The 115,343-nt window shown below is 36.2% G+C and carries 91 protein-coding genes and 4 pseudogenes (1 of these 95 running past the window's edge); 37 read left to right on the plus strand and 58 right to left on the minus strand.

The window, feature by feature from the left end; genetic code table 11:
* Positions 1-315, minus strand: a pseudogene (locus BWI92_RS12305) (hypothetical protein); the annotation flags it as partial.
* A gap of 124 nt (positions 316-439) precedes the next feature.
* On the opposite strand from BWI92_RS12305, the gene BWI92_RS12310 reads away from it, so the two are divergent.
* Together BWI92_RS12310 and BWI92_RS12315 are read left to right on the plus strand one after the other, a co-directional pair.
* Positions 440-1,435, plus strand: coding sequence for a nucleoside hydrolase (locus BWI92_RS12310; protein WP_095163562.1), 996 nt, complete (start codon positions 440-442; stop codon positions 1,433-1,435).
* A 157-nt stretch (positions 1,436-1,592) separates the two neighbouring features.
* Positions 1,593-1,982 carry a DUF1398 domain-containing protein gene (locus BWI92_RS12315; protein WP_095163563.1) on the plus strand — a complete coding sequence of 130 codons (390 nt, stop codon included), beginning with the start codon at positions 1,593-1,595 and terminating at the stop codon, positions 1,980-1,982.
* Positions 1,983-2,258: 276 nt separating this feature from the next.
* Here the strand turns inward: BWI92_RS12315 and BWI92_RS12320 are convergent, their stop codons facing one another.
* The 3 genes from BWI92_RS12320 to BWI92_RS12330 all read right to left on the minus strand — a co-directional run bounded on the left by BWI92_RS12320 (position 2,259) and on the right by BWI92_RS12330 (position 9,087).
* Positions 2,259-4,811, minus strand: coding sequence for a family 20 glycosylhydrolase (locus BWI92_RS12320; RefSeq protein WP_095163564.1), 2,553 nt, complete (start codon positions 4,809-4,811; stop codon positions 2,259-2,261).
* A 137-nt stretch (positions 4,812-4,948) separates the two neighbouring features.
* Positions 4,949-5,377, minus strand: coding sequence for a DUF6526 family protein (locus tag BWI92_RS12325; protein ID WP_095163565.1), 429 nt, complete (start codon positions 5,375-5,377; stop codon positions 4,949-4,951).
* A 137-nt stretch (positions 5,378-5,514) separates the two neighbouring features.
* Positions 5,515-9,087: a response regulator gene (locus BWI92_RS12330; RefSeq protein WP_095163566.1), complete on the minus strand. Its 3,573-nt coding sequence runs from the start codon at positions 9,085-9,087 to the stop codon at positions 5,515-5,517.
* Between BWI92_RS12330 and BWI92_RS27305 the strand changes: the two genes are divergently transcribed.
* Positions 9,067-9,243, plus strand: coding sequence for a hypothetical protein (locus tag BWI92_RS27305; protein ID WP_176464407.1), 177 nt, complete (start codon positions 9,067-9,069; stop codon positions 9,241-9,243). The two genes, BWI92_RS12330 and BWI92_RS27305, sit on opposite strands and share 21 nt — an antisense overlap.
* Positions 9,244-9,402: 159 nt before the next feature.
* Here BWI92_RS27305 and BWI92_RS28840 read toward each other — a convergent pair whose 3' ends face one another.
* From BWI92_RS28840 to BWI92_RS12345, 3 genes are all read right to left on the minus strand, one after another.
* Entirely contained in the window at positions 9,403-9,684 is a 282-nt protein-coding gene (locus tag BWI92_RS28840) for an AAA domain-containing protein (RefSeq protein ID WP_409024750.1), read from the minus strand.
* Positions 9,663-12,308, minus strand: coding sequence for a DEAD/DEAH box helicase (locus BWI92_RS12340; protein ID WP_095163568.1), 2,646 nt, complete (start codon positions 12,306-12,308; stop codon positions 9,663-9,665). Before BWI92_RS12340 ends, BWI92_RS28840 begins: the two co-directional genes overlap by 22 nt.
* A gap of 343 nt (positions 12,309-12,651) precedes the next feature.
* Positions 12,652-13,731, minus strand: a complete 1,080-nt coding sequence (locus BWI92_RS12345; protein ID WP_095163569.1) for an IS4 family transposase — start codon at positions 13,729-13,731, stop codon at positions 12,652-12,654.
* A 449-nt stretch (positions 13,732-14,180) separates the two neighbouring features.
* Between BWI92_RS12345 and BWI92_RS12350 the strand changes: the two genes are divergently transcribed.
* A complete protein-coding gene (locus BWI92_RS12350; RefSeq protein ID WP_095163570.1) occupies positions 14,181-16,385 on the plus strand; it encodes a cation-translocating P-type ATPase in 2,205 nt (734 codons plus the stop codon).
* 48 nt (positions 16,386-16,433) lie between these two features.
* Complete coding sequence (locus BWI92_RS12355; protein WP_095163571.1) at positions 16,434-16,646, plus strand: heavy-metal-associated domain-containing protein; 213 nt, start codon at positions 16,434-16,436, stop codon at positions 16,644-16,646.
* 172 nt (positions 16,647-16,818) lie between these two features.
* On the opposite strand, the gene bla is transcribed toward BWI92_RS12355, so the two are convergent.
* Positions 16,819-17,580 carry a subclass B1 metallo-beta-lactamase gene (gene bla / locus BWI92_RS12360; protein WP_095163572.1) on the minus strand — a complete coding sequence of 254 codons (762 nt, stop codon included), beginning with the start codon at positions 17,578-17,580 and terminating at the stop codon, positions 16,819-16,821.
* Between the two features lie 148 nt (positions 17,581-17,728).
* Here bla and BWI92_RS12365 point away from each other — a divergent pair, with 148 nt between their 5' ends.
* The 3 genes from BWI92_RS12365 to BWI92_RS12375 all read left to right on the plus strand — a co-directional run bounded on the left by BWI92_RS12365 (position 17,729) and on the right by BWI92_RS12375 (position 19,047).
* The gene (locus tag BWI92_RS12365) at positions 17,729-18,094 is read left to right on the plus strand and encodes a hypothetical protein (protein ID WP_095163573.1); all 366 of its coding nucleotides are present in this window, start codon (positions 17,729-17,731) and stop codon (positions 18,092-18,094) included.
* A gap of 8 nt (positions 18,095-18,102) precedes the next feature.
* Positions 18,103-18,399, plus strand: a complete 297-nt coding sequence (locus tag BWI92_RS12370; RefSeq protein ID WP_141234764.1) for a hypothetical protein — start codon at positions 18,103-18,105, stop codon at positions 18,397-18,399.
* 129 nt (positions 18,400-18,528) lie between these two features.
* Positions 18,529-19,047, plus strand: coding sequence for a hypothetical protein (locus BWI92_RS12375; protein WP_095163575.1), 519 nt, complete (start codon positions 18,529-18,531; stop codon positions 19,045-19,047).
* An 83-nt stretch (positions 19,048-19,130) separates the two neighbouring features.
* On the opposite strand, the gene BWI92_RS12380 is transcribed toward BWI92_RS12375, so the two are convergent.
* From BWI92_RS12380 to BWI92_RS12525, 28 genes and pseudogenes are all read right to left on the minus strand, one after another.
* Positions 19,131-19,619: an acyltransferase gene (locus tag BWI92_RS12380; protein WP_229363003.1), complete on the minus strand. Its 489-nt coding sequence runs from the start codon at positions 19,617-19,619 to the stop codon at positions 19,131-19,133.
* A 477-nt stretch (positions 19,620-20,096) separates the two neighbouring features.
* A pseudogene (gene arr / locus BWI92_RS28845) lies at positions 20,097-20,474 on the minus strand (NAD(+)--rifampin ADP-ribosyltransferase); the annotation flags it as partial.
* Positions 20,475-21,272: 798 nt separating this feature from the next.
* Positions 21,273-21,992 (minus strand): hypothetical protein, encoded by a 720-nt coding sequence (locus BWI92_RS12395; protein WP_095163578.1) that lies wholly within the window; start codon positions 21,990-21,992, stop codon positions 21,273-21,275.
* A gap of 58 nt (positions 21,993-22,050) precedes the next feature.
* On the minus strand, positions 22,051-22,344 hold the full coding sequence (locus BWI92_RS12400) for a DUF6958 family protein (RefSeq protein ID WP_095163579.1): 294 nt from the start codon (positions 22,342-22,344) through the stop codon (positions 22,051-22,053).
* A 29-nt stretch (positions 22,345-22,373) separates the two neighbouring features.
* Complete coding sequence (locus tag BWI92_RS12405; RefSeq protein WP_095163580.1) at positions 22,374-22,988, minus strand: hypothetical protein; 615 nt, start codon at positions 22,986-22,988, stop codon at positions 22,374-22,376.
* Positions 22,989-23,052: 64 nt separating this feature from the next.
* Complete coding sequence (locus tag BWI92_RS12410) at positions 23,053-23,841, minus strand: PhzF family phenazine biosynthesis protein (protein WP_095163581.1); 789 nt, start codon at positions 23,839-23,841, stop codon at positions 23,053-23,055.
* A gap of 75 nt (positions 23,842-23,916) precedes the next feature.
* Entirely contained in the window at positions 23,917-24,609 is a 693-nt protein-coding gene (locus BWI92_RS12415) for a hypothetical protein (RefSeq protein ID WP_141234765.1), read from the minus strand.
* A gap of 85 nt (positions 24,610-24,694) precedes the next feature.
* Complete coding sequence (locus BWI92_RS12420; RefSeq protein WP_095163583.1) at positions 24,695-25,369, minus strand: hypothetical protein; 675 nt, start codon at positions 25,367-25,369, stop codon at positions 24,695-24,697.
* 85 nt (positions 25,370-25,454) lie between these two features.
* A complete protein-coding gene (locus BWI92_RS12425; RefSeq protein WP_095163584.1) occupies positions 25,455-25,997 on the minus strand; it encodes a M23 family metallopeptidase in 543 nt (180 codons plus the stop codon).
* A 32-nt stretch (positions 25,998-26,029) separates the two neighbouring features.
* Entirely contained in the window at positions 26,030-27,496 is a 1,467-nt protein-coding gene (locus BWI92_RS12430) for a hypothetical protein (RefSeq protein WP_095163585.1), read from the minus strand.
* A 196-nt stretch (positions 27,497-27,692) separates the two neighbouring features.
* Positions 27,693-28,898 (minus strand): WG repeat-containing protein, encoded by a 1,206-nt coding sequence (locus BWI92_RS12435; RefSeq protein ID WP_095163586.1) that lies wholly within the window; start codon positions 28,896-28,898, stop codon positions 27,693-27,695.
* 285 nt (positions 28,899-29,183) lie between these two features.
* Positions 29,184-30,224, minus strand: a complete 1,041-nt coding sequence (locus BWI92_RS12440) for a hypothetical protein (RefSeq protein ID WP_095163587.1) — start codon at positions 30,222-30,224, stop codon at positions 29,184-29,186.
* 925 nt (positions 30,225-31,149) lie between these two features.
* Positions 31,150-32,214: a two-component regulator propeller domain-containing protein gene (locus BWI92_RS12450; RefSeq protein ID WP_095163589.1), complete on the minus strand. Its 1,065-nt coding sequence runs from the start codon at positions 32,212-32,214 to the stop codon at positions 31,150-31,152.
* A gap of 154 nt (positions 32,215-32,368) precedes the next feature.
* The gene (locus BWI92_RS12455; protein ID WP_095163590.1) at positions 32,369-33,139 is read right to left on the minus strand and encodes a hypothetical protein; all 771 of its coding nucleotides are present in this window, start codon (positions 33,137-33,139) and stop codon (positions 32,369-32,371) included.
* Positions 33,140-33,162: 23 nt separating this feature from the next.
* The gene (locus BWI92_RS12460) at positions 33,163-34,236 is read right to left on the minus strand and encodes a serine hydrolase (RefSeq protein ID WP_095163591.1); all 1,074 of its coding nucleotides are present in this window, start codon (positions 34,234-34,236) and stop codon (positions 33,163-33,165) included.
* Between the two features lie 515 nt (positions 34,237-34,751).
* The gene (locus BWI92_RS12470; protein WP_095163593.1) at positions 34,752-35,450 is read right to left on the minus strand and encodes a hypothetical protein; all 699 of its coding nucleotides are present in this window, start codon (positions 35,448-35,450) and stop codon (positions 34,752-34,754) included.
* A gap of 33 nt (positions 35,451-35,483) precedes the next feature.
* On the minus strand, positions 35,484-35,999 hold the full coding sequence (locus tag BWI92_RS12475; RefSeq protein WP_095163594.1) for a hypothetical protein: 516 nt from the start codon (positions 35,997-35,999) through the stop codon (positions 35,484-35,486).
* 65 nt (positions 36,000-36,064) lie between these two features.
* Complete coding sequence (locus BWI92_RS12480; protein WP_095163595.1) at positions 36,065-36,904, minus strand: hypothetical protein; 840 nt, start codon at positions 36,902-36,904, stop codon at positions 36,065-36,067.
* Positions 36,905-37,022: 118 nt separating this feature from the next.
* Complete coding sequence (locus tag BWI92_RS12485) at positions 37,023-38,330, minus strand: hypothetical protein (protein ID WP_095163596.1); 1,308 nt, start codon at positions 38,328-38,330, stop codon at positions 37,023-37,025.
* A 1,244-nt stretch (positions 38,331-39,574) separates the two neighbouring features.
* On the minus strand, positions 39,575-40,192 hold the full coding sequence (locus BWI92_RS12490; protein WP_176464408.1) for a DUF4375 domain-containing protein: 618 nt from the start codon (positions 40,190-40,192) through the stop codon (positions 39,575-39,577).
* A 269-nt stretch (positions 40,193-40,461) separates the two neighbouring features.
* Positions 40,462-41,127 carry a CPBP family intramembrane glutamic endopeptidase gene (locus BWI92_RS12495; protein ID WP_141234766.1) on the minus strand — a complete coding sequence of 222 codons (666 nt, stop codon included), beginning with the start codon at positions 41,125-41,127 and terminating at the stop codon, positions 40,462-40,464.
* A 213-nt stretch (positions 41,128-41,340) separates the two neighbouring features.
* Positions 41,341-41,760 (minus strand): DUF4259 domain-containing protein, encoded by a 420-nt coding sequence (locus tag BWI92_RS12500; RefSeq protein WP_095163599.1) that lies wholly within the window; start codon positions 41,758-41,760, stop codon positions 41,341-41,343.
* 170 nt (positions 41,761-41,930) lie between these two features.
* Positions 41,931-42,341 (minus strand): hypothetical protein, encoded by a 411-nt coding sequence (locus BWI92_RS12505; protein ID WP_095163600.1) that lies wholly within the window; start codon positions 42,339-42,341, stop codon positions 41,931-41,933.
* Between the two features lie 229 nt (positions 42,342-42,570).
* Positions 42,571-43,356: an Abi family protein gene (locus tag BWI92_RS12510; RefSeq protein ID WP_217903408.1), complete on the minus strand. Its 786-nt coding sequence runs from the start codon at positions 43,354-43,356 to the stop codon at positions 42,571-42,573.
* Between the two features lie 68 nt (positions 43,357-43,424).
* Positions 43,425-43,568: a hypothetical protein gene (locus BWI92_RS27310; RefSeq protein ID WP_176464409.1), complete on the minus strand. Its 144-nt coding sequence runs from the start codon at positions 43,566-43,568 to the stop codon at positions 43,425-43,427.
* 131 nt (positions 43,569-43,699) lie between these two features.
* Positions 43,700-43,966 carry a hypothetical protein gene (locus BWI92_RS28850; protein WP_409024749.1) on the minus strand — a complete coding sequence of 89 codons (267 nt, stop codon included), beginning with the start codon at positions 43,964-43,966 and terminating at the stop codon, positions 43,700-43,702.
* The gene (locus BWI92_RS12520; RefSeq protein ID WP_095163603.1) at positions 43,897-44,613 is read right to left on the minus strand and encodes a hypothetical protein; all 717 of its coding nucleotides are present in this window, start codon (positions 44,611-44,613) and stop codon (positions 43,897-43,899) included. The genes BWI92_RS28850 and BWI92_RS12520 overlap by 70 nt, the downstream gene beginning before the upstream one ends.
* Positions 44,614-44,626: 13 nt before the next feature.
* Positions 44,627-45,166, minus strand: coding sequence for an AraC family transcriptional regulator (locus BWI92_RS12525; RefSeq protein WP_095163604.1), 540 nt, complete (start codon positions 45,164-45,166; stop codon positions 44,627-44,629).
* Positions 45,167-45,240: 74 nt separating this feature from the next.
* Here BWI92_RS12525 and BWI92_RS12530 point away from each other — a divergent pair, with 74 nt between their 5' ends.
* The 4 genes from BWI92_RS12530 (at position 45,241) to BWI92_RS12545 (ending at position 51,792) form a co-directional block, all read left to right on the plus strand.
* Positions 45,241-45,867 (plus strand): class I SAM-dependent methyltransferase, encoded by a 627-nt coding sequence (locus BWI92_RS12530; RefSeq protein ID WP_095163605.1) that lies wholly within the window; start codon positions 45,241-45,243, stop codon positions 45,865-45,867.
* A gap of 344 nt (positions 45,868-46,211) precedes the next feature.
* The gene (locus tag BWI92_RS12535; RefSeq protein ID WP_095163606.1) at positions 46,212-47,270 is read left to right on the plus strand and encodes an efflux RND transporter periplasmic adaptor subunit; all 1,059 of its coding nucleotides are present in this window, start codon (positions 46,212-46,214) and stop codon (positions 47,268-47,270) included.
* Between the two features lie 79 nt (positions 47,271-47,349).
* Positions 47,350-50,439: an efflux RND transporter permease subunit gene (locus BWI92_RS12540; protein WP_095163607.1), complete on the plus strand. Its 3,090-nt coding sequence runs from the start codon at positions 47,350-47,352 to the stop codon at positions 50,437-50,439.
* Between the two features lie 51 nt (positions 50,440-50,490).
* A complete protein-coding gene (locus BWI92_RS12545; RefSeq protein WP_095163608.1) occupies positions 50,491-51,792 on the plus strand; it encodes a TolC family protein in 1,302 nt (433 codons plus the stop codon).
* A gap of 54 nt (positions 51,793-51,846) precedes the next feature.
* Here BWI92_RS12545 and BWI92_RS12550 read toward each other — a convergent pair whose 3' ends face one another.
* From BWI92_RS12550 to BWI92_RS12575, 6 genes are all read right to left on the minus strand, one after another.
* Positions 51,847-52,047: a DUF2892 domain-containing protein gene (locus BWI92_RS12550; RefSeq protein ID WP_095163609.1), complete on the minus strand. Its 201-nt coding sequence runs from the start codon at positions 52,045-52,047 to the stop codon at positions 51,847-51,849.
* A gap of 124 nt (positions 52,048-52,171) precedes the next feature.
* A complete protein-coding gene (locus tag BWI92_RS12555; protein WP_229363005.1) occupies positions 52,172-52,915 on the minus strand; it encodes a DUF2071 domain-containing protein in 744 nt (247 codons plus the stop codon).
* Complete coding sequence (locus tag BWI92_RS12560; RefSeq protein WP_095163610.1) at positions 52,912-53,295, minus strand: DoxX-like family protein; 384 nt, start codon at positions 53,293-53,295, stop codon at positions 52,912-52,914. The genes BWI92_RS12555 and BWI92_RS12560 overlap by 4 nt, the downstream gene beginning before the upstream one ends.
* A 624-nt stretch (positions 53,296-53,919) precedes the next feature.
* The gene (locus tag BWI92_RS12565; RefSeq protein ID WP_095163611.1) at positions 53,920-55,437 is read right to left on the minus strand and encodes a serine hydrolase; all 1,518 of its coding nucleotides are present in this window, start codon (positions 55,435-55,437) and stop codon (positions 53,920-53,922) included.
* Positions 55,438-55,675: 238 nt separating this feature from the next.
* Positions 55,676-56,188 carry a glycosylhydrolase-like jelly roll fold domain-containing protein gene (locus BWI92_RS12570; RefSeq protein WP_095163612.1) on the minus strand — a complete coding sequence of 171 codons (513 nt, stop codon included), beginning with the start codon at positions 56,186-56,188 and terminating at the stop codon, positions 55,676-55,678.
* The gene (locus BWI92_RS12575) at positions 56,185-58,251 is read right to left on the minus strand and encodes a glycosyl hydrolase (protein WP_176464410.1); all 2,067 of its coding nucleotides are present in this window, start codon (positions 58,249-58,251) and stop codon (positions 56,185-56,187) included. Before BWI92_RS12575 ends, BWI92_RS12570 begins: the two co-directional genes overlap by 4 nt.
* Positions 58,252-58,576: 325 nt before the next feature.
* On the opposite strand from BWI92_RS12575, the pseudogene BWI92_RS28205 reads away from it, so the two are divergent.
* The 7 genes and pseudogenes from BWI92_RS28205 (at position 58,577) to BWI92_RS12615 (ending at position 68,547) form a co-directional block, all read left to right on the plus strand.
* Positions 58,577-59,745: pseudogene (locus tag BWI92_RS28205) on the plus strand (pyridoxal phosphate-dependent aminotransferase).
* On the plus strand, positions 59,742-61,673 hold the full coding sequence (locus BWI92_RS12590; RefSeq protein ID WP_095163616.1) for a DsbA family protein: 1,932 nt from the start codon (positions 59,742-59,744) through the stop codon (positions 61,671-61,673). The pseudogene BWI92_RS28205 and the gene BWI92_RS12590 overlap by 4 nt, the downstream one beginning before the upstream one ends.
* A 148-nt stretch (positions 61,674-61,821) precedes the next feature.
* Positions 61,822-63,132 (plus strand): hypothetical protein, encoded by a 1,311-nt coding sequence (locus BWI92_RS12595; RefSeq protein WP_095163617.1) that lies wholly within the window; start codon positions 61,822-61,824, stop codon positions 63,130-63,132.
* Position 63,133: 1 nt separating this feature from the next.
* On the plus strand, positions 63,134-63,337 hold the full coding sequence (locus BWI92_RS12600; RefSeq protein ID WP_095163618.1) for a hypothetical protein: 204 nt from the start codon (positions 63,134-63,136) through the stop codon (positions 63,335-63,337).
* Positions 63,338-63,348: 11 nt separating this feature from the next.
* Complete coding sequence (locus tag BWI92_RS12605; protein WP_095163619.1) at positions 63,349-65,148, plus strand: hypothetical protein; 1,800 nt, start codon at positions 63,349-63,351, stop codon at positions 65,146-65,148.
* Between the two features lie 36 nt (positions 65,149-65,184).
* Complete coding sequence (locus BWI92_RS12610; protein WP_095163620.1) at positions 65,185-66,483, plus strand: hypothetical protein; 1,299 nt, start codon at positions 65,185-65,187, stop codon at positions 66,481-66,483.
* Between the two features lie 3 nt (positions 66,484-66,486).
* Entirely contained in the window at positions 66,487-68,547 is a 2,061-nt protein-coding gene (locus tag BWI92_RS12615; RefSeq protein ID WP_141234768.1) for a hypothetical protein, read from the plus strand.
* A gap of 267 nt (positions 68,548-68,814) precedes the next feature.
* On the opposite strand, the gene BWI92_RS12620 is transcribed toward BWI92_RS12615, so the two are convergent.
* The 8 genes from BWI92_RS12620 to BWI92_RS12655 form a co-directional block, all read right to left on the minus strand.
* The gene (locus BWI92_RS12620; protein ID WP_095163622.1) at positions 68,815-69,681 is read right to left on the minus strand and encodes a dienelactone hydrolase family protein; all 867 of its coding nucleotides are present in this window, start codon (positions 69,679-69,681) and stop codon (positions 68,815-68,817) included.
* A gap of 205 nt (positions 69,682-69,886) precedes the next feature.
* Positions 69,887-70,282 (minus strand): hypothetical protein, encoded by a 396-nt coding sequence (locus BWI92_RS12625; protein WP_095163623.1) that lies wholly within the window; start codon positions 70,280-70,282, stop codon positions 69,887-69,889.
* Positions 70,283-70,297: 15 nt separating this feature from the next.
* A complete protein-coding gene (locus tag BWI92_RS12630; RefSeq protein ID WP_095163624.1) occupies positions 70,298-71,530 on the minus strand; it encodes a sulfite oxidase in 1,233 nt (410 codons plus the stop codon).
* A gap of 153 nt (positions 71,531-71,683) precedes the next feature.
* On the minus strand, positions 71,684-72,343 hold the full coding sequence (locus BWI92_RS12635; RefSeq protein WP_176464411.1) for a vancomycin high temperature exclusion protein: 660 nt from the start codon (positions 72,341-72,343) through the stop codon (positions 71,684-71,686).
* 297 nt (positions 72,344-72,640) lie between these two features.
* On the minus strand, positions 72,641-75,310 hold the full coding sequence (locus tag BWI92_RS12640) for a DNA gyrase/topoisomerase IV subunit A (RefSeq protein ID WP_095163625.1): 2,670 nt from the start codon (positions 75,308-75,310) through the stop codon (positions 72,641-72,643).
* 204 nt (positions 75,311-75,514) lie between these two features.
* Positions 75,515-76,750 carry a hypothetical protein gene (locus BWI92_RS12645; RefSeq protein ID WP_141234769.1) on the minus strand — a complete coding sequence of 412 codons (1,236 nt, stop codon included), beginning with the start codon at positions 76,748-76,750 and terminating at the stop codon, positions 75,515-75,517.
* Between the two features lie 481 nt (positions 76,751-77,231).
* Positions 77,232-77,858 carry a CoA pyrophosphatase gene (locus tag BWI92_RS12650; protein ID WP_095163627.1) on the minus strand — a complete coding sequence of 209 codons (627 nt, stop codon included), beginning with the start codon at positions 77,856-77,858 and terminating at the stop codon, positions 77,232-77,234.
* Positions 77,859-78,136: 278 nt separating this feature from the next.
* Complete coding sequence (locus tag BWI92_RS12655) at positions 78,137-79,726, minus strand: NAD(P)/FAD-dependent oxidoreductase (protein ID WP_095163628.1); 1,590 nt, start codon at positions 79,724-79,726, stop codon at positions 78,137-78,139.
* 278 nt (positions 79,727-80,004) lie between these two features.
* Between BWI92_RS12655 and BWI92_RS12660 the strand changes: the two genes are divergently transcribed.
* The 3 genes from BWI92_RS12660 to BWI92_RS12670 all read left to right on the plus strand — a co-directional run bounded on the left by BWI92_RS12660 (position 80,005) and on the right by BWI92_RS12670 (position 85,181).
* On the plus strand, positions 80,005-81,609 hold the full coding sequence (locus BWI92_RS12660; protein WP_095163629.1) for a T9SS type A sorting domain-containing protein: 1,605 nt from the start codon (positions 80,005-80,007) through the stop codon (positions 81,607-81,609).
* A gap of 282 nt (positions 81,610-81,891) precedes the next feature.
* Complete coding sequence (locus tag BWI92_RS12665) at positions 81,892-83,868, plus strand: thioredoxin domain-containing protein (protein WP_229363008.1); 1,977 nt, start codon at positions 81,892-81,894, stop codon at positions 83,866-83,868.
* Positions 83,869-83,954: 86 nt separating this feature from the next.
* Positions 83,955-85,181, plus strand: a complete 1,227-nt coding sequence (locus BWI92_RS12670) for a hypothetical protein (RefSeq protein ID WP_095163631.1) — start codon at positions 83,955-83,957, stop codon at positions 85,179-85,181.
* A gap of 154 nt (positions 85,182-85,335) precedes the next feature.
* Here BWI92_RS12670 and ruvC read toward each other — a convergent pair whose 3' ends face one another.
* Positions 85,336-85,899: a crossover junction endodeoxyribonuclease RuvC gene (gene ruvC, locus BWI92_RS12675; protein ID WP_095163632.1), complete on the minus strand. Its 564-nt coding sequence runs from the start codon at positions 85,897-85,899 to the stop codon at positions 85,336-85,338.
* 144 nt (positions 85,900-86,043) lie between these two features.
* Between ruvC and BWI92_RS12680 the strand changes: the two genes are divergently transcribed.
* The 9 genes and pseudogenes from BWI92_RS12680 to BWI92_RS12720 all read left to right on the plus strand — a co-directional run bounded on the left by BWI92_RS12680 (position 86,044) and on the right by BWI92_RS12720 (position 94,077).
* Positions 86,044-86,922: a lysylphosphatidylglycerol synthase transmembrane domain-containing protein gene (locus BWI92_RS12680; RefSeq protein ID WP_141234771.1), complete on the plus strand. Its 879-nt coding sequence runs from the start codon at positions 86,044-86,046 to the stop codon at positions 86,920-86,922.
* A complete protein-coding gene (locus BWI92_RS12685) occupies positions 86,861-88,045 on the plus strand; it encodes a glycosyltransferase (protein WP_141234772.1) in 1,185 nt (394 codons plus the stop codon). The genes BWI92_RS12680 and BWI92_RS12685 overlap by 62 nt, the downstream gene beginning before the upstream one ends.
* A 223-nt stretch (positions 88,046-88,268) precedes the next feature.
* Positions 88,269-88,870: pseudogene (locus BWI92_RS12690) on the plus strand (polysaccharide deacetylase family protein).
* Positions 88,871-88,897: 27 nt separating this feature from the next.
* Entirely contained in the window at positions 88,898-89,929 is a 1,032-nt protein-coding gene (locus BWI92_RS12695; RefSeq protein ID WP_095163635.1) for a glycosyltransferase, read from the plus strand.
* Positions 89,930-89,965: 36 nt separating this feature from the next.
* Positions 89,966-90,724 carry a TatD family hydrolase gene (locus BWI92_RS12700; RefSeq protein WP_095163756.1) on the plus strand — a complete coding sequence of 253 codons (759 nt, stop codon included), beginning with the start codon at positions 89,966-89,968 and terminating at the stop codon, positions 90,722-90,724.
* 334 nt (positions 90,725-91,058) lie between these two features.
* Complete coding sequence (locus tag BWI92_RS12705) at positions 91,059-92,117, plus strand: asparaginase (protein ID WP_095163636.1); 1,059 nt, start codon at positions 91,059-91,061, stop codon at positions 92,115-92,117.
* A 177-nt stretch (positions 92,118-92,294) separates the two neighbouring features.
* Complete coding sequence (locus tag BWI92_RS12710; RefSeq protein WP_095163637.1) at positions 92,295-92,810, plus strand: TlpA disulfide reductase family protein; 516 nt, start codon at positions 92,295-92,297, stop codon at positions 92,808-92,810.
* 70 nt (positions 92,811-92,880) lie between these two features.
* On the plus strand, positions 92,881-93,627 hold the full coding sequence (locus tag BWI92_RS12715) for a TlpA disulfide reductase family protein (protein WP_095163638.1): 747 nt from the start codon (positions 92,881-92,883) through the stop codon (positions 93,625-93,627).
* A 24-nt stretch (positions 93,628-93,651) separates the two neighbouring features.
* Complete coding sequence (locus BWI92_RS12720) at positions 93,652-94,077, plus strand: DUF3738 domain-containing protein (protein ID WP_176464412.1); 426 nt, start codon at positions 93,652-93,654, stop codon at positions 94,075-94,077.
* A gap of 312 nt (positions 94,078-94,389) precedes the next feature.
* On the opposite strand, the gene BWI92_RS12725 is transcribed toward BWI92_RS12720, so the two are convergent.
* Complete coding sequence (locus BWI92_RS12725; protein ID WP_095163640.1) at positions 94,390-94,854, minus strand: hypothetical protein; 465 nt, start codon at positions 94,852-94,854, stop codon at positions 94,390-94,392.
* 493 nt (positions 94,855-95,347) lie between these two features.
* Between BWI92_RS12725 and BWI92_RS12730 the strand changes: the two genes are divergently transcribed.
* Both BWI92_RS12730 and BWI92_RS12735 read left to right on the plus strand, forming a co-directional pair.
* Positions 95,348-96,607: a Glu/Leu/Phe/Val dehydrogenase dimerization domain-containing protein gene (locus tag BWI92_RS12730; RefSeq protein WP_095163641.1), complete on the plus strand. Its 1,260-nt coding sequence runs from the start codon at positions 95,348-95,350 to the stop codon at positions 96,605-96,607.
* Positions 96,608-96,740: 133 nt separating this feature from the next.
* Positions 96,741-98,678, plus strand: a complete 1,938-nt coding sequence (locus BWI92_RS12735; protein WP_095163642.1) for an acetoacetate--CoA ligase — start codon at positions 96,741-96,743, stop codon at positions 98,676-98,678.
* 147 nt (positions 98,679-98,825) lie between these two features.
* On the opposite strand, the gene BWI92_RS12740 is transcribed toward BWI92_RS12735, so the two are convergent.
* From BWI92_RS12740 to BWI92_RS12760, 5 genes are all read right to left on the minus strand, one after another.
* Positions 98,826-101,705, minus strand: coding sequence for a response regulator (locus BWI92_RS12740; protein WP_176464413.1), 2,880 nt, complete (start codon positions 101,703-101,705; stop codon positions 98,826-98,828).
* Between the two features lie 200 nt (positions 101,706-101,905).
* Positions 101,906-103,381 (minus strand): PAS domain-containing protein, encoded by a 1,476-nt coding sequence (locus tag BWI92_RS12745; RefSeq protein WP_095163644.1) that lies wholly within the window; start codon positions 103,379-103,381, stop codon positions 101,906-101,908.
* A gap of 643 nt (positions 103,382-104,024) precedes the next feature.
* Positions 104,025-104,924, minus strand: a complete 900-nt coding sequence (locus BWI92_RS12750) for a carbon-nitrogen hydrolase family protein (RefSeq protein ID WP_095163645.1) — start codon at positions 104,922-104,924, stop codon at positions 104,025-104,027.
* A gap of 509 nt (positions 104,925-105,433) precedes the next feature.
* Complete coding sequence (locus BWI92_RS12755; protein WP_095163646.1) at positions 105,434-106,015, minus strand: GNAT family N-acetyltransferase; 582 nt, start codon at positions 106,013-106,015, stop codon at positions 105,434-105,436.
* A 1-nt stretch (position 106,016) separates the two neighbouring features.
* Positions 106,017-106,418, minus strand: coding sequence for a ketosteroid isomerase-related protein (locus BWI92_RS12760; protein ID WP_095163647.1), 402 nt, complete (start codon positions 106,416-106,418; stop codon positions 106,017-106,019).
* 505 nt (positions 106,419-106,923) lie between these two features.
* Here BWI92_RS12760 and BWI92_RS12765 point away from each other — a divergent pair.
* From BWI92_RS12765 to BWI92_RS12780, 4 genes are all read left to right on the plus strand, one after another.
* Complete coding sequence (locus BWI92_RS12765; RefSeq protein ID WP_095163648.1) at positions 106,924-109,854, plus strand: PAS domain S-box protein; 2,931 nt, start codon at positions 106,924-106,926, stop codon at positions 109,852-109,854.
* A gap of 185 nt (positions 109,855-110,039) precedes the next feature.
* On the plus strand, positions 110,040-112,595 hold the full coding sequence (locus tag BWI92_RS12770) for a phosphocholine-specific phospholipase C (RefSeq protein ID WP_095163649.1): 2,556 nt from the start codon (positions 110,040-110,042) through the stop codon (positions 112,593-112,595).
* A gap of 331 nt (positions 112,596-112,926) precedes the next feature.
* Positions 112,927-113,907 (plus strand): pectinesterase family protein, encoded by a 981-nt coding sequence (locus BWI92_RS12775; RefSeq protein ID WP_095163650.1) that lies wholly within the window; start codon positions 112,927-112,929, stop codon positions 113,905-113,907.
* Positions 113,908-113,965: 58 nt separating this feature from the next.
* The gene (locus BWI92_RS12780) at positions 113,966-114,970 is read left to right on the plus strand and encodes an alpha/beta hydrolase (RefSeq protein ID WP_229363010.1); all 1,005 of its coding nucleotides are present in this window, start codon (positions 113,966-113,968) and stop codon (positions 114,968-114,970) included.
* 94 nt (positions 114,971-115,064) lie between these two features.
* Here BWI92_RS12780 and BWI92_RS12785 read toward each other — a convergent pair whose 3' ends face one another.
* On the minus strand, positions 115,065-115,343 hold the 3' end of the coding sequence (locus BWI92_RS12785; RefSeq protein ID WP_176464414.1) for a gluconokinase. The gene runs 1,140 nt beyond the window's last position; 279 of the gene's 1,419 nt are visible here — the last part of the coding sequence; its start codon lies off the right edge, out of view; it ends in the stop codon at positions 115,065-115,067.

Raw genomic sequence — 115,343 nt, forward strand, 5'->3', positions numbered from 1 at the left:
TTGAGTGCCTCCAAAATCCCATTCCGTACGGTCTATGCTGACTACTACTCGTTGGTGTGGCACAAAACCCATGAAGAATACTCCCAACTGTAAATAATCAAAGGATACCTTTTGAAAAAAATCTTGTATCCTTCGCTCTATAGAGGCGACTTTGGCTTTGCCTTTTATCTTGGCTGCTATCTGTGAAAAATGTACCGAACGACTCTCTATGAGACCTTCTACTATATCACAAATAAACTCCTGTCGCTTTTTATGCTTGACAATGCCTAAGCTTCTAAGTATTTCATATATATTTGTAGATGGACTCTGTGCCACAGAAAAAGCTGTTTTTTTGTTTGTGTCGTAACTACAAAAATCAGCTTTTTCGCTTTTTTATCCAATCACAAGAAAACACTCGGGTCGAGTAAAATTTAAGTTGGCAATAAAACCTTTTTAATCGATGAAAAAAATCCCTTTTATTATTTTGCTACTCTGCGCTGTTTTTTACCAAAATATAGTTTGGGCGCAATCCTCAGAAATCAAACCTCGTATGCGTGTCATCGTTGACAATGACTTTAGTGGTGACCCCGATGGACTGTTTCAAATGGCGCACTTATTGTTATCGCCGTCGGTTGAAATTCGTGGAATTATTGGTTCGCATTTGAGTGTAAAAGATGGTTTTGATCCTTCTACCACACAAGCCGAAAATGCAGCAAAAAAAGCTAAAGAACTGCTGAAAATCATGAATTTGGAAGAAAAATTGGCTGTAGTGGCAGGCTCTAACACAGGTATGACTGACGAGAATACGCCTGTAAAAAGTGCTGGTGTAGATTTGATTATCAACGAAGCATTGCGCACCGACACTAAACAACCTCTTTATGTACTTTGTGGCGCAGGGCTCACAGAGATAGCTTCGGCGCTATTAACAAAGCCCGAAATTGCGGATAAAATCACCTTGATTTGGATTGGTGGTCCAGAACATTCCGATATTGCGTTACCACCTCCTGGTTATTCAAAAGTAGAATATAACCTCAATATTGACCCAAAGGCTGCCATGGCTGTCTTTAACAAAACGGCGGTAAAACTGTGGCAAATTCCAAGAAACGTATATCGTCAGGCGCTGTTTCCCTATTCGCATTTGGTGACTAAAGTCAAACCTCAAGGTAAGTTAGGGGAATATTTGTACAAGGAACTCCATAGGCTCATGAGTCGCGTTGGGCGCATTGGCGAAACATATATTTTGGGCGATAGCCCATTAGTGCTTTTTACTGCGCTACAATCTTATTTTGAAGCTGATCCATCTTCGAGTTTTTATGCGGTAAAACAGGCTCCAAAAATCAATTCGGATGGACAATATCAATATAATCACGAGGGAAGAAATATTCGTGTTTATACTCAAATTGATAACTACTTGATGTTTAGTGACTTTTTGGCCAAATTAGAGATGAATAAATAATCGACGATAGGCAGTAAGCTAAAAGTTCATAGTCACAGGGAATTAATGCAGTATTATTTGGCAATAGGTCTCCAAAAACCTAAAATCAACGATTTTTTACAATTTCTGGAAAAATCAAATGCTGAATTTTGTGCTATCAAACTTAAAACAAAACATTATGTTTACGGTAAAACAAATCAAAGAAGCACATGCAAAGGTAAAATCTGGTGCAGAATTTCCATCCTACATTCAAGAAATCAAGTCATTCGGCGTTGTAGGCTTTGAAACTTGGGTATTTGATAGCCATACGAACTACTGGGGTAAGGATAACTTCGAAACCTCGTCTGAGGCTGTTTACGATGCTCTAGTAATTGAAGACGAATGTACTCCGAGCATTTTTGCAGAAGACCTCAAAGCGCATCAAGCAGGCAAAACTGATTATTTCCAATTTTGTAAAGATTGTGCCAAATCTGGCATTGAAAAATGGATTGTCTCACTTGAAGATATGACTTGCATATATTACGACAAAAAAGGAAATCAGATTTTGGTAGAAACGATTCCTAGCTAATAGAAAAGTGCTATTTGAGTGGCTGCTTGATTATTCTAAAATTTATATTCTAGCTGTAGAGACGCAAAGCATCGTATATCTACAGCTAGAATTTATCTGTCACTAGACAAAATTGAAGTTCCTAGTTCAAGACTCAGTCTTGGACTCACTTTTTCAACAGTTTAAAACTGTTTTACAAAATTCAGTAAAAAGGTCTAAATTAGGCACCCTTCTGACACTGAAATTATTCCATTCACCGATATACTAATAACGAATAACTCCCTAAATACGAGCTAATTAATTTTTAATTTCGATACTTCTCCCTCCTCTTCCATTAGGAGTAAACACCTTTAATTTGATTGTTCCTTTCTCCGAAATTGGCTCAGTGTATAACTTGCTTTGTACTGTAGGTTCGGTTCCATCTATAGTATAGCGAATTTCAAATGAAGGCATCTGGATATTGGCATATACCTTACCATTTTCCACTTTTGCACCAGCCGTAGGAATTCTAAACTGATAGCCTCCCGATAATGCCTCTATTTTAGGAAGTTCTCTTTGCGAAATCGTATTTACAAACACATTCCAAGCTTCTTGATATTGCTTTTTGGACAACTGAGTATCGGCAGTTTGCGCCCATTGAGGGTCAGGAGCCCAAGCTCTTTCTACCAATCCTAGCATTTTTGGCAGCAACATATATTCCAATCTTTCTGGTGACTTAACATTTTCACTCCAAAGCAAACCTTGTATGCCTACGATATTACTTTTCCCAAAATCTGTTAGTCTGTCTTTACCAATAAAATAACTTTGCTCAATCGGATTTCCTCTTCTGTCCTCTGTTGAATTTTTGAAATAATCAAAAGGGATAAAATAAAATGGCTTATCAACATCCACAAAACCACCCCAGTAATAGCCAGGCTCTTCGTAAGTTTTTTGGTATGACAAATCAAAATACATATTGCTGACACAAGATAAGACCACTTTATAGCCTGCATTTGCCAAGCGATATGGTAAATCTTCATTACCCCAACCAATCATATTATTCCAAACATTTACCTGAAAACCTTCATTGGCCAAACGAGGATTAGGAATCATCGTTTTTTGTCCCATCAATTGCGTTTTACGCATGGCGATTTCTTCCCAACCAGACAAAAACAGCCCTTTCTTTTTCAAGAATGTGTTGATTTTCCCAAAATAGTAATACCATAAATCATCGATATTGTCAACCGTTGGGTCTGCATTTACCAACGCCTGACAAAGTGGTGACTGTTCCCAAACACCAGCAGGCACTTCGTCTCCACCAAAGTGGATAGTTGTCAATGGTGCGCCAGCGTCTTTGTACATAGCAATAATTTCGTCGGTTACTTTTTCGAGAAAAGTGTACACTGATGGACGAGCTACACAAATAACATTGTCCGTCCAAAGTTGAGCTGTACGATATTGTGACTTGTCATCTGGGTCACGAAGCCAATATTTTTCGGCTTCTTCCATATTTCCTTGCGCTTTATATTTCTCATATCGAGCGTCCATAGCTTTGATAGAAGCACGGGCATGCCCAGGAGATTCCACTTCAGGAATGATTTGAATATGTCGCTCGGTGGCATATTTCAAGATATCAATAAACTCGGCTCTGCTATAAAAACCACTTCCTGAACTTTGTCCAACATTTGGACCAGCCCCGAATGATGCAGGAAGAAAGTTTTTGCTATCTAAGGAATGTCCACGATTGGCACCGACTGTTGTTAATTCAGGTAAACCAGTGATTTCTAATCGCCAGCCTTCATCGTCGATAAAGTGTAAATGCAGTACATTTAGTTTGTAGGTTGACATTAAGTCCAAAACTCGCTTTAGCTCGGCAGGTTTTTGGAAATTTCTTGCCACATCCAGCATCAAACTTCTAAAACCAAAACGAGGAGCATCTTCTACCTTCAAACATGGAATCTGGATTTTTTCCACGCTATTTTTCCAAACTGCCACAGGAAATAAGTTCTTAAGCGATTGAATAGCATAAAAAGCTCCTTTTTTGCTTGAAGCACTAATGGTGATTTGTGTTGGAGCAACAATCAAATGATATGCTTCTTCTGCCAAGTCTGCTTGCTTTTTAAATACAATTGCATTGGTACTTGCCTGAGAAGTTTCTGATAATTTTTTACCTAAAACCTTTTGCAAATCCTCCTGAAAATAATTGATTTCATGTTGCCATTCTGAGGGTGCAACCATAGAAGTTGTGGCATTTACCTCAAAGTTTCCATTGCTTTTTTGATAAAATTGTGGCGTTGGAAAAATCGGGGGCAAATCACTAGCATTGAGTGGATGAATTAAGGTATTTTTCTCATACAATTGTGCAGAGGTCAAATAGCCAACTTTATCCTCTGTAGGAGCAATTACTTTGTATTTCTGAATCGTTTTTCCTTCCTCAGGCTTTTGCTCGTTGACCCAATATAAGCCAAATGGTGCATCAGCAATATTGACAAAAATTTCGGAAGAGATAAAGCTAATATCTAATGTCTTCCCAGCTTCAAGGCCAGCAAAATTAGCTTTGGGACTCAATCTAAAAATATCTCCATTGACATGCTCAATCGAAACATTTGATGAAATAGCATTAGGGTCAATATCTCGGATATAGTTAAAATACAAACTCCAACCTGATTTTGGGAGTGCTTGTTTGCCTGTATTTTTTAGGGTAAAAACAGAGACATACTGTCTCTTTCCTTCAAAAGCATTATCGGTAACTTTCCACGAAATCTCTAGTTGTTCCGAATTAAAAAGAGGTACCTTTTTTTGCGCTTTTCCTTCTATACACATCGTAAATAGAAGCGAAAAAAGCAGCCAAGTCATTGATATTTTTTTCATATGTAATTATAGAATTGAAAAATTGGGTAAAATAAAATGGTTCTATTGGGCTGTCGGCAAAATGAATTTATGGTTTTCTGAGAGATATATTCAAACTATTAATCTACCTCATTGGGCATTAACACGTTAGTAATATTTTACGCTCGGTGATAATCTGGCCTCCAGTTTTGAATAGCTTGTTTGATATCTTTGGCAGAAAGAGACTCCTTCGTTGCGCGATCGACTAGGGCTATTAGTTCCTCGTTAGGTGCAAATCTTAAGGCGATAATTTGTCCCATTCGCAAATTTGATGGCAAAAGTTTGCCTGTCAGTACAAAGTAGCGCAAATTTTCTTCTGCTCGAATGGCTCTATCTTGTGCACGTAACGCAAAAACTCTTGCGTACCAAAACACCCCTAAAAGCGCGCTAATAGTCAAAAGAAGCGTCAGGGATAGCGATGTCTTCTCTCCAATATTTTTTACAGTATAAATAATCGCAGTGATTAGGGCACCAAGAAGCAATACTGAGGTAATGACATGATAACCAATTACATACTTGGAATGATTTTGAAAATTTTGTTCTTGCATGGGTGGTATTTTGTTAAAATGATTTTTGTACATCAAACTTAAAGACTTTCCGATTGAAAACAAAAATTCACAGACCAGAGCATACAAATAAAAAAGGCTATCTCTTTTGGAGATAGCCTTGCAATAGAATGCTTATTTTAGCCATTAAGAATCTGATAAATGAGCGGCTTTATTACTTCAATTTCAGCATCAAACTCGCTTAAAAGCTCGTTAAATTTTTCCTTATCAAATACTTTTAAACTTTCTATTTTTCCTGCCTTGGTACCAAGCTCTCGCATCCCTGCCGAAAGCGCAGTCCCTTTCATTTTATGACCTAGTTTGTTGAGCGCAATTAGGTTACCATCATCAATTAGCGTTTGGAATTGACCTGTAATAGTTTCAAACTGCATCAATACCATTTCTAGTACCTCTTTAGCAAGTTCGGGGTCTTCTCCCATTCTTTTAGACAAATCGGCAAAATCTAAATGTTGGGTATCAATCGAACTAAGTAAGGCTGTTTCAATTGGATTATTCATATTCTGTTCTATCTTGAGCCATTTTTTTAGCGCTCGTTCGAGGGTATCCCTCACGAATGGCTTCATTATATAATCGTCCATGCCAGCCTCTAAGCATCGGGTTTGCTCGCCCTTAACTGTACCTGCTGTGAGCGCAACGATTGGGGTGTGTTTAATAAATTCTTTACTTCGAATAATTTGGGTCGCTTCATAGCCGTTCAACTCAGGCATCTGAATATCCATCAATATCAAATTAGGTGCGTGTTTTTCGTACATCTCAACGGCCTCTCGTCCATTTTCGGCCGTGATAATATGTGCATCTGGTAGCACAGCCTTTAGGACAGTCAATGCCAAAAACATATTTACATTATTATCTTCTGCAATCAGAATTGTGTAATCACCCGATTTCATCAGATTATTGGCATTATTTACTCTGTCAAAATTAAGGCTATTATCCTTAGAACGTCCACTTATTTGAAGTATTGCCTCATATAGCTTATGAATGGTAATTGGCTTCACCATTCTCTTTCCAACGTTCAAAGCTTCACAGGTCTTAATGACGAAATCATCATCTGAAGAACTATGTAAAAGCATAATTGGCATATCCAAACCTAGCTCTTGACGAATAATTCTGATGGTCTCCAAGCCGTCTATTTCAGGCATATGGTAGTCCATAATAATCAGCTCAGCATCCTCTGGTTTTTCCTTCAAGAATTGGATAGCTTTTGTACCAGACTCAACAGATTTGGCATAAATACCAGATATACCCAGCATTTCTTCTAAAATGGCACGGTTACTTCCATTATCATCTACCACCAACACGTGCGAGAAGGTACCTTGTAAATCAAAGGCAATGTTTTCATCTTCATAACTTTCAAAAGCCACATCGAAGAAAAACGTACTTCCTTTGTCCAATTCACTTTCCAATTGTAGTTGACTACCCATCAAGGACAACAATTTATTTGAAATTGTTAATCCTAAACCTGTTCCACCAAATCTTCTCGTAACCGAGGCGTCTTCCTGAGAAAAGGCCTCAAAAATTTTCACAATATTTTTTTGCGCAATTCCAATACCTGTATCCCTTACCGAAAACCTAAGAATATTATGATTGAGCTCTACAGCCTCCACAAGTTCTACCTTTAACTCTATCTCACCATGATGGGTAAACTTAACTGCATTGCCCAAAAGGTTGACTAAAATTTGTCTTAAACGCACTGCATCTGCATTCAGGTATCTCGGAATAGCAGGCGAAATATGAAGCAATACCTCTAAGTCTTTTTGATGCGCTTGATAGCTTACTAAATCCACCACCTGACTTCCTAATTCGAAAACATCGATATGTTCAAATGAAAGTTCGAGTTTGCCTGCTTCTATTTTAGAGAAATCAAGAATGTCATTAATAACATCCAACAGTGAATGTGCCGAGTGATGAATTGTTGACACATACTGCTTCTGCATTTCGTTCAGACCCGTGCGAATTAATAAGTCAGTAAACCCAATCACACCGTTGAGTGGCGTCCGAATTTCGTGACTCATATTTGCCAAGAATTCAGATTTGGCTCTACTCGCTGCCTCGGCATGTTCTCTTGCATTGTGCAATTGTTGCTCTATTTGCTTACGAGAAGTAATATCTCTCACCACCGCCTGAATCAATTGCTCACCTTCAATATTGAGTTTTGACAATAAAACCTCTGCCAAAAAGGTTTCATCAGTATCCTCTTTCTGACAAATCCACTCAAATTGATGGTTTTGATTTTGAAGGCATTGTAACACATGTTCATTCAGCGTTTCGGCAATATTTTCAGTATCTTTTTGAAAACTGGCAGACAAATCTAACGCCGATTTTTGACAAAGAGATTCTTTTGATTTAGCTCCGAAAAGTCGAATAGCTGCAGGATTACAATCAAGACATCTATATTGAGAAAGTACCAAAACCGCATCACTCGTGGAGTCATACAAAGCACGAAACTTGGCTTCCGAACGAACAATCTCTAATTCTGCTTCTTTTTGTTTAGTAATATCGTGTAAATAACCATGCCAAATTACCCCATCATCCACACGTTCTGGTGTGGATTCGCTACGTACCCAAATTTTGCCTTTTTGAGGTAATACCAAACGAAAGTCAATAGATTTCACTCCTAACGTTTGATAGGACTCTTCGATAGCTCCCAGTAAACCTGTTAGGTCTTTGGTATGAATTCTTGAAAAAGCCTCCTCATAACTGGTTTCCTTATATTTTACCGAAGTTTCAAACAAGTCAAATAAAGATTCTGAACAATACACAATGGTCATACGCCCATTGTTGTAACGTTTTAGCTGGTATAATCCGCCTGGAACTTGATTAGAAAGCTTTTTAAAGAGTTTATTGGCATTTCTAATTTCAACTTCACTTTCTTTTTCTTTGGTAATGTCTTTAAAAGTACCGTAAAGTCTTTTACATTTTTTCCCCTCAAATTCTCCTTCTCCAATGATTCGTATCCATTTTTTATTACCTGTAAAAGTCTCAATACTTAGTTCTATGTCGAATGGAATACCAGTCTCTACTGTTGACTTGAGCGCTTCAAATAAAATAGATTTACTTCTTGGTTCCTTATAAAAACTCAAACTACCTTCCACATCCAAGTCAAAGTCGGCAGGTACTTCCAATATCTCTCTTGCTTCCTTCGTCCATTTCATTTGATAGCCAGGCAACTCAATTTGCCAAGCACCAATGCTAGCCATTTGGCTACTTTTTGTAACGATTTCTTTGGATAACTGTAATTGTCCTTCGTTGTCTCCCCACTGACTCGTGAGTACTAAATTCGTTTGGATTTTTTGTTGAATTTTGAGGGAAGTAATATTTTCGAAGTGAACAATGATTTCCTTTTCATCGGCATTGTCATTCCAACCACATTTTGCTCGTATCCAGATCAAATCACCAAAAAAATGTTTGGCTCTAAACTCCAAAACAAGCACAGGTTGTAGGGTTTCAACAAACTGCTTTAAAGATATTCTAGATTCTTCTTTATCTTCAGGATGGAATGCTTCGGGATGATGAGCCAAATTTTGCACACTCTCATAACCCAAAAATTTGACTAATTGGGGTGCAAACCAAAAGCTATCAAGATTATTAATTGAGCAAGTCCATAAATCTTTAATAAAAAACTCATAGACAAACTCTGAAAATCCTGTAGTTGAAGTCAGATGAGTGTCGTTATGTTGATTGAATTGATTCATATAGATTTGAAGCACGAAGTGTATTGGTTAACAAAATACGGTGCTGAAAAAGCCCATTCGAAAATTTCGTATCGAGGTATTAGTGGTTGTATGATTACGAAATCTTGCTTAGGTAATATCTACGAAAAAGCCATTCGTTTGGACGCATTTGATTAACAAAATTTTCTACTAAAGGCAAGCGCTATTAATTTTCAAATGTAAGGTATCTTGAAAAAATAGTCACACTCCATTATTTGACACAAAAATTTCATTCCAAAGTTCAACATAATTCAGTTTTCACTTCATAACCAATCCGCTATAAGCAAAGCAAAAAAGTTAAATTTTGGAAAGATACTGATAGAGTTTTCCTGAGGGTGCAGTTGGATTTTTCTGAAAAACCCCAGCATTCCCTATCACTACAAAACTACTCTTAGCCCTTGATACAGCTACATTTAGCATATTCGGACGATTTTTTCTATCAAAAAAGAATACTTCTGCATCGTCTGGGGCATATACAGGAGAAAACAAAATAATTTCTCTCTCTGCACCTTGTAAAGCATGAACCGTGCCTATTTTCATGAGGTGAGTATCTATCCCTATTTTTTTAGTTTTTTGTATAAAATTTTTCGTTGACCTCTAAAGGGTGTTATGATGCCAACTAACTCTTCAATGCGCTTATATTGTTTTGCTTTCTCCGTATAATGCCTTTCAATAGTACCTTTGTTAGCCAATAACCAACGACAAATTTCGTCCGCCTCCTCTTCGTTAAATCTTTCCTTATTCCTCACCGTCGAAGTACTTGGTTGGTCTAGCAATACCATTGGAGGGAAAATTTGTTGGGAGACATTAGACAACTTCATAGGCTTCAAAAGTCCTTTGTAAGCCAAATCGTTACAATAGCTAATAATGGCAGGATGACAACGACGATGCTCCAACAGCATAATTCCCTTTTGTTCACTAATCGGATCAAAAACGTCTGTCGCTTCCAAAGCCATTTTCATAATTGAGCCACTGGACGCTGTAAAACCTCTTTCTTGCAACTTGCTTAAAAACGTATCTTGTTCATTTTCAATCAATTCGTTTTTCAGTAAATTCCCTAAATCTATTTTAAAAATAGTATTCCAAACTGGCTCAATTTGCTGAATATCACCAACGATGACAGCTTGTTTGGCCAAACCAAAGCTTGCTAAACCCACCTCTGGACTTACTTGTCCTGCTTCATCAACGATTAGAAAATCAACAAATTCTAACATGGGTGGTGTTTCCCATTTTTTACTCCCGTCTTCATTTTCTCCTGCAAATTTGAGATAAGAGAAAAAACGAGGCGCCATAAAAAAGGTACTTACAAAACAAGGTGTAAGCATGGCACGGGTACGCCACATAAGTTTACGACCAGCCAACCCTTTGTTGGGCGACTCATTTTTGAGCTGGTCGGAGATAGCTTCTATCCAACGTCCTTCCCAATAATGGATTGCCAACAAAAAGGCTTTATATCTAATTTGAGTATCTACTTCATCAAAAAAATATTGATTACGACTATTAAACTGTCGGAGTTTCAAAAAATCCTTTTCCCAAACTTTTTCCTCATCTGTACAAGGATTCGAAAAAATACCGTACTGACGCTTCCATTTTTCCCAAATAGCCCAAGCTTTTATGACTTCTTGAATCAACTTTAATTTTGTTTCAAAAAAACTTTTTAAACGACTTCTGGATGTATCTTTTAGTGGTTCTAAATTCAAAACCGTTTGTCGAATCATCGGTCTGGCAGTAGCCTGAATATGATACAGTTGGTCTTCAATGCTATTTTCGATGGCTAACCAGTAATCCTGATTTTCTTCCAAATCAGCCCAGTGCTTGGGGTCTATTGATCGCTGGGTAAATTCTGCCATTTTTTCACAAACGATTTTCCATAAAATCCTGCCTTCTTCGAGTGATTTTTGGAGATTTTTAATCTCAGTTTGTAACCAAAAATAAGCTTCCGAAATATCATCAGTTCGCTTGTGTGTATAGCGCTCGACCATGTTGAGGAAATACCTTTCAGCTTTTTCGACATAGGCCTCTTCTTCCAGCCGAGCAAATAGCCCCGAATCGTCCAATTTCATATAATTGATATGGACGAGTTCTTTTTCGGTTTTATTTCTTGCAGGCAAATAGGTAGCATATCCTTCCAAATCAGGCAGCCAGCGATCTTGCAAATCCTGAAAACGTTCGGCGCGCTGCGGTTTAAAACTCTCAATAATATTCAACACAGCCTGATTATTGGCAGAACAAGCCAACATAATCGCAGGGTCTTGTCCTTGAATGGCAGTTTGCACTACTTGGTTGGCAACAATGCTCTGAATTAGGGTTGTTTTACCAGTTCCTGGAGGGCCATTTACCGCAAATACACTCGATTTACGTTCTAGGCTGAGCGTTGCCAAGGCATTTCGTTGCGAAATACTCAAGGGAAAAGCACCGCCCATTTGACCCAAATGTTGTAAATGAGTTTCTAACCATTGAGCAATTTTTACGGGAGAGGTAAGCTTTTTTTGTTCCTTCAATCCAATCATATCCTTCAGTAAAGAAGGTAATTGCTTGGCATTTTCGAGGTGCTCATACAAGGATACAATGGCGGCGCCCGCTTGCATATCCTTTTCGGGAACAACAATCGTAGTTTCATAAACCACACGATAATCGTCCTCAGAAAACTCTTCTATGGATTGTTCTCTCAAAGCGAAAAAGCTTTCTTCGAGATATTCTACATAATTTTCCCAACGTAAAAAAGTATTTCTGTCTTTGGATAAAAGTTCTTCGAGCGAATCTAATTGGCAGAAAACGAAATCAGTATCTTCATTCCCCACTGGACTCATCCATTCACGAGGAACTACTGGAAAGTATTCATCCACAATCGAAAAGTGACCTCCGCGATGAAGTAAAATCGGAAACCAAAAAGGATAAATAGGTTTTGGTGTAAAAAATAGGTGCTCCTCTCGCTGGGGTTCAAGATAGCAAGGCGCAACCAGCAACTGTAGCACTTCAGGACGTTCCCATTTGGGATCTTTGTCTGAGCGAATACCTTTTTCGTGGTTGCGTTTTTTTTCTTGTTCCTGAAAAAATGTTTCGCATACTTGTTCATCAATCATTCCCAAGCGCCAGACATCGGCAGAAAAACGAAGCTTTTCGTTTACTTCTACATCAATATTTGCCTTCATGGCTTGCGCCAAACACGTTTTCCAGTATGCTAATAATTTTTTTTCAATCATGGTTGGTTGTAGTCCTCGGTAAGAAATAAGAAAACAAAGGTAAAGGCTAAGAAGCAAAGTGAAAAGTGTATCAGAACAAAGTAATTTGCGTCCATCAGTATTTAGTTTTAGTGTAGAATTAGGAGAAATGATTGCAAAGCATTAGTTATCAATCTATTACATCCATAAAAGTCGGTTCGAAGTTATTTTTAAAGGTAACAATCTCATATCCAACAATATACATCCAAAACCCATCATTCAAAACTCCAAACTTATTTGTCTTTTACAAAATATTTTATTCAAAAAATAGTTATATTAGTAATACGAATGTAATTTTGTTTAGATTCCATTCTGAATGATTACACTACCCGATTGTTTTAAGATTTATTAAAATTCGTTGAATAGCTAATTGAATGGCCTTGGTAAAAGGTTCAATCATTTTCTGTTTATAGAACTCTCTTATCAAGTTAAGTCCTCTTCTAAATACGCTATATTGCGGGTATCCATGCTTTTTTCTTTTGACAGGATTACATTTTACATCTTCGATTCCCGTTGCCCAACACAAGGTATAAGCTATAGCAACGATAGCCAATAACTTTCTGTATTTCTCAATAGATTGTAGGCAAGAGGATTCAATATGAAAGCCCCTATCTTTCAAGGCATGGAAAAAAGTCTCAATAGCCCATCGACGTTGATAGCTTTCTTGGAGTTGTCTATATGGCAAAGTTCCTACCAATAACAAGAGTTTTTGGTCTTTACCGTAGCTTAGTGATAGATTGACTCGTACATTATCCACGACTACGTTTTCTGCATAATAGCTCTTTTTATCCTGCAATAACTCTTCTGCCGTGGCAGTAGAGCCATCTATGAGCGTAATCTTATGACTGGCAGGGACACGTACACAAAAGTTTATGCCTTGTTTTTGTAGCCATGCCCACCATTTATTACCAACAAACTCTCTGTCCATAACCAGTAGTGCAATCCTATCCGTACCTATGATAGCAATGATAGACTTCAATAACGCTATTCTATCATTTGTATGACTATTCCCACTATTATTGTCCAACATCTCAAAGTATATAGGTATAGCCATTTTGCCGATGCTCACGACTGCACACAAAATATTGATTTGAGTGCCTCCAAAATCCCATTCCGTACGGTCTATGCTGACTACTACTCGTTGGTGTGGCACAAAACCCATGAAGAATACTCCCAACTGTAAATAATCAAAGGATACCTTTTGAAAAAAATCTTGTATCCTTCGCTCTATAGAGGCGACTTTGGCTTTGCCTTTTATCTTGGCTGCTATCTGTGAAAAATGTACCGAACGACTCTCTATGAGACCTTCTACTATATCACAAATAAACTCCTGTCGCTTTTTATGCTTGACAATGCCTAAGCTTCTAAGTATTTCATATATATTTGTAGATGGACTCTGTGCCATAGAAAAAGCTGTTTTTTTGTTTGTGTCGTAACTACAAAAATCAGCTTTTTCGCTTTTTTATCCAATCACAAGAAAACACTCGGGTCGAGTACTTTAGAACAACTTATTTTACAAAAAAATAGAGAAAAAGTTAACCTGTAATCAGGAAGATTGGGATCATATACCTGTAGTATTGCTATCTGATCGGAAATTTGCGCTAAGCATTGACGATGCTTTCGTGAAGGATTTAATCAATTTTCCAGGATTTAAGGTTACAGCTTATAAACGGCCAGAACATCTGCCATATGAATACTAGCCCATACTTTATTTAATAGTGTCCAAACCTTTAATTAAAATAATGGTGCTCCTTTGAATTCTATCTAAAGAAAATTATATACATCTATTCGAAAATTCTGTAACAATTCTCCCCACCACATCTTCTAATTTTGTGTCAAAGAAATTTATATGACATGGGAAATTTAGAGGAACATACTATAATTCATATTCAAGTCCCTGTGACAGGCATGACCTGTGCAGCCTGCGCTTTGAGTGTAGAGAAAGTCTTAAAAAAGCAGGAGGGTGTTGAAAATTGTGCTGTCAATTTTGCGAACGAAACCGTTCAATTGACGATTGATAGCGATAAAACTTCTGTAGAAAAACTTCAATCGAAGGTGCAATCGGTCGGCTATGATTTGATTTTGCCTTCAGATGATACCCGAACTCAAGTTGAAGCATATAAAACTCAAAAACATGATTCTTTAAAACGCAGAGCTATTGGTTCGGCAATTTTGGGCATACCTGTTTCTATACTAGGTATGTTTTTTATGAACGAACCGTGGGTTCCTTGGGTTTCTTGGATTTTGTCTACACCAGTAGTTTTATATTTTGGGAAAAACTTCTTTTTCAACGCATGGAAACAAGCGCTTCATCGTAGTGCCAACATGGATACCCTCGTGGCGGTTAGCACAGGTGTCGCCTACTTTTTTAGCGTTTTTACAACACTTTTTCCTGAGTTTTGGCACCATAGAGGCTTGCATGTTCATATCTATTTTGAGGCATCTGCCATCGTGATTGTTTTTGTATTGATAGGAAAACTATTAGAAGAAAATGCCAAATCCAATACCTCTTCCGCCATTAAAAAGCTTATAGGTTTTCAACCTAAAACGGTTTGGCTCATCGTTAATGGCGAAGAACAACAAGTGCCTATAGACGAAATTCGAGTAGGGGATAGGGTGGTTGTTAAACCTGGGGAACGTATTGCCGTGGACGGAAAAGTCCTATTCGGACATAGCTTTGTTGACGAAAGTATGATTTCGGGCGAACCTATTCCAGTAGAAAAGTCGAAGGGAACAAAAGTCTTTTCTGGAACTATCAACCAACAAGGAACTTTGAAGTTTTTAGCTGAAAAAGTAGGCTCAGAAACCTTATTATCCCAAATTATCAAGCGAGTACAAGAGGCGCAAGGCAGTAAAGCGCCCATTCAAAAACTGGTTGATAAAATTGCCAGTGTCTTTGTGCCTGTCGTATTAGGAATAGCGATGATCTCCTTCATTTCATGGATGGTTTTTGGTGGAACGAATGCTTTTTCCTATGCGCTAATTACCTCTGTTTCGGTGTTAGTGATTGCGTGTCCCTGCGCATTAGGACTGGCAACCCCTACGGCAATCATGGTCGGAATAGGCAAAGCAGCCGAAGAGGGAATGCTTATCAAGGATGCTGAAAGTCTGGAATTAGCACATCGTTTGGATACCATAGTTTTGGATAAAACAGGTACTTTAACAGAAGGAAAACCAAGTATCAAAGACAGTTTTGGATTAGAGGACAGTCACATAATTGACCTATTTTTGAGTGTAGAACAAGCCTCCTCTCATCCTTTAGCACAAGCTATTATTCCATTTTTGAAAGAAAAAAATGGTGAAACTCAAACTTTGACCCATTTTGAAAATGTTGTAGGGAAAGGAGTAAAAGCTGTTTTGGAAGAAACAACCTATTTTTTAGGAAGTGTCAAATGGATGCGGGAATTAGGGATATATCAAGAAAATCAATTATATCATAATTGGCAAAACTTAGGATATACCACTGTGTTTTTAGCAAATGAGAAAGAAATAATAGCTGGAATTGCCTTAGAGGATACGATAAAAGCGGATGCTAAAAAAGCGATTGAGACACTCCAAGAGGCTGGTATCGAGATAGTCATGCTAACGGGAGATAATCTTAAAACTGCTCAAAAGGTGGCGCTTGAACTTGGAATAACACAATTTAAAGCAGAAGTGTTGCCGAGTGATAAATCTAAGATTGTCAGAGAGTTTCAACAAAAAGGTAATGTTGTCGGAATGGTGGGTGATGGTATTAATGACTCAGAAGCTTTGGCACAAGCGGATGTCAGTATAGCGATGAGTAAAGGTTCGGATGTAGCGATGGACGTAGCCAAAATTACCTTGATTTCAGATCAATTAACCAAAATTTCAGAAGTAATAAACTTATCTAAAAGAACGCAGTCCATTATTCAGCAAAATTTATTTTGGGCTTTTATTTATAACATCATCGGAATTCCGATAGCTGCTGGCGTGTTGTTTCCGATCAATGGTTTCTTGATGAACCCGATGTTGGCAGGCGCTGCCATGGCATTTAGTTCTGTATCAGTAGTTACAAATTCTTTAAGATTGAAAAAGTAACATAAGGAGAATGATTTTCGAAAAGATTAAATAACACAAACAATAATCATGGAAAAATTACAATTTAAAACGAACATCAATTGTGGTAACTGTGTAAGCAAAGTAAGCCCATTTTTAAATCAGGTGGAAGAAATCGAAAACTGGAAGGTTGACACCTCAACTCTTGAGAAAATATTGACCGTTGAGGGAGAAGACCTTTCAATTGATAAAATCAAAGAAGTGGTAGAATCTGCAGGTTTTGAGATAACCAATATTGCTTGACACTAAAAATTAGGATAAAATCCTAAGAATTTGTGAGTGCTGGATAGGAATCCAGCACTAGCGAAGGCTTTTTTGATAAACTTATCCCAAAAATCGAGATGTCGCCATCATTTGTGCAATAGACAACTTTTCCTCTTAGGGTGCGACTTAAGTCGCACCCTAAGAGGAATAATTATTCTTTTGGCTTAAATAATCTTGCTGTATAATCCAACAACTTTTGATCGCCTGCATCTCCATGCCCAGGCACTATAATTTTAACTTTTGGATAACGGGCTTTTACTTCTAAAACGGTTGAAGACCATGCCTTCAAATTTGCATCCCCGAGGTATCCTCTCGTGGCTCCCAATTCCTTGATTAAGCATCCGCCAAACATAATCTCATCTTTTGGGAAATATCCGACTACATTATCAACTGTGTGTCCTTCTCCGACAAACTTTACTGTAACTTTTTCATCACCTAACGCCAGCGAAAGTGAGTCTTTGAAGCCATTTTGAGGTAAAATTGAATCGTTTTCCTTTGCCAGTGTAATGGTTTTTTCATTGGCATAAGACGGTATTTGATATTTCTCAAATATTCCTAAACCTCCCAAACAATCATCATGAAAATGTGTAGGAATAATCGCTTTAATCTTACATTTTTGGTTTTCAGTCAACCATAGAATGAGTTCTTCAGAACCTTTATCATCCGTCGGTGTATCGAAAATGATTGCCTCTTTGTCGTCCACTACCACAAGACCATTACAAGGCACATTACCAAAATCATTCGTTTTGAGATAGGAGATATGCTGATATGAATTTGGTGCCAGTTGAAGAATGATTAGTTTATCAGATTTATAGACCTGACGCGTATCAAAATCTTTCTTTTTTAAAGAGGTACATTGAAATGTGAAAGCACATAAAAGAATAAAGCCTGCGGTTCTAAGAATGGAGTTCATGTTGTTGCATATAATTTTTACAAAGCAACGAAATTTGTGTGTTTATTAGTATTATAGAGGCATATTTGCCATTGTTGGACAAAAGACCACAACTTGCTAAATTTAAACAAATAGTAAACCCTTAAATAGTGCCAAAATATTCACAGCTATGAAATATTACATTTTTGCACCATCAATGAATAAAAAAGAGGTTGGTCATTACCACCAAACTGAAGATGTAGTGTTCCCTATCAAGCTACATGAGCCCCCATATAGTGGTAGATTTACAAAAGGAGAATTCCTTGATTTTAATCCAGAGGTACAAATAACCCTTCACAAGAAAGCTTTCTTAACAGATTTTATAGATGGTAGTCCACAAGGATTCGGGATTTTTTTAAATGACAAAGTGAAGGAGCTATTAAAAGGTTTTCATTTACCCCCTCATAAATATCATCCAATTAAAGTTATGCATAAAGGAGAACAAATAGCAGGATATTACTGGCTTCATTTTTTGTTGATTTGTATCAATTTATAGACCGAGAGATGAGTTTCTATGAACTAATTGATCAGAGTACAAAAGAGGTATCCCTAAATGGTAAGATTGAATCAGAAGGTCAAATGTATCAGATTTTTAAAAAATATGGAGGTGATTTTCGAATAAATATCAAATACCACTTCATGAGTCAAATGCCTAAATATGATTTGTTTGCCAATAATATTCATGTGGGTTATAAATATATGTCCGAAAAATTGGTTGATATGATTAAAGAGAAGCAAATTACTGGTTATGATTTTGTAGAGGCTAAAAATCTATTTTTTGAGATAGAAGAAAATGAGTAAGTAGTTCATAGTTTTGCCATTGTTGTTTTTTATCAACAATGAAAGAAAAGACCAGCAAATACTGAAAATCTTTAATATTAGGCACTCACTTAGGCAGTTTTAAGAATTGTATCCCTTTCCTTAAAAACTATGATTTTATTTAACACACTCAAACACCATTTACCCAGCATTATAGATTTTATTGCAAATCATACCGTAGATTCGGAGGTGAATTTGTCGAAATTGGGCGATTCGTTGATGGATTTATACATAGGTCGTTTATCCTTAGATGCAATTTTTGAAGAGACATTATATTTTTTAAAAGAGCAGGGGATTACTTCTGAGGAGGATTATCGAGTCTTTTTGGAGAAACATCAGGGTTATGCAACCTTTCAGTTATCGGATACTTCCAAGTGGGTATTTTTATGGGGTAATGAGCCTGAGCGATATGTGCATATTCACCCCGCAAGATATTCCCCCTTCACTATACGTATCAAGTCAGCCACGCTTAAAACTGCGGTGTTGCTTAAAATTCGTAATGTACAGCAGTTTGATACTGATTCAATTAATACTGCAAGAAAAAGTATTGGGTTGTCACCAATCAAAAAGATGGAGAAGGCCACCAACATTATTGAAGCCATGACTTTGTTGGAAACTACACAGGCGTAGCTAAATTTACTTTAGTTACATTCTCATATTTTGTTACTCACCAGACTAACAATGGTTAAATTATTTAATTATTACGACATGACCTATTTGGCGATATATTCGAAGAAAAGCGACCAACCAACGCTATCTAGGGGGTGCATTTCTTGCCAACCACGAATATCCATTGAAAGCGGTATGGGTAAAATGGTGTACCCGATTAGCATTACAACGATGAGTTTCCATAGTGGAATCGTATGAATCATCGGCCAAATCGTGGAGTCGGTAAAATAGAAGGTAATGCCACCAAGAGTCATACCTAAAATGACAAGAGGCTGAAGTCTTATCAACCTGCGACGGAAAAAGCCCTTAAACGTTAATGTGTCCCACCTGTCATCGTAGGCATATCCAATGACAAAACCCGAAAGGAGAAAGAAGAAATCAACCGCCAAGTAGCCATGGTTTACGATGTTGTCAAGGTGGTTGCTGGCAAGTGGTTCGGCAAGGTGAAAGAATACGACAATAATAGCCGCTACTCCACGAAGCCCATCAATAATTTGAAAGTGAGGCTTCGTACTCAAATTGTGGTTGTTCATTTGATTTTATGTTTGATTATCAATTGATTATAGAATTTGGGTTTATTTTAAAGAATAGGGTGTTATCTACTTTTAGAATAATTCTGGGGATAGGTTGGAATAACTAAATTTCGGACCATGCCCTAAAATTGTTCTTGAAAAATTTAATATCAAACCACCGATTGTCATGGTTGGTAAGTCTTTGAATACCATGATTTTGATTAATAAAGCACAGTATTATAGGAGAATAAGTAGGATGGGAATTCTGGTTTTCATAGATATTGAATGTTTCAGGTTTTAGAGATTGTAAACTTTAGGACACTATCAAAAATACATCAGAAGTAGAGTAGGTTCTGTATTATCTTGTATTGGTTTAGATTAGTTTTGACATATCCTGTGTTGGCATTAGGTATTGTAAGAAATACCCTGTAAAAGTAAGCGCTTTTTAGAAGAACTTTGATTATGAATGCTTGTTATGTTCTGATGTTCTACCAAAGTTTAATTGATAATTTCTCCGTTATTGTTATCAAGTTTTTTCCTAAACTTCTGTATTTCCTCAGGACTACGACGATTCCATTCTTTTATTTCTCCAATGATTTTCAGTGGAGCTTCCGAACGATAGGAGCGAGTTGGATTCCCAGGGAATTTTTTATCTGTGAGATTGGGGTCATTTTCAAAGTTACCTGTAGGTTCTACCATGAAAACTCTCTCGACACCATCACCTTTTGCTAATGCTGCTGCCAAACCAGCCCCATCTACCAAGGCAGTAAAATAAATATGATTCATTTTAAGATTACTTTGGTAATTGGACTTTCCCCCAGCCACTAAGAAATCGCCAATTGATAAGTCCGCTCTTGTGCCATGGTAAAAAGGGCCATTGTCTGATGGGCTACATCGATGTGTCTCAGAATGAGTACGATACTCTTTCGCTTTGTCAAGTTCGCCCGATGCTTCGTAACATTTGGCAAGAGTTTGGTATAAAGATGGCAATGCCGTATTTACCGCTGGACTATTTGCTTTTAGGGCAAAGGATAAAGTTGATTCCAACCAAGACAACTTTTGATGCTTGTCTTCTTGAAGTTTGGCGATATAGTAGGAGCTAAGATACTTTTCAAAGTCATTACTTGCCTCATTCCAAGCTTGAGTATAAGTATTTAAGGCTTTTTCGAGGTTATTTTGAGCTTCTAATTCCATGCCTTGTAGGCATAATTTGACAATTGGGTTGAAGGGTGAAAACTCCATAGTTGTAAAGGGTTATGATTTTGATTTATCACTTATGATTCTGCCAAATCAGAAATGGAAAATCTACATTTTTAATAAGTATAAGATCGTATTGGTAGGTTCCATGCACAATTTTTGAGACTCCTACTCCGCAGATAAAGAATGGAGGGTTCTTGACGCTAATACCCTTGATTTTGGCCTGTGGAAAGCCAAATGGTAAATCATCCTGCATAGAAAAGCTTTTACAATTTTTGATAATTATAGAATCATTTGGCTGTAGTTGAAAGTAGTGTTCTTCAAATTCTAGGGAATCGAGTTGATACCCTGTTTTATTGTATACGCTAATTTCAGGCCTATTTTTAGTTTCCTCAAACAAGTACAGAAATAAAGTAGCTGGGATTGCGATCAAAAATGAAAAAGTAAATCGAAAGTTGTAAAGCATTTGACTCTCATTTATTGTTTAGCATCCAATATAAACTTTCTTTGCACTTTTAACTGATTGCTTGGGATATGGAAGGTTTGCACCCTGTTTAGATCGTCTGTAAGTTGTATTTTAATATCAAAAACAGAGGCAAGGTTTATCTTAAAACTGCCTTTTGCGTTAGTGCGCAATGTTTGGATTGTTTGAGTTTGCCGTAAGCCAAATAGGGGCTGTCTAAGATAACTGATTTCAACGATGTTGTATATGGTATCTTTTTTAGCAAAATTTCTCATGAGAATTTCGGTCATCACTGTATTTCTTTTCTCAGGAAGACTTGGTAATCTGTCTCCTACGAAATAGGGAATTAGAAATAACCCCAATACGGCAATAAGGTTAAAGGGTGTTTTATGATAGACTAATTTTGATTTAAGAAGTAGAAACCATAGTACGGATGAAGCTACCAAGAATAGGAGAAAACCATAAAAAGGATGAATGAATACACCTAAATGCCAAGATATATAGGCTAAATTCAAATTCAGACAGGATAGCAATACTCCAATAAAAGCAGCTTCTGAAAATTGAATTTTACCTAAAATCTTTGTTAAAATTGTAATCAGGAGGCTATTCCCCAATAAGAAAATATAGGCACCATCAGAAATGAGAAGTAAGGAGATATGTATAAGTGGAAGAATAACTAGGCAATTGCAGATGAATAATAAAATTGAAAACTTAAATAAGTGCTTGGTATCCATGGTTGCTTATAAAGTTAAAATGCCTTACTTGAAAAAATAGGTGGTAAAAAATCAACTATTACTCAATAGAGCCATTTTTCAATCTGTACCGAACTGGCTTGGTCTTCGTTCTTTCGATAATTCCTCTTGCTTCTAAATCAAGTTTTACAACCTCTCCATACCATTGCACACCACCTTCGAAAGTATCTTTTACTTCCTGATACAATTTTTCCATTAAATCGGTATGTGTTAATTCTGAAACTTGTAAAATAGAAAGTAATGTAGTTTTGATGGTTTGATATTTTTGCAACAAAATCTTTTTATTTGATTTTGTTGGGTCTGGATGCATTGTTTGAATCTTTTCGGTTTCCATAATTTTGCTATTTTAATTAGAGGCTGGGTTTATTTTAGATGAAAATCTGCTTTTTGGACAAAATGCTCAATACTGATTACCAGCAATATATTTCCAATAATGGTGACCTTTTGCATGATGGCCAGTATAGCCCAATCGCCTGTGCCGTACAAAAATAAGCTATAATAGAAAACAAGCATTGATAACACACAGCCTATTTTTAATAAGTGGATAGAAGTTTTGAATGAAAATATAGTAATATAAAATAAGCCCAACAATGTTAGCGTGCTTGTTATTGCTACCATGCTATCGTGTAAAGGTGTCGCTATCAAAAAATTGAATAGAATATCGCTATATCCAACGATTTTCAAAACCAAAGTGGCTTGTTTATCGCTGATTTTCTTGGACATATTGATAAAAAATACGCCATTTCCCAACGAATAAAATATCATTCCGGAAATGGCCCATATCCTTCCTAAGTTCGGTAATCCATTCAGAGAGTTTTCTTGAAATAGATTACTGAAAAAATTTCTTGACCAATCGAAGCCGATCGTGTTTTTTTCTTGAATCGTTCCACCAGCATATTGAAGTGTAGCGATTAGTATAAGAATTGAGGCTATTGCTAAAGACAATAAAACTGCATATTTTTTTAAGAAGTATCTCATTTTAGTTCATGAAGAGCTTGGTTGACAGAGGTTTAAATATAAAAAAACAACAGGATAATTGATTTTATACTGTCCAAAGTGAGCCCATCGAGTAGGTTTTGGCTTTGCCACTAATGATGACTCTTTCTCCAAGGTTTTGACAATAAAGTGTTCCAACCCTTTCCGAAATCTGAGATGCCTTAAGTATGTTTTTACCTAGTCTTTCTGCCCAAAATGGAATCAAAGAACAATGGGCAGAACCAGTTACTGGGTCTTCGAGAATAGAGGCTTGTGGGGTAAAAAATCTGGATACAAAATCATCATTTGTTCCCACCGCCGTAACAATTACTCCACCTGGGTCGAGGTTAACCAAGTCAAATTGTTGCCTGTTAATCTTGATGTTCTTAACGTCTTCCTCGCTCTCATAGACAAGTAAATAGTCCCTCGATTTATAAACCTCCTTTGGTTGAATATTTAAAGATTGGGCAATTATTGCAGGTAATTCGGCTTTAATCGGCATTCTCGAGGGAAAATCCATTCGATATAAATCACCATCAACCTCTATTTTTAATTCTCCACTTAAGGTTTCAAACAAAATAGTGTTGGAAGGATAGTTAAGTATTGTTTTGAGACAATGCGCTGTAGCCAAAGTTGCATGACCGCATAAATCCATTTCGATTTCTGGAGTAAACCACCTTAAATGAATAGCATCCTTTTTAGGAACAAAAAAAGCAGTTTCTGCCACCGCATTTTCTTGAGCGATTTTCTTGAGTATGTCGTCGGGTAACCATGTTTCTAATGGTACAACGCATGCAGGATTACCTCCAAAAACTTGGTCAGTAAAAGCATCTATCTGATATAAGTTTAGTTTCATAATTGAGTCAACTAAATCCTTTTGATTTTGTCATTATTGGCCTTTAGACCAGCAATTTGGTTAAGCTTTAGAAAGTTAATGATTTTCGAATCTAATAGATTTCAGATATGACATCGAGTTTTGAAAGAAATCATGTGTATGCTGATTATCTCGTTTGTAAGCAATTTCAAATCTGAATTCCAACAGGCTCCCATGTCGGCTGGTTTGAGCGATAAGTAGTTTTATCCATCTACATTGCTTTGAATTATAACCCTTTAGTCCAAACACAGAGAAGGTATAATTGTTTATTTTGGTGATAGTTTCAAGCTTTATTTGGCTACACTCTGTGCATATTTCGCGCCATAAATTATGATTTCTCCTTAAGTTCCAATGCAAATTTACAATACTTATCGAGTCTTCAATCGGTAGATTTTCAAGGAATAAAGGATGTTTTATCGTAAATCTTTCAATCGAATCTTGTGGTTCTTCTACTGAAATAAATCCAGTTTCATTTAAAATAGGAAAATGCTTTGGTTGTGCTCGATACTTTATGTGATGACAAGAGGGACAATCCGAATAATCAATCCAGTGAAATACTGTATCATATCGCTCTGGTAAGGAAATTGAAATTTTTCCCAAAGGTTGAGGAAGTTCAAAAGGAACTTTTTGGGAGTTTTCGGAAAATTCATTCGCTGTATTTTTTGTGTTTTCATTCCTACAGGCAGACATAAAGCAGACAATCAAAACTGCTAATGATAATTTTGAATCCATCCAAACTAAAAACCTCATTCCCAAAATTATTTATGATTTTAAAATCCAATTTTAGCACTATCTCAATGACTTAAATAAGAGTAACGAAATCAAAGCAGAATATCTATTCTACAATTTTAAAATATGGAATTAATGAGTTTTTCACCACATTAGAAAAAGAATCGTAGATAAAATCAAAGAAACTGTCTTCCTCTTTTTCTTGAGCGTGTCTCCGACTTTGCTTTGTAGAAACACTTTGTTGAGGTATTGATTTGCTCTTTTTTATTGCTTCTTCGCTCGTAATTACAATTAATTCGGCAGCATCTGGATCGTCTAAACTTTTATCACTTTTACTTACGTGAAGGTTGAGCCAGATTCCGTCTGGTCCAATAACACTTTTGGTAGTACCATTATCATAAATCGTTACCTGAGTTCCATTGCTGGAGGTGATAACGTTATTGAGACCATAGTGACTTATAATCGACATCGAACCATCGGGATTGATTATACTCGATTGAATACCTTGTTTGTAAACGGTAGTAACTCTACCATCTGGATGCGTAATTATTTTGGTTGAGGGAGTATCCATTACCGTACTCATTCTTCCATTGGGGTGAATAATTGATTTCATTTGACCGTTGTAATGAATTACTGTATGTACCCCATCAGGATGTATAATGGTGATGACTCCTTGTCTGAAATTATTTGAATAATTTTCTGAAGGAAAACCCTCAGCGAAATAAGAAACAAAAGGACTTAACGACGTCAATAGGGTAAGAGCTAAAATGGTATTTTTCATGTTTTGAATAAGTGTTTTAATTATGGAATTTTAAAATTGAATATAGGGTAATGTCTTCGAGTTTTCTCAAAACAGATGCCGCTTACTATTCATGATGGCGGTTGGAGAAATATTCGTTCAAATATACGGTTGGGTCTAAAAAAGTCATTTTTCTCCATCCTTGGCGACTTTTATCAATTCTCCAAGGATAAGGAATTATGGTTTCAATAGAATAATGCAGATGCGGGCTTTTGCCTGAAGCATTGCCAGAATCCCCAACTGTTCCAATCACAGATTGATGGTTTACAAAATTTAGAACATGAACCGTAATTTTGTCCAAATGTGCATAATAATGAAGCCTCCATTTTGGTCCGAGTACAAATACGATTTTTCCCCCTATGGGAATTTCGCCCTGATATAACACAATACCCTTAGTAGCAGAAAAGACTTTTGTCCCCTTTTTAGCAAAAATATCTACCCCTTTATGAGTGACCGATTTTCCCCATGGATAATACCAAAAGGATTGTTGGTTGTAGCTATCCTTTGTGGCTTCTGCAACAGGCATTTTGAGGTTTTGAGGAATACAGAACCCGATGACAATAATGGTTGCGATATATAAAAATGATTTAGAGAGTTTTATTTTTTGCATTGGAGAAAAGGTGGAATATCAAATCTTTGTAACTAGATGTTCTTCTGGTGAGGTGTTATACTTGCTTTTTTGAAACGCTTTAACTCATTTTCAAACTCTTCGACTATGGAATTATACATTTTGGTAGATTTTTTTGCATCTTTTACAGCCATTTCTTGATAAAGAATAGCCTCTTTTGTCTTGCCCAATGCAAATAACAAGTGAGCATAGGTGTCCAATTGTTCTGGTGCTTTCCAAAGATTTATAGAAAACCTTGAAAATTTTAAAGCAGTTGTTAAACTCGAAGCTTTTTTAGTTGATTGATAAATTTTCCAAGCAATTTTATTTAAATCTTTTGAGTACGCTTCGTTATAGTCTCTACCAAGTTGCTTTATCATTTTCAACTTATTTTTTCCATTTTCCTTCATCGCAGCTTTTCTTTCATCATCATTAGAGTACATTCTAAGATTTGAAACAAAATCAGACTGAAGCAAATGTAAATCCAAATACTCTTTCTGCTTAGACCAGTATCTCCTGAGAATATTATTACCATATCTTGTACCATAATCAATAATATTCAATGTGTCATTTATCCATTTATAATATTCAAATGCAGACTTTAGTTGCTCCTGTATAAATTCATTTTGTAAATAGCTATTTGTGCTTAGTGTTTCTGCCAATGAAATAGCACAAGAACGTGAAAAAGCATTTTGATTCATCATTAGCGCATTTTCAAATTCAATTTTATCTGGGTTTTCTTTTGCATTTTCTAGTACTCTTTGAGCAATCACTCTGTTGAGCATTTTTCTTTGATCTTGAAAAGAACTATCCTTTGGTTCATGCAAGAAACTTTGTACTATACGATCTTTGGTAGTAATATATTCTACCTCTATAAATTGATATAAATCGTTCGTAAGGTTTTCCTCCATTGAGGCATATTTATTGAGCAATTTAAGTGAGCTTAATTTTAGAAGGAACCGTTTTTTTATAATCTGGAGTAATTCTTCCTTAGAAACTGTATTAGTATACAACTTTTGTTCAAAGGAAATCCGATTCTGGTTATTTGCATTTATGCTATCTTTAATCTCTTGGATAATATTTTTTGAAATCTCTTGACCTTGTAAATAAGTCTTTAAGTAAGCTAAACAGGTACTATCGGGTGAAAACACGTAAAAATCAGGCGTAAAATCCAGAATTAACTCGCTTCGGAATTCTTTTTCATCCTTTTTATCGCTGTTAATTTCTAAAGGAAAAAGAACAAAATCTTTAGTGAAAATATTCTTTTCACCAGATACACGTAATAGAGAATCTAACAGATAATCATCTGTATTTTGTTTATTAGTCTTACTTAAATAAATTGAAGTTGAATCATAACGATAGATCAATAAATTCTTATTTGATTTTTTAGCCTTTATGAAGGCGTCATTAAGGTTTTTTTCGAAAGATGGTGTTTGTGCTAATGCTGTAATCGAAGCAATTAGGGTTGTAACAAATGTTATGATTTTGAAATAGGTTGACATTTTTCTGATTTATCTTTTGTACAATTATTCATGATTTTGAAGGTAATTGTCTGGTTTTGTAAAAGTCTATGGTATTACAAAATAAATATTTCACTTTTCAAATGTTTAGTTATTCCTACATTATGAATAACTGACTCTTATGAACGTAACCTACAGAAAACTGATTTGTAGCATCACCATATAATTTCGGAATTGTTTAATTTTTTACTTCCACATCAACGAGTTTATACCCATTTGAGGTTCTAAGAAATTCAAATCTTTCCTGATAATCAAGTTCAAAATTGATATCAAATTCAGATGGTTTCCAATTTGCATCTACCTGAGGAAAACTCTTTAGAGTAAGTGCTTCTTTTCTTTTTATATAGTAGTCGATGGTAATTAAAAAAGTAGGAAACTTCTCTTTTTGGTGGCGACCGCATGCGTCAAAATATTTTTTATAAATAGGTTTTTCTGAGTTCATGAACATTAAATCCACATTCATTATATGGATTTCTTTTACAGCATTGGCTTGAAATCGTTCGGGTGTAACTATTTTGCGGACAAAAGTATTGAAATTTTTTTGATGGGGATTACTCGTCCCTAATTTCAACGATTCAATTTGTAAATCTGAAAAGAACAGCCGTTTCAAACTCTCTTTATTCGTGGATTTTAGGGCGGGCAAAAACTCCGTATCAAACCAATGTCTGAACTCTTTTTGATAGTCTATAAATGAATAGGTATTCCCATTTTTCCCCTTAATAGTAAACCAAATACTCGTGTCTAAGTCGGCTTGATTTGTTTTTAATGAATACCAATTAATATTATCTGGAAGGTTATGAAGACTATCAGCCAAAATCTCATTTTTATCGTTAATTAAAACTTTGATTCCTCCTTTCCAAGCTAGATGTTCACAGTTTAGTGTATCCTCCTTTTCATCCCAGCACGTACGTTTTGCATTTATAAGTGCTCTGGACACACCATTATAAAACGGCGTTGCATAATTATAAATGGCAGGTATGACAGCTTTCCCATTTTTATCTAAAAAGCCAATTCTGTCATTTTTCTTGTTCTGGAATCGGATTTTGCCTTCACTTTCACAATCAACAGCATAGTCTAAAATATATAAGCTGTCTAAACCAACTTTTTTCCCATTTTTAAGGAGATAATAAGTCTTGTAATCATGTAAGGTTTCTTCTTTTACCGAGATGATATTGTAAAATGAGTCAGCTTGGGTAAAATATTTTTCGAACTTGGCGGGAATTTTAATTTTACCTTTTAAATCTTTGTAGCCGTATAAATTCTTGGCTCTATCATGATAGCGTATCCAAACGTCGTTTTTTTGTCCTAATGCTAATCCATGGTAAAGCATAACAATACTGAAGACTATGATAAATTTTACTACTTTGACACCTAGATTTCGCATAATTATGTTGGATTTGAAGCATCGAGATTAATCGGGACGGAAAGATAGAACTATTTGTGAATACTTAAGTAGATGAAAAAGCATATTTCTATCTACTTAAGTTAGTGGGCAAAATAAATTTTAATCTTATAGCTTTTGGCTTTCGGCTATGGGCATTCGGCAAAATATATCTATCGTTACTGAAAACATTTTAACACTCTTTGTCTTTTGCCTGTTGCCTAAACAAATAACTTAAATCTTATTCAGCACGATTACATAATCACAATTGGAAACATATTTGAGGTTCTACTGCTTTTCCTGCAAGATATCCTCCAAAGTGATTTTTCCGTCTTTAAACAGTCTTGATTTGTAATCAATGCCTAGTTTGTCGAGGAGGCGAGCCATATTGAAACCCGTTGCATAGAAGTATGTAGTTTTGTTACTCAGATACAACCATTGATCCTTTTGAAGATTATAGTTCTTGAATTTTGCAAATGATTTGAAAGAGCTGTCAGATTTTAATAAGCTTTCATCTGGTTTTCTTTGGGTAAAATGATTGTATAATGAGAACTCAACATATCTTGCGGTACCTTCCATGGTTTCATAACACTTTTCAAATTTGTCGATATCAAACTTGAATACCTTTTGGAATTTTTGCCTTCTTTGCTTTCTTTTAACCCAAAAATCACGAAGGATTTTAGCAGTTTTAATGTTATCTTTTTCTGAGATAGCCTCCAACAAAAACCTATTTTCGAGATCAATAGATTCTTTAAACCAAGGAACGGTTTTGTAAAAAGCACTCAAACTATCTGGTTGGATTTGTACGATTTCTTTTTCATAATACTCCATATAGGGTTTGTGCTTATATTGAAAACCGTGAAAATATTCGTGGATAATCATGGTGGTCCATTCATCCGTGGATCCAACATCAGGGATGGTTTTGACAGTCTCCTCGAAGCTACTACACATCATAAAAGGCGAATGGTAATTAAACTCAGGGGTAGGGTCGCCCAAAGTCATACCTGTCTCCATGTGAAAGGGAGAATCATCCACTCTTTTTTGAGTTTTGTAAATTTTAACTTTACCATCCTCCATTAAAAGTTCAGACTTGAATGTTTTTAGAAATTTTTCGGTGGGATTTGCTATATACGAACTAGAATCTGTAAAATAAACCAATGGAACATCATATTGAGGAGCATTGAATGTCTTCCACGTTTCAGCTTCCACGGTTTGTTTTAAATGATATACAAATAAGATTCTATCAAAAATCTTTTGTTCGGGATTCTGTTTTTCTTTTTGGCAGCCAATGAGGTTTAATGCTATCAAAAAGAGGATGATTTTATTCATAATATATTTGATTGGAGGTTTTGGAGTACGAGGTCGATGATATTTTCTGAGTTAAAACACTAGTTCAAGACTTAGTCTTGGACTAGTGTTTTCAGCAGTTTTAAAACTGAAACAGGCACAAAATACCCTTCTGGTTGGTAATTTGTTTTCTATGCTACATCTTTTTGATATAGCGCATTAATTCTTGGTTGGATAATCCAAATGCCAATGAAGAAAAACCATATCAGGAAAAAATCCCCCAAGCAATCGCCAAAGCTTACCTTTTCCTGTCTTTCTACCGTTTTTATCACCTTCGTTACAAAATATAAGCAGTAGAAAACACAAAACATCGAAATTAAGTGAAGAGGAAAAATCAAAGTGAATAGCATAAAATTAGGTTCCCTCAACTGAGACATGTTAAAAATAAAAATGCATATAAATCCGATATAAATGATAGGAAAAACCAAAAAGGATTTGAAAAGCACTAGATTCATTTTTACAGAGGGAGGTAATTTATGATGTAAATTTGTTCCAACCGAATAAAACCAACCAAAATAAATACAGGCGAATACAATAGTTAAAATAGGAAATAGATAGTTGAATAAAATAATATTATCGGGCTTATCCATTCCAAGTATAAATACAATTCCGAGTATTTGAATAATAATAGGTAGGCCGAAGGTAATGGCGAAAAGTTGCCAATGTTTAAGTGTAAGAAATATTTTCATTTGAGTTACGGTTAAAATTGATTTTTAATCGGTAGAAGTATTAATTTCTGCACTAATTTAGAAAAATTAACGAATGAATTGATAACAGAATCAGCGAAATAATTATGGCTATACAAATCGGATAAAATCCTAAGAAATGGTCGGTGCTGGATAGGAATCCAGCACCAGTGGGTGAATGCAGCACTAGCGGTTTAGTCGTAATCCAGCACAGACAATACTTAGTTTTGCCAAGGACCGCTTCGTTTTACCTGATAAAATCTTGTTTGATCAAAATTATAGAGTCCTTGACCAGTACCCCACCATACTTTACCAGATTTATCTTGGAACATGCTTTGCACACAGCAGGTAAACCCGTTTGCCGAAGTAAATACACTAAATGCTTTAGGGTTTGGTAATGAAATGGATGGATTATATCTGGTGTTGCTACCTCTGGCAGTTATCCAGATAATCCCTGATTTCTCTATCAATATGCCCCAAAACTCAGTTCCTCCTAAGCCATCTTTAGCGGTATATTCTGTAAATGTTTTACCGTCATATTTACAGATTCCATTTTTGAACACAAACCACATATTGCCTGCTGGATCTTGCGCAATTCCTCCTGCATAGTTTTCTCCTAGTTGGGCTTTTTCATTAAAATTTGTGATTGTTTTTCCATCATATTTAAAAACTCCTTGATTGGACGTCGCAAACCAAATATTTCCTGATTTATCTTCAAATATATCGGCTGTGTTGATTTCTGGTAGTAATGAAAATACACTAAAGCTAGGCTTCCCTTGTTGGTCAGCCTCGGCATCATATTGATACACACCTCGATGAGTGCCTACCCAAATTTTACCAGATTTATCCACTAGGATACTTCTGCGACTGATATCTATTTGCTGAAGTCCGTCTTTTTGATTGAAGTTTCGAAAGGTTTTGCCATTATATTGATAAACACCTTGGTCTGTTCCAAACCACATATTCCCTTGATGGTCTTCCTTGATGGCAAAAACGCTATTTGAGATAAATCCTTCTTGGGTTGAAAAGTATTGCAAGTTTTTTTTGTCATAGCGAACTACACCATCACCGATGGTGCCAAACCACAAATTACCTTTCGAATCTTGAAAAATACTTCTGATGTACTGACTTACCAATGTGGTATCAAAATCAGGGGCCAATCCAGTTGTTTTGAAGGATTTTACGACGGTTGGAGCTGAGTTATTTTCTTGCGTTTTTAATTGCCCAAAACAAGAGGATAAAAGTATGAATAGGCTAAATGTGATTGTTGTTTTGAAAGAAATCATACAGGTTTTGAAGATAAGAGGTTTATTACTTACTTAACTGCATTCAAGTTAACTAAGTAATTATTTCTTTTCAACAAAAGCTCCATAATATTGGAAAACTTCGAGCTGTTGTAATGGCAAAATATATAGAGCACCGTTTATCGATTAAATTAAGTTAGGAAAAGCTTTTTAGAAAAGACTTTCCCTGTAAAGCCTGAATAAGTGTGCTTATAGAGAGAAGCCCGTATATGAGGGCAAGCTCTATTGTAAGTTTGGTGTCTTTTAAGAAATAAAATGAAAGGATTGGTAATATTTGTAAAGCATGCATCCCGATAAAGTGTGCAACTCTCAAATCCCCCACCGTTTTACTCCATGCAATAATCCATAAATTTGAGTTATCGTTAAGCGCTCCTACACTATGATTGAGTCGTGAGCCCATAGCAAAACCTTCAAATGAGAAAATCACAAAGAGTACAATGCCCAGTCTGATTGCCCAAAGGTAATATGTAGGTAACATTGGGAAGTCATTTTTGAAAAATAAAAAACCGACATATGCTGTGTATAGCGTAACAACAGTGGCGGCAATGGCCATTAGACCATACAGTATCGTATAAACTGGCGTCGATAAGTTATAGTGTGAAAGTTGCCCTTTACTTGCTTGTAATGTAATATAAATAAGTTCAAAGCTCCATAGAACTACGACAGTCCAGTTGAACAAACTCAAATTAAAATTGGGTAAATAATGACAATACCATGCCATCGTCCATGAATATACGCCCAATGAAATAGCAAATTTAAAAGGTTTGTACCATGCGCTTATGCCGTAGATTTTCAATGAAGAAATTGCCGATAACAATAAAAATACAACTCCAAACCAAAGGCAGACTTGACCAAAATAAAATAAGACCTCATTTCGATTCTTTATTTCTTGAATAAATTCCATCATATTTTTAGACTCGCTAAGATTTATTAATTTTTTATCATGCTGGGTTTTTGGCCCTTACTTACTAAATAGAATTGCTCTGACATGCCATAAAGGTTCGTCCCATCGGTATTATTTAAGACAATAATGCAGCGCTGGTCCTCGAGGGTATGTATCCAATTTGAGTTTGCACCTAGAATTCCACCAGTGCGATAAATAAAGGGTTTGTTGAATGTCCCATATCCATCGGCGTACCATACGCCAAAAGCAGCATTCCCAAGTTTTGGGTTTGGTTTGATAAGTAGTTTTGTGTTAGCGGTGCTGAGTAATTTCTCTTGAAAAATCCCTTGATCAAATTTGAATAAATCTTCCGCACTTGAATACATGGCACCCGCACCAAAGAAATTTTCGGCAAAATACGGTTCATCTTTCTTGAAGGTTTTGGTGCTGTCATTGATAGAATAGGAATCTACTAAATCTTTGGGCTTGTGTTTATCACTGATCAATCCAGAATGACTTATTTTTAAAGGTATTAGGATTTGCTCTTGGAGGACTTTCAAGAAGGATTTTTGGGTGATATTCTCAATTATTTTAGTCAAAATTATATACTCAACATTGCTGTAGATACTTTTCTCCCCTGGTTTCTCGACGATATCTTCACTACAATATTGATTTATAAAATCATCGAGAGACAACCGCTTCTTGTAGGGTTGCATGCCAATATTACCCAATTTGTCAGGAATTCCTGAGCTGTAGGTTAGTAAATTTTCGATGGTTGCTACATTTTTTGCATTGCCTTTGTAAGTTGGGAAATATTTGCCGAAAGGGGTCTTCAAATCTATTTTACCTTTTTCGTAAAGTTGTAAAATCAAAACTGCCGTAAATGCTTTAGTCATAGAGGCTATTCTGAAAGTTGAAAATTTAGAAATTTTTGAATTAGTCTCTCGGTTAGCAATACCAATGCCTTGTAAAAACTCTATTTTACCACCCTTCGATACAAGTACCGTTCCATTAAAGTTTTGCTTAGTTTGGTAATAGTTTAGCACCTCATCAAAGGTTTCTTGTTGTCCAAATGTACATGATGTAATCAGAATCAGGAGGCAAATTGAAAGATATTTCATTGGAAAGGGAGTTATATGAGCATGGAAAAGATAAAGTTAATACCTCATAATTTCAGTGCATTATAGACAAATTGTTTAACTTCGATTTTGCTTGAGATGTGCTAAGTAATCGAGAGCACTGTTCTGGTTATAGTCCTTTCCATCTAGCTGCTCTTTTATTAGATACGTACCGCAATTTTGTAGCCTAATATTTTTGCCAGTCGGAATTAAATTTAACTCTGAACAAGTAACACATTCAACCAACAACCAGTTTGTTTGTACGGCATGGTCATCTATGTCTTTGATAATGAACTCAATCATACTACTACATCCAGTGCATACTTGTTCAATTATTTCTACTTTTTTTGAGACTCAAACATTTCTTGTAAATATGAAATGGTGTCAAGGGTGGATCCATAGAGCCATTGGTTTAAATCTTCATTGATGTCCACCTCTACTAAAGGTTTGGGATAAAATCCCAAGAAAAAGAGTACATGAGAGGTATCCAGCACCAGCGACCGCATGAACACCATCTCTCATAATTTATCAAAGATCTCACAAACGAATTCAGAGCTGTATCTATCGATGCCACTTACGTTATGAAGACTCAAAATTTCTTTTAATCGTTCTGATATACCTAGTGGATTTCTAAAATGATAAAAATTTAAACCATTTAGGTTAAAATTGATTATATCAAATTTCATAGAACTATCATGAATAAATAATTTCTTTGCAGTTATATTCATATCTGAATTTTCTCTACTAATTCTCTTTAAGTCTTCTAAATCCCTAACTTCTATTGCTAAGTGCTCATCTTCTCTTTTATAGGAAGGTCCTAATAAAAAACGAGACATCTGAAAATTGATCTCACTTAAATAGTCATATTTTTGTATTGTGACGTAATAAAATTTATCAGAAATCTGTGAAAACTCTTTCCAATTTTGCTGTTCCTTACCAACAAAAACAGCAATTTCATAGAATTTTAGGTTATCAATGTTATATTTTTCCAGAATATTTTTCACTCCTTCATTTATAACAAAGCTACCATCCCCAATATCTGTATCCATCATGAATTCATAGAACTCTGACGTATATACTCCTATCGGTTTTACAAATTTGGTTTCAGTGTTTTTGCCATAAAAAAGATCCACACGATCTACTGCATGAATATAAGTATGTTCAGCAACAACAGGAAGAAAAAAGGGAGCTTTATCAAACAATGCGTAATATTTCATATTTTAATTTAATGTTGTTCGCTTACTTTTACCCTACAAAGTCAACCCATCAAGCAACCTTTCTCTATATTTAATCTCCTCTTGAATTTTTACAATTTGTGCAGTCCAGAAGGCTGCCACAATATTTATGTTGAAGATAATCGACGCATCTTGATTGTTCCAATTGAAGGCTAACATTGAGAAGCCACTGTTCATAACCAACTTAAATGATTGAGTATAGTCAACGCCGATTGAGATCAGAATTCCAGAAACTAAAGTGGATCCAAATCCAGCTATAGTAAAATTGATATTTTGTGGGATTTGACAAATTAATGAAAGTAAAAGACCTCTTTTAACTTTACCTGTTATTAATTGCTGACCAGAAAAAATAGTGAATAAATTAAACACCATAAGCGTTGCTGCCAAAAAATAGATGTAACTGACTGGTGACTCACTTTTGATAATTGAATAAATAGATAAGAGTGTGCCGAAAAAGCCTCCAATGATTTGATAATAGGCTCGTCTTTCGATTTTTGATTTTGTGTCCTTTGTTAAAATAGAATCAGTCATCGAATGGGTAAAAATATTTTTTGGGTTACCTTCAAAATTACATAGAAGCAACTTTGTAAAACTACCTAATAATTTAGAAAAAACATATCTGAGGTGTGTTTATCAATCTTGCCATCTTCCGAATAATTTCGCTGTACTCTTTCGGGCAAATTGAATTGGCTTTTATGAATTGTCCCGCGGTAGCTATTAGAATAATACAAATACAAATTGCTCCTTAACTTTAATCGAATATCTGTTTCAAAATCACCTTTATAACGAATTATTCTGGTTAAAATCAAATCATTTGGCAAGAGTTCAATAGGTGCACGGCTATAATCACACCTTGGAAAAATCCAATATTCAATAGGTCTCCAGTTACCTAATTCATCCTTGGCTTCTTGAATCATCGTCAGTTTTTTATCTTGTTGTTCAAGTAAGATTTTTTCAACTCCTGCATTACAAATGATTACTGGAATTGCTTGTATCAAATTCCTTTTTCTTGAAATCCATTTGTTGTAATCCCTAATCGTGGCAAGGCTGTCGATTTCTGTACTTTTTTCAAGGAATTGCGGGGCAGGAGGAATGGAATCAAAATCTTCAAACATACCCAGATTTTGTGTCGGACATACGGTGATTTGTAGTCCTGTTTTAAGGGCATCTTGTTTGAAAGGAGGTTTGCTTGCTGGTTGTCTGCAAAGCAAAATGCTGTTCAGACTAAAATGTAGGCTATCCGAGAGTGTACCAGAAAATAGGATTAAGTTTTCTGGAAATGTCATACTTGTTGCTTCAAATCGATTTCGACCTTCTCGAAATTTATCCAAGATATTAGGTATCCATGAAGATGGATAATCATTTGGGTTGGCGATGTAGTTATCTTGTAAACAGGAGCTTAGAAGAAGTGCCAATGGATAGATAATAGTTTTCAAGGTGTTAGATTTTTGTTTCAAGGATTTCAGAATTTAACTTCCACAGTTATTAAAAGTGCTGGACTAACTACCAGCACTAGCATTGAAGAATTTAACCCAACTGTTTTCAATGGGATAATTATTGAATTTTTAATTTCGACACACCCATATATGTTGGAAAGCCTAGACCTCGGTAGTCAAAACAGGCAATTGCAATAATATTGTCTTTTAAAACCACATTAGATGTATTATCTGATATAATATTTGAGTTTTGTTTATTAAATGTATGTAGAATAGCACCATTATGAAATACTATCACACCATGTTTCCCCCATGCCATCCAAATATTATCATATTTATCAATAATGAAGCTGTCCAATCCTGAATCTGGCATGCCAGTCATTGTAGAATAATCGAAATAGGTAAAATTGTCATTTTCATATTTTACAATCCCTGACCAATGTGAAATCCAAATTACCCCTTGAGAATCTATTTGGATGGTTTCAAAATCAGTGTATTTTAATGAATGATTAACTTTCTTAAAAGTCCCATCGTATTTTAACAAAGATTTTGCAGTGATTAGGTAGATATTATTTGTAGTGACGACAAAATCAATAAAAACTTCATTCTGATTCGTCGCTAATAGTGTCCATTTAAAGTTTTCTAATTTATAAATCGAAGTTGTTGTTGAGCAAAAAAGTTGATTGTCAAATATACGTAACGATTTAATGTCGTTATTGGGTAGATTATATTTAGTGGTGTCTTTGCCACTAATGTTTATGATACCATTGGTAGTTCCAACCCAAATTGAATGATCAAACTCTAGAATATTATTTATTTGTTGTGCTTGAAACTTTGAAAAATCAATGATAATTTCTTTCCCATTTTGAATTTTAACTAGCTCCGCAAATCCTCCATATTTGTTATTTGCACACCAGATATTTCCGTTTACATCTAAATTTATCATTTTAAAATTTAGATCTCTTGTATTTTCCCATTTGTTCGACATTTTTTGCAAATCTGAAGAGCTTGGTTTGCTGACTTTAATAACAAAAGTATAAACAGCACTAGAACCATCTTCTGCTGTAATCGTATATGCGACAGGGGCGGTGAAATCTTGTTGACTACTAGAAGCAGGGTTTATACTGGCTTTGTCTGAAATATTTATTTTAGGGCTCAAGCTTGAAATATTTGTACCGTATGGTACGACAGCACTTAATGTCTGTTTAATCGTATCTATGTCTATTTTAATTTCTTGATTATCAATAGGTAAGATGCCTGAGTTGATGACTTTTTCTTTACTTTTAGGAGGCCCAAATACAATAATGACACTATAATTTACAGTGCTTCCATCTTCGGCGGTTACCTTATAAATTATATTTTTTGAAAAATCTTGAGGTTCATTTGAGGCAGGTGAAATTATTGAATTTTCAGAATGAGTAATCAAAGGCGCAAGTTGATTTACTTCTGAGCCAAAGGGTAAATAAAGTGTAATGGTATTTTTAACGCTATCAATGGAGGCTTGGTATCGTTGATTTGAAATTGAAATCTCAAAGGATACAATTTTTTTAGCAGAACTTTTTGTGGGTTCAGTAATTACTTTCTCACATGAAAAAATAATTATTGAAAAAAAAACAGTAATAGTACGTTCTTCATCTTATGGTGGAGTGTGAAATGATACAAGTGTATATTGTTATGTAATTGAATCAACCAAATGTGTGTCAAATTGCCTGCACTGCATTTAGTTGGATTCGTGAATTCCGATGAGTTTGCAAGATCATGAAGGATTTAGAGAATGGTAGATTTTAGGTATTCCGTTTTGAAACTCCCGACACCCGTTACTATTCATGAGAATTGTAAAGATACTGTTAATCAGTTTATCTTGCGAGAAAACTAATAATTAATCTACAATTTGGATTAGAAGGGATTCGACCCCGAAAGTGCTATAGAACGCATTCAAAATTTTTTTGTTTTGGCTTGAAGCCTTAGAAAAAATGAGTGCTGGATAGGAATCCAGCACTAGCGATGAGTTTATTCAACCGAAGCGAAAAAGTTTAAATATCTTTATTTCTAAAAGCTTTGAAAACGCCAAAAGCGAAGGTCAGAAAACTGATCAAAAACGTAGTCAAACCACCTAACAATAACACAATAATTGCATATTCGACTACATTATAATTTTTGATTAGTTGTTCCAAATTGAAGGAAATGGCTAAAAGAACCCATCCAAAATTAAAAAGACTCCAATGCCAAAATCCTATCTTTTGATTTACACGTTTTCCTGTTTTTTTAGTACAAAATAGATTAGCGCCATCAATCCTGAAATGAGGCTAAATGAGATGGAGATGGGAAGATATCCTATTACGTAAAAGGAATCGTGTAAGATAATATCAAATGTTCGCGAGGCAAATATAGTACCAAGACCCAATAAAAGCGTTGAAGTAATGGCAAATAAAGAATAAGGTGTAAATTTCATCTGACAGAATGGGTTGAGGAATTAATAAGAACTTTGGAAAATTAGCAATAAATATCGAAATGGGAATCTGTCTAGTGTTGAGAACGAATAATTTAATAAATAGGTGATTTGTTAGTAACAGACAGTAAAAAAGCCATCAACCTCCTCAATTTATTGAAATGCTTCCTCTTTTTTACTGCCTAAAACTGTTGCGTGTAAAAGGTATTTATTATCTCCTATTAATTTATGAGGGCAAACTGTCGTAAATTACTTTCAATATAGTCACTCATCGCCTTGTCCCACTGGAGTCTGCACTCGTCTGAATAAAAATAGTCATTTAGCTCTTCTGGAGAATCTAGTAGTTCAAGACTTTTCAAATAGGCTCTGTGTCTTTGGTTTTTACTCAGAATAGTAGTTTGAGATAAGCTAAGGTACCAATTCATTTTTAAACTATTTTTCTTAAGTTCTGCTAGGAAATTATCATAGAGTTTCAAAAGCTCTGTCTGATTTAGCTCAACCATCACTTGTCTGACCGCATTCAAATGTTCGCCCTTGTTATGTAAAAATTGGTTCACCCCACCATTATCTACTTCTCCCGAAAATGCTAAAAAGGACCAAAAGATTTTTTGTCCTCTGGTAAGCTCTTTCCAAAATAGATTTGAATTCTCTTTTCCTTTATGTTTTTGAGTTAGGTTATCGAATAGCAATTCCATGTATTCTGTTACTCGATTGTCGTATTCATCATAGGATTCCCACTGATATGTGGTTTGAATATTTTCAAGTTGTTGTTTTGAAATGGTTACAAAATGAATCAATTCATTTTGATTCCCTTTTTCAATATCGAAAAGACGTACCATTACAAAATATTTTTTTAGAAACTCCCAAATGAAACTACCTATATAATACGCTAATACTAGATTTAGAAGCCAATTTAACCAATCAAACTCTGCTACTTGAGACATAAGAAATAAGTGTGTTTATCGTGATTTATGTTGAATAATAAGATACTCTATTTAGGTACTAAAGATATTTCTTTTGTATCGCAGACCAAAACTACTTTAATATTGAATTGTATTTTTAATCTCCAATAGGTTTTTATTGATAGAAAACGCTTGAAATTCTTTAGTTACTTAATCATTGGGATGAGGTGTATTAATACATTGCTAAAGTTATGAGAAAACACTCCCAACAAAATACTCCTGCTTTGAACAGTTAGCCAACCATACAAATAACCATAGAAAAAGGTGCCTAACCCCATTAGGTAATCAAAATTTACGTCTAGTTCTTCTGTAATCTGAACTCCATGAACCAAACCAAATAACAGTCCATTTAGGATGAGACTTGGATTTCTAATAGATAGGTTGAAAAAAGAAATTCTTTCTTTTAAGGCATTCAGCATAATACCTAAAAAGACAGCTCTAAACATGACTTCTTCATCAATCCCTGGCATCGTTGACTCGTACAATAATGTTTCGAAGTCATATTCTGTTTTTGGATTAAAATAAGAGAAGAAAGCTAATAAAATAGGTAAGCTTGCTACTATGAGTGGTCTTTTGAGAAAAATTGATTCCTTTTTAAATCCAATAAAATCAAATGGTTTTAGCCTTTCTCTAATTAGGTAATATATGCAAGTTCCAAAAGTAATTGTAAAGATTTTACCTGTCCAATTCCATTTACTATGTATGATTTGTATATGCTGAGTTTGGGTTGGAGCTTTCAATAAAATTTGATAGACCCAAAAGATAAGCACAAGGATAATAATGGACTTTACTTTCGTTTGGTTTTTTGCCAAAAGTAGGAGAAATGGAAATAAAATTAAAGCTGGCAAAATGCTTTCTAAGAGGATTCTAGTTAAGCCTAAGAACGTGTAGTAATTAGAAAAATATAGTGCCAAGGTGATTTGAGGGATTGAGATTAATAGATATAACCAAAGAGAAATAGAGTATAGGCTTGAAGCCTTAGAAAAATGAGTGCTGGATAGGAATCCAGCACTAGCGAGGAGATACTATTTATTCAATCTTTCAATGAGTTTTTCTATCCCTTTTCTCCAAAAAGGATAATCCTCTTCATTCTCTTGCCAAAGTTCCTTAGGTTCAGAATCCTCTCCGAGTAATTTTTCTAAGGCAATCACCGCCTTCTCTTTTAGGTCAGACAGGTCTATGTTTGGATTTCTGTCAGGAAAAGAGTCAACGTCTAATATTTCGCCCGTTTCACTTTCAGAGAACTTTGTGCCGTTTGTCTGACTGTCAATATAAGTGGCAGAAACAATAACCGCATTTCCTTCCGTGGAGTCAATAAAGTCAGATTCTAAGGCAGTTTCTAAGGCATCTTCAATTAGTTCTTTTGGATTTTCGGATGCTTCGATTTCGTCCATAAAATCAAAGGCATCATCATCTTCATAATACTTGAATCCCCAAGCTCCCATAAATTTTTGAGTTAAATTGTTAAAGGTTATATTGTTTTAAATTTTGCAAAAGAATGCTTTCATAAATAGGATATACAGTGAAGTTCTTTGTTAGAAAGGATACAACACACTTAGTTTTTCCAATTATACCATTCTAACTCGATTGCTTCCTGAAAATAGGCTTTAAATTTTTACATACTAGGGTCAGTGAACTTAATGATAGTGTATGAACTATCCCAAGCAATTATTTCAATCTTTGCCTGCTCCACCTGTAGATTACCATTTTTCCATATTTGACCATTCCCATCAGCAAAAGGTAAATCAATTTGTGAAGGCTCAATTTCTTGAGTTTTAAGGAGTCCGACAAATACGCCCCAAATTATTTGAATTTCTGTTTTACGTAGAACATTCATTTCTTCTGCAGAGATTAAAAACCAGTCTTTGTCATGATTAATTGGTAGATATTTTAGTTGGTCAGTGTTCAACTCTAAATCTGAGATTAGCCACTTTAGATTACTAATTTCATCCTGAATAGGCTCCAACAAAACTTTTAAATTTGTATGAAATTTGAGTTTACGGGTATTTCTGATTATCCAATTCACAATTATGCATGTCGGTTTAAGGTTGTAAAAATCGTTTTTTTTACTGTAGATTTTTGTTTAAAATGAAATACTATAAAACTCAAATCAACCCTTCCTTGAAGTTTTTCAATTAACAAAATATAGAAAATTCTACATTTCATTTGGGTTCAGAATGGCTTTGTCCAAATTTAGGATAAAATCCTAAAGAAATTGATTGCTGGATTGGAATCCAGCAAAAGTAAAGATGATGTTATATTTTCAGACCTTTGGTTACAGTCGCATTTATTTTGTCGATATCCTTAATCCAATTTATTAGCTCAGGATCTATCCACTTCAAAAGATTTAAAATTGAATTGTAGACACCTATAGTAATAGAAAAGTCAATCGACACCCCAACAAAACAAATGGGTTCATTATGGTTAATTCTATTTCTAAATTGTCGAACTTTTGTAAGTTCATTTAATACTTGAGTTCTACCATAACCAGAGGGAAGATGTTTAAAAAGTTTTATTGGTCGACCTTTCAATATTTTGTAATGGTGATTTTCAAATAAGTCCGTCCAAAAGCCAAAGGTTTGTTCAGAGATTACCCGCCCACTTGTAATAGCAATTCCTCTTTTTCGTAATTTATCTTCTGCGCTCTTAACAGAATTTAGGATAAACCTGTTTGTTGTAATTTTACCAGTCTTTTTATTGGTATGTGTGAGTAGTGGATCAACCATAAAACCATTTTTTTGGTTGATTATCCAGTTAGGGTCTGCGAAATGGGTTGTTAATTGGTCATTTACTCCATTTCGGAGCACTACCTCCAAACAACCTAATAAAGGATGAAAAGCCTGAGCTACTTTGAGATTTGCCTTATAAAGTTTGATACATCTTTTTGTGTCATTAGCACAAGCAATTAAGTACCTACCAGTTCTAGGTGAAGAAAAATAGGTCGTAAAACTTACATATTTCATTGATATTTTTACGAAAAAGGTGATATATTTGTACTGTGATGCTTGGTAAAGCCTCTTGTCTTCAGATAACGTAACCAAGTTTAAGAATTTAAGACTCGCTTTTAGCGAGTCTTTTCTTTTATGGATATTTCTGTTGCTCTTTGTTCTTAGTTATTCTTAATGGTAAATTTCAAGTTGTTTTGTTCGATGAAATTATATCCGATATCAATAGTTTTCTCTTTGCGCTTGAATAGTTTACCATCAGTCAACAATACTTCTTTTTTACCTTCAGCGTTCCAAAATTTAATCATATACTTTGGCTCAAACCTCGCCTTAACTACTTTTCCTCTAAGAATTTCTGTCAACAGGTAAAAGCTTTCAGATTTGGTTAGGTCACAACTTTGTTTTTTAGTTTCGAAAAGTATGGGCTGGATTGGCATAATCATACCTTTTTTTGAAAGGGTTTTAGCCTGATATGTTGATATAAATATCTAATTGATGTATATGCCCAAATTAACAAGGGTGGAGATTGACGTCCGTTATCTGTAATTGATTTAATAATTTTTTGGTTTTTAATAAAAGTAACTGTTATTGTCTCATCATCTGTCAAATTTGCTTCATAATTATTCCTTATGTTCTTTAGGTCAGCCTTTTTAAAATTTTCTTCAATATTGGAATAGTCCTCCGCTGTAATCTTAGAATAAAACATTCCTTGTACTGTAGTGTTAAATTTACCCAAAAATAACACATCTCCGTTTTTTCAATGCTAATATCTAGTTGAGGACAAGGTCCCATACAGCCCGAGGTTGAGACTATAATTTTATCATAATTTTCATTGGGATCGATTTTATATTTTGCTCTTACAAACTTTGAAAATACGCTATCTCTAACTTGAACTGTCAAAGTGTCTTCAATTATCGAAACGATTTTTTGGATGTACCATTTGTTTCCTGACAAATCAAATATCTTCAGTTTATTTCCATCGATTTTATAACGTGTTCTGTTTCCAAGATAATAGATCTTTGTTCGGTCGTGATCAAACTTCTTATAAAACCCGAATTTATTTTCACAAGTATTGTTTGGGAAGAAAATAAATCCTAAAGGAATTGGGAGAGGAGGAGGTAAATTATCATTATTTGATAATCTAGCATCTACCTCTTTTACAAAAGTCCATTCTCCAATAATATCCTTTCTAAGTTTACCAGACTTTTTTGTCTCACAAGAAAGTAGAACCAGAATCGCCAGAATTATTTTTATGCTTTTCATTTTCATCTGTTTACCTGTAATAGGTGATATTCGTGTATACGAACTTTTTATATTCTCTGGTAAGTAAATAATGCATTCTAAAACTTTCATATTTGATTCAAATTCACTTCCCCTCCCTCCTAAACTCACTAGGTGTAACACCTTTCACTTTCTTAAATTGATTTGATAGATGCTGTACACTGCTGTATCCTAATTGGTTGGCTATTTCGCTAATATTGAGTTGGTTGTAGGTGAGGAGTTCGCTGGCTTTTTGGATTTTTTGTTCTATCAAATATTGCTCAATCGTCTGATGTTCAGATTCTGAAAATAGCTGACTGAGCACTTTGTAGTCCTTTCCTATTTTATCAGCCAACAATACTGAGAACTTTAGAGTTGTATCTACGGGTATTTCGGTTTGTAAATAATCGGTGATAAATGCCTTGATTTGACTGATAGTTTGTGCTTGCTTATCGGCCAATATCTCAAAACCAAATTCCTCCAACTTTGTGAAGATATGTTGTTGCTCTTCAGAGGTCAAAGATTGAGCGGTTTCGACCAAACCTAATTCTACCGTTACTGGAAATACGTTGGCTTGTTCAAACACTTGTCGAACAACGTATTTGCAGCGGTCACAAACCATATTTTTTATATATACCTTTGTCATATCTTGATTAAAATGGTTCCTTGTAGGAGATTCCGTCACTAAATTAATGCCTATCTCGTTAATAGGCTCATTGGATGAAAAACAAAAATTTTGACTTTATCGCTCCCTATTATGACTTTTTAAGTAAACTAATCTTTGGTGACAGGCTACGTATAGCCCAAATCAGTCTTTTGTCCAAGATACCAAAACATCAACGGATACTTTTGGTAGGTGGTGGTACAGGTTGGATTTTACCCGAATTACTTCAGATTTGCGAGCCTTCTGAAATAGTATATGTCGAAAAATCTGCCGAAATGATTTCTTCGAGCAAAAAACAGGTATCCACCAACAGCCCTATTGTATGGGTATGTGGGGGAGAAGAGCAGTTTCAAGAATATGGAAGTTTTGACATCGTTTTTACACCATTTTTCTTAGATTTATTTCCTGAGCCATGGCTTGATAAACATATTGTTTCACCCTTGATTTCTGTTCTTAAGCCATCAGGATTTTGGTTATTGGTGGATTTTTTCCCAACCTCTCATTTGTTTTTTACTTTCCTTACCAAAATAATGTACACTTTTTTTAGAATGGTTAGCGGTGTAACCAATGCTGAATTGGCTGACTATCCTAAATTGTTATCGCAAAATAAGCTCACACTCACGCATTCCGAGGAATGGATGAATGGCTATGTAAAAGCCCAAGTATGGCAAAAAGGGGATTAAGGGTTTGAAAACGATTTTGCTAAAATCATGTCGGATATTATAAGGCGTTGGGCGAAATAAAACTCAATTTCGTATAAAAGCGGTCAGTAAGTTTCCTGAAATTTAGTAAGTTGGACAAATTAAACAAAGAATACGGAGTTTTGAGTAGGGAGTTTTGAGTTTTAAAATTGACTAAATAGATAGCGTAATTAGAAGAAAAAGTAAAAAAGAAACTTTACAATGATGGTATGGCGTGGGTTGAGTTTATTATTTACTATACTCAATTCGAAACTCATCATTCATCATTCAAAACTTATATAATAGACCCTCAAATTAAAAGACCAAATAAATAGTTACATTCAAATATGAAGACACATTTCTCTCCACTAACCCCAAAGGTTGCAGTAGCATTGTGCTTACTGATGGCTGGTTGTCATAGCAAGAAAAAAGAGGAATCAGGCAAGAAAGAAGATAAGCCTGTAATCGTAGATGTCGTAGTGGCTTATCCAGAGTCAGTTGCCAACGTTATTGAGGCAAACGGTTCGGTGGTTGCAAATGAATACGTAGAACTACATCCTGAAATTAGTGGACGCCTAACTTTCCTCAATGTTCCAGAAGGTACAACTGTTGCCAAAGGTACAATCATTGCCAAAATTTATGATGGCGATTTGCAGGCACAATTGCTAAAGCAAAAGGTGCAGTTGGAATTGGCTGAGAAAACAGAACAACGTTTGTCGAAATTATTGGCAGTAAATGGTATCAATCAAGCCGATTTTGATGCAGCCTTGAATACCGTTAATTCCTTAAAAGCCGATATGGTATATACGCAGGCTCTTTTAGAGAAAACTGTCCTAAAAGCTCCTTTTGCTGGTACAGTTGGTTTGAGAAAAGTAAGTAATGGTGCCTACGTAACTCCAACGACCATTATTGCTACGATTCAACAAACTTCTGTGCTAAAAGTTGACTTTACTTTACCTGAAGAATATTCTACTGCAATCAAAAAAGGCTCTGTTGTAGATGTGGAAATAGATGCTGGAGGCAAAACCCGTTGCAAAGCAAATGTTATTGCTGTAGAGCCACAAATCAATTTGACTACTCGAAATATTCAAGTGCGTGCAATTCTTCAAAAATGCAATGCCAACCCAGGAACATTTGCTAAGGTTTATATTAATAGTGCTGTAGATAAAAACAGTATTATGATTCCAACCAATGCAGTAATTCCAGATGATAAAAATAAGAAATTGGTATTAGTGAAAAATGGTAAAGCCGTATTTACAGATGTAACAACGGGGGTACGTACAGAAGAATTTGTAGAAATTAAAAGTGGTGTAAGTATGGGTGATACTGTGGTAGTTGGTGGAGTATTGTTTGCTCGTGACGGAAAAGAGGTAAAAGTAAGAAAAGTTGAGAGATCAGATAAATAATCAATTTACGCTGAAACAATACCCCGTGATTCATCCAAACAACAGTATGATTTGTTTACTAAAGCATTAGATTAATTTTATGAATATTTCAGAATTATCACTAAAGAGACCCATCTTTGCTACCGTGATGAATATCTTGATTGTACTTTTTGGTGCAGTAGGGTTTTCATTTTTGTCGGTGAGGGATTATCCTGCGATTGACCCCCCGATTGTGACGGTTTCGACTTCTTATACAGGTGCTAACCCCGACATTATCGAAAACCAAATTACCGAACCTCTCGAAAAAGAGATTAATGGTATCCCTGGGATTCGCTCTATTACCTCTTCAAGTACGCTTGGTCGTAGTACGATTACGGTCGAATTTAACCTCGGCTCTGACCTTGAAGCTGCTGCCAGTGACGTGCGTGACAAGGCTGCGCAAGCCTCTCGTAACCTTCCACAGGATATTGATGCTCCTCCAGTGGTTTCGAAAGCCGATGCCAACTCTGATTTTATCTTATTGTTGGCGATTCAGAGTAAGTCAAAAAGCTTATTAGAATTAAGTGATTATGCGGAAAACGTTTTACAACAACGTTTCCAAACTATCAATGATGTAAGTGGGATTAATATTTTAGGTCAAAAACGTTACGCAATGCGTTTGTGGTTGAAGCCTGATTTGATGAACTCACACAACATTTCATTTACTGATTTACAGACTTCCCTTTCTCGTGAAAACGTAGAGATTCCAGCAGGTAAAATTTATGGTGCTGGAACAGAAATGACGATACGTGCCATGGGGCGTTTGACTTCAGAGCAACAATTCCGTGATTTGATTATTCGTCAGGATGCAGATGGAATTGTCCGCTTGGGAGATATCGCTGAAATTGAATTAGGACCTGAAAACTTAGAAACTTCTTGGAAATTCAATGGTGTTCCTGCGGTTGGTATGGCGCTTGTTCCTCAACCAGGTGCAAATTATATTGATATCGCAGATGAGTTTTACAAAAGATTAGAAGAAATCAAAAAGGAAAACAAATCGGATATTGAGTTTAAACTATTGATAGATAACACCAAAAACGTTCGTAACTCCTTGAAAGAGGTAGAAGAAACTTTGATTATTTCATTAGGCTTGGTAATCATCGTTATTTTCTTGTTCTTCCGTGATTGGCTTATTGCTATTCGTCCTTTGGTCGATATCCCAATTTCATTGATTGCCACTTTCTTTGTGATGTACTGGGCAGGTTTCTCAATCAACGTATTGACTTTATTGGGTATCGTATTGGCAACAGGTTTGGTAGTGGATGATGGTATTGTTGTTACCGAAAATATTTTCCGTAAACTCGAAGAAGGTATGCCAATTCGAAAGGCGGCTTTGGAGGGTAGTAAGGAAATCTTCTTTGCCGTTATTTCTACATCCCTGACCTTGGCGGTTGTGTTTTTACCAGTGATTTTCTTGCAAGGTTTTGTAGGTAGCTTATTCCGTGAATTTGGTATCGTGGTAGCAGGTGCTGTATTAATTTCGGCCTTTGTTTCACTAACCATCACACCAGTACTTAATGTAGTCATGAGTCGCAAGAAGCATTCTTATGGCTGGTTCTATCTTAAGACAGAACCATTCTTTGTGGAAATGGAAAATGGCTACAAGAAAATGCTAAAAGGATTTATGAATATCCGTTGGATGGCATGGGTCATAGTAGTAGTTTGTGCAGGAATCATTTGGTTTATCGGAAAAGATATTCAGTCTGAGATTGCACCAATGGAAGATAAAAGCTCTGTACGTTTTACCATTACGGCACCAGAAGGTTCGAGTTTTGACTTTACAAAAAATGTAGCAGAGGAACTAACGACTTACCTCAACGATTCGGTGCCAGAAATGGACTTTGTATTTAATGCAGTGCCAGGTTTTGGGGGTAGTGGTGGTACCAACTCTTCGATTGCTCGTGTAGGTTTAGTGCCTCCAACCGAACGTAAGAGAAGCCAGCAAAAAATTGCTAAAGACCTCAACGAGAAGCTTTCACAGTTTAACAATGCACGTATTTTTGCGGTACAAGAACAAACTATTTCAGTAGGTTCTGGTTCAAGAAGCTCATTGCCAGTTCAGTTTGTAATTCAGAACGTAGACTTGAACAAGATTAAAACGGTATTGCCAAAATTCTTGGAAGAGGCTCGTAATGAAAAAACTTTCCAGAACGTTGACGTAAACTTGAAGTTTAATAAACCCGAACTCTTAATGACCTTTGATCGTATCAAAATCAAAGATTTAGGTTTGACCACACAAGATGTCGTTTCAGCAGTACAAGGCGCATTTTCTGGTCGTCGTTTGGCATACTTTACAATGAACGGACGCCAGTACCAAGTAATCGGACAAGTGGAAAGAACAGATCGTAAGCAACCTTTGGATATCACAAATGTATATGTCACTAATTCTCGTGCTGAGAGAATTCCGTTGAGTGCCGTTGTGAAGTTAGAAGAAAGTAGTAACCCTTCTACTATTTATCACTTCAATCGTCTGAAATCTGCGATTGTATCTGCTTCCTTAGCAGAGGGTAAAACCATTGGTGACGGTGTGAAAGCGATGCAGAAAATTGCAGGTAAAACTTTAGATAATACTTTCCAAACAGCGCTTAATGGTCCTTCACGTGACTATGCTGAAAGTTCATCAAATACCAGTTTCGCTTTCGGTTTGGCATTAGTGTTGATTTATTTGCTTTTGGCAGCACAGTTTGAAAGCTTTAAAGATCCATTGACCATCATGTTGACGGTACCTTTGGCATTGGCAGGAGCGTTGTTAAGTTTGTGGATTTTTAATCAAACCTTGAATATCTTCTCTCAAATCGGTATGATTATGTTGATTGGTTTGGTGACTAAAAATGGTATTCTAATTGTTGAATTTGCCAATCACAAACGTGCCGAAGGTTTATCAATTTTCGAAGCCGTAGTAGAAGCCTCTGCTCAACGTTTGCGTCCAATTTTGATGACTAGTTTGGCAACTTCTTTGGGTGCTTTACCAATTGCTATGTCTCTAGGTGCTGCTGCTACCAGCCGTATTCCTTTGGGTATTGTAGTGGTAGGCGGTATTTTATTCTCGCTAATTCTAACGCTTTTGGTGATTCCTGCAGTTTATACCTTTATTTCAGGTAAAAAGGATCATCAACCAGAGCCAGACGAGGAGGAAGCATTACAAGCTTAGATTTCACTCATACAAACGAATTAGTTCCTATTCATGTGAATTGAAATAATAATGAAAAAAAGACTTTCTTATATCTTTTTAGCGACTTGTCTTCCAACTTGGATGATGGCTCAAGACCGCGTGACTCTGTCAGATGCGGTAAATACTGCGCTAAAGAATAGTTTGGATATACAAATTGCCAAAAATGCCTTAAATATTGCTACCATCAATAATAATAGAGGTGTAGCAGGGGCTTTGCCAACGGTAAATGGTAGTGCAACCAATACCCAACAGGTAACAAGTTTGAACCAGGAGTTGAGTAATGGAACCTCAACAAATCGACCAAATGTGGCAGCTAATAACACTAACGTAAATATTACGGGAACAATGGTGTTGTATAATGGCAACAGAATTATGACCACCAGAAAGCGATTGGACGAACTTCAAAAACTTAGTCAAACTCAGTTGAATAGTGTTATTCAAGGAATTTTGGCTGATGTAATGTTGAAATATTATGCGGTAGTTCAGCAACAAAATTTTTCAACAACTCTTGAAAAATCTTTGGAGGTTTCTAAGCAACGTTTGTCAATTATTGAATCAAGACGCTCAGTTGGGATGTCAAATGATGCTGATTTGATTCAAGCAAAATTGGATGTCAACTCGCAACTTCAGTCTATTCAGTCTCAAAAGTTGGTGATAGAACAAGCCAAAACCGACTTGTTAAGGGCAATGACCCAACAGACAGAATCAAATATCGTGATTCAAGATACCATTTTGGTAGATGCGAAATTAGACTGGGATGCGCTGAAAACAAGTATCAACTCGCATCCTGACATTATGGCGGCTGATCAACAGATTACGATTAATCAATTTTTAGAAAAAGAGACGAAAGCACGTTTGTCTCCAACACTTAATCTAAACGCTGGGGTAAGCTATATTAGAAGTCAAAATGCGGCAGGTTTTACTTTGTTGAACCAAACTTATGGACCTTCTCTTGGACTGAATTTGACTGTTCCAATTTACACGGGTTCTGTAAACTCTCGTCAGGTGCAAATTGCGGGTATCAATACTCAAACTGCGAGAATCCAAAAGGAAACGCTTATTCAAAATTATCAGGCCAATGCTACAAAAGCGTGGCAATCTTACACGAATGCCTTGAAATTGTTGGAAACCGAAAAGCAAAACTATGAATTGGCGAGTAACTTGCTTAAAGTGGTGATGAACCAATTCAAGCTCGGTCAAGCAACGATTGTGGATGTGAAATTAGCTCAGCAAAGTTTCGAAAACTCTGGCTATCGTTTGAATAATTTGAGTTACTCGGCGAAACTAGCTGAAATTAATTTGAAGCAATTGGCGTACAAACTTGAATTATAATTCTTTCTGAGTGATAAAAGAAAAGCCCTTCGTGATGGAGGGCTTTTTTGTTTTCTATTTCTTGCAAGTAGATATGCCCAAAATGGTATAAAGTGGACAAAAACTGACTAAACTTGTCACAAAAAATACACCAGCAATGACCAGTGCTATGATGCCAATGGTACCTGTGAGCGTTCCAGTAAAGTACAATACAGCAACAATGATCGCAATTATGACACGAATTAATTTGTCGGTACTTCCCATGTTCTTTTTCATCGTATGAAATATTTAGTTGAATATAAGAGGGTTTGAATTGATGTCATAAATATCCCGATTATTCCAATGTCATACAGTGATAATTGTTACATAAAAACCTGTTTTTGAGAAGTTTATTCTAAATTTAGTACGCTTCTATCTTACCAGCTTTCCACTCGTAAGGAATATCTTTAACGATAAATCCACTGGCTAATTGAAATTGGTTCTTCGTTAGTTGGTTAATATACTCGCTGGAAAAATCTTGAATTTTTATGGGTTTAGGCTCCCAAAATGATCTTTTTCCTTCCACAATTATTACTTCTCGATTAACATCATCCACCGAAAATGTAAATGGTAATGGTCCCGCAAAGCGTCTGGCTTCTTTCCAATCGGCAAAAGGAGAGTTTGAAGGTAATACAATATTTGATGCATCCTCCTCATGATACTGTATTTTAAAACCTCCAAGTTTAGATTGAAAAAGTATACTATTTTGTCGTGTAGTATTCTGAATATAAATGGTTTCGTATTTGTAGTTGGTGAAAATATTTCCCAGAAACTCCATTTTTCTTTTATCCGTTTCTGATTTCAGAATAAACAAACCTCGTAAGTTTTTGCCTTTTTTGTTAGTATATCTCACAAAAATCCTATAACCAATAAGTGTAAAATCATTTCCTAAAAAAGCTGGGAATCCTTTGGGGCGAAGATGTTTTGTCTCTACCAAAGCCATGGCTACAAATCCCCAATGGTTTTGAAACGTATCAAGCTGTAATGGCGCTGGAATTAATTTCTCCAGCATACTCTTTTCAACGGCACAAGTAACAACTACTGACTTATTGAAAAATGCTTCTACAGGAAAAGGATGTGATTGAAGCTTTTTGAAGATATTCATATTTGCTTGCCGATAGGTTTAAATACAAAGGCATGTAGATAGATCAGTAGACAAAAAATTGAGGCAAAAAGGAGATTCCATGCACCCCATAATAGCCATTCTTGAGCTAACGCAAATTCCAGAAGGTTCATCGTCATCACGATCACGATTTGAAAAATCGCGATAAATTTCGCTTGAATATTCAGATAAATAATGATTCCCAAGCATATTTCCAGTACACCAATGAGGATAGTTAGTTCATGACTATAGGTAGCTCCTAGGATAGTTTCAACGATCTGTTCATGTCTAGGAACTTGCCCTAAAATTTTACAATAAAGCCCATTCAGTAGCCAAACGGTAGCAATAAAATGACGAAAATAGTCGTGAAGAGCTTGTGTCATGGCGGAGTTTCTTTTTATGGGTGGCAAGAAGACTAATTTTGATACAAAAAAACTGAACTTCGGATATAGATAAAAAACGTTGTTTCGTAAAGTAATTGTAATTTACCTGATTTATTGAGATTCAGAAAGAAATTTCTCAAACGATTTTCTGCATTAAAGGTTATTATGATTCCTTAAACCATAGAATGAGTTAATAAATATTGAGAAATAATGAAGAGTTTTACTGGTAGAGAGGCAATACTTTGTGTCTAAAGCCAGTTGAAACCTCGTAATTTTTCAACAAAAAGCGGTAGAAAAATATCTTTCTACCGCTTTTTGTTTCTACTATACCAAAATTTACTTAGCCTAAGACGCAATCATTGCGTTTCTACAGCTAGAATACAAATGTTAAATAATCACTCATTCACTCATTCTCAATTCACTCAATTTAAAATAAACCAGCTTAAGTAATCGTGCAGAATTATATTTAAGTTTTGTGTTTTAGGGACAAGGCAACAGGCACAAGGCATAGAGTGTTCAAATGTTTTTTATTGCCCACAGCCATGCTTTTTTCTAAAACCCACCGCCGAAAGCCGATATCTGAAAGCCCCAAGCATAATCTTAAATCTTATTTTGCATGATTACTTACAAAACCCTAAAATGATATTCCTGAATCAAGGCTGGTGTTTCTGGTGAAAGTGTCAAGCTGATTTCGCATTTACCTTTTTCTCCCTCCACGATGAAACTACCTCTCAGTTTGTTTTGAGGTTTAATCGGATGAATTTTGACCACCTTGCCAATTTTTTCTTGGAAGTTTTTGGTATCTTTTCCTAAAATTGACATCGGGTAATCGTCGAAAAAGTTTATAGCAAAAATATTCATACTCTTAGCATTTTCCCAATTTTTGACAGCATCTACCAACTGTACATATCTCTCTTCTAATACCTTAGCAGGTTGAATAGGATAACGTTCAAGTTTGGTTGTAGCCAAAAGCGTGTCTAAAATTTGAATGTTGATATAGCTCATTGGTGAGTAAGTATTATTGGCAAAAGAAACAACGCCTAAACCATAATCTTGTAAGATATACCAATGACTTCCGAAGCCCGGCAGCCCTCCGCTATGTCCTACCATTCGACGACCTTCACAGTCAACAGAGGTACGTAAACCGTATCCATATGCACTTACCATCGCACATTTTTTCCCTGATTGATATTGGTAGTTGGCGTTGAGGTTATTAAACTGCCAAGGTTTTTGCATTTCCCGTACCGAACTCCTTTTAATAGGTCCCACTTCGGGGGCATCACTTGTTGGCCAAGCAGCTTGATGAAAGGCCACATATTTGCCATAATCCTCCATAGTCGTGATAAGTCCGCCCATAGCGCCATAAACGCCATCGTGTTCTAGTGGTTGTGGAATCCACTTGCCATCTAACCAACGGTAGCCTAAGGCTAGTTCTTTTTGTGGAACTTTCGTGTATTCCCAATAAGTATGATTCATACCCAAAGGCTTCAAAATTTGCTGGTTGATGTATTCCTGATAGGCTATTCCTGATACTTTTTTGATGATAGCACCCAATAGCGCAAAACCTAAATTGCTGTATTCGTATTCAGTATCAACGGCGGTTGAGAAGCTAATTCCTTTTTTCAAGAAATCCGTAAACTCTTTTTCTGAAATACCTAACTGTCTATCACCCCATGGATTGTCTTCAGGAAAACCAGCCGAGTGTGTAAGAAGGTTTCTGACCGTAATAGTAGGTGAATCTTTTGTAGCATATTTCTGATTTTTCATTTCAGGTACATATTTCCAAACTGGGTCGTCCATCTGAAGCTTGCCTTCATCACGAAGTTTGACGATGGCCATAGCCGTCAAGCTTTTGGTCATACTTGCAATTCTAAAAGCAGATTGTGGTGTAGCAGGAATATTTTGTTCAAGATTCGCCATGCCGACTCCTTTGGCATGAATCAATTTACCATCTAAAACGATACCGTAGCTCATGCCGGGGAAATGATTTTTTTCAGCATATTCTTTAAATAATTGGTCTACCAAAGGAAGTGCTTGTGAAACTTGCTGTTTTCTTTCTTCAAATGTTTGTGCTTGAGTTTGGAAAAATAATCCTAGACCCAAGGCTATTCCTAGAATTCGTTGATGAGGTAAGTTGCGCATATTTTAGTGTTGAGTTTTTCTCTAAAATAGCTTTTTAGGTGTTGAAAAACAAATAATTTAGCCGATTCAAAAACAAAGCCCTTCTTGGTGAAGAAGGGCTTGTAAACTGAATTATGTAGCAAAAAGTGGAAAAATACGGTTCGATTTGGGATTTCAGATTTGAGATTTCGGATTCTGTTTTTGTAAAATCATATCCGAAATCCCATATCTAAAATCCGCCATACTCATTGACTTGTTTTTAGTAAAGTATTTGAACTGGGCCTAATAAGCCAGAGGGTTCGGGTTCCCAAGTCGATGGCTCTAGGGCTTTATATTGAATATCGACGATATTAATGTCCTTGAATTTCTTCCAGTTATGTGATTGTTTGTCGATATATCGCATTCTGTTGGCTGAAAGATTTTTTACTTCAATTTCTAAATGATTCTTTTCTTTTAACAACTTGGTAGGAATTGCTACTTGGAACGGCAAACACCAAAGTGTTCCTAAACTTTGACCATTTAAGGTTACTTTTGCCGACTCACGAACATTACCAAGGTTCAAGTAAATTACGCTTTCTTTTACAGATTTCCAGTCAAAATCTACCGAATATTTGGCAGTTCCTGTAAAATATTGATTCGTAGAATCTCCAACGCTCGTCCAAGAGTCTAGTCTCGTAGTTTGGTAAGATTTTGGTAAAAATGGTTGCCCCTCCAAAAAGTCAACTTTCCATGTTCCATTGATTTCTACTTTATGCGTAGGTTGGGCAGTCAAATTTTTAGCAATAATCTGAGCAGGTTTTTGTCAAAAAATTGAACAAAACGACTTTCTCCTGCCAAAAGGGCTAATTTGATTTCGGTATAAGCTCCTTTCTTATTTAAAGAGATATATTCCTTTGTTTGATGGAGCGGGTCATATATTTCCACAGCTTCGCCCTTAGCACCCAGTAATAAATTACCTTCTTGAAACTTTTGAGAGAAATTACTGATAAAGTATAAGGTGCCTTTGCTATTTTTCTTCTTGATAAAAGAAATTCCTTTGCTCGCCATTTCCTCTGAGGTAATTCCAAGTTTTGCTAAGGCATTTGGAAGGGTAGAAATATCGGTAGTCTTTAAGCTTGCATTGAATTTGGCTAATAATGCTTCGTTTGATTCCCAATTTCTAAAGCCCGCAGTATTGGCAGGCAATTGGTCAATAAACAAAATTGGAGCCCCCTGCTTTTGTAATGTTTGCAAGGCTTTGAGGGTTTCTGTAGGTAAATATTGTGTTTTCGGGATGACGATGGTCTTGTAAGTCAACCCTCCATGACTTTGTAGTTTTCCGTTTGCATATTTTAACTGAGTCAACTGTAAATCAGAAATATAGTCATAGTTGAAACCTTTCGATTGTAAAAGTTTAGCAACTTGTCCAAACGAATTATTGAATAAAAGTTCCTGTGCATTGGCATGTACAGATAACAAATGTACATGTTCTTTTCCTCCCGCATCGTGCCAAATATCGTGGATAGGGAAGTAGAGTAATACATCATTTTGTGCTTTTGATTCTTGCAAAAGTGCCTGACAACGAGCAATATACTCATTCAAAAAGTGTAATTCATTCCAGAAATGACTTTGTTGGTTGAAGTTAGTAGACGCATAAAATAACCAACCCGGATATGCATCTTGCGGAGGAGAGTAAGGCACACCATGATAGAAAATGTGATTGATACCCGAAGTCAAAGACTCATCAATAATGGGTTTTACCTGTGATAGTGACACCTTAAAATGGTCTGCCAACCAAGTTGCGGTTTCTGAGCCCACAAATTTTTTATTTTCTGTATTAGCCGCTGAGGTGGCAAATTTTATTACCAAAGGATCTGGAATACCGTATCTAGTTTCTTCAAATTTGGGGTCTCTTCTGAAATTTGGAATGTCAAAATATTTTGTTCCAAAGTATTCAGTTTCTGGTACATCCGAAAGTGCATATAAGTCGAGCATATTGCCAGGAGAACCATGAGCTTCGTTTCTTGAAATTTTGCCCATTTTCCTAACGCCTTCTGCCCAAGTTTTAGTAAAGGCCTCTCTGCACAAGTCAGCAATCGTGGCATTATAGTCACCAAAAATTCTTTTTTCGAGAAGATCTTTTGTTTCTGTTTTTGCCAAAGTACTCAAGTAAGGCGTTAAATCATATCCACGTCTTTTCTGAAATTCCTCTAAAAAATTACTTGTCCAGTTGGCACCATACACTTCGTATGAGTCGTTGTAAAGCGCACGTACTCCATATTCTGGTGACTGGAATAGTGTTTGAAAAGGCTTCATATAATGTTCTAACGCTTCCTTGTTGAAGTGGTCGAGAACTAAACCTTCACCCCCGGGAGCGGCACGTTTGACTTTTTGTTTAGTCGGTAATGCTCTGACGCTAGTTTTTCCATTTTCTGTAAAAACTTCAAAATATTTAGCTGCCTCATTTTCACTTACTTGCTTTCCGCCAAATGGCCAACCAGTACCCATGGTCATATCTATTCCCAATCCTAAGTTGTTGGCTTCTTTTACAGTAAATGCCAACATTTGATTCCATTTAGGACTCAAAAAATCTAGGTTGTTGGCGTCGTTTCCTTTTACACCATAAATCGGTATAATATGCAAACCGCCAAAGCCTGCTTGAGCATAATCTTGTAAGTTTTTACGGATACCTGCTTCATCTACTGCACTGCCCATCCACCACCAATACGCCCAAGGCTTATGCGTATCATACTTTTGTGCATTTGTAGTAAACATTCCAATCAGAAAAAAAGTTATCAGCAAACAAACCCTTCTAAAGTTGGCCAATCTTTGATTTTCTAATTTTGTAAAAGACATAATTTTCATTTTTGATATGATTATTTTAATTTTTTCAAGATACATAGATAGAAAATAAAAACAACACAAGCATCCTGTAGCATACTGGAACTAAGATTAAAATCACATCTTTTGAAACAAGCTCAAATTATGGTTCTAAAGCTTGAGAAATAAATAAATACAAAATACCGATTACATATTTAACGGAATATTTATTCTAGAAATTTTAGATATAAAATTGTTTTTTCTACTTTTATTGTACATATTTAGCACACAAAGAAAAATTATAGTTATTGCCATATCGAATTACCCATAAAATTTACAAATATACCCTTAAGATTATCCTATGTTTGATGACTCAACTGTAAATGTAGGCATCCTAAAAGAGCGTGCCTATAACTTACGCTGGGCGACAGTTCCTGAAGGCGTGATACCGTTAACCGCGGCGGATCCAGACTTCCCGAGTGCACCACAAATAGCAGATGCCCTAACCAAGTTTATCAAAGACCGCTATTTATGTTATGGTCCACCCGAAGGACTTCCTCAGTTTAAAGAAAGTGTTGCCCAATTTTTTCACAACAAACGAAACGTTCCAGCCAAACCCGAATTTACCTTTCCTGTAGACAGTGCGGCTTTTGGAATTTATGTCATTTGCAAAGCCTTCCTTGAAAAAGGTGACGAGGCGATTATTTTTAACCCTGTTGATTTCCTTTTTAAATACTCAATTGAAACGGTTGGTGCCAGTGCCATTTCTTATGGTATTCCTCCAGGTCAAGAGTTTGTAGATTTTTGGGAGCTAGAAACCCTAATTACTCCCAAAACAAAATGATTTGCCTTTGCAATCCTCTTAATCCAACGGGCAAAGTTTTTACTCCAGAGGAGTTAAGAATTTTGGGCGAGGTAGCGTGTAAGCACAATCTTATTATTTTATCAGATGAAATCTGGAGTGATATTGTGTATCAACCATACACATTTACCAGTATTGCTAGTCTTGATGAAAGTATCCGTCAACGAACCATTATCGTGACGGGATATAGCAAATCCTATGGTTTAGCAGGTTTGCGCATTGGTTCGCTGGTGGCATTTAATCAAAACCACGCTGATACTCTTTTCAGAGCTTCTTTACATCAATCTACGGTTCATGGAGCAAACGTTTTAGGGCAGATTGCTGCAACCACTGCCTTAAACGAATGTGGACCTTGGCTAGAGGGCTTTATTCAGCATCTCCAACAGATGCGTGATTTATGTGTATCTGAACTCAATGCAAGTAAGGGGGTGTCATGTATCGCACCACAAGGTTGTTATGTCGCATTTGCAGATATTACAGGCACTGGAAAAACCAGCGCCGAAATACAAGCATACTTACTAGAAACAGCCAAAGTAGCAGTTGTTCCGGGTTTACCACAATGGTTTGGAACAGGAGCAGAGGGTTATATCAGGTTAAGTTTTGCCACATCTAATGGAATTCTTTCTAACGCACTTAATTATATAAAAACCGCACTTAATTACTTATGAAAGTTGTAATAATTGGTGGGGGAGTGGCTGGATTGTCACTTGGCCTGTTGTTAAACAAACAAAATATTGAAGTAGTCATTAATGAAAAAATGACCGAATTTCATACCCGAGGTCACGCTTTTCTCATGCATCTCGACGGATGGTCTATCCTAGAAGAGCTGAGTGAAGGAAAAAATATTCCTCTACCGGGTATCGAAATTGGGGAATTTAATTTTAATAAAAGCAATGGAGAACCCGTAAAGCGTCAAAAGCTCAATCTTTGGCGTTGTATTAGGAGAAAAGACTTAATTGCATTTTTGAATCAATTGATTCCTGAAGGACTTATCAAAACGGGTCGTGTTTTTTCACATTTTATTTATGAAAATGGCAAGGCAGTTGCGGCTCAGTTCAGCAATGGAGAAATAGAGTATGGTGATATTTTTGTAGGTGCGGATGGCAGTAATTCGTCAGTTCGTGAAGCCATATTGGGATCTGTTGAGTTTACAAAAGTAGAAGTAAAGGAAGTTGTGGGTTTGTGTAAAAACGAAACTTTGGCCTCTAAGTTACCCAACGTATTTACCAAATTTCAGAGCGATACCAGAGGCATAAGTTTTGGTATGATTCCTGTGTCAGCCTCTGATTTTGTTTGGTTTATGCAATATAATGCCGTAGAAGCAGATTGTTGTGACAAGTCAACACCTGAGCAATTAAAGGCTTTTTGTGATTTTCAATTGAGTGATTTTCCTCCAATTGTTAATGAATTGCTTGCTACCAACGACTATTCAACGAGCTATATTTGGAATACAAGAGATTTTGGACTATTGCCTAAATTCCATGAAGGAAATGTCGTATTGATAGGCGATGCTGCCCATTTGGCTCTGCCATTTACGAGTGCAGGAACCACCAATGCCATCATCGATGCAAAAACATTGACAGATTTGTTGCTAAAAATTGGCAATTCTGAGTTGGCTTTTGAGCAATATTATGCCTCTCGTAAAGATGAGATTTCTAAACATATCTATTTGGGGAGAGAGTTAAAAGAGCTCTTTATGCACCCAGAAAAAATAGATGGTGATAAAATGGTGGTACCGCTGATTTCTAAAAAAGAATCAGATGTTAAAGGAGATAAACCACTAAAGGTGCAATATTTTACCGACCCTATTTGTTCAACTTGCTGGGTGGTTCAACCGATGTTACGTAGGTTGAAATTGGAGTATGGTGAATATTTCGATATTGACTATCGTATGGGAGGACTTTTACCCTCCTGGACAGACTATCAACGTGGACCAATTACTCAGCCTTCAGACGTTGCATCGCATTGGGAGGAAGTGTGCATGATTCATGGCATACCACTAGATGGAGATATTTGGTTAGAAGATCCACTGCCTTCATCTTATCCACCTTCTATCGCTTTTAAAGCAGCTCAGATGCAAGACGGAGACTTAGCCATTTTGTTTTTGAGAAGAATCAAAGAGATGCTATTCTTAGAAAAAAAGAATATTGTAGATCTCAATTATTTAGAAAATGCAGCTTTTGAAGTAGGGCTAGATTCAGCCAAATTTATCAAAGATTACGAAACAAAAGCGCAAGAGGCATTTCGAAATGATTTGATTTTGGCACAAAATATGGAAGTTGGCGTATTCCCAACCTTGATTTTTACTAATCAAGACAACAAAACAATTATTGCAAAAGGGTATCAAGAATATGAGTATTTCGAAGACATTATTCATCAATTAATTCCTAATGCACAGAAAAGAAATTTGAATACAGATCCTGTTTTCTTATTCAGTTGTTTTTCGACTATGACCAATAAAGAGTTTTCATTTTTGAGTGAAAAATCGGTAGAAGATACTGAAAAAACCTTGGACGATTTGTACGAAAGAGGATACATTGACAAATTTGAGAGCAAAAATGGTATAATCTGGAAGAGTAAGTTAGCGGATTATTAAAATAATATATTTCTTAGTATAGAATCCATCTTCGGTGTAATCGAAAAATTTCGGTGTCTGAAGGTGGATTTTTTATTTGTATATTAAAAATGTTCAATTTTTAATATATATTGCTCAAAAATAATGCTTTATAATCTAAACAGTTTCTATGTCGAAAATTTTACTTCTTTTAACATTACTCTTTCCAGTTATTTTCACTTACGGACAATCTATTCCAGCTACAAAGAGTAGCATTGTTAGTGTAAGAGTTAAAGAGTATAATAAATTGATTAAAAATGCCAAGCTCAAGCATTTGAAGAAAAAATATCTGAAAGCCTCAAAAGACTATATAAAGGCTTTGGAGTTGTGTATAAACAGAGATACTATTGACTGGATAAAAGATCAAATTATTCTGAACAATCAACTTAGCAATAAAAAGAATGTTTCAAATCTTGATACTAGAAAAAAAGCTTCAAATCTAGCATTCGACTATGGACACTATATTGTTGCATACAATACGCTCAAGATTGACAGCAGTTCCACAATTTTCAAAAACAAAAGCTTATATTCTAAACGAGCTCTTTCGAAGTTCATCCATGGAGCTATCAAGCATAAAGCATTTGCTTCTGGGAATATTACACTTGATACTGTTCAACATGATTTTCCGAAGGATTCTTCCAAATTTTTTATAGAGCTAAGGAGTAAGATTGCTTTTCGAAAAGCAAAGGTTGAAGGTTCTATCAAAGACTTAATTAGTAAAACTCCTAATTATAACAAAACACCTGAACAAGATTTAAGAGATTCATTACGAGCACTTGATTCCTTGTTTCAAAATAAAATTCTTACTCAAAATAATTTTCATCGCTACAGGAAATTTCCTCTACATGTAAACCTGTTAATAGGGAATGAAATACAACTTCCAGAAGTCATAAAGACATCAGGTAACTCACTACTGATTACATCGGATAATCTAAATCTATATCAAGGTATTGAAATTAGCCTAGGACGTTTGGGAGCCACATTTAGGTACGGTTTGTCGATGCGATTGGCTAAAGGTAACTTTTCGACGTACTACCATGACACACTTTTAGAACGAAATATAAAGCTTGAACGATTTGAGTACTCTTCAAAAGCAGTTGGATTCAACTTATATATTACCCCTTTCAAAAATTATTTCAGGGCTTACAACCTTGGGGTTGTTGCAGGAGTTGAATATCATAAGTTTGATAAACTCATGTACACACAAAAGCTAAATACTTCTGATGTTTTGAATCAATCTGTTTTTTTGGAACAAACCAGAGTAGATTTTGGCTTGATGTATGCCTACAAATGGCCTAAATCTGGAGGTATGCAAGTTTTTGCTAGATATTCTTACGGCCTTGGTAACCTCATTAATAACAGACCTAACTCTTTACTAGAACCTGTAAAAGACTCAAAATTGAACACTATTAAAACAGGCCTATTAATCACTATATTCTAAAATGACTAGACTTATACTACAATTAAGCTTTTTGGTAGGAATTCTCATCGGTTGTAAGCCTATACAATTAGATGAAGCATTTCCTGAGCGAACCACCTTTCATATTCCAGATGGAGTATCGTTAAGAACGGAGGATCGTTCTTGTGTTATCAAATACAGCAGCGAGGAGTTGATTAAATTATATTTTCAAAAAAAGAGAATTTAATAAGTAATGATTTGCTTTTTAAAGCTGCTGAACTTTTTAACAAAATCAATCCCTCGATTAACCTACAACCAACACCCTATATTTTTGAAAGTAATGTTTATTTTTCGGTTGGAAATGCCTCATTGGCAAATGATCCTTCAGGTGCAACGTATGACTCTGGAGTATACCCTCTAGCTTGGAATGAAATTGTATATAAAGGACTTAATTGGAGGAGTGATTTTGCTTTTAGAGCTTTTACCTTAAAAACTTTTGACGCCGAACGTCGTTATCAAAGTTATATATTTACACTAGGACGAATGCTTGGTTTGCCTGAAAACAGTAATAAACAGTCATGGATGTATCCTTATTATGAAGCAGGAGTAAAAAAAGAATTCACTCAGGATGAATTAAGCTTTCTACAACAGATTACTAGTCAATGTACAACTGGCGATGAGGTAACAAGTACTAGTTCTCCAAATATTTTAGCGGATGGGACAGTAGGGTTAAGTGTTAATTTTAAATTTTCTAAAGATTTCAAGATCAAAAAGGTAGGAGTTATCATTTCAGAAAATCCTGATTCCTTGAATGTAAACCATTCGGACTATTATTGTGAGAAGGTAACTTCGACCACTGGAACTGTTATTCTGTCAACTCAAACCTTAAACGCAAATACTACCTACTATTACAAGGGTTTTTTATACGGCAATAATGGGGTTGTAACGGAAAGCCAAACAAAAAAGTTTACCATCCCAAACAGAGAGCACAACAAGTGGACAAAAACTCTATTTAGTGGATACATTCCTGAAAAAGATAAACCCGTGTTTGCGTTCAATGGTTATTTTTACTCTGACCTTCATTTTACCGAAAAAGCAAATGAACAATATGTATTGAAGATAAATCAACAAACAGGAGAAATTATTGAAAAAATTTATTTACCAGTTCCGCAAGGAAACAATACGGTGTACTTTTTGAATAATTCTATCTATATTCTTCATTTTGAGTCGAATATTCAGTTCAGATGTTACAAGTTTCAATTAGATACCAGAGTTTTGTCATCCATACCTGTACCAATTCCTAACTTTGTACAAGGCGCCTTAGATTATAAGAGGATCCTATTTTTTAATAATCCCTCTGGAATATATGTAATCCCCTATCATTCTTTTACTAATGGTGTAGCGGGCACTTATTTTAGTAACGTTTATAAACTTGACTTTGAAAAGCTTACGTTTCAAGATTTTGGTAAGGCTCCTATTGAGCAAGGCAATGACGACTTCACTTCTCCTTTGACATCTCCCGAATCAGCTAACAGTACAGTTGTTTATAATAATTATGGCGGAGTAGTCAAGGTGCTTAATTTTGATTTGATACAAAAGACTACCTCTGTCACAGTTAAACCTAAATTAAGTTACATCCAAAGCATACCCATCACAAATACAGATGTAAATTCTAAAATTGCCATCAATAGCTCAATCTATTATACGATTTCTGATAAGTCTATTTATAGATTTTTGTCAAACACGGAAAATGATTTAGATTATCTAATTTATTCTTTCACTGATGATTATTACAGTTACAATGATTATTTCAGCAGCTCTGTTCCAATTCAATCCGATTTGACGGACCTGAATAAAGGTAGTGTAAGGAATCTATTTCAAGTGTATGACCCTGTAAATGAAAGCGTAAAAACACTAGGAGTACCGTTCGAGGCTATGTTTAAAGGTGATATATGGAAAGGGTCATTTCGTCCTAGATTTATAGATGGAGGGGATAAAATTTACTTTCTTGCCACTAATTATAAAAATCACTCTACGCTGTGGGTATACCATAAATAGAGAATTATTTTGCTGATTTACTTTATCTAACTAATTATGAAAATACAATTCACCTTCTATCTGTTCCTTCTGGTTTGTATCACCTGTCAAGCTCAGAAACCTAACAACTCCAACAATAAATTAAATTATTATATCAAGAAAAGCCAAAAATTTGAGAAGAAGAAAAAATTTGAGAAAGCATCTTTTTACCTAGAAAAGTTTGTACTTAAAACTACTCATAAGGATTCATTGACTGATGTTATCGAGAAGATTTCAGAGCTTAAGAAAAAGGCCAAATTATACAATCATTTATATACGGCAGTACTAAAATCAAATGGGTTACATGCATACACTCAGCTCAAGGAAATAAATAAGTTTGATTCAAATTATATTCAATTACGTCAAATAAGTCAAATAATTGCCAAGGATATTGCGAGAATTGGGATTAGTAGAAAAGCCTTCAGAACTGCTAAACAATATTTAGATTCACTAAGATATGATCGTCTGTTGGATTCAACAACCTTGTATCTGAAGATGAGCGGTAAACTGGAAAAGAAAAAAGAGTCGTATTTAGCTAAAATTAAGAAAGATCTACAAGATAGTACCAATAATTCTATCAGCAGATTTCAAGATTCACTCACTAGAAAAGATTCGTTATTTATAGCATCATTTAAGAAAAAAGACATAGGATTTAAACCGAAGTTATACCCCATTAAATTGGGACTATTTTTGGAGTCCGAGTATCTGTTTCCTGATTTTTCTTTTGATGTAGACCAGTCTCCAAAGATTGGGGTAGTACAGAAATCTCCGACTCCAGGAATCGATTTAAGTGTTGGTAATATCGGCAGTAAATTTAGAGTATCCCTAAACTACACTTATCTTAATAGAGAGTTTTATACATATATTCCTCAATTTTTAGTTCAAGGCGAGCAAAGAGTCAAGCTTGAAACTTTTCAGTACAGCGGACATAGAGTTGGACTTGAAACGCAATTCCTGCCTGTCAATACACCTTACTATAAAACATTAAGTATGGGTGTTTCTTTGGGAGTAAGTGCTTATTATTTGGATAATTTTAAGTACTCATATTACTATAAAATGGATATAAATTCTTTAAACATGGATTATGTCAATCGGCTGAGTTTGAACGGTACCCTAGGTGTTTTTATTAACTATAGACTAAGAAATAGCAAGGGCATTCAGTTTTTTGTAAAATATCGAAAAAGTCTTCAAAACTTCTTTAAAGACTTTAATGTTCAGGATGCCGCTTTTATTGATTTTAGTACACCTTACTATACCAAGCTTGAAAGCTCAGCTATCAACTCTATTTCCTCTGGTCTAACATTTTATCTCTGGTAATTTATGCGCACAATATTAATAACTTTAGTTGTCCTATCCTCGCTTTTATATTCATGTAAAAAATATGAGATTTTAGAGGCTTTTCCTGATTCATTTGCTCCATCAATGAATACTAATTTTATTTTTAATGAAAACCTGAGAAACTGTGAAATATTTTACAATTCTGTGGAAATTACGAATGCATTTGTTGTTCCTGATTATAAAAACGAGTTATCAAAAAGTATATTAGTCAAAGCGGCTAATGTTATCAATGAGGTCAATCCTAGAATAAATCTGAAACCGACTCCACTGTCAACCTCAGCCAATATTCGTTTTGAAGATCAGAATGTAAGTGTTTTAGAACCTTATTCCATGACCAGTGGAGGAAGAATTTTTAATGCAAATAGTACGAGCAATTGTAATAATTGTGTTGGATTCAACTCTTTGACTCCTCATGCGACGTTAATAAAGATATCAGTAATGTCCTCTGGAGATGCAAGACTTCAGGCTTATGTATATTATTTGGGAAAGTATTTGGGATTGAAAGATTCAAATGACAAAGAATCATGGATGTATCCATTCTATGTGCCTGATATTCAAAAGAAATTTAACGAAAATGAACTGATAAGACTACAGACTTTTTCTAATTTATGTGATGCTAAAAATGTGGTTTCTGCTAAAATCCTGTCAGTTAGTTCTGAAGGAAACGCCGAAATTCAGGTAGATTACAGTCATCCTGATGTTTATTCAGGTTTGAAGGTTGGAGTGTTGGTTTCTGAAGACACGTCATCCTTATATTTAGAAAAAGGAACATATTATATTAAATCCACCACTACAAATTCAGATGCTATCAAATTTACTACTGATGTATTAAATGCGAATCAGCGATTTTATGTTAAAGCCTTTTTATATGGTAAATCTGGCGTAGTATATGATTCCAAAATTACACCTGTTGTAATTCCTGATCGAGCACATAACAAATGGGTGGGTCTAAGTAGGCAAAATATAATAATGCCTGCCTATGGTACTCTTTCCTATGCGTTCAATAACATCGTTTATACAACGCCAATGAGAGCGTATGATTATAAAAAAATGTTTGGTTTTTTTGAGAATGGATCTTACATGGAAATAGCTAATCCATTGCTTGCAAAAGATGATAAATGTTTTTTTTATGATGGTAAATTTTATATGTATCAAGAAAACATCCCAACGCAATCATTGTCGATTTATGAGTATGATTTAAACAGTTACAAAACACAGGTAATTAATATTAATTATGCTGATTACGGTCTCAAGAATACCAATACTGACGATGGCGCTATTGTTTTTGCTGCTGAGGGTTATATTTATCTGGTGAATCAAAGTATCGGATATAATGGAGAATTAAGTGCGATTAATATGCTTAGAATTAATATGACTTCTAAGACCATATCTAAATTAAAATCTCTTAATACATCTGCATTTAGAAGCATGTATAGTAGGCAATTGTATGCTTTTACTAATGGTAATAAAATTTATTTTGAAGATTTGAGTCGTATTTATAATGCTCCATTTTTTGTTAGCACAGGGTACACCATGACTATCAATAAGGAAGATTTTCAGTTGGTCCAAAGCGAATTGCTACCGATTAAACCCAATCTTTCCAAGTATCAAAATTTAACTGATTCTCCCAGCAATCTTTTGAATTTAAGAGCTTTTAGTGTTTCATCAGCGGGAAAGATGTACAGGTTATTATCAACCGATTTTCGAGTAGAACCCTCAATAGCTGCACTCCTTAAAAATTCTTCTCTGTCGGGCACACTTGATGTCAGTAAAGTTATGAGTAGAGCATGGCCAATGTTTATCCCTGTAACAAAAGAGACAGAAAGTAGACCAATTCAGCTTTTCGAGACATTCGATATCGATAACAGATTGAGTAAATCTCTTTGCATACCTCCTAAGGGTATTGAAGATACATTCAAGTATGAGAATTATGAGGAGTATGCACCAAAATACGATTTAGTAGATGGGAAAGACAAAATGTATTTGTTTGTTTATCACTCATATACATCAGTTTATTCTTCGATTTGGATTTATTATAAGTAGAAAATTTGATATGACCGCGAGAGTGTAAAAGGACTCATATTTTGCTACATAATACAAGGGTTATCCCAAAATTTGTGATTGAGCGAGTGAGTGATTAAGAAAAATTTGTATTCCATCATTAGGAACGTAATGATTAGGTCTTAAGCCAGGTCATTAGCATCAAAAAGCGGTCGAAAACATAATTTTCGACCGCTTTTTGATAAAAACTTTGAGAGTAATCCCAAACCAAAAAGTTCGAGAAGACTCATGTAAAATATATATAGATGACTACAACTTATACTTCTCCTTCAAATATCCGATCGCCATACCGTAAGCCTCTTTACTAGCTGCTTCGTCGTACTTAGGATTACTTGGGTTTGAAAATCCGTGTACTGCATTGAAAATTTTGTAAGTCAATTTTTTATTTGCAGTTTTCATATTTGCCGCAAAATCCTCAATTACCTGTTGTGAGATATATTGTTCTGTGGCAAACAAGCCCAAAACATCACTATGTAAGGTTTTTAGTTTTTCAACATCTTTTACGGGCATTCCATAATACATTACAGAACCGATGGTTTGTTTTCCGCCCAATAAGGCTGATTTTAACGACCAACTTCCACCAAAACACCAACCTACATTCGCTATCTCAGCTTTTGGACCTGCCAAGGTAATTGCACCTTTTACAATGTTTTCAAGTCTGGATTCGACTACACCTTGCATCAACTTTCCTGCTTCTTGTGGATTTGTGGTTGATTTTCCATCATACATATCTAAGGCTATAACATTGACATTTCCTCCTAAGTCGTTGTAAAAAACATCTGCCTGATGTTTGATATGGTCGTTAAGTCCCCACCACTCTTGATATACAAAAAGCCATTTGTCAGATTTCTTTTTTGCTTTGACAATATAGGCACTCGCTGTGTTACCATCGGCAGTTGGATAAGTGATTGATTCGCCTTCTGCTACAAACTTGATGGCTACTGGAGTTGGGTGTAAAGCAATAAAATTTGGGTCATTCGCGAATTGTGCCATATCGCCTGATACTGGTGCATGACAAACTGTAATTTGATTTTCAGGTTGTTCGATGGGTTTTGCAGCAAAATACCCCATTATGCTAACAACAAGGAGATTGAGAGATAGCCAAAGTTTGTTCATTTTCTACGATGAGTTTTGGATGAATAATGATTGAATGTTGGTATGTCCGAGAGATGAACATTTGCCGTTTCATCATTAATAATACAAATTCGTCTAAAATTGTTCTAAGTCTTGGTGAAATATTCGACCAAAAGCCGATATAATAAGATATACGCTTCAACAAATATCTTAATACATCGGCTTTTGAGAAGTAAAAATATTTTGCCTATTTATTTAATTTATACCATTGTATATTTGAAAGGGGCTGACGGCGCTGTGCATGCTTGACAGGACCATAATATTTGCTCAAATAATCAAGAACGACGGGTTCGGCTTCTCCTAAATCCCAAAGTTTTTGTGTTCTTTGCATCCATCGAATTCTTTCTAACCAACCTTCTCGTGAAGCTCTGAATTGTAGAATCATTTTACTAGAATGACATCCTGTACATTGGGCTTTGACCATATCTAGTTCTTTAGCAATTACCAAGCCTGTTTCAGGATCTAATCCTTTGGTCGAGTCAGCATGGATGGCTTTTTGACTATATGGGTGTGGCGTAATTTTTCCTAGGGAAGCAAGATAAACCATAGAAAGCAATGCGGCTACTAACATGATTTTTTTCATAAGAGTATACTTGGATTAAACCACTTTTATGGCGATTCTATGACATGAGTTGTTGAGATAACCTGCTGGATTCCATGCTGGAATGACCATAGGTTGAGCAATTCCCTTGGCGTCTGTGGCTTTTGCCCAAACCTCATAATAACCCTTTCTTGGAAATTTAACTTCAGTTGACCAATGTTGCCAAGCCAATCGGTTCTTAGGTTTTTGTAAACTCACCTTCTGCCAAGTTGCACCGAAGTCAATCGAAATTTCCATTTGACTTACTTCCAAATCGCCAGCCCAAGCATGTCCTCTTAAACTGAGCGTTTTGCCATCATCAATCATAGCACCTGTTTTGGGATAGGTAATCACCGATTTTACAGGCATAGACTCTATGATTCTGTAATCACTATCTGGTGCTTTTCCACCTGGTTCAATCGGGTACAAAGGCACTCGGTAGTGCGTCCCATCCATTTTTTCACCATCATGTACTTTGTTACGAACAACGATTTTTTCTAGCCATTTTCCAGAAACAGAAGCTGGCCATCCGCCAAGAATCAATCTTAAGGGATACCCGTGCATCAATGGAATTTCTTGTCCATTGACAGCCCAAGCTAGCAAACTTTCATCTTCAAGAGCCTTTTTTATCGGAACACCACGAGAAATCGTAACTTTTTTGGGGTCGCCACTCAAGTGGGTATCTTTTCCGAAATAGCCGATATACACTGCATCATCCTTGATTCCAACTGAATTTAGTACGTCTTTAAGGCGCACGCCTGTCCATTCAGCGCAATTAATAGCACCTTCTGACCATTGATTGCCTGATGCCTGCGGTACAAAACCACTTCTGCCATTACCACCACATTCTAATTGAATTTGATAGGTATACTGTTTAAACTGTTTCTTGAGTTGCTCTAAAGTAAAGGTTTTTTTCGTCTTGGCAGATTCTCCTTCAATCGTTAGCGTCCAAGATTTGATGTCGATATTTTCAGGAGGATTTCCGTTATTTCTCACAAACATTTTGTCGAGAGGCGTCACTTCATCATCTAACAGGTGTGCGGGTGCTTCTACATTCCAAGGACGATCGCTCAAAATGGTCATTTCCTTATTTTTTTTGAGCATTTCAAGTGCGTTATCATCTAGCGAATTTAGAATGACAGGGGAGTAGCCTTTGGGCATATTGTTGGAAAAAACAATTTCAGTCCCAAGTACACTCATAGCACTTGTGCCAATCAGTTTTTTCAAAAAGTTTCTTCTTTTTTGCGTCATGGTTAAATGAGGGCTTTGTTCAATTTTTGTAAATATAAGCAACTTTTAGGAAGAGTTTATGATGAATTATTTGGTTTGTATTTATTCCTATAGGACATATAGAATAAATTTTTCAATTTTAATATCTTTACAAATTTAATTGCTAGAATCTGCTTAGTTATATTTTTGAGATTCCAAGAAGTATACGTCCAAAATTGCTTTAGGGCGAGCAAGGTATTCGCGAAGATAGGTTTTGTAGCCAGAAGGGACATCTTGAGCAGCAAAGGCAACTGCGTCTACTCCGAGATGTTGCGCTAAAAATAAAGCTCTAGCATTGTGCGTGGGTTGTGAGACAATCGTAAATTTCTGCTGATTAAATACCTTCTTACAACGTACTATTGAGTCATAAGTTCTAAAACCTGCAAAATCCAAAATCATTACCTCGTAAGGCACACCAAGTTTAAGGAGTGCTTGACGCATATCAGCGGGTTCATTGTAAAAGATAGAATCATGATTGCCACTCAAGATGAGATATTTTACCTTTCCTTCATGGTATAATCTTGCAGCGGCTTCAATACGATAGCGAAAAAAGAGATTTTCCTTGCCTCGAGTAACATTTTTACTGGTTCCAAGTACTAAGGCAAAATCATTGGATGGAAGATTTTCGATATTATAATAATTATAATTTTCTGTAGAAAAAACGATCCAAATATTACTCATCAAAACTAGAATAATGCCCATGAATCCCAACGCAATAAGACCCTTAACAACCCGTTTGATAAATCGGGTGAAGTTAAGTGGTTCTCGAATCGCTATTTCAAGGGTACTTTTCATATAGCTTTGGTACAACTTTACTTATTCCTCCTGACTTTCCGAAAATACGATCAAACATTTGTATATGAATCATCAATCTGCTTTTTAAAGATATTGCATTCAAATAGATAACGTTGAAATCGAAAGGATATGTTGGTGGAATTATTAAATTTTTTATCGAAAAAGTTTAAGTTTTAGCCTTAATATTTACTTAATTTTGAAAGTATTTCCCTAATATATAAAAAAAAAGTCTGATAACCACACCGTACTGTAGGGTACAATGATGATTTATCAGACTTTTTAGAAATAGTGGAAAAACTAGAATAATCCTAATTGTTCTCCAGTTCCTGAATCAGAATTTTCGGGAAACTCAATTTCTTCTGGTTCAACCAATTTGGCTGCTACTGCTTCTTCGGTTTCTGTTTTGTCTTCCTCTTCATTACTCTCTGGAACAGAAACTTCAACAATTTTTGGCTCTAAAGGTTTTATGCCTTGTACTTTATGAGTACTTAATTTACTTCCTAATGCTTTCCATCCTCTAATTTCTGCCACCTCGTCGATTGCTATTTCTTCATGTTCAAGCTGTGCACCTTTTTCATCTTTTTTGAAGGTTAGTTCGATACGAGGGTAAATATCAACTGATGCAAAATATAGTTTTGAGCCCTTTTCATCCGAAATAAACAAGAATTTCTTATCAACAGTGGTAGTCTCAATTCTAAATCGTTTTACATAGTACAATTTGCTAGCGCCATCGTAGTATACTGCAGAAATAACACTTTCAGGAACAAATTTGGTTAATACTGCAATGTCTTTTGGCTCATAACGATTGGTTAACTCAAAATTAGTTAACTCATATTGTCCGTCATTGTAAACTACAAGAATGTGGTCTTTGGCTTCAAAGTTACCCAAGTACTTACCATGTTCATCACGGTTTAGACGACCAATCGTTGGATCATACCAAATATCCAGACCACCTAAGGTAGAAACTCCAGCAGATTTTTGAACAATTTTTCGAACAGGATACTTTGTCAAAACATTACCCATTGAGTCACGACCTTTGATGAGTAAGTCTTTGAAATCGTATTCAAATTGTTTGACACGTGCTGTGCAAGATGCCGTTAGATTTATTTGAATTACCTCTGCCTCTCCATTATCATTAGCTGTAAAGTACAATACTTTCGATTTTGGATTTCCAGCTGTGAGGTCATAAACTCTGTCGCGGGTTACTGCTGTAATCTTGAAACGTTTGATATAACTTGTCCCTGATTTGGCATCAAAATACACCAAGTTGTAGACTTTGCGATCATCATTCTTTTTAAAGACAGAGCAGTAAATAATATCTTTTCCTACAAATACCTTGTCTTGAATTTTGGTTACTACACAAGAACCATCTTTTCGGAATACGATAATGTCGTCTATGTCTGAGCAATCCATTACATATTCGTCTTTTTTGAGACTGTAGCCAATAAAACCACCTTCACGATCCACATAAAGTTTTTGATTGGCAGCTGCTACAACAGCAGCAGTAATGGTATTGAAGTTTCTAATTTCTGTTTTACGTTCACGCCCTTTACTATATTTTTTCAAGAGCATTTTGTAATAGTCAATTGCGTAACGTACCAAGTTGGCAAGGTTGTCATTTACCTCATTGAGTTCATCTTGCAATTTAATCATCAAGTCATCGGCCTTGAAGGAGTCATATTTAGAAATACGTTTGATACGAATTTCTAATAATCTGAGTAAGTCTTCCTCAACAATTTCGCGATAGAATTGTGGTTTGTAAGGCTCTAATCCTTTATCTACAGTAGCTACTACTTCTTCAAACGTTTCGCAGTTTTCAATATCGCGGTAGATTTTGTTTTCGATAAAGATTTTTTCAAGTGAGCTAAAGAGTAATTTCTCTAATAACTCTCCTCTACGAATTTCGAGTTCTTGTCCGAGTAGCTCTAAGGTTTGGCGTGTACAAACTTTTAGGATTTCACTTACGCCAACAAAGTGTGGTTTATCTGCGATGATAACACAGGCATTGGGCGAAATAGAAACCTCGCAGTCGGTAAAAGCATAAAGAGCGTCGATTGTTACGTCAGGAGAAGTACCTGGCGCCAATTGAACTTGGATTTCTACTTCTTTTGCGGTGTTGTCTATTACTTTTTTTATTTTGATTTTACCCGCATCATTTGCCTTAATGATGGATTCGATCAAACTGGTTGTCGTAGTAGCAAAAGGTATTTCCTTGATAATGAGTGTTTTCTTGTCTAATTCTTCTATTTTGGCACGCACACGGATTTTGCCGCCGCGCATACCATCGTTGTAATTAGAAACATCGATTAAACCACCCGTTAAAAAGTCGGGATAGATTTCTACATTCTTATTTTTGAGAATATCAATAGAGGCCTCTATCAGTTCCACAAAGTTGTGAGGCATGATTTTGGTAGCCAAACCAACAGCAATACCTTCAACCCCTTGAGCTAATAGAAGTGGAAATTTTACAGGTAGGGTAATCGGTTCTCTCTTGCGACCATCATATGATAGTTGCCATTCGGTAGTTTGTGGGTTGAATACTACATCTTGGGCAAATTTTGAAAGACGAACCTCTATATAACGAGCTGCTGCAGCGCTATCTCCTGTTCGAATGTCGCCCCAGTTACCTTGACAGTCAAACAATAAATCCTTCTGACCCATGTTTACCAATGCTTCATTGATGGAAGCATCCCCGTGGGGGTGATACTGCATGGTTTGACCGATTACATTGGCCACTTTGTTGAAGCGACCATCATCCATTTCATTAAGGGCATGTAAGATACGGCGTTGTACAGGCTTAAGACCATCCTCTACTGCTGGTACGGCACGTTCCAAAATTACATACGATGCGTACTCCAGAAACCAGTTTTCGTACAACCCAGCCACTGCCACTTGCTCATGTAATGCCTCTTCGCTTTTCGTGTTCTTGTTTTCGTCGAAATCTTCTGTCTGATTTGTGTTTTCCATTACAGCGTATTCTCAAAATTTTTAAAGTAGACTTAAGACCAAATTTAATACAATTCTAGTTTGACGGCTTTAGCCCTAAGTTTACGTTTGTTGCTTTTTTACAAAACCCCAATTTACGAAAAAATATGGGTAAAAAAATAACTATATGGTCTGTATTTTGAAGAAATGACTAAGAAAACGGGTAATTTGTTGGTTTGGTGAAAATTAAATCTCTAAAAATTGTTCAAGAAGTGTGATTTTGTAAGTTTTGTCATTTTTTTGAACAATTGCATACTGATATTTCCCTTTTGGAAGGTTGCTGGTCACGAACGTAGCATAAAAACCATTGCCATAATATTTCGCTTTGAGTAACAATTCTGATTTTTTTGAATGAGTGTATTCTACTGGAATCAAATAATTATTTTTACCAGTAAATAACATCAAAAAGGTATCAGGATTGTAATTGATATTCAACGCTTCAATAAGGTAAGACTGGAGCGTTGCAGGATGATGAGCGTCCTGTACTATTGTGGTTGTTGGTATTATACGGAGTCGGTATTCATTGTCGGTAACTATATTCACCTGATTGTTTGGTAGAGATTTCAGAACATCCAAGTCTGTATCAGTATATTTACTAATACCTATTTGGTAGGATACAGCAAGCGTCGATGAAATATTGTGATTAAAAACTGGAGATTCCTTCAAGATAAACTGATGGTTTCGATAATTAAATGACTCGGCTCGTTGATTATCAAATTGATATTTTAGCTTTAACGAAGCGGAATACCATGAAAAGAGATTAATGAAAATCGCCAATAAAAGTGAGGAAAAACTAAGTATTTTGACATGTGTTTTGTTAATATTTATAAGAATGGTTAAATAAAGTAAGGAAATAGCCCACAAGGAATTGTGCGCGTATCGATTATCCAAACCAGCTGATATGCCTATCCATCCTCTGCTCAATCCAACCAAAATGGAAGTAATGAATAAATACCCAAAGCATGCTAATAGAAAGATGTTTTGATCGTTAGTTTTCTGATCACTCTTGAACAATTTTATTAGTAAGTATTTACCAAGATATCGTAAGAGTGCACATACAATGATAAGCCCAAGACAAGCGGCTAAAATATTTGAAATGACATAGCGATTGGTAATTTGCCAAGCGATACTTCCCCAAAAAGTTAATAAACACCTGATAAGCATATCAGGATGCCTCAAGCTCTCAGAAAGATTAGAGTTTTGACCATTTTTGTATTGGAAGAAATAAATTCCGATTATGGCAACCACAAAAAAAGACCAAATTTTAAGCTCTTTTTTTCTTTTCATCAAAAATAATACAACCCCTGCGATGATCAACCCAAATAATCCATTTCCGTGGGTAAATGTTAGAATAATTCCAACTGCAATAGACCAGTAAAAAGATGTACGTGAGGGATTTGTAATTAACCAAAATAATAACATTGCCCAAAAAAGATTCCCAACTTGTTGTAAAATGGAAATTGTCCAATAAATATTTTCATGAGCAATCGGTTGAAATAACAAGAATGGGATAGGCAAAAAGTAATAATAGGAAAGTTTTGTTTTGTTAAAAAACGATTGGAAAATACAACAAATACCTAGGTAATATAAAAGGGAAATAAGGTTGTAATATTTCCAATCTATATAACCAAAAAACTTGTAAATTAATAAGGTAAACAAACGTGGAAATATAATTCTGTGCTCATTGTGAAGGTCGAATAACAATGAAATTTGTTCTTTAAAACTACTCGTATTCTGTGAGTCTGTGACATACCTTAGTAAGTGGTAATCATCAGCAAAAAAAAAGTTGTAACAGTATTGTTGAAGTATTACGATAAAGATTGTAAAAAAGAGTAAGGTAATGAGATAGTTATTTGTTCTTAGTAGATTCATAAGGAGAACAATTGTTTAATTAGGGGTGGATTTAGACAGATTGAATTAAATCAATCATTTCAGCAATCATCATTGCAGTTGCCCCCCATACAGTATGCCCTTGAATGTCAAAGTAGGCCGCCTCAACTTCTGTGCCTCTTACATCCAAAATCTTTTTGCCTATGATGGCAGGGTCAAGCAATTCATCAAGCGATACTTCGACTACTTGGTCAACTTCTCGTGGGTCTGGGTAAAACTCTGGTCTCTTTTCCATGTAACCAATCACTGGCTGTACATAGAAATTTGAAGGCGGAATGAATAGTTTAGAAATTTCACCCAATATTTTTACATCCGTAAGACGAACCCCAATTTCCTCTTGGGCTTCTCTCATGGCTGTTCTAATCAGATTTTCATCTTCACGCTCTTTTCTCCCTCCAGGAAAGGCCATTTGTCCTCCATGAACTCCATCGTAAGCTGGTCGTAATATCAAAGGAAGATATATTTTTCCTTCATGTGGGTAGAACAAAATCAATACGGCGCTTTGTCGAGTTTTTTCGTTAGGACCTAACTTAAACTTTAATCTCGAACTTGATGCCATACGAATATGGGCACTTTCACCCGGAAGGGGCAATGTGAAGCGCTGTCTCAAGTTGTCGATAAAGTGATTGAAGTCAGTCATAAATTATCTCAATAGCAATGTCGATTGTTTCGTTATTAAATAGAATGTATAAAATTGATATAAATTAGTAGGAAATAGGCATATATACAAACTTTAGCAATGTCACATGGGTAATATAATATAATTTCCTACTCGTTTAATCTTCGGTTTTTTAAAATGTGAGCCTTGATTTTCTTGCCTTTTGATTGAAAATCAAACGCTTAAAATAGACTCTAACCGTTTAATAAAAAGTTGTAAATTTCCTTCTTTCAAACGATTAGAGTTTTGGTTTTATATTTTTACAAACTGTAATGACTGTTGGGGGCATATCTCGATACAAGTTGCTCGGCACATCTTTCGCCATCCATGGCAGCCGACATAATCCCACCAGCATAACCAGCTCCTTCACCGCAAGGATATAGTCTTTTCACAATAACATGTTCTAAACTTTCTTTATCTCTCGGAATACGGACTGGAGAAGAAGTACGACTTTCGATACCAATGATTTGTCCTTGGTTAGTACCATAGCCTTTCATTTTCTGACCAAACTGCTTGATACCATCCTGAAGAGGTTTTCCAATGTGAGGAAACAACACATCAAGCATATCTGAACTACTCAAGCCCGGTTGATACGAGGTTTCAAGAAGTTCTTTAGATACTTTTTGTTGTAAAAAATCACCCACTAATTGCGCTGGAGCCACTTGTGTGCCATTCATCATTTGGCAAGCTCGTTGTTCTTGCTCTTTTTGTAATTGTAATCCAGCCAAAGCTCCATACTCTTTGTAAGGCTCAATGTCTATGTCGTTTACTGCCACAACCATTCCTGAGTTGGCAAATTTTGAATCTCTTCGAGAAGGAGACATACCATTTACCACAAGTTCACCCGGTGCAGTAGCTGCAGGTACAATAAAACCGCCAGGACACATACAAAAAGAAAATACCCCTCTTTGAACACCTTTAAAATAAGTTTGTGCCACCAAACTGTATGATGCGGCAGGTAAATATTGTCCTCGTTCTTTACGATGATATTGGAGCGAATCGATCAAACTTTGTGGGTGCTCAATACGTACTCCCATAGCAAAAGGCTTTGCCTCAATGTAAATATTTCGTTGCTGGCAAAGTTCGAAAATGTCCCTAGCAGAGTGTCCTGTAGCCAGAATAACTCCAATTCCCTTTATTTCACGACCATCTCCCAAAACAACACCTTTCAGCGTATTTTGTTCGAGAATAAAATCAGTAACCTTCGTTTCGAAATGCACTTCACCTCCTGCATTTTTAATGCTCTCGCGAAGTTCAGCTACAATTTTGGGGAGTTTGTTGGTTCCGATATGTGGGTGCGCATCTACCAAAATTTCCTCAGTGGCACCGTGTGCGACAAAAATTTCAAGAATACGGCGAATATCACCACGCTTTTTACTTCTGGTATAAAGTTTACCATCAGAGTACGTACCCGCACCGCCTTCGCCAAAGCAATAGTTCGATTCTGGATTGACGTAATGCTCTTTGTTGATAGCAGCCAAATCACGACGACGACTTCTGACGTCTTTTCCTCTTTCAATCAAAATGGGTTTAACTCCCAACTCAATCAAACGTAAAGCGGCAAACATCCCTGCGGGTCCAGCGCCAACAATTATAGCTTGGGGAGCGTTAGATACATTAGGGTAGTCCCTTGTAAATTCAATCATGGATGTAGGCGCCTCATTGATGAAAGCTTCCACTTCAACGTTGACTTTAACCTGACGACCTCTTGCATCAATCGAACGCTTAATAGCCCGAACGTGAGCCTCTTCAGTGGTAGAAACCTGAAGAATATTTTTTACCTTGTTAACGAAGTTATCTTGGTCAAATGCAATTTCTGGCTCTAATACCAGAGAAAGTTGTTTTTTCATCTTTGGTAAGGTTTTTATCCTTAAATTTTTTACAAAATAACAAAAAAAGAACGATGTTTCCTTATTCAGTAGGCATTTTTGGTGAGAACTGATGAATTGTGATGTTTTTCAAAAAAAGAAACTAGCTGACCAGAAAATTTCTCTCATTTCATCGTTTTCTTTGAAATATAGAACCTAAATAACCTAGCATATGCTTTCTGATTATTAGAAAAGTTCAAAATAAACCAAATACAGATTATGCTGAGAAAATTGAGAAATAAGCTTCCCATGATGGTACTTTGTTGGATGGGTGTGATGAGTTTTTTTCCCATTCGTTTGGTCAAAATAGCTTTGTTTTTACACCATCTTCCAGCAAAGGAACTATCAATTGGCAACAATTTCCGAACTTTTCCTTGCCATTTTTGAATGTTTATACAGGGCCAAGAGTCGCCAATGATATTCAAGAACCCTTGAAGCATGGCTTTAGTCATTTGGCAAGATATAATCAGTTTGACGCAGATTTACCTGTAAAAAATCGTGCTTTTCTTTGGTATGGTGTAGCAAGTATTGGTGGGCAGCCTTGGTATGAGTTGGAAAGCCCTTGGGAGAATAATCTTGCATCGTATCAGTCGTATTGGAAAGGAAGCATGCAAAATTTTGCCAATGAGTTTAATGATACTAGAGGCCAAGCATTTCCTCAATATGATTTTTTAGTTTTGGATATCGAAAGGGAAAGACCTAACAATAATAGTATTTTGACCTTGAAGCAATCGTCGGGTGTGCCGCAAAATTATAAAAACCTTCCAGATTCGGCGTTTGTTGAGCGTTATAAGCGTGATATTATGAATTTGTATGCGCAACCCATGAGCTATTTATGGGATATTGGTTTTCCCAAAACTACAAAAATTGCTTCCTACAGTGATGCACCTATCAAAAATCAAGAATTTCCTATTGGTTACTCTTGGAAGGCTATTTTGGAAGATCCTAGTCCGCTAAATTACTACATGAAAGATTCACTTACTCAGAAAGTAGGCGGACCATTTTATGCACAAAATACACACTTGACTCCCTCAGCTTATTTGTGTTATGAGTATCGTAATTTTCCCAACTATAGCAATGTTGCCTATCAATTATTTCAAGTGGAGGCTAATCGTGCTCGTAGCAATAAAGATGTTATCTTGTTTGAATGGCTAGGTTATAATCGTTGCCAAAACTCCAATTATGCCTTCGATCAGGCAATTCCCAAGCATTTGGTTGAAGCACAGGCTATTATGCCTTATTTTTCGGGAGCAAAAGGGATTTTTCTTTGGGAAGGTCCAATTGCCAGACAGGATACCATGAACCTGAATAAATACGAATATTTTGTCAATGGTCTCTATCGTTTGTCTCAATACAAAGGTTTTTTTACAGGAGATTATTCCCTTTACATTCCTAAAACAGCTCATCAACATTTCCAAGATTATGATCCTATTTGGCGTGCGGTTATCAAAGGAGACAGTGTTTTAGTAGCTGCCATCAACGAGTTTGCTAATGATAACGCAACGACTAACCTCACTATTCGGATTGGTTCGTGGAGCAAGAGTATTGTCCTAAAGGGAAAAGAAACCTTTTTACAGGCTTTTACGTTGGAAAAGTTTACAGAAAAAATATTAGTTTATCCCAATCCAAGTGCTGGTCCTATCAATCTTGAGTATCAAGGGTCGGGGTCAATTTCAGGAATAGTCCAGTTGTACGATTTAATGGGAAATATAAGATTTGAAGCCAATTGGGCTGACTTGCCCAACGAAAGTTTTGTTGCCAACCGACGTGTTCTAAACCCTAAATTACCAACTGGTGTTTATATTTTGAGGGTGAATAACCAAGGACATTTGATGGAGCAAAAAGTGTTTTTGACGAATAATTAAGTTTTGCTTAGGAATAGTGTTATGCCAACACATTTTGAAGAGAAATATTTATTTTTGCCACCTTAATTTTAAAAATGGTAAAATCTTTTCAAGCACTTAAGTTAGTGGCAACATTAGATTTGAGTTTTAGGCAACAGGCATAACTCAAAGAGTGTGAAAGTTTTTTTAGTAACGATAGATATGTTTTTGCCGAATGCTCATAGCTGAAAGCCCAACTGTTGAATTTTCTTTTGCTTACTAACTTACATATACAATACAACCATTTTTATATCAAATATTATTATGAATCGATTAGTTAAAGAAACTTCTCCTTACTTATTACAACATGCTCACAACCCTGTGGATTGGTTTCCTTGGGGGAAAGAGGCATTAGAGAAGGCAAAGGAAGAAAATAAGCCAATTTTGGTCAGTATTGGCTATTCAGCCTGTCACTGGTGCCATGTGATGGAACGTGAAAGTTTTGAAAATGAGGAACTTGCGGCCATAATGAATGAGCACTTTGTTAGTATCAAAGTTGATAGAGAGGAGCGTCCCGATGTAGACGCCATATACATGGATGCTGTGCAGGCGATGGGTATTCAGGGTGGTTGGCCACTCAACGTATTTTTGATGCCCGATGGAAAACCTTTCTATGGTGGAACATATTTTCCGCCTATGAATTGGAAAAAACTTCTTTATGCCGTAAGTGAAGGATTTCAAAATCATTTGCCTGATTTGCAAAAATCTGCGGAAGGATTTACAGAAAATATGTCTTTCTTGGAGTCAGTAAAATACGGTTTGCAGTCGGATGAAATTGGTTTTAATATTGACGATTTAGAGGCGATGTACCAAAAACTTTCAGGTACTTTCGATCCTCAGTGGGGCGGATTCGAACGTGCTCCTAAGTTTCCTATGCCTTCGGTTTGGTTATTTCTTTTGAGATATATTCAAGCAGGTGGTGAGAAAAAAGAGGAGGCTTTAGCGCATTTACGTTTGACCTTGAGTAAAATTGCCAAAGGTGGTATTTATGACCAACTAGGGGGAGGTTTTGCTCGCTATTCGGTTGATGGAGAATGGTTTTGTCCTCACTTCGAAAAAATGCTTTATGATAATGGACAACTTTTGAGTTTATATTCTGAAGCTTATTCCTTGACAGAATTGCCTCTTTACCAGCAGGTTGTATTTGAAACAATAGATTGGTTAGAACGTGAAATGTTAAGCCCTGAGGGTGGATTTTATTCGGCACAAGATGCTGATTCAGAAGGAGTAGAAGGAAAATATTATGTGTGGACTCATGCTGAAATACACCAGATTTTAGGGGAAAAGGCAGATAAGTTTTGCCGTGCATATCAGGTGAGTATGGAGGGTAACTGGGAGCATGGGGTTAATATCCTTTGGAAAAACCATACATTCCTGAATTCTGATTTTGCTGATGAAATTGCTCTTTTGATGGCACATAGAAATCAGCGAATTAAGCCAGGACTCGACGATAAAATGTTGTGTTCTTGGAATGGCTTAGCCCTCAAAGGTTTGGTAGATGCCTATAAAGTTTTCGGCGAAGAAAAGTTCTTAGATTTAGCCTTGAAAAATGCGTCATTTATTGAAAAACATTTGTTGAATGACAATCAGTTGTGGCATTCGTACAAAAACGGAGAGGCTAAAATTCAAGGATTTTTAGAAGATTACGCTGCTGTAATAGACGGATTTACAAGTTTATATCAAGTTTGTTTTGAGGAAAAATGGTTACATCTAGCCGAAAAGCTTTCACTTTATGTATATCTTAATTTTTGGGATGAGGAGGATGAATTATTTTTCTTTACTGATAAAAATGCAGAGGCTTTGATTGTTCGTAAGAAGGAAATATTTGACAATGTCATTCCTAGTTCGAACTCTATGATGGCTAGGAATTTTTATACACTTGGTTTGATTTTAGATAGAGAAGATTTTACAGATTTATCTAAATTGATGGTGGGTAAAATGAAAGAAATGCTTACCAAAAATGCTGATTATTTGACAAACTGGGCTTGTTTAGCATCACAACTGGTGAACCCAACTGTAGAAATCGCTATTGTTGGAGAGAGTTATTTGGATTTTCGAGCTAAAATAGATCAAAAGTATTTTCCCAATAAAGTCCTGTCAGCTACCAAAGATAAGAGTGAGCTTCCACTACTCGAACACCGTACGGCTTTTAATGGACAAACCAATATTTATGTTTGTTTCAACAAAGCTTGTCGACGACCTGTTCAAACAGTCGAGGAGGCTTGGGAACAGATTTTGTAATCCAAAGATGGTCAGCCAAAGGTTGACCATTTTTATTTTACGGCTTTTATTCCTTAAATTGGAGAAATTCAAAAACCTATTGTACTATGAAAAACCTATTTCTTAGAACTCTTATTTTTCTACTATACTTTTCTAGTCAATCGTTTTCCCAATTGAGTCGTAAGCAAGGAAGCGCCCAATTGGGTATCAGACCTATGGCTAGTTTGGTCTCCTTGGGACTACCGCAAAGTATTCCTGTTTCGGATGGTTTTTCTTCGAGTGCTCTTAGTAATATTCCCAAACCATTTTTCCCGCTACCTATCAATTTTACGGTCAATAAAAATGGTGGAACTGAGGCATTTGGCTTGGTTGGTACTTTTGGTCTTGGACTTAATTATCAAAAATTATTTCGAAACAATCGACTTTTTAGACTTGAAGTCGGTGCTCATTATACCAAGTCTCCCCATAGCTATGCGCTTGATGATAATATCAAGTTTTTTATCAAGGGAAAAGAGGCTAGTTCTTGGGTAAACACCATCAGCAATACAGGATTTTGGGGAAGTTTGATGTATTCCTCTATTTCCAAAGGAAGGAGAGGTTTTGGCGAGTTACGGAATTACCTTGAACTCGGTGTTCAATCCATGAATTTTCAGTCAAAATCTATGCAAGACTCTGACACATGGATTTATGATGGGAGAGGATTTACTTTACAAAATACTGTTACAAAACCCAATAGCTATTTGTTTTTTGTAGAAATCGGAAAAACCTATTGGCGACCCGCTGACGATGGTCGAGCATTGAATTTTGGGATACGATTTGGCATTCCATATCAGGCAATTTCTGAAACAAAATTTGTGGGATATGCTCAAAATCAACCTGTTGCAGGACAAACACTTCGAGAAAACACAGGCATAATTTCTCTCCAAATGAGTTATGAATTACCTGTGGTTCAATTACAAAAAGCAAGAAAGCCTATTGCGAAATCTCTATGTGAAATACAACGTAAAGTAGTAATCAAGAAGCGCTTCCAGATTTCTCAAACTACCATTTTATTATCTCTTTATGACCACGAAAATGAAGATGGAGATATTGTATCGGTCTGTTGGAATGGAAAATATTTGATTGAAAACTACACTTTGACCAAAAAACCAAAAGTGCTTGAATTACCTATGAGTCCTGTTGGGCAAAATATCCTAACGGTTTATTCGGTCAATACCGGAACTGAGGGTGCCAACACAACCGCAATTTCGTTTGAGAACGGAAGCAAAAAGGAGCAAATATTACTTTATGCCGATAAAAAATACTCAGAGGCGATAGAGTTTATCAGAAAGTAATATTACTCAAGTAATCATGTGAAATTTTATTGAAGTTTTTTATTTTAGGGACAAGGCAACAGGCACAAGGCAAAGAGTGTTATAATGTTTTAGTAACGATAAATATATTTTTGCCGAATGCCCACGGCTGAAGGCCGAAAGCCTACTGCATGCTTTATTTAATTCTATTTGGATTTTCATTGATAAAAGCAGCCCAGCCTTTTTTTGTACCCTTATTAGTTGACATAATATTATTGCCATGGAAATGATGACATACTGCGATACCCAAGGCATCAGTAGCATCAAACATTTCAGGTTCTAATTTCATTTTCAACAAATGGTCAAGCATACTTGCGACTTGTTCTTTAGACGCATTTCCGTTGCCAGTAACTGATTGTTTGACCGTTTTGGGAGAATATTCTACAATCGGAATTTGTCTAGAAAGAGCAGCAGCCATCACAACGCCCTGCGCACGACCAAGTTTGAGCATAGATTGTACGTTTTTTCCAAAAAATGGCGCCTCAATGGCCATTTCGTCTGGCGAAAACTCCTCAATAATACCTATGATTCTTTCAAAGATTTTTTTCAATTTCAACTCTTGTGTGGCATATTTGCTCACATTGATTACACCGTATTGCAAAACTGAGATATTTCCACGTTGCACCAATATAACCCCATATCCCATAAATCGGGTGCCGGGGTCAACTCCTAAAATGATTTTCTCAACCGACTCTGCCATGTAAAGTGTAACTTTGTTTCAAAATTGATTCTATACAAAGGTAATCAATAAATTTTATAGAATTTGAAAGAAGCTTTGAGTAAATATTTTGGTCAAAAACTCATTTTTGTAGTTCGAATCCTGCTCTTTAGTTTGGTGATATATATGCTTTTTCATACAATCAAGAACCAACCCCAAGGAATAGAAGGACTTATGGCTACGTTTTTGAGTTCATGGCGAGGCACTTCTTCTTATTTTTGGATATCCCTGTTGGTACTTATGGTGCTGAATTGGACTTTAGAATCATTGAAATGGAGAACCCTTTTAGAGCACATTGAGCCTATTTCAATAGCTCAGGCTTTTAAATCCGTCTTGACAGGACTGGCGCTAGGTATGCTGTTGCCTAGCGGAACGGGTGATGTGGCTGGACGAATTATTGAGCTGAAAAAGAAAACCGAAGGAATAGGGGCAGGTATTGTGAGTGGTATTATTCAAACCATTGTTACTTTAAGTTTTGGTTACGTCGGCTTGGTTTTTATAGTACAAAAATTTTGCTTGAAAAATACCCTTGAGAGCTATTTGGTGTTTGTTATGCCAACGCTTGGTTTGGTAGCATCATTACTATTTTGGTACTCGAAAAAGTTAAAATTGATTCAACATAAAAGAATTCAACAGGTTTTGACTGCGATATTTAGCTTGTCAAAAAAACAGTGGGTGCGCCTGTTTGCTATTGGCATGATACGCCATTTAGTTTTTATCTCGCAGTTTGCTTTGTTGTTTAACTGGGCAGGTGTCAAATTACCATTCACAGATACTTTGGCCGTGATTAACAGCGTTTTCTTGGCAAAAACCATCATTCCAGCTTTAAATTTTGTCAGTGATTTGGGAGTGCGAGAACTTTCTGCTATTTATTTTATGAGACATTACGCTGTCGATGTCAATCAGGTGATTACAGCTACTTTTAGTCTTTGGCTCTTAAATATTGGCATACCTGTACTTATTGGCAGTATTTGGATACTTTTTACTCGAAAAAATGCTCATTAGTCTATTACTTTTTTTGGTGGCGACTTACGCCGTATTTACCTTTACATTGGCAGGAGTGTGGCTTAAAAAAGTCACTTTTGGCAAACGTTTTATGCGTAAAGTGCCTAAAGATACCACCATTTCGGTGCTAGTTGCTGCACGAAATGAAGCCTTGAACCTTCCTTATCTACTGAGAGATTTGGCAAAACAACGTTATCCAAAAGCACTTTTGGAAGTCATCATTATCAATGATCACTCAACAGATGATACGGTTTTTCAGATTGAAAACTTACGTGAAGAATTAGATTTTCCAATTCATATTATTCATTTGGAAGATTTTGACCTTAGAGGTAAAAAGAATGCTATAAAAATTGGGGTTCAACAAGCGCAAGGCGAACTGATAGTATGTACAGATGCCGATTGTCGAGTGGGGGAGTTTTGGGTATTGGGAATGCAACAGTTATACAAAGGCCAAAATGCCAAGCTTATCAGTGGTGGAGTTACGTTTATACCTGATGGTCGTTTATGGACGATTTTACAAAGTATTGAGTTTGCCAGTTTGGTTGGTTCTGGTGCTTGCGCCATGATGATTGGTAAGCCCAATATGTGCAATGGCGCCAATATTGCCTATCCCAAGGCTGTGTTTGAAGAGGTGAACGGGTTCGAAGGAAATGAACATATTGCCTCGGGTGATGATGAGTTTTTAATGCACAAGATTGCAGAGAAATATCCAAATCAAATTGTTTTTGCTCATTATCAACCCAATATTGTTTACACCCAAGCTCAAGGAAATCTTCGTTCTTTTGTCCAACAACGCAAACGATGGGCAAGCAAATGGAATCACTATAAGGATTGGAAAATTACTTTTCTGGCAATCGCTATTTTTAGTCTTAATTTTGGCATGCTTTTGAGTCCATTATTATGGCTAATAAACGATTTGACAACCACTCAATTTATGGTACTTTGGCTGGTTCGTTGTCTATCAGAATACTTTTTTTTAGTACCTATATTGTCTTTTTTCAAGAAGGGTTCCTACATTAAATATATTCCTTTTGTTCAGATTTTATATCCATTTTATGTTGTGTTTTTTGGTATTTCTGCTTGGAAAAAAGGATATGTTTGGAAAGGAAGAAAACACTTTTAATTTGAAGATTTGAGAATTTGTTGATTTGAAGATGGTTAAAAGGTTTTATCTTTTTTGTTTGAGAATGAAGTAATTGTGCAAAACAAGACTTAACCAATTGTGAATAAAAAATAGTGATAATAAAAAATACATTCACAATTCACAACTCAAAATTCATCACTAACCTAATTGTCATATGTTTTTACATAAAAGCAACTTTCTTTTTCGTGCTATTTATCCAGAAATGACTTGGCGAATTTCTAAGTCTAATCTTGGAGAAAGCAAGGTGATTTATTTGACTTTTGATGATGGGCCAATCCCTGAAGTGACTGAATTTGTGTTGGATACGTTAAAGCAGTTTGAGGCGAAAGCTAGCTTTTTTGCATTGGTGACAATATCTTCAAGCATCCAGAAATCATGAATCAGGTAATTGCGGACGGGCATTTGATTGGCAATCATACCTTTAATCATTTGAGAGGATGGAAAACGGAAAATGAACTGTATCATGAGAATTTCTTGAAATGCGAAACGTGGATTAATCAGCACCAAGGAGCAATCAGAGGACAAAAACCAAAGTTTCGCCCACCGCATGGAAGAATCAAAAAGGCACAAGCCAAGAACATATTGACATCACATGAGATCGTAATGTGGGATGTGCTGACAGGAGATTTTTCTCAAAATCTTAGTCCTGAAACCGTTTTGCAGAAAAGTATTCAGTACACAGAATCTGGTTCAATCGTTGTTTTTCATGACAGTATTAAAGCCAATCGAAATATGAGTTATGCTTTGCCAAGGTATTTAGCGCATTTTAAGGAAAAAGGATTCGAATTTAGAAGTTTGGTGTAAGGTGTTGAAATTTAATTGGTTGAGTAAATGGAAGTAGACAAGAATACATTAAGTAATGATGAAAAACCTTTGGTAACCATCTGGATTGCGGCTCGAAACGAAGAGGGAAATATTATTGAATGTCTTGAGTCAATTCATAAGACAAATTTCCCTAAAAATCAATTGCAAGTCTTAATTGGCGATGACCAATCCTCCGATCAAACTGCAAGTTTAGTTTCAGATTATATTCAAGATAAACCTTATTTTGAACTGATTTCTGTTCAGAAAACGATTAACGCGCAAAGAGGAAAGGCGAATGTGCTGGCAAATCTGTATGAGTATTCAAAAGGAAAATATTTTTTGATCACCGATGCCGATGTCAAGGTAAATCCTGATTGGATAGAGGGAATGATAGCAGGTTTTGAAACCAATCCAAAGTTGGGGCATCAGGTTGGAGTAACTGCGGTTAGAGGCAAATCACTTTGGCACCAATATCAATCCATCGACTGGCTACATGCGCTTACTTTATTGCGAACAGCTGCACTAATTAATCTACCATTGACTGGTTTAGGGAATAATTCAGGTATGACTCGTGTGGCTTATGAAGCTACGGGAGGCTATGCCAAAATCCCTTTCTCGATTACTGAAGATTTTGCATTATTTCATGAAGTGGTAAAGCAAGGATATAGTTTTAAAAACTCTATTAATCAACAAGTTTTTGCCGAAACTTTGCCAATGACTAACCTTAAGGAATTTTTACATCAACGAAAACGTTGGATGGTAGGGGCTTTGCAATGTCCTTGGTGGATTGTATTTTTGCTGTATTGTCAAGCGCTATTTTTGCCAATTCTTGTGGCGATTTCCTGTGTTTTTTCTTGGAAAATTGCACTCGGAATCTGGCTAACCAAATGGCTCGGACAAACTATAACGGTTTTGCCAACCATTCTAAAACTCAAACAGATTCATTTAATAAGGCATTTATTGAGCTACGAATTATATGCCAATTGGTGGCAAATTACAATGGTGATATTTTACGCAATCCCAATTAAAATAGACTGGAAAGGAAGAATTTACTCCTGAAAATGGAGATAACCATTAACATTTATAACAATGAGTATTATAGAAACCCACGCACACATTTACGATGAAGGATTCAATGAGGATATGGAACAAATGTTGTCGCGTGCCTTTGAAGCTGGCGTAGAACAAATCTGGATGCCTAACTGTAACCATGAAACCATTGACAGTATGATGGCTTTGGCAAAGGAGTATCCTGATAAATGTTTGCCTATGATTGGCTTACATCCGTGTTATGTGAAGGAAGATTTTGAGAAAGAAATACAAATCATCGAAGATTATTTGGCTAAAGAAAAATTCATTGCCATTGGTGAAATAGGTTTGGATTTATATTGGGATAAAACCTTTTTTGCACAACAACAGGAAGCATTTCTACAGCAATGTGTCTTGGCAAAAAAGCATAATCTTTGGATAGATATACATTCAAGGAATGCGTTTTGGGAAACAGTAGAATTGATTGAAAAAAATGGAGATCCTAATTTAAAAGGTATTTTTCATTGCTTTACTGGCACTTTAGAAGAAGCTCAAAAAGCTGTTGAATTAGGATTTTTGTTGGGTATTGGTGGTGTGGCAACTTTCAAAAATGGAGGTTTGGACCAAGTGATTCCGCATATTTCGATTGATAAATTAGTTTTGGAAACAGATGCGCCATATTTGGCACCAGTTCCATACAGAGGAAAACGAAATGAGCCTTCGTATTTGCCATTAGTCGCCCAAAAGATTGCAGATTGGCATCAGTGCGACGTTACTGTAGTGTTGGAAAAAACCACACAAAACGCCAAAGCTTTATTAGGCTAAGGATTCAAGTTGCATAGAATTTTCGTAACCAAACGGAAATATTGACTTACTCAGGTTCAAGTTCACACTTGAACCTTTTTTTTGACAATTGCTGCAGTTTCAAAAAAATACTGAAGCAAAATGTAAATCTTTTTTTCTCCGACAATTCCCTAATTTACCGTAAAATAGTCTAGATCATTTTGGCGACCTCGGGAAAATCTCCTTCAAAACCTGTTCTAGCCTCATTTTTTCGCTTTTTGTCAGATACCTCAACAATAGCTTGATTCTTTGTTTGCGTTTTGATTGCTGGTGTAATTCAGTACTTTTGCGCCACAATTCATCCCCCAAACTAAATATGTACAAAACAATTAAGATTAAAACTAAATCCTCGGGTAATTCGAGGGTGCTGGTGATTTATACAGGTGGAACGCTGGGTATGGCCTACGACCACCATTCTGATAGCCTAGTACCTTTTGATTTTGCCCAAATTCCCGACAACCTTCCCGAAATGGCACGTTTAGATTTTGACATCACCGTGCTAACCTTCGAAAATCTGCTGGATTCTTCCAACATCAAGCCAGCTTTATGGATTCGACTTGCTGATATTATTGGTGAAAAATATCAGGATTATGATTCGTTTGTCATTATTCATGGTACGGATACTATGGCTTATACGGCTTCTGCTTTGAGTTATTTATTAGAAAACCTCAATAAACCTGTAATTTTGACTGGTGCGCAATTGCCTATTGGTGTAGCCCGTACAGATGCCAAAGAAAATTTTATTACGGCTCTTGAAATTGCGGCAGCCAAACAAAACGGTCGACCTATTATTTCAGAAGTTTGTATTTATTTCAACTCACTTTTGTTGAGAGGAAATCGCGCGCGTAAGCATGAGAGTGTTCAGTTCAATGCCTTTGAATCTGAGAATTATCCTCCACTCGCCGAAGCAGGTGTGCGAATAGAATACAATTACCCCTTTATTGGTCATTTTAAGCAGAATGTCCAATTGAAAGTCAATACCCAACTAGACGAGAATGTCGTGATATTGAAGCTTTTCCCAGGGATTTCTGAAAAAGTGGTTAAAAGTATTCTTGGAATTGAAGGTTTGCGTGGTGTCATTATGGAGACTTACGGTTCTGGAAATGCCCCAACCGAACAATGGTTTTTAGATTTGATTCAGCAGAGTATCGACAAAGGAATTGTCATTTATAATGTGTCACAATGCAATGGCGGACGAGTGATTCAAGGACGATACGAGACAAGTCATTTCCTACAGGAAGTTGGGGTAGTTAGCGGGGCAGACCTAACTACAGAAGCAGCAGTAACTAAGATGATGTATGCATTAGGAAAGACCGATAAATTAGACGAAATAAAGACCATTTTGAAGAAACCATTGGCAGGTGAAATGTCATAAGTCATTAACTTAACGCGTAATCGGAGTTTTTTTAGCAGAATATTTTGTTAAAGAAACTCCGATTTTTATTTTTATAAAAGTAAGTGAGTGTAATTTTTGACAATATTCTTCGTTGAAAGAATATGACTTTTACCATTTACTTGATAAGTATTCTCAAAAAACAAACTACACAATTCAATGACCTACACAAAATTAATCCTAATTGCTTTTTGTCTTCTAGCAACCTTGAACCTATCTGCTCAATCTTCTAAACTCATAGGCAAACCTGCTCCTGATATTCATTTTACAGATGTTTTGAACGATACACAAACCAGTTACAAACTTTCTGATTTTAAAGGAAAAGTGGTTATTATTGATTTTTGGGCTACTTGGTGTGGACATTGTATTAACTCATTGCCACATCTAGCAAAATGGCAAAAAAAGTATTCCAAGGCTATGAAAATTATTACTATTTCAACTGATGTCAAAAGTCGATTACAAAAGTTTCTTAATATTAAACCTTTAGAACTTCCTGTAGTAATGGACTCTTTGGGCGAATACAGAAAGTATTTCCCACATTTTGAATTACCCCATACCGTTATCATAGACCAAAAAGGCTTTGTGAAAAGTATAACTTCAGGAGATAAGCTAAATGATAAAGATATTGATTTGTTGATTCATGGCAAGAACCCTAATCTACCTCTGAAGGAGTAAAAACTAAATTTTGATAATAAATGTAAATTTGATTAAATAATTGAAATTGTTCACATAAATATGCACACCAATGACCTACACAAAATTAATCCTAATTGCTTTTTGTCTTCTAGCAACCTTGAACCTATCTGCTCAGTCCTCTAAACTCATTGGCAAACCAGCTCCTGACATCGTATTTAAAAAGGTGCTCAATGACTCAAAGACAGGATATAAGCTTTCTGATTTTAAGGGGAAGGCTGTCATCATTGATTTTTGGTCGACTAGTTGTAGACCCTGTATCGAAGCTTTTCCAAAATTAGAAAAGTGGCAAAAGGATTATCAGAAGGACTTGAAAATTATTACGATTGCTCAAGACAAAAAAGCAAGAATTGTCAAATTCCTCCAGAATAGAAAACTGGCATTGCCTGTAGTTTTGGACACTAATGACCAACAATATGTGAGGTATTTCCCTCATGAGGCTGTGCCACATACCATCTTTATTGATAAGAGTGGAATGGTACAAAGTATTACCACCGCAGGATTGGTTACAGAGAAGCATATTAAAGAACTTATTGCTGGGGAAAAAGTAACCGCGCAATACTCAGATGGAGTAGAGAAGGAAATAGAAAATCTAATTGGATCAGAGCAAGGAGAAACAGATGTTCAAATGGTGCAAAAACCTTTTGACAAGAATGCTTATAGCGTGTATAAATCTTTTAAAAATGGAAGACTCACTTTTATCAATATGGGATACTCAACCATCTATGAGATATTGTATAATTATCCCAACAGAACTAGGACGAGATGGGAAAATCCAAAATCATATTACCGTGGATAGGGTGCGCCTGACCAAGCAATCGGTTTGGAAATATATGCGCCTAAATTCACTAAAGAACAAGCCTCAAGCGCCATACTGGGGTATTTGAGTGGTATTGCTCCTGTGAAGGTGAAGTTTGAAGAAAGAGAAATAGATGTAAAAATTTTGACAAAATTAAGTGATACTGTTAAAATGGAAGAAGCCAAGAGTGATGGTACACCTTCTGTTTCTACCTCCGCAAATGGACTTGAAATGAAAAGTGGAGGACTGGAAAATCTAGCATCTTTTTTAGAGGACAACCTCAGTAAACCTATTATTGATGAAACGGGACTAACGAAAAAATACAATTTGTCTTTTCCTTGGTATCCCGAAAAACCAAACGCTTGTATGGAGGAGTTAGAAAAGATAGGTTTAACATTAACGGATGGAAAAAGGAAGGTAAAGCTGATGATTTTAGTAGCTGATAAATAGTAATAGGAGCCATCCTTACGTTTAATGATTGATGGTTGAGTGATTATTTTAGAAATATATATTTTACGTGTAGAGACGCAATGCTTTGCGTCTAAGGCTAAGTCATCAAGCATTACAAAATCAAAAAGGGGTCGAAAATTGTTTTTTCGACCCCTTTTTGATAAATGTTCTGAAATCTTACAGTCAAATTAATTACATTCCCAAGCTTTTTTCCAATAGAGGGCGACTTAAGTCGCCCTCTATTGGAAAAACTTGAAGATGGCAAAATCTTTTCATAAAATAATCACTCAATTGCCCCTCATTAAATGACTATCACCGAATGGAGGTTCGTATTTTCACCCAACCTTTTTTTGAACCTTTTGGAGTGAAGAAAACATGGACCGTATCGCTGGAATAAAAGTCATTTCGGACATCAATATTTATTTTTCCTTTAAAAAGCTTTTCTGTACCAAGCATTTCAAATTTTGAAGTTTTTTTACCTTTTTTCTTTTCGAAAGTATAAACTCCATAGGATACCTCAGCACTATCGTCTAGTTCTCCTGTAATTTTTAACAGAATTACTAAGTGTGAAGAACCTTTTGAAGAAGAAACGGAATCTACAAAACTATGAGGTTGAGAAACATCAGAGACCTTAAATTCTGCGAATGGAGGCTCATAAGGATACATTTCCATTAACCATATTCCTAAACGGAATAGCAGGTGAAAAAGGATGTAAACAAAACCGAGTTGGATAAAAAACCTCAAGGTTGGATGCAATTTTTTTAATGAATAGAACATGGCGTTAGTAAGTTTATTTTAGGTGTTACGTCCAATACGGAAGAACCTTCAAGTAGTTAAAAATGAAATTAGGGAAATTTTAAAAGTTTGAAAAGTATTAAAGGTATAACTTATTCTTCGAACTCTGACAGATAAGTATTTATGCTGAATTATGAGTGTATTTTTGATTATTAATATTTTATCTGCTTGATTTCTCCAGCTTAATTTTGCACGATTTCTGAAGTATTAACGCAGAATAAAATGGCATTAATACGCTCTAGGCATTATGCTTAAATGCTTAATTGAATTCAAGGGGAATATTTTTGCTGAAAGCCCATTGCCGAAAGTCGAAAGCCCAAAAATAAAAATGTATTTTGCCCTAACATTTATCTCATTTATTCTTTAATGTTTGTTTGCTAATATTTGTTAAAACAACTAATATTGTGGCAATAATTAACCTTTGATATTGTACGATAAATTTTAACATATTAGGGCATTAGCTCGCGACAAACCAATGAAAGAAGCACTCAAAAGATTTGAAAACAAACGACCAGAAATCGTATTTGAATGGAAAGATTCTGAAACGGAAGCCGAAGGATGGGTAGTCATCAACTCCCTACGTGGAGGTGCTGCAGGGGGAGGCACTCGTATGCGTAAGGGACTCGACAAGCGTGAGGTGGAATCGTTGGCTAAGACCATGGAAATCAAATTTACGGTATCAGGTCCTCAAATCGGTGGAGCAAAATCTGGTATCAATTTTGACCCAAGCGACCCACGTAAAAAGGGTGTTTTGGAGCGTTGGTATAAAGCAGTAGCGCCACTTTTGAAAAACTATTACGGAACAGGTGGCGATTTGAATGTAGATGAAGTTCATGAGGTGATTCCTGTGACTGAAAAATATGGTTTGTGGCACCCACAAGAAGGTATCGTAAACGGGCATTTTCACGCTTCTGAGGCACAAAAGATACGCTTGATAGGTCAGTTGCGTCAAGGTGTGTCTAAAATCATTGAAGATTGGAATTATACGCCGACTTCAACGCAAAACATTCATAGATATACTGTTTCAGATTTGATTACAGGATATGGAGTTGCGGAGGCTGTGAAGCATTATTACTCGTTGTGGGGTGGCAATTTGTCAGAAAAAAGAGCGATTATTCAGGGTTGGGGAAATGTGGCTGCCGCTGCGGGACTCAATTTGGCGCGTATGGGTGTCAAAATTGTAGGTATCATTGATAGAAATGGGGGTTTGGTTGTGCCCGAAGGTTTAGGTTTGGAAGAAATAAAAGACCTTTTCTTTAACAAAAAACAAAACACACTTTATGCGGAAAATATGTTGAGTTTTGAGGAAACGAATGCCAAAATTTGGGAAGTAGGAGCGGAGATATTTATTCCAGCGGCAGCTTCAAGAATCGTAAGTGCAGAGCAAGTAGAAAAATTGGTAAATAATGGTCTCGAAGTAATTTCTTGTGGTGCCAATGTACCATTCAATGATCCTGAAATCTTCTATGGTCCGACTATGGAACTGGCAGATAACAAAGTGGCTTTGATTCCTGATTTTGTGGCAAATTGTGGTATGGCTCGTGTATTTGCCTACTTAATGAGCGACTCGGCGATGGTGACTGATGAGGGGATTTTTGAGGATGTTTCCGAAACGATTTACAAAGCTTTAGACGAATTACATGCACAACACCAAGGTAGAACTTTACTCGCAAACGAATTATATTCTATTGCGTTGGAAAAATTAGAGAATAAAGTGGAAGTAGAATCAGTGTAGAAAATAGGAGGCAATTCAGTCAAAATGCAGAGACTGAGTTGCCTCTTGGCTTTATTACTAGAAAATCTCTTTTGAAAATAGCGCTATTTTGGATATTTTGCCTCTCTGCTAATTCAATCTCAACCGTAAAACTATGAAAATTCTTTGGTCGCCTAGCGAGCAACAAATCGAGCAGTCCAATATCAAGCGATTTATGGATTACCTTTCGCATGAATATGGTTTGCATTTCAATAATTATCAAGAACTATGGCAATGGTCGGTAAAGGATATCGCCAAGTTTTGGGATATATTCTTACATTATTCAGGTATTCAATTTACTGGACAATATAAAGAGGTCGTATCTGGAAAAATGCCTCATGCTAAATGGTTTGATGGAATCCAACTTAATTATGCCGAACATATATTTTCCTTTGCAACGGATACTCGTCCAGCGATTCTTTTTCAGTCAGAAACCTCCTCACTACGTGCTATTTCTTGGGCGGAATTACAACAGAAAACCGCCTCTTTTGCCGAATATTTACGCTCAATTGGAGTTCAAAAAGGCGATACCATTTGTGCTTATTTACCTAATATTCCCGAGGCGGTAATAGCATTTTTGGCGACTGCGTCAATTGGTGCCATATGGTCGAGTGCTTCGCCAGATTTTGGAGGGGGAAGTGTACTAGAGCGTTTTGGTCAGATTGCCCCCAAAGTATTGGTTGCTGTCAATTCCTATTCTTATGGAGGTAAAATCTTTGATCGCAGTGCTGTGGTTGCCAATCTCCAAGAAAATTTGCCAAGTTTAGAACAGACTATCTTGATTGATTATATGTCAATTGGTAATACTTTGCCCAACACAATTGACTGGAATACAACTGTGGCAAATCGCAATAGCGTATTAACTTTCGAGCCTTTATCATTCGATTTTCCGTTGTATATTCTTTATTCTTCAGGGACTACAGGTATCCCTAAACCAATCGTTCATGGTCATGGGGGAATATTATTAGAGCATAAAAAGTATCTTCTTTTTCATAATGATGTGAAAGAAAATGAAAACTATTTCTGGTTTTCGACGACTGGCTGGATGATGTGGAATTTCTCTATTTCGGTGTTATTTTCTGGGGCTACTTTGGTATTATACGATGGAAGTCCAGGGTATCCAAACATGGAAACACTTTGGGAATTAGTGGCTGAAGCACCTGTTCATCATTTTGGTACTAGCGCTGCGTTTATTCATGCTTGTATGAAAGAGCAGGTACGTCCTAGGGTAAATTATACGTTTGAACATCTGCGTTCTATTGGCTCAACAGGTTCTCCCTTGTCTCCCGAAGGTTTTGATTGGATATATGACCAAGTAAATCCAGAGGTATGGCTGGCGTCTATTTCTGGCGGGACAGACGTTTGTACAGCTTTTGTAGGTGGAAATCCTATCTCACCTGTATACGAGGGCGAAATTCAATGTATAGGGTTAGGCGTTGATTTACAATCTTGGGACGAAAACGGAGCACCTTTGCATGAGGAAATAGGGGAGATGGTGATTACTCAACCAACTCCATCTATGCCTGTTTTCTTCTGGAACGATCCTGATTTTGAACGGTATAGAGCAAGTTATTTTGAAGAATACCCTAATTATTGGCGCCACGGAGATTGGGTAAAGTTGACTTCTACAGGTGGTTTGGTCATTGCGGGGCGTTCTGATGCAACCCTCAATCGCGGTGGTATTCGGATAGGCACTGCCGAGATTTATCGAGCTGTTGAGGCATTGGATTTTGTGAAAGACTCTTTGATTATTCATTTAGAGGATACAGATTTCATGCCATTGTTTGTGGTAACTAATGACGGTAATAAACTGAATGATGCTCAAAAACAGCAAATCAAAAAAGTTCTTAGAGATACCTATTCGCCAAGACACGTTCCCGATCAAATTATTGAGGTTTCAGAAATTCCTTATACAATTTCAGGTAAAAAATTAGAATTACCTGTCAAAAAGCTTATTCAAGGAAAACCGTTTGAAAAAGCAGTAAATATTGGTGCGGTTCGCAACCCAGAGAGTTTGGAGTTCTTTCGGAATTTTCAAAAAAACCTAGTGTGAGTACTAGTTCTGAATTGTGAGTAGTGTATGTCAAATTAGATTTTAAGCCATTCATATCTAGCACAGTAGCATCAAAAAGCGGTCGAAAACCTATTTTTCGACCGCTTTTTTGTTAAAAACTTCGAGAACAAGCCCAATTGGAATGAATCAATTGAGCAATAGCATTGCTGGTTTTAAGGCTCCCAGACAGGCTATTTCTTGTGTTAGTTCTTGGATTAGTTCCTGTACTTTTTCAAGAGTTGGTTCTTTTATTTCCTCTAATTCTCCAGCGATTTTTCCGAGTTTTAGAAAACTCACAGAGTAAGCAGTTCCTTTAAGCTTGTGTGCTAGTGATTGAACCAAATCCCAATCTTGAACCAAAATAGCTTGTTGTATTTCGACTAAAAAGCTATCTGTTTGCTCAAATGACAAATCAAGGAGTTGTATTATCAGTTCGCCATTGGCTCCTGTTCTTTCAATCAACTCGTTTTTATCAAAATGTACTCCTAATCTTTCTACCGATTGCGCTTTTAATATTTCAGTTTTGGGTTGTTCTAATACCCATTTTTCAATCATTTTTTGAATTGTTACCTTTAAAACTGGCTTGGTAATATAATCACTCATACCTGCTTCCAAACATCTTTCTTTTTCGCCCACTACCGTTCCTGCTGTCAGAGCAATGATAGGAACAGGGTTTTTACCATCTTCTAATTTTCGAATAGCTGTGGCTGTTTCATAACCATTCATCACTGGCATTTGGATATCCAAAAACATAATATCTGGTCGTTTTTCCTGAAATTTAAGGAGTGCTTCTGCGCCATTATGGGCTTTTACGACGGTTCCATTTGGCACAATTTTATTCAAGAATGTGGTAGCCAAAAGCATATTTACAGGATTATCTTCGACCAACAAAATATCCATTTTAGCTTGGAAATACTCGTCTTGATTGGTGACCAAATTGTCTAATGGTCTGTACAAATTCGTATCCTTACTAGCGTGTAGAGTGGCAAGCGAATCATAAAATTGCTGTATCTTGATTGGCTTTACCAATTTTTGTTGAATGGATAATTCTTGACAAATCTGCTGTAAACTATCATCATCAGAAGAGCTCGAAAGTAAGATAATTGGCAATTGATCGGCATCGAGCGCTAGTTTTTTACGAATATTTCGACTGGTTTCAATGCCATCTAGGTAAGGCATGTGATAATCCATCAAAACAACATCAAATTTTTCTCCTGATTTTAATTTATCCAATGCTTCTATTCCACTCTTTACACAAACTGACTGAATTTGTTTCAATGCCAACATTTCGTGAATAATAAGTCGATTGGTATCATTATCATCAACAATCAGTACCTTCTGAATTGACAAAGGCAAATTAGTCTTAATAGGTCCTGCCTGTTCGGTTTCAAAGGCAACATCGAAGTAAAAAATACTTCCTTTGCCAGGAGTACTCTCCAATTGCAACTTGCTGTTCATCAAGGCCAACAGTTTATTGGCGATTGTTAAACCTAAGCCTGTTCCGCCAAATCTTCGTGTGGTCGAAGCATCTTCTTGCGAAAACGCCTCAAAGATTTTTTGCTGATTTTTAGGCTCTATTCCTACCCCCGTATCCCTTACCGAAAATCTAAATAAAGTTGGGTTGTTGGAACTCGATGATAATACTTCGACTTTTAATTCGATTTCTCCTGATTGGGTGAATTTTACAGCATTTCCTAACAAATTGACAAGCACTTGGCGCAAACGAACTGGATCGGCGTGAATGAATCGATTGACTAATGGTGAAATATTCAAAAGCATTTCCAAATCTTTTCGGTGCGCCTGAAACTTAATCATATCAGCTACCTGTCCCCCTAGTTCGAGTAAATCAATTTTCTCTGGCGCTAATTCCAATTTTCCTGCCTCTATTTTAGAGAAATCCAAAATATCATTAATAATATCGAGTAATGCATTGGCACTTTGATGAACCGTGGACATATATTGTCGTTGGGTTTCGTCCAACTGAGTCCGCAACAATAAATCGGTAAATCCTATCACGCCATTGAGTGGCGTACGAATTTCGTGGCTCATGTTGGCCAAAAATTCAGATTTTGAGCGACTTGCTGCCTCTGCTTGTTCTCTTGCACGCAAAAGATGTGCTTCAGTTTCTTTTCTAGCCGTGATATCTCTTATCACCGATTGCACCACTTTTTTTCCACCAAGCTCGATGGTGTTTAATAAAATGTCACAAGGGAAATTTTCTCCAGTATCATATCTTTTATGAACAAATTCAAAATTATAAAATTCTCGGTTTGTAAGCTCTTCAAGTTTTTCATGAATAGCATCTATACTTTTTTGGCCATTGGGTTGAAACTCTGGAGAAAAATCAGCTGGATTTTGACCTAGAATTTGTGTTTTAGCAGTCATCCCTAGAAGTTTTAAGGCAGCATCGTTACAATCAATTACGCCATCCTCTGTAAATAAGAAAATCGCATCTGAGCTGAAATCGAATAAACTTTTGAATTTTTTCTCGGAGTTGGTTATTTCATTTTCAATTTCTTTTTTCTTAGTAATATCTTGTAAATAGCCATGCCACAACGACGAATCTTCGGTTTTTTCGGGTGTTGAGGCTGCACTTAACCACTTGATGTTTCCTTTTGAATCTAAAATTCTAAATTCCTGTTCCCAAGGTGTAAAAGCATCTTGAGCAAGCTTCATGCTATCAATAACTCTTTGTAAATCTTCAGGGATAATTCTGTTGAATATTATTTCGGGGTTTTGAATAATTTTTTCAGGTGTTACTTCATATATTTCAGAGATACCCGCCGAGACGTACGGGAACGAAAATTTTCCAGTATTTTCCGAAAATTCATACAAATACAAACTCCCAGGTACTTGACTGGATAGTTTTTGAAGCAGCAAAGTCGATTTTTTTGCTTCCGCCTCAGCTATTTTCACTTTTGTAATGTCTTGAACCACACCATAAGCTTTTTGTGGAGTCGATTCAGTATCCATTTTACCGATTAATCGTAACCATTTTTTAGCTCCTTTTTGAGTAATGATTTCCATTTCAATATCAAAGCTTTTATGATTACTGATACAATCATCCAGCGATTTCATCAGTATATTTCTGTACTCTGGTGTGTAAAAATTGACGCTTTTTTCAAGTGCGGGGCTAAATTCAGGTTCAACTTCAAAAATACTTCTGGTAATCTCATTCCAATACAAAGCTCTGTCAGGTAGGGTTAATTCCCATCCACCCACAAGCGCTACCTCACTCGTTTGCAGAAGTGATGCTTTGGTGGCACGTAATTCATCTTCAGCAATTTTTTTGCCGATATATTTCTTTCAACTGCTATAAAGTTGGTACAAACATTATGTTCATCAAAAACAGGATTGATTGTGATGTCGATCCAATAGGTCTGCTTGTCTTTGGTATAATTCAAGATTACCTCAGAAATTGGGACATGATTTTTGATGGCCTCTCTTATTTTTTCGATGGTCTTTTGGTCAGTCAGTGGGCCATGAATCAATTCTGAAGGTTTACGACCTAATACCTCTTCCAGTGAATAGCCCGTTAGTTCCTGATATGCTTTGTTAATCCAAGTTATACGACCTTGAGCATCTGCTATAATAATCGCATCTGTGGTTTGGGAGGCAACCAAGGCCAACTCTTTGAGCTTTTCCTCTTTCTCTTTATTATCAGAAATATTTTGGCTTGTAAAGACTAAATTTTTAGTAGCCTCATCATAGTTGATCGAAGATCGAAGCCAAATCCATTCTCCAGAAAAGCTCAATATGCGATACTCAACGGATGTTTGTGTTTGCGATTCCCCGATGCTTTGAACAGCAATTGTAAGTTTCTCTTTGTCAGCCTCATGAATTAGTGCCAGATAGTTTGCGCCCAGCCAACCTTCCACAGATTGGTTTAATAATCTTTCCCAACTGTTGGAGAGATATTTTATCTTGAAGTCGGTACCTACTACCATCAAAATATCAGACATAGTCGATACCAATACACTCAAATCATTTTGTATTCTGATTTGGTCTGTGATATTGTATCCTGTGCAAAGAATTTCATATACGTTACCTTGTGCATCTGTTTGACCGCTAAATTCCCATGCATTTACAACGACCTCTCCATTTTTGTCAGGTTTTCTTAAAATGACAGGATGAGGTTTGTTAGGAAACTGAAAACATAGTCCAACCGTATCCTGACACTTTTGATGGTCTTCTGGAATAATATTAGATAAGGCATTTTTGCCGATAATTTCGTCCTTTGTAAAGCTGAATACCTCACAAAAGTGTTCATTTACGAAACTATAATTCCCGAATAAATCTGTAGTAACTACATAATAAGCCCGACTTTGGATGATGGAAGACAGGATATCTATTTTCTCTTCTTTTAAAATTTCTTCAACATAGAATCCGAATGCAATTTTATTTGAATCATCAAAATGAAATAATTTTGTATCAACCGCAAAACTTGTATGATTTGAATTGCTTAGTGTTATGCGAAAAAAATCTACTGAAAATGGCTTAAACTTCTGGAGTTCTGCCTTTAACTCTGATACAGCGAGTGTGTTTTTCTGGAAGAAATCGACAAGCGCAGTGTTGAACCAAATCGTATCTGTTTCGTTGGGTTGCATGAACCCCAAGCCGGTAAAACTGTTTGAAATCATCCAATCAAACAATGCTGGATGATTTTTTACTTCCTCAAATAATTCAATCTTCACGTGATTCATAGTACTAGTGTATTAATGGTTATCTAATAATTCCTTACCTCCGTCTTCTCAGACGGATTACAACATAAATTGAGTGCTGGTTGAGGTAGTTATTTTACCATTTAAAATGGATGATTTTCAACTATTTATCGATTGAGTTCTCTTAAAATAGTTTTCGTTTAAGCAGAAGATGAGTTCGGGGCAATAATCTTATTGTTGAAGGCAGTGGCAAGTTATATTTTTGAAGAACAAAAACAAATGACTCTAGTTAGAATTCCCTAATAAAAGCTATAAAATCCCTAGTATTAGGGATGATTTTTGTTAGTTTTTGAAGATGAGTGAGAAAATTAGGCGATAGAAATTTTGTAGCGACCTTGGAGCTGGTATTTGAAGCAGTAATTGCTGAGTATAAATACTTCAGGAAATTAAACCTTTCATAGTCTTGTTTCCTGAAGTAAAACTATCAAGATTAAACGTTTTGAAGAAAGCAATATAAGTTAGTGGGCAAAATAGAATTTTTAAGGCTTTCAGGTATCAGCTTTCGGCGGTAAGTTTTGGGAAAAAGTATTTCTGTGGTTATTAAAAACATTTTACACGCTTTGCCTGTTGCCTAAACACACAACCAGATTCTTATTTTGCACGATAACTTAAAATTCGCACTTGTTTAAACTTGAACTTTTTTGATATCTATTTTATGATACAATAGTTTTGTAGCGATACCTTGTTGGTCTCTAAAATTAAACACTTGGCCATCTGCTCTTACCCTGTCCAAAAGTTCAAAATCTAAGGTTTGATAATGCCATATTGGTTTTTGGGTTTCGCCTAAGGAAATGATTCCTTCTTCTGGCAGATTTTTATCGGGAGTAGCATAAAAAGCCGCATATCCATAATTGATATCAACGGCTGGCGACCATAGAGCATTGCCAACTGTTTGTGATACCGCAGTGTAAATTTGGTTTTCCAAAGCTCTGGCTCTAGCCCCTATGTGTACACGCGTAGCCCCTCTGATGGTTTCGGTGCAGCTTGGTGCCACAATGAGTTGAGCACCTTCGGAGGCAAGCAGCTGACTGCCAATAGGAAATTCGACATCATAGCATATTTGAATACCAAATTTTCCCCATTCTGCCTCAAAAATACTGAGCACTTTTTCTCCACTTGAAATTCCCCACTCTTCGTTTTCAAAACGCGTCATGAAAAATTTATCTTGATACCCAACGTAGCCTTTTTCAGAAAAAACCATCGCCCTGTTGACAGGACGTCCATTGATGATGACTGGTAAGCTTGGAGCAACAATCGTTACCTTATTTTGCTGTGCTGCGGTAGTCCAAACATCTATGAATTTGTCTTGTAAGTTACTCAACTCAATTACCTGTCCTTGAAGAGAAGATTGTAAATTGGCTGGTAAAATACTAGTTAACTCCATGGCACCGTATTCGGGAAAAACCAACAATTTGGCTTCTTGAGCACTAGCCTCCGCCACCCATTCGTGTACGTGGCTTGCCCACGCATCAAATGAGCTATGTTGCGTGATGGGATATTGCGCGGTTGCAACACGAACTTTCATACGAATGGATTAAAATTTGAATAATTACTGATAAAATGAGTAATCGTGCATGATAAAATTTAAGCGATGTGTTTAGGGACAAGGCAACAGGCACAAGGCACAGAGTGTTATAATGTTTTTTATTACTCACCGCCGAAAGCCGTAACCGGAAAGCCTAAAGTGTAATCTTAAATTTTATCTTGCCTACTAACTCTAGTAATAACGCAGAACAAGATTTAAAATTTGTTTTTAGGGGCAAGGCAACAGGCAAGAGGCACAGAGTGTTAAAATGTTTTTTATTACTCACCGCCGAAAGCCGTAACCGGAAAGCCTAAAGTGTAATCTTAAATTTTATCTTGCCCACTAACTCTAGTAATAACGCAGAATAAGAGTTAAGATTTGTGTTTAGGGACAAGGCAATAGGCACAAGGCACAGAGTGTTAAAATGTTTTTTATTACTCACCGCCGAAAGCCGTAACCGGAAAGCCTAAAGTGTAATCTTAAATTTTATCTTGCCTACTAACTTAAAACTACAGATTTTTAAGCCAAAATCTGAGTGGTTTTTGGGTACTTTCCGTTTCGCCAATATCTAGCCAACTCATTTCACAAACCAAATCAGGTTGTTGGGAATAACCTCTTTTTGTCCAAAAAATATCATTGGGACGATAGTCTATTGGTTTCAAAGGATGATTTTCTCCTCGGTCAACAGAACAGAAAGTGGTAATTTGAAAACCGTTATCTTTTGCGAAAGTCTCTCTTTCATCAAAAAAACGATGTCCAAGTCCCATGCCTCGATACGGTTTTAACAAAATACTTTCGCCAAAATAGAATATTTTATCCAAAGGAAAATTTTGTTCTATAAATGGTGTTTGCACTTCTTCCGTTTCATCCTTGAGTGGAATCCCGGTCGTAGCACCAACCATTTTACCTTGGTCATAAACGGCAAATAGAAAGCCCTTTTCCGAATTAGCATATGTCTTTAAATATTCCAATTCATAGTCCAATGTTCCCTCATATAGGTAAGGATAGTCATGGAATACCTCGATTCTGAGTTTTGCCAAATCTTCAAAAATGCTTTCTATTTCTTTGCCTACTTTTTTGATAAATTCCATATTACTTTGAAACTAGTTCAATCCAAAGTGTAAGGTTATAGTATGTTGTTACACGGGTGATTTTTCCATCTTTTACTTCCAAAAAAGCCCCAGCAGGCAACACATAAGTTTGTCCGTGTGCTTCAGGAAGACCTTCTTCTCCTTTTTTGTAAATACCATTTACCACAAACTCAACTGCTACACGAGTCCCAGTCTCCTCTGCCAAAAAAACCATATCAGTGAGCGTTTCTTCATAGCTTTCGTCCATTTTTTGAAGAAATGCAGTGAATTTTTCTTTTCCCACACGCACATCGCCTTGGTTGCTTTCATGACGAATATTCTCATCAAGCAAGTCTAACATTCCTTGCCAATCTTTTTGATTGAAGCTATTGTAATAGGCCTTTACGATTTCTACACCTTTCATTGCACTAAAATTGTATTAATAAATATTGATTCCAGTTGAAGCACTGGGCATAACTTTTATGCGGTTCAAAATTAAAAAATTCAAGAATCAAATGAGTATTTTATTTGTAGGTACATGCATTTATTACCATTAGTGAAGTGTGCATGCGTGAATTTAGCTTGCTCTTTCATACCTATTTTGGATTTATGACAAACAATTTCGGTTGATAATACCTGACCGCTGTTATAGGGTATGTCCAATGATTTTTTTCTTTCTAAGCAATATCATAAAAAGGAAAGAAAATTTAAGGCTTGATTGTCAATAGATTGAGGCTTTTTTGGGTAAGGCGGGTATCATAGTAATTTAATTAAATGCGGATAATTTTAGCTACATGGGGAAATTCCTAAATATTTGAAGAATCTTTTGTCATGATGGCATATTTTTCTATATTTACATCGAGCATTATTGTTACTTGAAAATATATAAAAATGGCATCTTAGCTACTCTCTCATAATTGTGAATCCTTATGTTGCTTTATTCATTCAAAAATTTTACCGCCACTAAAACAGTACCAGACATACCGAAGTCCATAACTGAGATCTTTCAGCGACTCTGTACTGAATACAAGTATCTTCCTGTCGAAGAAATAGCCCAACCACTCGATTTTCAACCCCGTCCGATTGTCTTTTATTACCTACCAAGTTTTGCATCTCCAGAAATACAGCTTTACAACGACTACCGCCAGCAGTCATCTCCTCTCTACATAGTTTTAATAATTCCTAAAGACAATAAAAACGAATTAAAATCTCAGAATGAGATTAAATATGAAGATTATCTGCTCGATAGCCAACTTTCCGAAGATTGGATAGAGCGTGTGTTGAGTTCTTTTGAAGTAAAGAAAGAGAGTAAACAAAAATTATCTAAATATATCGATTTATATAATAATTTGTTTACCAGTTCAGCCATACCGATGATTGTGACTTGCGCATATACCAATCGAATTGTGATGGTAAACCAAGCCACAAAAGATACCATTTCGGCAAAGGAAGAATGGCTCACCCAGATGAACATCACGGAGTTGTGTCATCCCGACGATATGGAACGTATGGAAAGGAATATGGCCTCTCGAACAGGTGAACGGACTGTTGTAAGGTGGTGTTTGCCCGAAAATAATACCCTGTATATAGAGTTTTCGGCCTATAACATCATTGTAAACGAGTATCCTGCCTCGTTGGTGATTTTTACGGATATTACCCAACTCATCGAGTCTCGAGAACGTGAGCGCTCGTCGCTTTCCCAATTTGAAACCATTTTCGATAAAACTCAAGAGGCAATTTTGGTTTTTGATGACGATGGACAAATCATCGATGCGAATCGTTCAGCGGTTAAACTTTTCCGTGCATACAATAATCAATTGAAAGTCTCAAAAATTCAGCCTTTGATGACGGATGGTCTCAAGAAATCATTTGGTCAAATCTGGCAAACTTTTCTTGAGCATAATCAAGCCAAAGGAATTACCAAAATCAGAGATTTTGAGAATAACCAACTCATAGCAAGCTATCAATTACATAAAAAACTCATTGGAGGGTATCATCTCGCCACGATTTTAGATATTACAGATAACTATCAGAAAAATCAAGAGACACTTTGCTTGAACGAAATTTATAGACTGTTGGGTCAAACACAAACTTTCAATGAGCCTTTTGAAATGGTACTTAAACGCGTCTGCGAACTAGCTGGTTATCAAACTGCCTCCTTGTGGGTTGTGGATGGCGCAGGTAAATATCTCAAAAACGTAAGTTTAGGAACACATAATTTTCCAGAAAGCCTCTCTTTGGCATCACCTATACGGCTAGAGCATTCGGCCGATGACTGGGAAGTACAGGTATTTCGTCATGGACAAGCCATGCGAGGTAAGCAAATGCGAGAAATAAATGGTGGAAAAGCTATTGAGTGTAATTCCTTTATATTACCTCTCAAAAGTAAACACAAAGTAGTCGGAATTTTATCGCTTTGCACGCAGGATGTGACTCTGATCAACAAAAAACATACCTCGTTTTGTAAGAGTGTGGCAGATATATTAGGGTTAAAAATAGTTAAATTAAGTGCGCTGAAAGATTGGGATAATGTCTTTAATCATTCTAATAATTATATCTGTACTATCGGTCTTGATGGTAGTTTTATCAAGGTCAACCCTCGTTTTTGTAAAGAACTTGGTTTCGTAAAAGAGGAATTTTATGGTAAACCATTTTTGCAAGTGGTTCATCCAGAGGATTTAGGAGCAGCGAGATTTGATTTAGATTTGATGTTTTCTAACAATGCTAGCTCAACTTTTACTAACAGATGTGTGGCCAAAGATGGTACAATTCATTGGATAGAGTGGAGCGCGACCTATGAGTCCAATACAGAAATTGCTTATCTTATTGGAAAAGATATTACCCAAGAACAATCGGCGAAACGACAATATCTTTTAGAGGCGGAAAATAGTGGTAGAATCTTGTCAAGTATTACAGATGGGTATTTTATGGTAAACGATCAATGGCGGATTCAGTATGCCAATCAAGCTGCTGAACAGCTTTTTGATTTGGATTCGCAGTCGCACATGGGTATGTATCTCTGGGAAGTTTTTAATATTCATCCTTATCATCCTTTCTTCATGCAACATGTGGTAGCTCAAGATGAAAGTAGAGAACATAGCTTTATCGATTTTGAAGAGCATTCCAAAAAATGGCTTTCGGTTAGCTGTAATCCACTCAATGATGGCATGGCCATTTCGTATCGTGATATTTCTACATTGAAAGAACAGGAGAATAAGATTGAGCAAATGAAGTCTAATTTGGAATTGTTGATTAACAATACCGATAATTATATATGGTCAATTGATAGTGAAAAAAAACTTGTGACATTCAACTCTATTTTTGCACAAAGATTAGCCCAAAAGATAGGAGAGCAGCCTCAGGTTGGGTCAGAGGCTCTCAATGAAAAATGGTCAAAGGAGGAATTAACCTATTGGAATTCTTTGTACGATCGAGCTTTGGCAGGAGAATCTTTCTTTGAAGAGGTTTCTGGTTTCAATCCAGTTAGTGGTGAATATGAGATTTCTGAAATCAATTTATATCCCATTTATCGCGATGATGAAATAATTGGTGTATCATGTTTTTCCAAGGATATCACCGAAAAAGAGAAATATGTTCGCGCCATTGAAGAACAAAACCTCAAGCTTCGTGAGATTACTTGGATTCAATCACATGTTGTTCGTGCGCCACTTTCTCGAATACTCGGGGCCGTAGATTTACTTATGCACGACTCACAAGGAAATTTACCTTCTGCTGAATTGCTTTCGTGTGTAGACGTATCAGCGCGTGAGATGGATGAGATCATTCATGAAATTGTTAGAAAAGCCTCCCCTTATTCACCTGACTCCAAAAGTCCTGCCGATAATTTAATGGTATCATAAATTTATCGTAACGTTAAGCTGCTTCTTTTAAATTTGTTTTGTATTTTGACTCCTGTACCATATTGAAAATGATAACAATATGATACAGGAGTTTGAAATTGTATAGCTAATTTAGCCATTATGACGATGTACTTGTAAATGACAGTTGTTGGCTAAATATACTTACCCAATTGAAACAAAAACTTATGGAATCAAGAAGAGAATTTATCAAAAAAGCCTCCTTTCTAGCTAGCGGCGCTGGATTTTTTGGCGCTCTACCTCAATCTATTCAACGCGCATTGGAAATCAATCCTCCACAAGGTAGTTCATTTTGGGATGCCGAACACGTGGTGATTTTAATGCAAGAAAACCGCTCTTTTGACCACTGTTTTGGAACCCTTCAAGGGGTACGTGGGTTCAACGACCCTCGTGCATTGACAGATGGAAATAAACGTAAAGTTTGGCTACAAACTACTAAAGACGGCAAAACTTACGCACCTTTTCGCCTAAATCTTAAAGATTCCAAAGCTACTTGGATGAGCTCGTTGCCACACTCGTGGGAAAACCAAATAGATGCGCTCAATAATGGAAAAAATAACGGCTGGCTTGGCGCAAAACAATCTGGAAACAAGGATTATAAGGATATGCCCTTGACTTTGGGCTATTACAATCGTGAGGATATTCCGTTTTATTATGCCATGGCAGATGCTTTTACGATTTGTGACCAAAATTTCTGCTCTTCTTTGACAGGTACAACACCCAATCGCTTGTATCTATGGTCGGGTACGATTCGTGAAAATGCTTCTTTCAATACCAAAGCCAATGTCAAAAATGAGGATATTGACTATGAAAAGTGGGCAAAATGGAAAACATTTCCTGAAAGACTTCAGGAAGCAAATGTACCTTGGAAAATATACCAAAATGAAATTAGTTTGCCATCTGGTTTAGAAGGTGAGGAGGATGCTTGGCTTTCTAATTTTACTGATAACCCTATTGAGTGGTTTGAGAATTACAAGGTAAAGTTTGCACCAGAATATTACGAGTTTATCCAGAAATTGGAGAAAGTTTTGCCTGAAGAAATCAGCAATTTAGAGAAGAAACTCCCTACGCTAGATGCTGCAAGCGCTGAATATAAAAAAGCACAAAGACAACTAGAATCGAAAAAAGGCTGGTTGGCACAAATCAAAGTTGACTTAGTAACTTATCATCCTGACAAGTTTAATGAATTGTCGGATACCCAAAAGGCAATTCACCAACGTGCCTTTACCAATAACAGAAAAGATCCCAATTACAGAAAGCTAAGTCACATCAAATACGATTTTGATGGAAAAGAGCGTGAAATGGCAGTGCCACAAAGCGATGTCTTGTATCAGTTTAGGGAAGATGTAAACAACAATAATTTACCAACCGTTTCATGGTTGGTAGCGCCTGAGAACTTTTCTGACCATCCAGGTGCGCCTTGGTATGGGGCTTGGTATTTGTCAGAGGCGATGGATATTTTGACCAAAAATCTTGAGGTTTGGAAGAAGACTATCTTCATTTTGGCTTATGACGAAAACGACGGTTATTTTGACCATATTCCTCCTTACGTAGCACCCGACCATCAGGCGCAAGATTCTGGAAAGGTTTCGCAAGGTATAGATGCCTCGGTCGAGCGCGTAAATATTACTCATGAGCAACAGCGCCCTTACAAGGATATTCGTAAAGGACCTATTGGTTTGGGATTTAGAGTACCACTTTTGATTGCTTCTCCTTGGACTCGTGGCGGACGTGTATGTTCGGAGGTTTTTGATCACACTTCTGTAATTCAATTTTTGGAAAAATTTGTTTCGAAAAAAACAAAAAAGAATATTCAAGAAAGCAATATCACCGAATGGAGAAGAACAGTCTGTGGGGATTTGACCTCTGTTTTTCAACCTTATAATGGTGAGAATATTCCGCTACCTAATTTTGTCGAGAAAGAACCCTTTATTCAGGCTGTTCACCAAGCGCAGTTTAAAGAATTACCATCGGGCTATAAAGTTTTGACTGAAGCTGAACAAGAGGCCATCAATCAAAATCCTCAAGTAGCAAAATGGATGCCTCAGCAAGAAAAGGGTATCCGACCTGCTTGTGCAATTCCTTACGAGTTGTACGTAGATGGTCAGGTAAAAGGTGATGTTTTTGAATTGAAAATGAAGGCAGGCACGACCGTTTTTGGCAAAAAGACCAAAGGTTCACCTTTCAAAGCCTATTCGACGATTCCTTATCTAAAGAAAGATGCCGAAGGAAAATCTTTGGGTTATGAGTCTATGTTGGCAAGAGACTATGCCATAAAAGCAGGTGATCAACTCAATGATACATGGAAATTATCTGAATCGGAGTCGGGACAATATGCAGTAGACGTTTATGCCCCAAATGGTTTTTTTAGAACTTTCAATGGAAATGCTACAGATTCTCTAAAAACTAGTTTAACCTACGAGTCAGCCTCAAAGAGTCATGCTTTTACTGGTAATGTTGTGTTAAATTTAGAGAATATTTCAAAGACTGCGATTGTTGTCGAAGTTATTGACGAGTCGTATGAAACAGGTTTGAAAACCATAAATCTTACCGCTGGTCAATCTCAAAAATTAGTGCTGAATCTTGCTAAAAGTCACAATTGGTATGATTTCTCTGTAAAAGTGAAAGACAATTCTATCTTTTTAAGAAGATATGCTGGTCATGTCGAAACAGGGCAATCAAGTTTCACCGATCCAGCGATGGGACTCGTCAAAACGGTGTAGATATTTTTTCGAATAGCGGGCGACTTAAGTCGACCGCTATTTGGAAAAAGTACTGCAACAGATAAAATTCTTCGCGCCTATCTACTTCTAATGATGAAGGATAACAGATAATCATTCTCATTTTCAACATGATAATCGTAAGGGTTGTCGCTACAACAATTTTATTTTACGGAATAGCCAAACTTTCGTACATCACAAATTCAACATTCCCAAGCCTGGCATCATACTATTCAAGGGCTTCACCATTTTACAAGCTGTACTTTCCAGTAAAAAAATACTTACAGGTTCTTTTAAAAGAAATTCATGTAAAAACCTGTAATCTAATTAATGTATGTTCCCAAGAATTTTCACTTCTATTGCTTTCATTCTTTCTCTGAGTATTAGTAGCGTAAATGCTCAAGCCCTAAAAGTTCAGCATGATTTGGTGGTAGCAAAAGATGGCTCTGGCGATTTTAAATATATTCAAGATGCCATAAATGCTGTCAGGGTATATCTTCCTAAAGGCATCACCATAAAAATCAAAAAAGGTAAATATGTTGAGAAATTGGATATCCCTAGCACCTTAACCAATATCAAATTTGTTGGCGAAGATAAGGATAGCACCATTATCAGCTACAATGATTATTCTGGAAAAGGTAAAATGGAAACCTTTGATTCTTATACCTTGAGAGTCATGGGCAATAACCTTTCTTTTGAGAACTTAACCATTGAAAACACTGCAGGAAGGGTAGGGCAAGCCGTGGCATTGCATGTCGAAGGAGATAGATGCGTTTTTAAGAATTGTCGCTTTTTAGGAAATCAAGATACCATTTTTGCTTCTGGTGAAAACTCTCGACAACTCTTTGAAGATTGTTTTATCGAAGGGACAGTCGATTTTATTTTTGGTTCTTCTACAGCACTTTTTGAACGTTGCCATATTCACTCAAAAGCAGATGGATACGTTTCGGCAGCATCGACACCTGATTGGGTGGTGTATGGATATGTTTTCAAAAATTGTAAACTCACTGCTGATGCCAACGTGACCAAAGTGTATCTGGGTAGACCTTGGAGAGATTTTGCCAAAACTGTTTTTATCGATTGCGAAGTAGGCAGTCATATAGTACCTGAAGGGTGGAATAACTGGGGCAGACCCTCAACTGAAAATACTGTATTTTATGCTGAATACAATACAACTGGAAAAGGTGCAAACCAAACAAAACGTGTAAAATGGTCGAAGAGTTTGACCAAGGCAGAAGCCTTAACCTACAGTAAATCAGAGATTTTTGCAGGAAAAATAATACAAGAATTATCAAAGTTCTGGTTGGATAAATAAAAGATTTTCTATCTTTGTTGAAATAAGAGTAAAAAATCTTTAAATATTTATAAATATTGTGAAAACTCTACTGACCATTTCTCTTTCCGTTTCATTATCTATTTCCTCATGGGCTCAATCGACCATCGGAGTCACGGGCGTGAGGGACAATTCCTATAATAGCTATTCGGCCTTAAAGACAACGCTAAAAACGCATCCCAATGCGCTTTTAGTTATTGAAAATCAGTATACTAATGTTACAGAAAAACGTGATGTGGTGTATGCCAAAATTGGTGATAGGGAATTAAAATTGGACGCTTTTTACCCAAAAGAAAAAACTCATCAACCACATCCCGCTATTTTGATTATTCATGGCGGAGGTTGGCGTTCTGGCAATAGGGCACAACATATTCCTTTGGCTCAAAAGCTGGCATCTTTGGGTTATGCTACTTTTACAGCTGAGTACCGACTTTCTACAGAGGCATTATATCCTGCTGCAGTACAAGATTTGAAAGCTGCGGTAAGATGGATTCGTGCCAATGCTTCACAATATCATGTAGATGCAAATAAGATAGCAAGTTTGGGTTTTTCGGCTGGCGGACAACTGGCATCTTTGGTGGGTAATACCAATGGGGTTCAGACTTTTGAGGCAAACGAAGGTATTACAGGAGTTTCGAGTGATGTTCAGGCGATTGTCGACATAGATGGCATTGTGGCTTTTATTCATCCAGAATCTGCTGAGGGAGACGATTCCAAAAGAACCTCGGCTGCAACTTATTGGTTTGGGTATGGTAAAGACCAAAATCCAGCGCTATGGAAAGAAGGTTCTGCTTTGACTTATACAGGAAAAAATACGCCACCCACTTTGTTTATTAATAGTAGTGTAGAACGAATGCACGCAGGAAGAGATGATTATCGTAAAATTTTGGAGGCTAATCATATTTATTCAGAAGTACATACTTTTAAAGATTCTCCACATTCTTTTTGTTTGTTTACACCGTGGTTTGACCCAACGGTTGAGTATGTCGACCACTTTTTGAAAAAGGTCTTCAAAAAACATAAAGATGTATTGGCATTCAGATAAAAATATAAAGGCTTAATCGTGAGATTAAGCCTTTTCGTTTATTAGGGGGGATAGATAGTGATAGCTAAATTCGAAATGGGTTTGGTTATGTAAGCTAAACTTTCAAAAATTGTGTATAAACATTTTTGAATCGCTCAAACCCTTGTTGATAAACACGACTATTTCCTTTGTTGGGATAAAAAACTATTTCGTTTTTTATTTCGTTTTTGTACTCTATTCCAAATGATTGGAAACCTAGTAACACAGCGCCCCAAGCTGAACTTTCAATCGTATTACTAACTTCTACTTTCATTTGAAAAATGTCGGCGGTCATTTGTAACCAAAAATTACTCTTGGCAAAGCCTCCGCTGACCATCAAAGTCATATTGGATAA

This window comes from Flectobacillus sp. BAB-3569, from assembly GCF_002270355.1.
Lineage (GTDB): Bacteria > Bacteroidota > Bacteroidia > Cytophagales > Spirosomataceae > Flectobacillus > Flectobacillus roseus.

Bases quoted from the DNA above. Each gene is read 5' to 3' on its own strand.
- BWI92_RS12310 (WP_095163562.1), top strand. From the start codon at position 440: ATGAAAAAAATCCCTTTTATTATTTTGCTACTCTGCGCTGTTTTTTAC.
- BWI92_RS12315 (WP_095163563.1), top strand. From the start codon at position 1,593: ATGTTTACGGTAAAACAAATCAAAGAAGCACATGCAAAGGTAAAATCT.
- BWI92_RS12320 (WP_095163564.1), bottom strand. From the start codon at position 4,811: ATGAAAAAAATATCAATGACTTGGCTGCTTTTTTCGCTTCTATTTACG.
- BWI92_RS12325 (WP_095163565.1), bottom strand. From the start codon at position 5,377: ATGCAAGAACAAAATTTTCAAAATCATTCCAAGTATGTAATTGGTTAT.
- BWI92_RS27305 (WP_176464407.1), top strand. From the start codon at position 9,067: ATGTTGATTGAATTGATTCATATAGATTTGAAGCACGAAGTGTATTGG.
- BWI92_RS12330 (WP_095163566.1), bottom strand. From the start codon at position 9,087: ATGAATCAATTCAATCAACATAACGACACTCATCTGACTTCAACTACA.
- BWI92_RS12340 (WP_095163568.1), bottom strand. From the start codon at position 12,308: ATGATTGAAAAAAAATTATTAGCATACTGGAAAACGTGTTTGGCGCAA.
- BWI92_RS12345 (WP_095163569.1), bottom strand. From the start codon at position 13,731: ATGGCACAGAGTCCATCTACAAATATATATGAAATACTTAGAAGCTTA.
- BWI92_RS12350 (WP_095163570.1), top strand. From the start codon at position 14,181: ATGGGAAATTTAGAGGAACATACTATAATTCATATTCAAGTCCCTGTG.
- BWI92_RS12355 (WP_095163571.1), top strand. From the start codon at position 16,434: ATGGAAAAATTACAATTTAAAACGAACATCAATTGTGGTAACTGTGTA.
- bla (WP_095163572.1), bottom strand. From the start codon at position 17,580: ATGAACTCCATTCTTAGAACCGCAGGCTTTATTCTTTTATGTGCTTTC.
- BWI92_RS12365 (WP_095163573.1), top strand. From the start codon at position 17,729: ATGAAATATTACATTTTTGCACCATCAATGAATAAAAAAGAGGTTGGT.
- BWI92_RS12370 (WP_141234764.1), top strand. From the start codon at position 18,103: ATGAGTTTCTATGAACTAATTGATCAGAGTACAAAAGAGGTATCCCTA.
- BWI92_RS12375 (WP_095163575.1), top strand. From the start codon at position 18,529: ATGATTTTATTTAACACACTCAAACACCATTTACCCAGCATTATAGAT.
- BWI92_RS12380 (WP_229363003.1), bottom strand. From the start codon at position 19,619: ATGAACAACCACAATTTGAGTACGAAGCCTCACTTTCAAATTATTGAT.
- BWI92_RS12395 (WP_095163578.1), bottom strand. From the start codon at position 21,992: ATGGATACCAAGCACTTATTTAAGTTTTCAATTTTATTATTCATCTGC.
- BWI92_RS12400 (WP_095163579.1), bottom strand. From the start codon at position 22,344: ATGGAAACCGAAAAGATTCAAACAATGCATCCAGACCCAACAAAATCA.
- BWI92_RS12405 (WP_095163580.1), bottom strand. From the start codon at position 22,988: ATGAGATACTTCTTAAAAAAATATGCAGTTTTATTGTCTTTAGCAATA.
- BWI92_RS12410 (WP_095163581.1), bottom strand. From the start codon at position 23,841: ATGAAACTAAACTTATATCAGATAGATGCTTTTACTGACCAAGTTTTT.
- BWI92_RS12415 (WP_141234765.1), bottom strand. From the start codon at position 24,609: ATGAGGTTTTTAGTTTGGATGGATTCAAAATTATCATTAGCAGTTTTG.
- BWI92_RS12420 (WP_095163583.1), bottom strand. From the start codon at position 25,369: ATGAAAAATACCATTTTAGCTCTTACCCTATTGACGTCGTTAAGTCCT.
- BWI92_RS12425 (WP_095163584.1), bottom strand. From the start codon at position 25,997: ATGCAAAAAATAAAACTCTCTAAATCATTTTTATATATCGCAACCATT.
- BWI92_RS12430 (WP_095163585.1), bottom strand. From the start codon at position 27,496: ATGTCAACCTATTTCAAAATCATAACATTTGTTACAACCCTAATTGCT.
- BWI92_RS12435 (WP_095163586.1), bottom strand. From the start codon at position 28,898: ATGCGAAATCTAGGTGTCAAAGTAGTAAAATTTATCATAGTCTTCAGT.
- BWI92_RS12440 (WP_095163587.1), bottom strand. From the start codon at position 30,224: ATGAATAAAATCATCCTCTTTTTGATAGCATTAAACCTCATTGGCTGC.
- BWI92_RS12450 (WP_095163589.1), bottom strand. From the start codon at position 32,214: ATGATTTCTTTCAAAACAACAATCACATTTAGCCTATTCATACTTTTA.
- BWI92_RS12455 (WP_095163590.1), bottom strand. From the start codon at position 33,139: ATGATGGAATTTATTCAAGAAATAAAGAATCGAAATGAGGTCTTATTT.
- BWI92_RS12460 (WP_095163591.1), bottom strand. From the start codon at position 34,236: ATGAAATATCTTTCAATTTGCCTCCTGATTCTGATTACATCATGTACA.
- BWI92_RS12470 (WP_095163593.1), bottom strand. From the start codon at position 35,450: ATGAAATATTACGCATTGTTTGATAAAGCTCCCTTTTTTCTTCCTGTT.
- BWI92_RS12475 (WP_095163594.1), bottom strand. From the start codon at position 35,999: ATGACTGATTCTATTTTAACAAAGGACACAAAATCAAAAATCGAAAGA.
- BWI92_RS12490 (WP_176464408.1), bottom strand. From the start codon at position 40,192: ATGGTACGTCTTTTCGATATTGAAAAAGGGAATCAAAATGAATTGATT.
- BWI92_RS12500 (WP_095163599.1), bottom strand. From the start codon at position 41,760: ATGGGAGCTTGGGGATTCAAGTATTATGAAGATGATGATGCCTTTGAT.
- BWI92_RS27310 (WP_176464409.1), bottom strand. From the start codon at position 43,568: ATGATTAAATTTTGGAACGCTGAAGGTAAAAAAGAAGTATTGTTGACT.
- BWI92_RS28850 (WP_409024749.1), bottom strand. From the start codon at position 43,966: ATGTTTTATTCTAAGATTACAGCGGAGGACTATTCCAATATTGAAGAA.
- BWI92_RS12520 (WP_095163603.1), bottom strand. From the start codon at position 44,613: ATGAAAGTTTTAGAATGCATTATTTACTTACCAGAGAATATAAAAAGT.
- BWI92_RS12525 (WP_095163604.1), bottom strand. From the start codon at position 45,166: ATGACAAAGGTATATATAAAAAATATGGTTTGTGACCGCTGCAAATAC.
- BWI92_RS12530 (WP_095163605.1), top strand. From the start codon at position 45,241: ATGAAAAACAAAAATTTTGACTTTATCGCTCCCTATTATGACTTTTTA.
- BWI92_RS12535 (WP_095163606.1), top strand. From the start codon at position 46,212: ATGAAGACACATTTCTCTCCACTAACCCCAAAGGTTGCAGTAGCATTG.
- BWI92_RS12540 (WP_095163607.1), top strand. From the start codon at position 47,350: ATGAATATTTCAGAATTATCACTAAAGAGACCCATCTTTGCTACCGTG.
- BWI92_RS12545 (WP_095163608.1), top strand. From the start codon at position 50,491: ATGAAAAAAAGACTTTCTTATATCTTTTTAGCGACTTGTCTTCCAACT.
- BWI92_RS12550 (WP_095163609.1), bottom strand. From the start codon at position 52,047: ATGAAAAAGAACATGGGAAGTACCGACAAATTAATTCGTGTCATAATT.
- BWI92_RS12555 (WP_229363005.1), bottom strand. From the start codon at position 52,915: ATGAATATCTTCAAAAAGCTTCAATCACATCCTTTTCCTGTAGAAGCA.
- BWI92_RS12560 (WP_095163610.1), bottom strand. From the start codon at position 53,295: ATGACACAAGCTCTTCACGACTATTTTCGTCATTTTATTGCTACCGTT.
- BWI92_RS12565 (WP_095163611.1), bottom strand. From the start codon at position 55,437: ATGCGCAACTTACCTCATCAACGAATTCTAGGAATAGCCTTGGGTCTA.
- BWI92_RS12575 (WP_176464410.1), bottom strand. From the start codon at position 58,251: ATGTCTTTTACAAAATTAGAAAATCAAAGATTGGCCAACTTTAGAAGG.
- BWI92_RS12590 (WP_095163616.1), top strand. From the start codon at position 59,742: ATGAAAGTTGTAATAATTGGTGGGGGAGTGGCTGGATTGTCACTTGGC.
- BWI92_RS12595 (WP_095163617.1), top strand. From the start codon at position 61,822: ATGTCGAAAATTTTACTTCTTTTAACATTACTCTTTCCAGTTATTTTC.
- BWI92_RS12600 (WP_095163618.1), top strand. From the start codon at position 63,134: ATGACTAGACTTATACTACAATTAAGCTTTTTGGTAGGAATTCTCATC.
- BWI92_RS12610 (WP_095163620.1), top strand. From the start codon at position 65,185: ATGAAAATACAATTCACCTTCTATCTGTTCCTTCTGGTTTGTATCACC.
- BWI92_RS12615 (WP_141234768.1), top strand. From the start codon at position 66,487: ATGCGCACAATATTAATAACTTTAGTTGTCCTATCCTCGCTTTTATAT.
- BWI92_RS12620 (WP_095163622.1), bottom strand. From the start codon at position 69,681: ATGAACAAACTTTGGCTATCTCTCAATCTCCTTGTTGTTAGCATAATG.
- BWI92_RS12625 (WP_095163623.1), bottom strand. From the start codon at position 70,282: ATGAAAAAAATCATGTTAGTAGCCGCATTGCTTTCTATGGTTTATCTT.
- BWI92_RS12630 (WP_095163624.1), bottom strand. From the start codon at position 71,530: ATGACGCAAAAAAGAAGAAACTTTTTGAAAAAACTGATTGGCACAAGT.
- BWI92_RS12635 (WP_176464411.1), bottom strand. From the start codon at position 72,343: ATGAAAAGTACCCTTGAAATAGCGATTCGAGAACCACTTAACTTCACC.
- BWI92_RS12640 (WP_095163625.1), bottom strand. From the start codon at position 75,310: ATGGAAAACACAAATCAGACAGAAGATTTCGACGAAAACAAGAACACG.
- BWI92_RS12645 (WP_141234769.1), bottom strand. From the start codon at position 76,750: ATGTTATTATTTTGGTTAATTACAAATCCCTCACGTACATCTTTTTAC.
- BWI92_RS12650 (WP_095163627.1), bottom strand. From the start codon at position 77,858: ATGACTGACTTCAATCACTTTATCGACAACTTGAGACAGCGCTTCACA.
- BWI92_RS12655 (WP_095163628.1), bottom strand. From the start codon at position 79,726: ATGAAAAAACAACTTTCTCTGGTATTAGAGCCAGAAATTGCATTTGAC.
- BWI92_RS12665 (WP_229363008.1), top strand. From the start codon at position 81,892: ATGAATCGATTAGTTAAAGAAACTTCTCCTTACTTATTACAACATGCT.
- BWI92_RS12670 (WP_095163631.1), top strand. From the start codon at position 83,955: ATGAAAAACCTATTTCTTAGAACTCTTATTTTTCTACTATACTTTTCT.
- ruvC (WP_095163632.1), bottom strand. From the start codon at position 85,899: ATGGCAGAGTCGGTTGAGAAAATCATTTTAGGAGTTGACCCCGGCACC.
- BWI92_RS12680 (WP_141234771.1), top strand. From the start codon at position 86,044: ATGCTTTTTCATACAATCAAGAACCAACCCCAAGGAATAGAAGGACTT.
- BWI92_RS12695 (WP_095163635.1), top strand. From the start codon at position 88,898: ATGGAAGTAGACAAGAATACATTAAGTAATGATGAAAAACCTTTGGTA.
- BWI92_RS12705 (WP_095163636.1), top strand. From the start codon at position 91,059: ATGTACAAAACAATTAAGATTAAAACTAAATCCTCGGGTAATTCGAGG.
- BWI92_RS12710 (WP_095163637.1), top strand. From the start codon at position 92,295: ATGACCTACACAAAATTAATCCTAATTGCTTTTTGTCTTCTAGCAACC.
- BWI92_RS12715 (WP_095163638.1), top strand. From the start codon at position 92,881: ATGACCTACACAAAATTAATCCTAATTGCTTTTTGTCTTCTAGCAACC.
- BWI92_RS12725 (WP_095163640.1), bottom strand. From the start codon at position 94,854: ATGTTCTATTCATTAAAAAAATTGCATCCAACCTTGAGGTTTTTTATC.
- BWI92_RS12730 (WP_095163641.1), top strand. From the start codon at position 95,348: ATGAAAGAAGCACTCAAAAGATTTGAAAACAAACGACCAGAAATCGTA.
- BWI92_RS12735 (WP_095163642.1), top strand. From the start codon at position 96,741: ATGAAAATTCTTTGGTCGCCTAGCGAGCAACAAATCGAGCAGTCCAAT.
- BWI92_RS12740 (WP_176464413.1), bottom strand. From the start codon at position 101,705: ATGGAAATCATTACTCAAAAAGGAGCTAAAAAATGGTTACGATTAATC.
- BWI92_RS12745 (WP_095163644.1), bottom strand. From the start codon at position 103,381: ATGAATCACGTGAAGATTGAATTATTTGAGGAAGTAAAAAATCATCCA.
- BWI92_RS12750 (WP_095163645.1), bottom strand. From the start codon at position 104,924: ATGAAAGTTCGTGTTGCAACCGCGCAATATCCCATCACGCAACATAGC.
- BWI92_RS12755 (WP_095163646.1), bottom strand. From the start codon at position 106,015: ATGGAATTTATCAAAAAAGTAGGCAAAGAAATAGAAAGCATTTTTGAA.
- BWI92_RS12760 (WP_095163647.1), bottom strand. From the start codon at position 106,418: ATGAAAGGTGTAGAAATCGTAAAGGCCTATTACAATAGCTTCAATCAA.
- BWI92_RS12765 (WP_095163648.1), top strand. From the start codon at position 106,924: ATGTTGCTTTATTCATTCAAAAATTTTACCGCCACTAAAACAGTACCA.
- BWI92_RS12770 (WP_095163649.1), top strand. From the start codon at position 110,040: ATGGAATCAAGAAGAGAATTTATCAAAAAAGCCTCCTTTCTAGCTAGC.
- BWI92_RS12775 (WP_095163650.1), top strand. From the start codon at position 112,927: ATGTTCCCAAGAATTTTCACTTCTATTGCTTTCATTCTTTCTCTGAGT.